The 115,343-nt window shown below is 72.5% G+C and carries 74 protein-coding genes and 3 pseudogenes (2 of these 77 only partly in view); 41 read left to right on the top strand and 36 right to left on the bottom strand.

The annotated features are described in order from the left end of the window. Nucleotides 1–104, top strand: the 3' portion of a protein-coding gene (locus ACLQ2N_RS29435) for an aminotransferase class I/II-fold pyridoxal phosphate-dependent enzyme (protein WP_425817661.1). It extends 1,369 nt beyond the left edge of the window; 104 of the gene's 1,473 nt are visible here — the last part of the coding sequence; its start codon lies off the left edge, out of view; its stop codon occupies nucleotides 102–104. A gap of 56 nt (nucleotides 105–160) precedes the next feature. On the opposite strand, the gene ACLQ2N_RS29430 is transcribed toward ACLQ2N_RS29435, so the two are convergent. Together ACLQ2N_RS29430 and ACLQ2N_RS29425 are read right to left on the bottom strand one after the other, a co-directional pair. Then, a complete protein-coding gene (locus ACLQ2N_RS29430) occupies nucleotides 161–1,252 on the bottom strand; it encodes a glutamate--cysteine ligase (RefSeq protein WP_425817707.1) in 1,092 nt (363 codons plus the stop codon). Between the two features lie 150 nt (nucleotides 1,253–1,402). Then, entirely contained in the window at nucleotides 1,403–2,536 is a 1,134-nt protein-coding gene (locus tag ACLQ2N_RS29425) for a PAS domain-containing protein (RefSeq protein WP_425817659.1), read from the bottom strand. Nucleotides 2,537–2,651: 115 nt separating this feature from the next. On the opposite strand from ACLQ2N_RS29425, the gene ACLQ2N_RS29420 reads away from it, so the two are divergent. Then, entirely contained in the window at nucleotides 2,652–3,359 is a 708-nt protein-coding gene (locus ACLQ2N_RS29420) for an ANTAR domain-containing protein (protein ID WP_425817657.1), read from the top strand. Here ACLQ2N_RS29420 and ACLQ2N_RS29415 read toward each other — a convergent pair. Next, nucleotides 3,352–4,332 carry an iron-containing redox enzyme family protein gene (locus tag ACLQ2N_RS29415; protein ID WP_425817655.1) on the bottom strand — a complete coding sequence of 327 codons (981 nt, stop codon included), beginning with the start codon at nucleotides 4,330–4,332 and terminating at the stop codon, nucleotides 3,352–3,354. The genes ACLQ2N_RS29420 and ACLQ2N_RS29415 overlap by 8 nt on opposite strands. A gap of 227 nt (nucleotides 4,333–4,559) precedes the next feature. Between ACLQ2N_RS29415 and ACLQ2N_RS29410 the strand changes: the two are divergent. After that, nucleotides 4,560–5,124 (top strand): annotated as a pseudogene (locus tag ACLQ2N_RS29410) (DJ-1/PfpI/YhbO family deglycase/protease). A 45-nt stretch (nucleotides 5,125–5,169) separates the two neighbouring features. Here the strand turns inward: ACLQ2N_RS29410 and ACLQ2N_RS29405 are convergent. From ACLQ2N_RS29405 to ACLQ2N_RS29395, 3 genes are all read right to left on the bottom strand, one after another. Continuing rightward, on the bottom strand, nucleotides 5,170–6,000 hold the full coding sequence (locus ACLQ2N_RS29405; protein WP_425817653.1) for a class II glutamine amidotransferase: 831 nt from the start codon (nucleotides 5,998–6,000) through the stop codon (nucleotides 5,170–5,172). A 176-nt stretch (nucleotides 6,001–6,176) separates the two neighbouring features. Continuing rightward, nucleotides 6,177–6,539: a YrdB family protein gene (locus ACLQ2N_RS29400; protein WP_425817705.1), complete on the bottom strand. Its 363-nt coding sequence runs from the start codon at nucleotides 6,537–6,539 to the stop codon at nucleotides 6,177–6,179. Between the two features lie 90 nt (nucleotides 6,540–6,629). Beyond that, nucleotides 6,630–7,955 carry an APC family permease gene (locus ACLQ2N_RS29395; protein WP_425817651.1) on the bottom strand — a complete coding sequence of 442 codons (1,326 nt, stop codon included), beginning with the start codon at nucleotides 7,953–7,955 and terminating at the stop codon, nucleotides 6,630–6,632. A 214-nt stretch (nucleotides 7,956–8,169) separates the two neighbouring features. On the opposite strand from ACLQ2N_RS29395, the gene ACLQ2N_RS29390 reads away from it, so the two are divergent. From ACLQ2N_RS29390 to ACLQ2N_RS29350, 9 genes are all read left to right on the top strand, one after another. After that, nucleotides 8,170–10,446, top strand: a complete 2,277-nt coding sequence (locus ACLQ2N_RS29390; RefSeq protein ID WP_425817649.1) for a catalase — start codon at nucleotides 8,170–8,172, stop codon at nucleotides 10,444–10,446. A gap of 86 nt (nucleotides 10,447–10,532) precedes the next feature. Further along, a complete protein-coding gene (locus ACLQ2N_RS29385; RefSeq protein WP_425817647.1) occupies nucleotides 10,533–10,721 on the top strand; it encodes a hypothetical protein in 189 nt (62 codons plus the stop codon). Between the two features lie 112 nt (nucleotides 10,722–10,833). After that, entirely contained in the window at nucleotides 10,834–11,304 is a 471-nt protein-coding gene (locus tag ACLQ2N_RS29380) for a DUF5709 domain-containing protein (protein ID WP_425817645.1), read from the top strand. Between the two features lie 74 nt (nucleotides 11,305–11,378). Further along, nucleotides 11,379–12,539 carry an aromatic acid exporter family protein gene (locus ACLQ2N_RS29375; RefSeq protein WP_425817643.1) on the top strand — a complete coding sequence of 387 codons (1,161 nt, stop codon included), beginning with the start codon at nucleotides 11,379–11,381 and terminating at the stop codon, nucleotides 12,537–12,539. A gap of 9 nt (nucleotides 12,540–12,548) precedes the next feature. Beyond that, nucleotides 12,549–15,017 (top strand): molybdopterin oxidoreductase family protein, encoded by a 2,469-nt coding sequence (locus tag ACLQ2N_RS29370; protein WP_425817641.1) that lies wholly within the window; start codon nucleotides 12,549–12,551, stop codon nucleotides 15,015–15,017. Then, a complete protein-coding gene (locus ACLQ2N_RS29365) occupies nucleotides 15,014–15,496 on the top strand; it encodes a hypothetical protein (protein WP_425817639.1) in 483 nt (160 codons plus the stop codon). The genes ACLQ2N_RS29370 and ACLQ2N_RS29365 overlap by 4 nt, the downstream gene beginning before the upstream one ends. 117 nt (nucleotides 15,497–15,613) lie before the next feature. Continuing rightward, nucleotides 15,614–16,378: a VOC family protein gene (locus ACLQ2N_RS29360; protein ID WP_425817637.1), complete on the top strand. Its 765-nt coding sequence runs from the start codon at nucleotides 15,614–15,616 to the stop codon at nucleotides 16,376–16,378. 325 nt (nucleotides 16,379–16,703) lie between these two features. Further along, nucleotides 16,704–17,984 (top strand): MFS transporter, encoded by a 1,281-nt coding sequence (locus ACLQ2N_RS29355; protein ID WP_425817703.1) that lies wholly within the window; start codon nucleotides 16,704–16,706, stop codon nucleotides 17,982–17,984. 162 nt (nucleotides 17,985–18,146) lie between these two features. Next, nucleotides 18,147–18,953, top strand: coding sequence for a SigB/SigF/SigG family RNA polymerase sigma factor (locus ACLQ2N_RS29350; RefSeq protein ID WP_425817635.1), 807 nt, complete (start codon nucleotides 18,147–18,149; stop codon nucleotides 18,951–18,953). Here the strand turns inward: ACLQ2N_RS29350 and ACLQ2N_RS29345 are convergent. From ACLQ2N_RS29345 to ACLQ2N_RS29290, 12 genes are read right to left on the bottom strand one after another with little or no spacing between them, the layout of a single operon-like run. Further along, on the bottom strand, nucleotides 18,941–19,858 hold the full coding sequence (locus ACLQ2N_RS29345) for a glycosyltransferase family 2 protein (protein ID WP_425817633.1): 918 nt from the start codon (nucleotides 19,856–19,858) through the stop codon (nucleotides 18,941–18,943). The two genes, ACLQ2N_RS29350 and ACLQ2N_RS29345, sit on opposite strands and share 13 nt — an antisense overlap. Beyond that, nucleotides 19,855–20,766 carry a glycosyltransferase family 2 protein gene (locus ACLQ2N_RS29340; RefSeq protein WP_425817631.1) on the bottom strand — a complete coding sequence of 304 codons (912 nt, stop codon included), beginning with the start codon at nucleotides 20,764–20,766 and terminating at the stop codon, nucleotides 19,855–19,857. The genes ACLQ2N_RS29345 and ACLQ2N_RS29340 overlap by 4 nt, the downstream gene beginning before the upstream one ends. Further along, nucleotides 20,759–21,766, bottom strand: a complete 1,008-nt coding sequence (locus tag ACLQ2N_RS29335; RefSeq protein ID WP_425817630.1) for a glycosyltransferase family 9 protein — start codon at nucleotides 21,764–21,766, stop codon at nucleotides 20,759–20,761. Before ACLQ2N_RS29335 ends, ACLQ2N_RS29340 begins: the two co-directional genes overlap by 8 nt. A gap of 5 nt (nucleotides 21,767–21,771) precedes the next feature. Beyond that, nucleotides 21,772–23,178, bottom strand: a complete 1,407-nt coding sequence (gene rfaE2, locus ACLQ2N_RS29330; RefSeq protein WP_425817628.1) for a D-glycero-beta-D-manno-heptose 1-phosphate adenylyltransferase — start codon at nucleotides 23,176–23,178, stop codon at nucleotides 21,772–21,774. Next, complete coding sequence (locus tag ACLQ2N_RS29325) at nucleotides 23,175–23,795, bottom strand: D-sedoheptulose-7-phosphate isomerase (RefSeq protein ID WP_425817626.1); 621 nt, start codon at nucleotides 23,793–23,795, stop codon at nucleotides 23,175–23,177. Before ACLQ2N_RS29325 ends, rfaE2 begins: the two co-directional genes overlap by 4 nt. Continuing rightward, on the bottom strand, nucleotides 23,792–25,033 hold the full coding sequence (locus ACLQ2N_RS29320) for a glycosyltransferase (protein WP_425817624.1): 1,242 nt from the start codon (nucleotides 25,031–25,033) through the stop codon (nucleotides 23,792–23,794). Before ACLQ2N_RS29320 ends, ACLQ2N_RS29325 begins: the two co-directional genes overlap by 4 nt. Next, nucleotides 25,030–25,992 carry a glycosyltransferase gene (locus ACLQ2N_RS29315; RefSeq protein WP_425817622.1) on the bottom strand — a complete coding sequence of 321 codons (963 nt, stop codon included), beginning with the start codon at nucleotides 25,990–25,992 and terminating at the stop codon, nucleotides 25,030–25,032. The genes ACLQ2N_RS29320 and ACLQ2N_RS29315 overlap by 4 nt, the downstream gene beginning before the upstream one ends. Further along, nucleotides 25,989–26,996, bottom strand: a complete 1,008-nt coding sequence (locus ACLQ2N_RS29310; protein ID WP_425817620.1) for a glycosyltransferase family 9 protein — start codon at nucleotides 26,994–26,996, stop codon at nucleotides 25,989–25,991. Before ACLQ2N_RS29310 ends, ACLQ2N_RS29315 begins: the two co-directional genes overlap by 4 nt. Beyond that, nucleotides 26,993–27,601, bottom strand: a complete 609-nt coding sequence (locus ACLQ2N_RS29305; RefSeq protein ID WP_425817618.1) for a D-glycero-alpha-D-manno-heptose-1,7-bisphosphate 7-phosphatase — start codon at nucleotides 27,599–27,601, stop codon at nucleotides 26,993–26,995. Before ACLQ2N_RS29305 ends, ACLQ2N_RS29310 begins: the two co-directional genes overlap by 4 nt. Next, nucleotides 27,598–28,653, bottom strand: a complete 1,056-nt coding sequence (locus ACLQ2N_RS29300; protein ID WP_425817616.1) for a glycosyltransferase family 2 protein — start codon at nucleotides 28,651–28,653, stop codon at nucleotides 27,598–27,600. The genes ACLQ2N_RS29305 and ACLQ2N_RS29300 overlap by 4 nt, the downstream gene beginning before the upstream one ends. Further along, nucleotides 28,650–30,284 (bottom strand): carbamoyltransferase family protein, encoded by a 1,635-nt coding sequence (locus ACLQ2N_RS29295; protein WP_425817614.1) that lies wholly within the window; start codon nucleotides 30,282–30,284, stop codon nucleotides 28,650–28,652. Before ACLQ2N_RS29295 ends, ACLQ2N_RS29300 begins: the two co-directional genes overlap by 4 nt. A gap of 13 nt (nucleotides 30,285–30,297) precedes the next feature. Next, nucleotides 30,298–31,314 carry an NAD-dependent epimerase/dehydratase family protein gene (locus ACLQ2N_RS29290; protein WP_425817612.1) on the bottom strand — a complete coding sequence of 339 codons (1,017 nt, stop codon included), beginning with the start codon at nucleotides 31,312–31,314 and terminating at the stop codon, nucleotides 30,298–30,300. Nucleotides 31,315–31,506: 192 nt separating this feature from the next. Here ACLQ2N_RS29290 and ACLQ2N_RS29285 point away from each other — a divergent pair, with 192 nt between their 5' ends. Further along, complete coding sequence (locus tag ACLQ2N_RS29285) at nucleotides 31,507–32,403, top strand: polysaccharide pyruvyl transferase family protein (RefSeq protein WP_425817610.1); 897 nt, start codon at nucleotides 31,507–31,509, stop codon at nucleotides 32,401–32,403. A gap of 27 nt (nucleotides 32,404–32,430) precedes the next feature. On the opposite strand, the gene ACLQ2N_RS29280 is transcribed toward ACLQ2N_RS29285, so the two are convergent. The 10 genes and pseudogenes from ACLQ2N_RS29280 to ACLQ2N_RS29235 all read right to left on the bottom strand — a co-directional run bounded on the left by ACLQ2N_RS29280 (nucleotide 32,431) and on the right by ACLQ2N_RS29235 (nucleotide 64,500). Further along, nucleotides 32,431–33,168, bottom strand: a complete 738-nt coding sequence (locus ACLQ2N_RS29280) for an SDR family oxidoreductase (RefSeq protein ID WP_425817608.1) — start codon at nucleotides 33,166–33,168, stop codon at nucleotides 32,431–32,433. 108 nt (nucleotides 33,169–33,276) lie between these two features. Beyond that, nucleotides 33,277–33,546: pseudogene (locus ACLQ2N_RS29275) on the bottom strand (family 16 glycosylhydrolase); the annotation flags it as partial. 621 nt (nucleotides 33,547–34,167) lie between these two features. After that, entirely contained in the window at nucleotides 34,168–35,169 is a 1,002-nt protein-coding gene (locus ACLQ2N_RS29270; protein WP_425817606.1) for a HEAT repeat domain-containing protein, read from the bottom strand. A 54-nt stretch (nucleotides 35,170–35,223) separates the two neighbouring features. Then, nucleotides 35,224–35,424, bottom strand: coding sequence for a hypothetical protein (locus ACLQ2N_RS29265; RefSeq protein WP_425817604.1), 201 nt, complete (start codon nucleotides 35,422–35,424; stop codon nucleotides 35,224–35,226). Further along, nucleotides 35,424–36,167: an SRPBCC domain-containing protein gene (locus tag ACLQ2N_RS29260; RefSeq protein WP_425817602.1), complete on the bottom strand. Its 744-nt coding sequence runs from the start codon at nucleotides 36,165–36,167 to the stop codon at nucleotides 35,424–35,426. The genes ACLQ2N_RS29265 and ACLQ2N_RS29260 overlap by 1 nt, the downstream gene beginning before the upstream one ends. A 32-nt stretch (nucleotides 36,168–36,199) precedes the next feature. Continuing rightward, nucleotides 36,200–37,447, bottom strand: coding sequence for a cytochrome P450 (locus ACLQ2N_RS29255; protein ID WP_425817600.1), 1,248 nt, complete (start codon nucleotides 37,445–37,447; stop codon nucleotides 36,200–36,202). Nucleotides 37,448–37,455: 8 nt separating this feature from the next. After that, nucleotides 37,456–37,671: an MbtH family protein gene (locus ACLQ2N_RS29250; protein ID WP_425817598.1), complete on the bottom strand. Its 216-nt coding sequence runs from the start codon at nucleotides 37,669–37,671 to the stop codon at nucleotides 37,456–37,458. A gap of 3 nt (nucleotides 37,672–37,674) precedes the next feature. Further along, nucleotides 37,675–61,590 carry a non-ribosomal peptide synthase/polyketide synthase gene (locus ACLQ2N_RS29245; protein WP_425817596.1) on the bottom strand — a complete coding sequence of 7,972 codons (23,916 nt, stop codon included), beginning with the start codon at nucleotides 61,588–61,590 and terminating at the stop codon, nucleotides 37,675–37,677. A gap of 91 nt (nucleotides 61,591–61,681) precedes the next feature. Next, nucleotides 61,682–63,961: an ATP-binding cassette domain-containing protein gene (locus ACLQ2N_RS29240; RefSeq protein ID WP_425817594.1), complete on the bottom strand. Its 2,280-nt coding sequence runs from the start codon at nucleotides 63,959–63,961 to the stop codon at nucleotides 61,682–61,684. A 212-nt stretch (nucleotides 63,962–64,173) separates the two neighbouring features. Further along, nucleotides 64,174–64,500, bottom strand: a complete 327-nt coding sequence (locus ACLQ2N_RS29235; protein ID WP_425817592.1) for a DUF5132 domain-containing protein — start codon at nucleotides 64,498–64,500, stop codon at nucleotides 64,174–64,176. 508 nt (nucleotides 64,501–65,008) lie between these two features. On the opposite strand from ACLQ2N_RS29235, the gene ACLQ2N_RS29230 reads away from it, so the two are divergent. The 6 genes from ACLQ2N_RS29230 to ACLQ2N_RS29205 all read left to right on the top strand — a co-directional run bounded on the left by ACLQ2N_RS29230 (nucleotide 65,009) and on the right by ACLQ2N_RS29205 (nucleotide 72,874). Further along, on the top strand, nucleotides 65,009–66,592 hold the full coding sequence (locus tag ACLQ2N_RS29230) for an ABC transporter substrate-binding protein (RefSeq protein WP_425817590.1): 1,584 nt from the start codon (nucleotides 65,009–65,011) through the stop codon (nucleotides 66,590–66,592). Nucleotides 66,593–66,606: 14 nt separating this feature from the next. Continuing rightward, nucleotides 66,607–67,575 (top strand): ABC transporter permease, encoded by a 969-nt coding sequence (locus ACLQ2N_RS29225; protein ID WP_425817588.1) that lies wholly within the window; start codon nucleotides 66,607–66,609, stop codon nucleotides 67,573–67,575. A gap of 2 nt (nucleotides 67,576–67,577) precedes the next feature. Then, nucleotides 67,578–69,443 carry a dipeptide/oligopeptide/nickel ABC transporter permease/ATP-binding protein gene (locus ACLQ2N_RS29220; protein WP_425817586.1) on the top strand — a complete coding sequence of 622 codons (1,866 nt, stop codon included), beginning with the start codon at nucleotides 67,578–67,580 and terminating at the stop codon, nucleotides 69,441–69,443. Further along, nucleotides 69,440–70,231 carry an ABC transporter ATP-binding protein gene (locus ACLQ2N_RS29215; protein ID WP_425817584.1) on the top strand — a complete coding sequence of 264 codons (792 nt, stop codon included), beginning with the start codon at nucleotides 69,440–69,442 and terminating at the stop codon, nucleotides 70,229–70,231. Before ACLQ2N_RS29220 ends, ACLQ2N_RS29215 begins: the two co-directional genes overlap by 4 nt. Before the next feature lie 161 nt (nucleotides 70,232–70,392). Continuing rightward, nucleotides 70,393–71,445, top strand: coding sequence for a 3-oxoacyl-ACP synthase III family protein (locus ACLQ2N_RS29210; RefSeq protein ID WP_425817582.1), 1,053 nt, complete (start codon nucleotides 70,393–70,395; stop codon nucleotides 71,443–71,445). A gap of 88 nt (nucleotides 71,446–71,533) precedes the next feature. Beyond that, a complete protein-coding gene (locus tag ACLQ2N_RS29205; protein WP_425817580.1) occupies nucleotides 71,534–72,874 on the top strand; it encodes a glutamine synthetase in 1,341 nt (446 codons plus the stop codon). A gap of 7 nt (nucleotides 72,875–72,881) precedes the next feature. On the opposite strand, the gene ACLQ2N_RS29200 is transcribed toward ACLQ2N_RS29205, so the two are convergent. Then, a complete protein-coding gene (locus ACLQ2N_RS29200; RefSeq protein WP_425817578.1) occupies nucleotides 72,882–73,388 on the bottom strand; it encodes a GNAT family N-acetyltransferase in 507 nt (168 codons plus the stop codon). Next, complete coding sequence (locus tag ACLQ2N_RS29195) at nucleotides 73,385–74,554, bottom strand: type III PLP-dependent enzyme (protein WP_425817701.1); 1,170 nt, start codon at nucleotides 74,552–74,554, stop codon at nucleotides 73,385–73,387. Before ACLQ2N_RS29195 ends, ACLQ2N_RS29200 begins: the two co-directional genes overlap by 4 nt. 622 nt (nucleotides 74,555–75,176) lie before the next feature. Between ACLQ2N_RS29195 and ACLQ2N_RS29190 the strand changes: the two genes are divergently transcribed. From ACLQ2N_RS29190 to ACLQ2N_RS29155, 8 genes and pseudogenes are all read left to right on the top strand, one after another. After that, nucleotides 75,177–75,680 (top strand): hypothetical protein, encoded by a 504-nt coding sequence (locus tag ACLQ2N_RS29190; RefSeq protein ID WP_425817576.1) that lies wholly within the window; start codon nucleotides 75,177–75,179, stop codon nucleotides 75,678–75,680. Between the two features lie 185 nt (nucleotides 75,681–75,865). Further along, the gene (locus tag ACLQ2N_RS29185; RefSeq protein ID WP_425817699.1) at nucleotides 75,866–77,341 is read left to right on the top strand and encodes an esterase/lipase family protein; all 1,476 of its coding nucleotides are present in this window, start codon (nucleotides 75,866–75,868) and stop codon (nucleotides 77,339–77,341) included. 3 nt (nucleotides 77,342–77,344) lie between these two features. Further along, nucleotides 77,345–81,409: a hypothetical protein gene (locus ACLQ2N_RS29180; RefSeq protein ID WP_425817574.1), complete on the top strand. Its 4,065-nt coding sequence runs from the start codon at nucleotides 77,345–77,347 to the stop codon at nucleotides 81,407–81,409. Further along, entirely contained in the window at nucleotides 81,384–85,013 is a 3,630-nt protein-coding gene (locus ACLQ2N_RS29175) for an AAA domain-containing protein (RefSeq protein ID WP_425817572.1), read from the top strand. Before ACLQ2N_RS29180 ends, ACLQ2N_RS29175 begins: the two co-directional genes overlap by 26 nt. A 2-nt stretch (nucleotides 85,014–85,015) precedes the next feature. Then, nucleotides 85,016–88,279: a hypothetical protein gene (locus tag ACLQ2N_RS29170; protein ID WP_425817570.1), complete on the top strand. Its 3,264-nt coding sequence runs from the start codon at nucleotides 85,016–85,018 to the stop codon at nucleotides 88,277–88,279. Beyond that, the gene (locus ACLQ2N_RS29165) at nucleotides 88,276–90,687 is read left to right on the top strand and encodes an ATP-binding protein (protein ID WP_425817568.1); all 2,412 of its coding nucleotides are present in this window, start codon (nucleotides 88,276–88,278) and stop codon (nucleotides 90,685–90,687) included. The genes ACLQ2N_RS29170 and ACLQ2N_RS29165 overlap by 4 nt, the downstream gene beginning before the upstream one ends. Nucleotides 90,688–90,968: 281 nt before the next feature. After that, nucleotides 90,969–92,001: pseudogene (rsgA, locus tag ACLQ2N_RS29160) on the top strand (ribosome small subunit-dependent GTPase A). A 59-nt stretch (nucleotides 92,002–92,060) separates the two neighbouring features. After that, nucleotides 92,061–92,570, top strand: a complete 510-nt coding sequence (locus ACLQ2N_RS29155) for a GNAT family N-acetyltransferase (protein ID WP_425817566.1) — start codon at nucleotides 92,061–92,063, stop codon at nucleotides 92,568–92,570. Nucleotides 92,571–92,662: 92 nt separating this feature from the next. Here ACLQ2N_RS29155 and ACLQ2N_RS29150 read toward each other — a convergent pair whose 3' ends face one another. The 5 genes from ACLQ2N_RS29150 to ACLQ2N_RS29130 all read right to left on the bottom strand — a co-directional run bounded on the left by ACLQ2N_RS29150 (nucleotide 92,663) and on the right by ACLQ2N_RS29130 (nucleotide 101,412). Next, entirely contained in the window at nucleotides 92,663–95,140 is a 2,478-nt protein-coding gene (locus ACLQ2N_RS29150; RefSeq protein WP_425817564.1) for a glycoside hydrolase family 3 C-terminal domain-containing protein, read from the bottom strand. A gap of 456 nt (nucleotides 95,141–95,596) precedes the next feature. Then, nucleotides 95,597–98,158 carry a family 78 glycoside hydrolase catalytic domain gene (locus tag ACLQ2N_RS29145; RefSeq protein ID WP_425817562.1) on the bottom strand — a complete coding sequence of 854 codons (2,562 nt, stop codon included), beginning with the start codon at nucleotides 98,156–98,158 and terminating at the stop codon, nucleotides 95,597–95,599. A gap of 63 nt (nucleotides 98,159–98,221) precedes the next feature. Beyond that, on the bottom strand, nucleotides 98,222–99,121 hold the full coding sequence (locus ACLQ2N_RS29140; RefSeq protein WP_425817560.1) for a carbohydrate ABC transporter permease: 900 nt from the start codon (nucleotides 99,119–99,121) through the stop codon (nucleotides 98,222–98,224). A 5-nt stretch (nucleotides 99,122–99,126) separates the two neighbouring features. After that, complete coding sequence (locus tag ACLQ2N_RS29135; protein WP_425817558.1) at nucleotides 99,127–100,011, bottom strand: carbohydrate ABC transporter permease; 885 nt, start codon at nucleotides 100,009–100,011, stop codon at nucleotides 99,127–99,129. An 84-nt stretch (nucleotides 100,012–100,095) separates the two neighbouring features. Next, complete coding sequence (locus ACLQ2N_RS29130) at nucleotides 100,096–101,412, bottom strand: ABC transporter substrate-binding protein (protein ID WP_425817556.1); 1,317 nt, start codon at nucleotides 101,410–101,412, stop codon at nucleotides 100,096–100,098. 284 nt (nucleotides 101,413–101,696) lie between these two features. Here ACLQ2N_RS29130 and ACLQ2N_RS29125 point away from each other — a divergent pair, with 284 nt between their 5' ends. Next, entirely contained in the window at nucleotides 101,697–102,710 is a 1,014-nt protein-coding gene (locus tag ACLQ2N_RS29125) for a LacI family DNA-binding transcriptional regulator (RefSeq protein WP_425817554.1), read from the top strand. 290 nt (nucleotides 102,711–103,000) lie between these two features. Here ACLQ2N_RS29125 and ACLQ2N_RS29120 read toward each other — a convergent pair whose 3' ends face one another. Beyond that, a complete protein-coding gene (locus tag ACLQ2N_RS29120; RefSeq protein WP_425817552.1) occupies nucleotides 103,001–103,915 on the bottom strand; it encodes a LysR family transcriptional regulator in 915 nt (304 codons plus the stop codon). A 126-nt stretch (nucleotides 103,916–104,041) separates the two neighbouring features. Here ACLQ2N_RS29120 and ACLQ2N_RS29115 point away from each other — a divergent pair, with 126 nt between their 5' ends. The 13 genes from ACLQ2N_RS29115 to ACLQ2N_RS29055 form a co-directional block, all read left to right on the top strand. Then, nucleotides 104,042–105,040: a fumarylacetoacetate hydrolase family protein gene (locus tag ACLQ2N_RS29115; protein WP_425817550.1), complete on the top strand. Its 999-nt coding sequence runs from the start codon at nucleotides 104,042–104,044 to the stop codon at nucleotides 105,038–105,040. Continuing rightward, nucleotides 105,037–105,993 carry a cyclase family protein gene (locus ACLQ2N_RS29110; protein ID WP_425817548.1) on the top strand — a complete coding sequence of 319 codons (957 nt, stop codon included), beginning with the start codon at nucleotides 105,037–105,039 and terminating at the stop codon, nucleotides 105,991–105,993. The genes ACLQ2N_RS29115 and ACLQ2N_RS29110 overlap by 4 nt, the downstream gene beginning before the upstream one ends. A gap of 38 nt (nucleotides 105,994–106,031) precedes the next feature. Then, nucleotides 106,032–107,162 (top strand): FAD-dependent oxidoreductase, encoded by a 1,131-nt coding sequence (locus tag ACLQ2N_RS29105; protein ID WP_425817546.1) that lies wholly within the window; start codon nucleotides 106,032–106,034, stop codon nucleotides 107,160–107,162. Further along, a complete protein-coding gene (locus ACLQ2N_RS29100; protein ID WP_425817544.1) occupies nucleotides 107,159–108,178 on the top strand; it encodes an amidohydrolase family protein in 1,020 nt (339 codons plus the stop codon). The genes ACLQ2N_RS29105 and ACLQ2N_RS29100 overlap by 4 nt, the downstream gene beginning before the upstream one ends. Continuing rightward, a complete protein-coding gene (locus ACLQ2N_RS29095; RefSeq protein ID WP_425817542.1) occupies nucleotides 108,175–109,116 on the top strand; it encodes a VOC family protein in 942 nt (313 codons plus the stop codon). The genes ACLQ2N_RS29100 and ACLQ2N_RS29095 overlap by 4 nt, the downstream gene beginning before the upstream one ends. Nucleotides 109,117–109,293: 177 nt before the next feature. Next, complete coding sequence (locus ACLQ2N_RS29090) at nucleotides 109,294–110,265, top strand: fumarylacetoacetate hydrolase family protein (RefSeq protein ID WP_425817540.1); 972 nt, start codon at nucleotides 109,294–109,296, stop codon at nucleotides 110,263–110,265. Then, nucleotides 110,262–111,008, top strand: a complete 747-nt coding sequence (locus ACLQ2N_RS29085; protein ID WP_425817538.1) for an SDR family NAD(P)-dependent oxidoreductase — start codon at nucleotides 110,262–110,264, stop codon at nucleotides 111,006–111,008. Before ACLQ2N_RS29090 ends, ACLQ2N_RS29085 begins: the two co-directional genes overlap by 4 nt. Beyond that, on the top strand, nucleotides 111,005–111,175 hold the full coding sequence (locus tag ACLQ2N_RS29080) for a hypothetical protein (protein ID WP_425817536.1): 171 nt from the start codon (nucleotides 111,005–111,007) through the stop codon (nucleotides 111,173–111,175). The genes ACLQ2N_RS29085 and ACLQ2N_RS29080 overlap by 4 nt, the downstream gene beginning before the upstream one ends. A gap of 16 nt (nucleotides 111,176–111,191) precedes the next feature. Then, nucleotides 111,192–111,947, top strand: a complete 756-nt coding sequence (locus ACLQ2N_RS29075; protein ID WP_425817534.1) for a CoA transferase subunit A — start codon at nucleotides 111,192–111,194, stop codon at nucleotides 111,945–111,947. After that, a complete protein-coding gene (locus ACLQ2N_RS29070; RefSeq protein WP_425817533.1) occupies nucleotides 111,947–112,597 on the top strand; it encodes a CoA transferase subunit B in 651 nt (216 codons plus the stop codon). Before ACLQ2N_RS29075 ends, ACLQ2N_RS29070 begins: the two co-directional genes overlap by 1 nt. Nucleotides 112,598–112,738: 141 nt before the next feature. Then, the gene (locus tag ACLQ2N_RS29065) at nucleotides 112,739–113,953 is read left to right on the top strand and encodes an FAD-dependent monooxygenase (RefSeq protein ID WP_425817531.1); all 1,215 of its coding nucleotides are present in this window, start codon (nucleotides 112,739–112,741) and stop codon (nucleotides 113,951–113,953) included. Nucleotides 113,954–113,975: 22 nt separating this feature from the next. Next, on the top strand, nucleotides 113,976–115,013 hold the full coding sequence (locus tag ACLQ2N_RS29060; protein WP_425817529.1) for a cupin domain-containing protein: 1,038 nt from the start codon (nucleotides 113,976–113,978) through the stop codon (nucleotides 115,011–115,013). A gap of 38 nt (nucleotides 115,014–115,051) precedes the next feature. Continuing rightward, nucleotides 115,052–115,343 carry the 5' end (the start) of a fumarylacetoacetate hydrolase family protein gene (locus ACLQ2N_RS29055; protein WP_425817527.1) on the top strand. The gene runs 572 nt beyond the window's last position, so the window shows 292 of its 864 coding nt (coding positions 1–292); it begins with the start codon at nucleotides 115,052–115,054; the stop codon falls past the right edge of the window.

Genomic DNA, 115,343 nt, shown 5'->3' with positions numbered 1-115,343 from the left:
AGCCGGTACTGCGCTACCTGCTGACCGGCCTGGAAGCGGGGATGAACCTGCCGGACCCGGCGGACCCGGAGCTGCACACCGTACGGGTCTGCGCGGACGACTGAGCGCACGGCACCCGACGGCCTCCCACCCCCCTCGGAGCGGGAGGCCGTCGCCCGGCTCACCCGCGGGTGCGGCTGACGCACTCGGTGACGGCGTCGTGGAGGCTGCCGGTGCGGGAGAGCGCGTCGCGCTGGGTGCGCGCGCCCGTGCCATTCCTCAGGACCCGCTCGATCCCCTCCTGCGCCGACGTCAGATCCCCGCTGTCCTCCAACGCGTCGCGCACATGGGTGAGCAGGGCGTGCACCACGGCGGGTGCGGGGGCGGGGCGCATGGTGGCGGGGTGCAGCAGTTCCCCCTCCAGGCCCGAGCGGCCCGCCTGCCACGCCGCCATGCGCAGGAGACCCACCCCGTACGGCTCCGGCGGGTCGCCCGCCCGCCAGGCGCGGGCGGCGGTCTCGACCAGGCCGCGCACCAGCGTGGCCAGCAACGCGGCGTCGGCGGGATCGAGGCAGACGTCCGCGACCCTGACCTCGACGGTGGGGTACCGGTGTGAGAGCCGGGCGTCGAAGTAGATCATGCCCTTGTCGCGCAGGACGCCCGTGGCGACGAGGGCTTCGACCTCGTCGTGGTAATGGCGCGCGGAGCCGAACAGTTCCATGGGCCCGGCCGAGGGCCAGCGGCCCCAGACCCGGCTGCGGTAGCTGCTGTACGCGGTGTCCCGGCCCTGCCAGAAGGGCGAGTTGGAGCTCAGCGCGAGCAGCACCGCGAGCCAGGGGCGGATGCGGTCCAGGACCGCGACGCCCTCCTCGTCCGACTCCACGGAGACGTGCACATGGCATCCGCAGGTCAGCTGCTCCTGCGTGGTCAGCCCGAACCTGTCGGCCAGCCAGCGGTACCGTTCGCCCTCGCCGATGGACGGGCTGACGGGCAGCGGAGAGGTGGCGAGCGCGGCGACCGCGCCCCCGGCCTCGGCCGCCCTGCGGGCCGCCTCCGCCCGCCAGCGCAGGATCTCGTCCGCGAGTTCCCGCATGTCCGCGCGCGGCTCGGTGGCGAACTCCAGCTGCTGGCGGTGCAGCTCCTGCTCGAAGGCCGTGGCACCCTCGGCACGCCGCTCGGCGAGCGCCAGGACGGCAGTCGAGAGCGCCCTGGGCTCGCCGCTCCGCTCGTCGACGAGCAGCAGCTCCTCCTCGACACCCACAGTCCGCACCATCATGTCCTCCACGCTCGATCGGCCGGGGGTGGGCCCTCGCGCGCCGATGCGCACTCTCCACCCTCCCCCACTTCGCCGTATGCCACCTCACGGCACCGGCACCCCTGACCGGCCGGATTTTCTCCGCGCACGGTCCGTCGCGCCCGCCGCTCAGCGCACGCCCGGCCCACCCGCACCGCTCCGTCGCGCGACGACGGCCATATGGCCGGCCGCGATCTCCGCGGCGCCGGCCTCCAGCAGCGAGAACGGCGGCCCGGTCCCGCTCCGGAGCAGGGTCAGCGCCCCCAGCACCATCGTGCCGTCGGGCACGGTCAGCGCCACGGAGAGCAGGGCCGTGACGTCGGCGCGGACCATGAGCGGCGCGCCGCTCTCGTCCGCCCCCAGCCTGTCCAGGTCGTCCGTGAGCTGTTCCACCACCGCCTCGCCGGAGACCATGACCTCGGCGGCCACGGGGCAGGCGCGCGGGTCCTGCCGGAGGAACGCCTTCTCCAGCCCCGCGTCGTCCGGCGCCGGGGGGCCGTGGACCGCGGTCCGGACCGGCCCGTCCGGCGGCCCCAGGTCGAGCAGCGCCCAGTCCGCGAGACCGTCGCGCAGGAGCCCCGCGACGGCGCCGAGGGCCGCCGCGGAGGGCTCGCGGTCCAGGAGGGCCCGGGCCGTGCGGTCCAGGAGCCCGGTCAGCTCGGCCCGGCGTCCGACCGACGCGGGGCCGGCCCGGTCACCGGTGCGGGTGGCGATGCGGGGGCCCGGTGCCGGTGCGAGCACCACGAGCACGTCCCGCCCCCGGCCCTCCGGCGCGTCGATCCCGGTGAGCGTGGCGTACAGCGGGCCGTCCGGCAGCCCGGGGAGACGGACCGGGAGGCTGCGGCCTCCCTCGCCGGCGGCCACGGCCGCCGCGTGGGCGCGGAGGGCGGCCCGGTCGGCGGGGCGCAGAAGCGCGGCGAGGGGCCGGCCTGCGGCGTACCCCGGAGGGAGTCCGGTCAGTTCGGCGGCGGCCTGGTTGAGGCGGCGCACCACGGTCTGCCCGTCGGTCAGGATGACGGGCCACGGCAGGTGGTCGAAGATGGCCTTGAACGGGTGCGGTGCCGCCTTCGTGCCCGGAGTCCGGGGCGGTCCCTGCGGTTCCTCGGCCAGGCGCAGGGCCTCGATCGCGTGGTCCAGCTCCGCCAGGGCCGCGTCGAGCAGGACCGGGTACTCGGCGGGAGGATGGTCCCGGGCCGCGCGCAGTTCCCGGGCGCGGGCGACGAGGGCCTGATGACCGCTCTCGCCCTCCGGTGGCCCGTTCATACGACGAAGCTAGCCGATCATCGGCGTCCCGGCGCCGAGCGGCTCGGCAGGTCCCGTCCCGTTTCGCTGCGGCGGGGACCGGGAGTTCCCAGGGAGGCTGAGGGTGACGCGGCCGATGGACACGGTGACCGAAGGCGCGGCCGTGGCGCCGCTGCTCGTCCGGCTCGTCGGGCGGGCGATGCGCTGCTCGGCCGGGTGCCGGGGCGCGTCGGTGTTCCTGCGGCGCCCCGGCGGGGAGGGCCACGGCGCTTCGACCCACCCGGACCTCGCGGTGCTGGCCGCGCTCCAGGAGGACACCGGCGAGGGGCCGTGCGTCGATGCCGCCCGCTCCCTGCGGACGGTCGAGGCCGCCGATCTCGTCGCCGACGCGCGGTGGCCGGATTTCCGGGTCGCGGCGCTGGAACGGGGTCTGCGCGCCTGTGCGGCGGTGCCGGTCACGGCGCAGGGCGTGGCGGCGACGGTCACCCTGTACGCGTTCCGGCCGTGGCGGCTCACGGCGGCGGCCCGGGAGGCGGTCGGGGTGCTGGCCGAGGAGACGGTCGGCGGACTTCTGCGCGAGCGCGCCCGTACCGGAGCCGAGGCGGAGGCCGAGCAGTTGCGGACGGCGATGACGACGCGCGCCGTGATCGACCAGGCGATCGGCATCGTCACGCACCTGCTGGACTGCGACCCGGGCCGGGCGTTCGACGTCCTGCGTGTGCTCTCGCAGCGCACGAACCGCAAACTGAGCGCCGTTGCGGCGCAGATCGTACGGGCGAAGGGCCGGGGCAGCACGCGTGAGCTGCGCCGGCTGCTGGCGGAGCTTCCCCGAGACCTCAAGTGACAGCCTGGGCGGCGGCGCCCCAGTCCGTCAGGAGCCGGTCGGCGAGCCGGTCCTCCAGGAAGCCGGTGGCGTCGATTCCGAAGACGATGTCCGCCTCAAGGCCGGGTTCGTCGTCCAGCAGCCCCTTGACGACGTCGTGCCGCACGACCTGCTCGTGGACCGCGTCCGCCTCCACGTGTTCGGTGTAGAAGAACTCGGCGGCGGCCCCCGCGCCCGCCCGTTTCATGGCCAGGGCAAGGCGGCGCGAGGCGGGCGACGAGGTGATCTCCACGGCGGCGAAGTGCCCGACCAGGGCGCCGCGCAGCCGCCGGTGCAGACCGAACAGGGACATGAGGTTGACGAGGGCCAGCATTTCGGCGTGGCCCTCGTCCAGATAGTGGCCGTACGCCGTCTCCAGGCCCAGGTCCGCCATGAGGTCGGCGAAGAGGCGGGCGTGGACGCGGTCGGCCCGGCCGGCGCCGAACTCGTCGTACTCGATCGCGGCCATGCCCGCCTTGGCGCGTCCGCTGAGCCGGGGCAGCACCCAGGCGTGCGGGTCGGCCTCCTTGAGGTGGTACAGGGAGCGCTGGGCGGCGTAGGCGCGCAGCCGGTCCGGTGTGGCGTGGTCCTGGAGGAAGTGCGACACGCCCGTGCCGTCGACCGGCTCCACGAGCAGCGCGTCCAGCGTGTCGTCCAGACCGGCCCCGGGCGGGACGTCGCGGCGCAGCGCGGACTCGAAGCGGTGTTCCAGGGCCGCCCTGACCGCGAGCAGCGCGGGGTCCCATTCCCGGGCCGGGTCCACACCCCCGAAGCCCCGGTAGTGGAGCTCGTAGCAGACGTAGAGGGCGAGCTGGAGGTCGTCGCCGTAGGGCTCGGCCGCGTCCGCCAGGGACGGGTCGGGCAGGGGGCCGTCCCCCCGGAGATGGGCGACGACCGCCGCCGAGAGCTCGCCACGCGCCCGGGGAAGCCCGGGTCCGCCCGTCTGACCGGCCATGATGTTTCTCCTCGTACGTCTGCTCGGGCACCCGGCCCGGTACCCCGCGTCCGGCGCGTCAACCGCCGGGACGCCGCTCTCCCACCATGTGGGCCCACCGCCGATGCCGCTACAGCACGGGGCGGACGGTGCGATGAATGAGCGCGCCCGTGCGGGGAACCCAGAGGCTGCGACCCGGAAGCCACGTCACCGGGCGTGTTCCCCGTAGGACGGAAGGACGGCAGAAGATGAGCGACAACGGCAGCAAGGGCAAGGTGCTGGCCATCGTCACCAACTACGGCGTGGAGCAGGACGAACTCGTCGTGCCGCTCGGCCATCTGCGCGAGCGAGGTGTGCGGGTCGACGTCGCCGCCCTGAAGAAGGACGACATCGAGACGCTCGTCGGTGACAAGGACCCTGGCACGTCCGTGCGCCCGGACCTCACACTGGAGGACGTCGACCCGGACGGCTACGACCTGCTGCTCGTACCGGGCGGCACGCGGCACGCTGAACGCCGACACGCTGCGGCTCCAGGGTCCGGCCTGCGACATCGTGCGGTCGTTCACCGCTTCCGGGCGGCCTGTCGCGGCCATCTGCCACGGGCCGTGGGTGCTGGTGGAGACCGGCAGCGTCGAGGGCAAGCGGCTCACCTCGTACGCCTCGCTGCGGACCGACGTACGCAACGCGGGCGGCGACTGGGTGGACGAGCCGGTCGTGACGGACGAGTCCGGCGGCTGGAAGCTCATCACCTCGCGCAACCCGGGCGACCTCGACCCGTTCCTCAAGGAGGTCGACGCCGCGCTCGCCGGCTGAGCCACACCCCTGCGAGGGCCGCCCGGCGATCCGACCGGGCGGCCCTCACACGGGTTCGGGCGCGAAGGGCCGGAACTCGTCCTCGCCCGGCTGCACGACCCCGTAACTGCTCTCCGGCACCTCTTTCCACACGCCGGGCAGTCCCAGGGGCTCCGACACGACCAGCCTGGTGCTGTCGGACACGCCCTGCAGGAAGTCCACGTCGGGGTGGAGGGCGCGCACGGTCTCGGCCTTGCTGCTGTAGAACAGCGAACGCGACTTGCCGAGACTCGAATAGCGGAACGACCACAGCCGCTCGCCGTCGGACACCGCGATGGTCATCTGGAGCGGGTGCTCCACGCCCTCGTCGCGGCCCACGCGTTCGATCAGCCCGGCCATCCGGGCCACGGCGCCCGGCACGTCCTGGTCGAGCCCGAACGTCAGCGCGAGGTAGAACATCACCTCGGAGTCCGTGGATCCCTCGAGCGACGAGAACAGTGCCGGGTCGAGCGCCAGCGAGAGATCGCGGCGCAGCCGGTGGAAGTCCGCGATCGCACCGTTGTGCATCCACATCCAGCGGCCGTGCCGGAACGGATGGCAGTTGGTCTGCTGGATGGCCGTCCCCGTGGACGCCCGCACATGGGCGAAGAACAGCGGCGAGCGGATGTGGCCCGCGATCTCCCGCAGGTTGCGGTTGTTCCAGGCGGGTCCGGTGTCGCGGATGATCGCGGGCGTCTCCTGCTCGGGCCCGTACCAGCCGATCCCGAAGCCGTCCCCGTTGGTCGTCTCCACGCCCATGGTGGAGTGCAGGCTCTGGTCGATGAGCGAGTGCTTCGGCTTGTAGAGGAGATCGCTGAGCACGACACTCGTGCCGGAATAGGCCAGCCATCGGCACATGTGCGCCCGTCCCTTCCCGGGCGGCGGGCAGGGGCCCGTGCGGACGCGCCGGTGGTGCTTCCGCGGGCCTCGGTCCTGGGGCGCCCGGTCGTCGTCGTAATGTCCACGCTACCGACTTCATGAGTCGGCTGCCCGCCCGCGCCCGCCGGAAACCGTCCGGTACGCCGAGCCCTCGGTCAGCCGGCGGGGGCGGGCCGGCGCCGGAACGTCTCCGCCAGGGCCGTGTTCGCCACGACGACGACTCCCAGCACCGCCGCGGCGGCCGGGTGCCCGACCCCGTACAGCGCGAGGGCTCCCCCGCCGAGCACCACGGCCTTCACCGCCAGGACCCCCGCGAGCGGCGGGCGGAACCGGGCGCGCGGAGCGGCGAACAGCGCCCACAGCACGACGGCCGCGGCGAGGACGGCGGAGCCGAGGAGCAGCTGGACCGCCAGGTCGTCCGCCAGGGTGAACCCCCACCAGAAGAGGCAGCCGAGCGCCCCCACTTCCAGGACGAACGCGAGCAGTTCGTTCGCCGCCCACCAGGGCCGCCCGGTCACCGAAGGGATCACCTGGCCGTGCGTGGCTCTGTCGCGCACCCTGCCCCCAAGTCGCTCGCGTGTGCGAAGTCAGCCTACTGGCAGCCCGGTTCAGCGGGCACGGCGCAAGCGCAGCGCGGCCACGGCACCGAGGACGGCGCCCACGGCGAGGACCACGAGGCCCCGTAGCCAGACGTCGCCTTCGATCTGTGTGGCGAGCCCGACGCAGGAGGCGGCGCCGAGGACCGGCACGAAGGTCGGGGCCCGGAAGTGCCCGTGGCGCCCGGGGTCGCGGCGCAGCACCAGCAACGCCGTGTTGACCAGGAAGAAGACCACGAGAAGCAGGAGGACCAGGGTCGAGGCGAGCGTGGAGACGTCGCCGGTCAGCGCGAGCAGCAGGGAGAGGGCGGTCGTCGCGGCGATCGCCGCCCACGGGGTGCGCCGGCCCGGGAGCACGGCCGTCAGGAAGCTGGGCAGCAGCCCGTCGCGTGCCATGCCGTAGGCCAGCCGCGAGGACATGATGCCGGTCAGGAGCGCCCCGTTGGCCACGGCCACCAGCGCGATGGCGCTGAACAGCCAGGTGGGCACGGATCCGGCGGTGCGGACGACTTCGAGCAGCGGCCCGCTGGACTCGGCCAGCTTCTCCGTCGGCACGGCCGCCGCGGCGGCGGCGCCGACCAGTGCGTAGACGGCGCCCGCGGTGATCAGGGCGCCGAAGAGCGCCCTCGGATAGGAGCGGCGGGGGTCACGCGTCTCCTCGGCCACGTTGACGGAGGTCTCGAAGCCGACGAAGGAGTAGTACGCGAGGACGGCGCCGCTCAGCACCGCCAGGACGGGCCCTTCGCTGTCGGTGCCGAGGTCGGTGAGCCGGCCCGGGTCGCCGTCGCCGCGCAGCACGATCCAGCAGCCGAGACCGATCACCAGCAGCAGGCCGCCGACCTCGATGACGGTGGCGACGGCGTTGGCCCGGGTGGACTCGCTGATGCCCCGGGCGTTGAGCAGTGCGAGGGCCACCAGGAAGACGACGGTCACCAGCACCAGCGGGAGGGTGACGAACTCGGAGAGGTAGTCACCGGCGAACCCCCGGGCCAGGGCCGCCACCGACACCACTCCCGCCGCGAGCATGCAGAAGCCGGCGACGAACCCGGTGAAGGGCCCGTAGGCCAGCGTCGCGTAGTGGGAGGCGCCGCCCGCGCGCGGGTACTTCGTGGCCAGTTCCGCATAGGAGGCGGCGGTCAGCAGCGCCAGGCACAGGGCGACCAGGAGGGGCACCCAGACGGCGCCGCCGGCGTCGGCCGCGACTTCGCCGACCAGGACGTAGACGCCGGCGCCGAGGACGTCTCCGAGGATGAAGAAGTAGAGCAGCGGCGTGGTGAGGTCCTTCTTGAGGCTCGTCGGCGCGTCCGCACTCTCGGGCGTGGTTCGGGGAGCATTCACGGGGCCCGTATACCCGGTGCGCCGCCCGGCAGACGGCCGCGGGGCGGCGGGAGGACGGCGTGTCGCTCGTTGGAACGGGTCGCCGATGCGGATGGCGCAAGCGATGTGTCCGGTGGCGGGCCAGAGGGTACGCGTGGTCGGGCGATGCCGTCCCCAGCGCGTGCCGAACACTCCGCGCACGGCACTGCCCCTCCCCCCGCGAGATTGGAATCCAGTGAGCGACAAGAAGAACCCGGTGTCGGCCGCCGCGGAGAAGATCGCCGGAAAGGTCCAGGACGCCGTCGCCCCCGGCAACGAGATCCCCGGCGCTCCCGGCCCCGAGCCCGCCCAGGCCGACGAGCCCACGAAGCCGCGCGGGCCGCTGCCGCCCAAGCACGACCAGCGCGGTCCCGAGACCATGAGCCCGACCGGGCAGCCGACCGGCGCCGCCCAGGACAAGGTGGCCCAGAGCGGCGCCTACCTCACCACCGCGCAGGGCGCCCGGCTGTACGACACCGACCACTCGCTGAAGGCAGGGCCCAGGGGCCCGGTGCTGCTCCAGGACCACCACCTGCGGGAGAAGATCACCCACTTCGACCACGAGCGCATCCCGGAGCGGGTGGTCCACGCCCGCGGTGCCGCCGCCCACGGTGTCTTCCGCGCGTACGGCGCGGCCGCGGGCATCACGAAGGCCGCGTTCCTCGCCGAGGGCGCCGAGACACCGGTCTTCGTGCGGTTCTCCACCGTGCTCGGCTCGCGCGGCTCGGCCGACACGGTGCGCGACACCCGGGGATTCGCGACGAAGTTCTACACCGACGAGGGCGTCTTCGACCTGGTCGGCAACAACATCCCGGTCTTCTTCATCCAGGACGCGATCAAGTTCCCCGACATCATCCACGCGGGCAAGCCGCACCCGGACCGGGAGATCCCGCAGGCGCAGAGCGCCCACGACACGTTCTGGGACTTCGTCACCCTGCACACCGAGGCGACGCACCACACCCTGTGGAACATGTCGGACCGGGGCATCCCGCGTTCGTACCGGATGATGGAGGGCTTCGGCGTCCACACCTTCCGGCTGGTCAACGCCGAGGGTGCGACCACGCTGGTGAAGTTCCACTGGAAGCCGAAGCTGGGCGTCCACTCGCAGGTGTGGGAGGAGGCGCAGATCACCGCCGGCATGGATCCGGACTTCCACCGCCGGGACCTGGCCGACGCGATCGAGGCGGGCGCCTTCCCCCAGTGGGAGCTGGGCGTGCAGACGTTCCCCGACACCGAGGACCAGATGTTCGAGGGCATCGACCTGCTGGACCCGACGAAGATCGTTCCGGAGGAGCTGGCGCCGGTCAAGCCGATCGGGCTGATGACGCTGAACGCCAACCCGTCGAACTACTTCGCCGAGACGGAGCAGGTCGCCTTCCACGTCGGCCATCTGGTGCCGGGCATCGACGTCACCAACGACCCGCTGATGCAGGGGCGGCTCTTCTCCTACGTCGACACCCAGATCACCCGGCTCGGCGGCCCCAACTTCGCCCAACTGCCGATCAACCGCACGCACGCGCCGGTCAACGACATGCTGCGGGACGGGATGCACCAGACGGCCGTGCACCGGGGCGTGGCACCGTACCGGCCCAACTCGCTGGACGGCGGCTGCCCGTTCACCGCCGGTGCGGACACCGGTGCCTACATCGAGGTGCCCGTCGAGGTCCCGGCCGCCAGGAAGGTGCGGGACGCGGCGGCCTCGTTCGACGACCACTTCAGCCAGGCCCGGCTCTTCTGGCTGAGCATGACGCCCACGGAGCGGGAGCACATCACCGCCGCGTACACCTTCGAGCTCGGCAAGTGCTGGGACCGGGCGGTCAAGGAGCGGGGCCTCAAGGTGCTCGCCAACATCGACCCCGAGCTGTGCGCGCAGGTCGCCGGGGGACTGGGCCTCCCGGCGCCCGGGGCGACCGAGCCCCTGGCCTCACCCGAGCCCAGCCCCGCGCTGTCCCAGCTGGGGCACACCTGGCCGGTCGACGGGCGGATCGTCGGCATCGTCACGGACGGGGAGACCGGCCTGGACGCCGTACGGGAAGCGCGTGGCGCGGTTCTCGACGCCGGGATGGTCCCCCTGGTCATCGCGCCTTCGGGCGGCTCGCTGGGTTCCGGGAGCGACCCGGTCACCGTGCAGCGCACCTTCACCACGGCCCGGTCGATCGAGTTCGACGCGATCGTGGTGGCGGGGGCGCCCGCCCCGGCCCCGGACGCGTACGGGGCCCGTGACGCCAAGACCGACGACGGGGCCCGGGCCACCGGTGTGGACCCGCGCGTCCTGCTGCTGGTCACCGAGGCGTTCCGGCACGGCAAGGCCATCGGGGCCTGCGGTGACGGGGCGACCGTGCTGGAGAAGGCCGGCCTCGCTGCGGACGCCCCGGGCGTCGTGGCGGGCGGGGCCGCGTCCACGGTGCTGGACGGCATCACGGAACTCCTCGCAGGTCACCGCGCCTGGGACCGCTTCACGCCCGCGCTCTGACACCGCTCCGGGCCGGCGCGCGTAGCCGGCCCGGTCCAGGGCACGCGCGGGGGTAACCCGCAGACGGCACCGACAGGAGGAGACGCATGAACCACCAGGACCGAGAGCACGAGCAGCCGCCCCGGACGGCCGCCGAGGAGGTCGTCCGCGAAGCGGAGGAGGCCGGGACGGACGTGGCGGACACCCGGGAGCGGCGCGGCGCGGACAGCGAGGCCGGCGATGCGCTGACCCCGAACGAAGAAGCCCAGGAGGACGCGGACCGGTCTCGCCCATAGGGTGACAAAGGGTGTGTTTTCCCCGTGCCCGGCAGGGCACTCGCAGGATGCGAAGGGCGGCCCCGGACGGGCCGCCCCGGCGTCCATGACGCCTCCGACGGAAGGACGAATCATGCCGACAGAGGCACGTGGCGACGACGTCTACCAGCCGCAGGACGACGGCCAGGACCCGCCCAACGACGACCTCGACCTGGAGAACACGCTCGGCGAGCGTGGCCTCGACGACCAGATGGAGGAGGGCTACTCGCCGCCCGAGCGCCCCCTGGCCGTGGACAAGTACGGCACGACGGGCGAGGAGGAGCGCCTCGGCGAATCCCTCGACCAGCGCCTGGCCCAGGAGGTCGAGGACGTCGGGCCGCCGGACGGCGACGGCATCGGGGACCTGGACGGCGGTGACGGCGAGCCGCTGGAGCCGGAGGAGGGCGGGACCCGCTCGGGCCGGCTGAGCGCGGCGGACGAGGTGCCTGGACGGCGCACCGACGTCTACGCCGACGACGTGGGCATCGACGGCGGCGCGGCCTCCGCCGAGGAGGCCGCCGTACACACCACGGACGAGGAGGAGGACCAGGGGCGCGAGGGCTGATCCCGGGTCCCCCGGTGGGTCCGCCGCCCCGGACCGATCGTGTACAGGGAGGGTTGTCGGTGCAGGTGAACGGGATGACCGCCGGCCGCCGGGCGGCGGCCGTGCGGGAGCGGCTGGGGGCGCTGGCCCCCGGCGTACGCCTCCCCGACCGGTACCAGCTGGTGCAATCCCTGAAAGCCGCCGCCGCTGCCGCCCTCGCCTGGGCGCTCACGGGGTGGTGGCTGGCGGCGCCGATGGCGCTGATGGCCCCCTGGGCCGCCGTCGCCCTGGTGCAGGGGACCGTCTACCGGTCGCTGCGCTCGGCGGTCGAACTGCTCGCGATGATGGCCTGCGGCACCCTCCTCGCCGCGGGCGCGGCGGCGGTCACCGGGAACACCATGGCGGCCATGCTGATCGCCCTGCCGCTCACCGTGCTCATCGGCAACTGGCTGCCGGTCGGCGAGCAGGGCCTGTACGCGCCCACCACCGCCCTGTTCGTCCTGGCCTACGGAACGTACTCGCTGCCCGCCGTCGGACACCGGCTGCTGGAAACGGTGGTGGGGGCCGTCGTCGGGGTCGCGGTGAACGCGATCGTCCTGCCGCCGGTGCACTCGCTGCATGTGAGGACCCTCGCGTGCGCGCTGCCGAAGGACTGTGCGCGGCTGCTGCGCGAGCTGAGCGAGGGCATGGCCGAGGAGTACGACGAGGAGCGGGCGGAGCGCTGGCACCGGGCCGCCGGGGAACTGCCCGGCGCGCTCTCGGACCTGCGCGCGGCACGCGGATGGGCGACGGAGAGCTTCCGCTTCAACCCGGGGCACCGGATGCGCCGCAGTACCCCCTCGCCCTCCGAACGGTGGGACGTCGTCTGGGCGCAGGTGTCGAACCGGCTGCTGACCTTGACGCTGACGCTCTGGGAGACCGCGTCGCAGGGGCGCGGTCTCCCCCGTCCGCCGGGCCCGCCCCTGGAGGAACTGAGCGCCGTGATGGCCGCCGCTTCGGAGGTCTGCGCGACCGACGCGACGATCATGGAAGACGGCCCGGACGACGACTGCCTGGAGCAGCGCGCGAGCCGGCTCGCCGAGGCCCGGCACGCCCTGGCCGCGGCCAAGCGGCACCTGCGCCGGCCCGGCCCCGACACCGGCGCCTCGCTCGGCAGCCTGGTGGCCGGCTGCCAGGCACTGCTGGACGACCTGAATCCCGGCGAGGACGGCTCGGCGCTTCCCGCCGGCGACGCCGCCCGCACCGGCCGGATCTGAGGAGTACGCATGACACGCACCGACCGCATCGCTCAGCCCTGGGGGACCCGGACCCCTTACGGTCCCGGTGAGCCCTGGCCCGTACGGGTGGACACCCGGCTCGCCGACGGGGTGACACCGGACCAGGTCGAGCGGTGGGTGCAGTCGGCGGCGATCCTGCACTCCAACGGGGACGGGCTCGACATCGCCGTGAAGGACGGCCGGATCGTCGGGGTGCGCGGCCGGGCGCAGGACCGGGTCAACCACGGCCGGCTCGACCCGAAGGACCTCTTCGGCTGGCAGGCGGGCGGCTCCCCCGACCGGCTGACCCGCCCGCTGGTGCGCGACGGGGGCGGCCGGCTCGTGGAGAGCGACTGGGACACCGCGATGGACCGGGTGGTGCACCGCACGCGGGAACTGCTGGAGGAGCAGGGACCCTCGGCGGTGGGGTTCTACACCTCGGGGCAGCTCTTCTCGGAGGAGTACTACACGCTGACGCTGATCGCCCGGGGCGGCATCGGCACCAACCACCTCGACGGCAACACCCGGCTGTGCACGTCCACGGCCGCCGAGGCCCTGAAGGAGTCGTTCGGCAGCGACGGTCAGCCCGGCTCGTACAGCGACATCGACCACGCGGACACGATCGCGCTGTTCGGGCACAACATGGCGGAGACGCAGACCGTGCTGTGGGCGCGGGTGCTGGACCGGCTGGCCGGGCCGAACCCGCCGGCCGTGGTCTGCGTCGACCCGCGGCCCACCCCGGTGGCGCGGGCGGCGACCGTGCACCTGGCACCGAGGCCCGGGACGAACGTGGCCCTGATGAACGGTCTGCTGCGGGAGATCGTGGAGAACGGCTGGACCGACCAGGACTATCTGGACCGCAACGTCGTCGGCTTCGACGAGCTGAAGAAGCGGTTGGACGCCTACACTCCCGAGCACGTGGCCGGCATCTGCCACGTCCCCGCCGAGCGCATCCGGGAGGCCGCCCGCCTGCTGGGCACCGCCGAGCGGCTGCTGTCGACGGTGCTCCAGGGCTTCTACCAGTCGCACCAGGCCACCGCTGCCTCGGTCCAGGTCAACAACCTGCACCTGGTGCGGGGCATGCTCGGCAGGCCGGGCTGCGGGATTCTCCAGATGAACGGCCAGCCGACGGCGCAGAACACCCGCGAGTGCGGCGCCAACGGGGACATGCCGGGGTTCCGCAACTGGGAGAACGACGCGCACATGGCCGAGCTCACCCGCCTGTGGAACCTGGACCCGCTCCGGGTGCCGCACTACGGCCCGCCGACACACGCGATGCAGATGTTCCGGTACGCGGAGGAGGGCTCCATCCGGATGCTGTGGGTCAGCGGCACCAACCCGGCGGTGTCGCTGCCGGAGCTGCGGCGCATCCGCTCGGTGCTCGCGCAGGAACGGCTGTTCCTCGTCGTCCAGGACGCCTTCCTGACCGAGACGGCGCAGCTGGCCGACGTGGTGCTGCCGGCGGCCCTCTGGGGCGAGAAGACGGGCACCTTCACCAACGCGGACCGCACGGTGCACCTGTCGGAGAAGGCGGTCGAGCCGCCGGGCCAGGCCAGGCCCGACCTGGACATCTTCTGCGACTTCGCGCGCCGGCTCGGCCTGCGGGACAAGGACGGCGGCCCGCTGGTCCCGTGGAACGGCCCGGAGGCGGCGTTCGAGGGCTGGAAGGAGTGCAGCCGGGGCCGTCCGTGCGACTACACGGGCATCACGTACGCGAAGCTGCGCGGCGGGAGCGGCATCCAGTGGCCGTGCAACGAGGAGCATCCGTACGGTACGGAGCGGCTGTACGCGGACGGCCGCTTCTGGAGCGACCCGGACTACTGCGAGAGCTACGGACGGGACCTGGTGACGGGGGCGCCGCTGGAGGAGACCGAGTACTGGGCGATGAACCCGTCGGCGAAGGCGGTCATCAAGGCGGCCGAGTATCTGCCGCCGCACGAACCGCCCGGCGAGGAGTATCCGTTCTCGCTGATCACCGGGCGGACGCTCTACCACTTCCACACCCGGACCAGGACCGCGCGGGCCCCCCAGCTCCAGGCCGCCGCCCCGGAGGTGTGGGTGGAGGTCTCCGCCGGTGACGCGGCCTCGTACGGCATCGAGGAGGGCGATCTGGTGCAGATCACGACCCCGCGCGGCACGGTCCGGGCGGCGGCGCGCGTCAGCGGCATCCGGGACGGGGTGCTGTTCCTGCCGTTCCACTACGGCTACTGGGACACCGACGGCGGGTTCGAGCCGAAGGGGGACGGGCGCGCCGGCAACGAGCTGACGCCCACGGAGTGGGACCCGGTCTCCAAGCAGCCGCTGTTCAAGACCGCCGCCGCCCGGCTGCGCCGGCTCGGCCCCACCGGCTCCCCCGCCCCGGCGCCCACCACCACCGCGTCGGCCCCCGCCGACGGCGCGACCGTGCCCGCGACCACGGGCGGCGGCGCGGGCGGCGCGGACGAGGAGCAGCACGCGTACCGGGAGGAGACCCGATGAAGCTGGACCTGGTCCTCAAGGAGGTGCACCACGGGGAGAACGCGCTGGCGGTGCGGCTGATGCGCCTCTCCAGCACGCACTCCACCGACCACGAGGTGCACCACGTGGCCCGTGACCTGGCCGCCTGGTCGCGGCAGCACGTACGGGAACTGGCGGAGGCGGCCGCCGGTCACGGGGTCGAACTCTCCCCCGAGCCGAAGGAGGAGTCCCCGGCTGCGGCCTGGCTGCGGGAGAAGGGCGGCGAGCTCGTCGGTCGGCGTCCCGAGACCGGGCTGCTGCTCCTGCGGGACCTGCGCGACACCTATCTGAAGGCGGCGGCCGTGTCCGTGGACTGGGAGCTGCTGGCCCAGACCGCCCAGGCCGCCCGCGACCAGGAGCTGCTCGGCCTGACCGAGCGCTGCCACCCGCAGACGCTGCGCCAGCAGCGGTGGGCGAACACGATGATCAAGGTGGTCTCGCCGCAGGTCCTCACGAGCTGACCGGCTCTTCCGGCGGCCGGCCCGGTGCGGAATCGGGTGCGGGCGGCGGAGTGAGCGCGTGCGCGGGCCGGGGCGCGGGCGCATCGTTCTAGAGGGCCCCCGGCGAAGGAGCGCCGCATGCCGAATCTCGACTGGAAGACACCCGTGGCGGGCGCGCCCTGCTGGGTGAGTCTCACGACCCACGACCTGCGGGCCGCGCGGGCCTTCTACGGCCGGGTACTGGGCTGGGAGTTCCACGAGAGCAGCCTCGGCGACGACTTCGTACTGGCGCGTGCGCACGGCAGGGCGGTCGCGGGCATCGGGGGCTGTCCGGGCACCGGGGGCCCGCCCCCGGCCTGGATCCCGTACTTCGCCGTGCCGGACGCGGACGGCACGGCCGACCGCGTCCGGGAGCGCGGCGCCACACTCGCGGTCGGCCCGCTGCCGCTGGGCGAGGGGCGGGCGGCGATCGCCGCCGACCGGGAGGGTGCCGCCTTCGGCTTCTGGGAGGGCCCGGCACCCGTCTGGGCCGAGGGGCCGCGCGCCCCGGCCAGGGTGGATCTCCAGTCACGCCACGCCTTCGAGGCGGCCATCTTCTACGCGGAGGTGTTCGGCTGGGCGAAGCCGCACAGCCGGTGCGCCGTCGAGTACGCGGATGACCGCGTCCTCGTACGGGCGGGGGGGCACACGGTCGTGACGCTGCGCGGCGGCGGGGTGGAGAACGCCCCGGATCCCCGGGTGCGGGCGCGCTGGGCCGTGGACTTCCTGGTGCCCGACAGCACGCGGACCGCAAAGGCAGCGGTGGCGGCCGGCGGCGAGGCGACACCGGCGGACGGTGTGCCGGGGACCGCGTTCGTGCTCCGTGATCCGGAGGGCGCGCTCTTCACGGTCTCGGACCGCTGACGGGTCGTGTGTGAGGAAACCCACCAGCGCGCGAAATCCCTTGCGGTGTCTGGGCTTCCGGGGCGTCGGGGCTCGGCGGGCGGACGCCCCGGCCGGTGCCCCGGCGGGATGTTTGTGAAGATGAAACGCGCCGGCGGGCCGTCGCCCGTCGGCCGTTCGCAGCCGAGGCATTACCGAGACACCGTTCCGTAATCCGACGCGTGCCACCCCACCGCCCCCGTCGGAAATGTGCTCCCCCGTGCCTCCTGCCGCCCCCGTTCCCGAGTCCGCCCGGAAGACGCGCCGCCGCGACAGCAGCCCCTGGCGATGCCTGGCCGTCCCCAGCATGCGCTGGTGGTCCGCCGCCAACCTGGTGTCGAACACCGGGGCGTGGATGCAGCTCACCGTGCAGAACCTGCTGGTGCTCCAGATCACCGGTTCGGCCGCGGCGACGGGCCTGTCCCTCGCCGTCCAGGCCGGACCGGGGCTGCTGCTCGGCGTCTTCGGCGGTGCCGTGGTGGACCGCCGGCCGCTCAAGGTCACCGCCGCGGTCAGTCAGGCGGTGCTCGCCGTGATCGCGTTCTCGACGGCCGCCCTGTTCGGGGCCGGGCTGCTGAACATGCCCGTGCTGCTCGCCCTCGCGGCGGTCACCGGCATCGTGAACACCATCGACGGGCCCGCGACCTCCCTCCTCGGCAACGACCTCGTGCCCCGGACGGACGTGCCCTCGGCCATCGCGCTCGGTTCGATGGTGCACAGCGCCGGCCGGCTCGCCGGGACCGCGCTGGCGGCGGTGGCCGTCGGGACGCTCGGCACCGGGTCGGCGTACGTGGTCAACGGCATCTCCTTCCTCTGCGTCACCGCGGTGATCCCCTTCCTGCGGCCCGCCGGGGAGGCGGCGCCGGTCCGGCGGCCGTCCCCCGGCAGGCGCCCCGCACCCGCGAAACGGGCGCAGGCGGGCGGGGACGCCCGGGCCGGGGTGGCCTACTTCCTCGGGAAGCCGGGGCTGGTCGCCCTGGCCGGGATCACCGCGGTCAGCTCGGTCTTCGGCCGGAACTACCAGCTGACGCTCGCCGTGCTGGTCATCGGCCCGCTCAGCGCCGACGAGAGCGACTTCGGCACGGTCTCCACCGTGCTGGCCGTGGGCGGCATCCTGGGCGCCGTGGTCGCCGGGCGGCTGCGCAACCCGACCGTGCGCCTGGTGGGCGTCCTCGCCGCGTGCGGCGGGCTCCTCCAGGTCGCGGCGGGCCTCGCCCCCGGGCTCATGGTGCTCATCGCGCTGGTCATCCCCATGGCCGTGGTGGAGTCCGTGTCCGACACGGCCGGGTCGACCGTGCTGCAGACCGAGCCCGAGCCCGAGATGCGCGGCCGCGTGCTCGGCGTCTGGCGCAGCGCGAGCACCGGGTGGCAGCTGGCGGGCCCGCCCCTGCTCGGGCTGCTGGTCGAGTTCGCGGGAGCCCGGGGCGCGCTGGTCGCCGGAGGGCTGCTGATCGCCGGTGCCATCGCGGCCGGTGGGCTGCGCGGCCGCGCGGTGGCCCGGAAGGCGGCCGGGGCGGACCGGCCCGTCCTGCCCCAGGAGCCGGTGGCGGCTCCGGTGGCCGTGCCCGCGCTGACGCCGGTCGCCTGATCCGGGAAGCGACCGCGCGCATGTTTGAGGCGCTCCCGAACGGGAATGGGCCAGGGGTGCTTCGGACAAGAGGCGCGCCCGTGGGAGCTCCGCTCCGGGTGCCGCCTGTCCGGCGGAGGTCTCCACGGCGGTCCTGACAGGCGACGCCGAGGAGTGAACACCATGGCCGGTGCCCGACAGACTGCCCCCACGCGACACCAGGACGTACCGCCGGAAACGGCGTCCTTCCACCGGCTGCGGGCCCTGCCCGACGGCCCCGAGAAGGACGAACTGCGCCGCGCGACCGTCTGCGCCTGGCTTCCCATGGCCCACCGGCTGGCCTCGCGCTTCCGCGACCGCGGTGAGCCCCTGGACGATCTGCGCCAGGTGGCGGCGATCGGCCTCGTCAAGGCGGTGGACCGCTACGACCCGGACCGGGGCAAGGCGTTCGAGACGTACGCCATCCCCACGGTGGTCGGCGAGCTCAAGCGCCACTTCCGCGACCACACCTGGGACGTCCATGTGCCGCGCCGGGTCCAGGACCTGCGCAACCAGGTGCGGGTGGCCCTCCGGGACCTCGCCCAGACGCCGGGCGGACGACTGCCGACCGAGGCCGAGATCGGGGCCGCGACAGGGCTCTGTGCCGAGGACGTCAGGGCCGGTCTGGAGGCCCTGGACAGCTACCGCACACTGTCGCTGGACGCCGAGGTGCCCAGGGCCGAGGACGGGTCGTGCCTCGCCGACACGCTGGGCCTGTGCGACCACGCACTGGACGTCGCGGTCGACCGCGAGGCCGTGAAGCCGGGGCTGCGCCGCCTGCCGGAACGCGAGCGCACCATCCTCTACCTGCGGTTCTTCCGCGACATGACGCAGGACCGGATCGCCGAGGCGCTCGGCATCTCGCAGATGCACGTCTCCCGGCTGATCGCCCAGTGCTGCGAGGAGGTGCGCAGGCAGGCGCTCCAGGAGGCGGCCGGTCAGCCGACGTAGCGCCGCGCCGTTCCCTGCCGCTGGGCACGTTCCAGGGCGACGAGCCGCCGTTCGATGTCCGGCGGTACGGGTTTGCGCCGGCGCAGTACCCAGGGCAGGCCCCGCGCGGCGTGGGCGAAGGCGCGCAGCGAGGCCCGGTCCCTGGGAACGGTGACCAGCAGGTACAGGGTGCGGCGGAGCGCGGAGCCGGCCGGGCGGCGCAGCCAGGTGAACCAGAGCGTGTTCCGCAGTCCGAGGACGCGCCGGGCGGTGCTGTCGCGGACGGGGGACGCGGCGTGGTGGATGACCATGTCGGGGACGTACGCGAGCCACCATCCGGCCCGCATCAGGTCGGTGGCCATCAGCTCCTCCTCGCCGCCGAGCCAGAGCCCCGGGTGGAAACCGCCCGCCTCGCGGAACGCCTCGGTGCGCATCACGGTCGCCGCCGCCAGGAACGAGCCGATCGCGGGGCCGGGGAGCCAGGACGGGCCGGTGAGCGGGGAGTCGCGCAGTTCGGCGACCACGGGATCGTCCTCGCCCGCGGGTTCGACGATGATCCGCGCGGTGACGGCCGCCAGGCGCTCGTGGGCGTCGAGCCGGTCGGCCGCGATCCGCAGGGCGCCCGGGTCCCACCAGGTGTCGTCGTCGCAGAACGCCACGTACGGCGTGCGGACCTGCTGGACGGCGAGGTTCCGGCCGACGGCGCCCAGGTTCCGGCCGGGGGTGAGCAGCCGCACGTCCGGGAAGTCCCGGGCGACGGCCTCGGCCGTGCCGTCCGGTGAGGCGTTGTCCGTGACGATGACGGCCGGCCGCTCCGGGAGTCGGCTGAGCAGGCGCAGCGTACGCAGCAGCTCGGCACGGCGGCCGTGGGTGATGATCACCACCGTGACGCGGGGGTCGGGGCCGGGCGGGGGGCCGGGGCTCATCGGTCGTCTCCGTTCGGCGGGGCGCTCTCCAGGAGCCGGATCTGGCTCTCGACCCAGGGCGGCAGCTCTCTGCGCCGGCGCAGGGCAGCGGGGAGCCGTGCCAGGGCCTGGCGCAGGGCGGGTCCGGCGCCGGGCCGGCCGCGGGCCCAGCCGCCGGTCAGCCGGGCGGTCTCGCGCAGGGCGACCGGGAGGGGCCGTCGCAGCCAGGCCGTGAGGAGCGCGTTGCGGAGTACGGCGACGGTGCGACCGGGCCGCTCCCCCGGGTCGGGTCCGTGGTGGGCGACCAGGGTGGGTTCGTAGACGACGCCCCAGCCCGCGGCCGTGAGGTCGTAGGCGAGCAGCGTCTCCTCCGCGCCGAAGAAGAGGAGGCCGTGGTAGCCGCCCGCGTCGAGGAAGGCGGAGCGGCGGACGACCGCCGCGCACCCCAGGAAGCCCAGCACCGGGGTTCCGGGCAGGTCCGGGCGGCCGGGGAGCGGCGAGGCGGCGAGCACCCGGTTGAGCGGGTCCGGTTCGCCCGTGGGGTGCACCAGGGTGCGGGAGGCCAGCAGGCCCAGCCTCGGATAGGTGTCGAAGAGGGCTTCCGCGGTCTTGAGGGCGCCCGGCTCCCACCAGGAGTCGTCGTCGCTGAAGGCCAGGTAGGGCGTGGTGGCCCGGCGCGCGGCGAGGTTGCGGCCGAGGGCGCCGGTGTTGCGGCCCGGGGAGAGCAGCCGGGCCCCGCCGGGGTGGCTCCGCACCGCTTCGCGGGTGCCGTCCGTCGATCCGTTGTCGACCACGAGGACGGGCGGTCCCTCCGGCAGGGCGGCCAGCCGGTCCAGGGTTCTGACCAGGCTCTCCCGGCGGTTCCGCGTGATGATCGCGACGGTGGTCCGGCCGTGCCGCGCGGCCGGTTCGCGGGCGTGCTCAGCCATGCCCGGCCGCCTCCTTCGCCGCGCCGCCCCGGTGCAGGGCGGCCAGGGCGCTGCCCAGCACCTCGTCGGCGGTGATGCGCAGGAGCAGCGGGTCCGGGGTGGCGGCGTGCGGGTCGCCGGGCGGGCCCGGGTGCCAGAGCGCGGTGTGCCGGCGGTCCGGGGGCGGACCCCAGAGCGAGGGCGCGACCGGGCCGAACAGGGTCACGGACCGGGTGCCGTGCGCGAAGGCGAGGTGGGCCGGTCCGGTGTCGCCGCTGATGAGGAGGGTGGCGCGGGCGACGAGCGCGGAGAGGCCGTCGAAGGTGAGGGTGCCCGCGAGCACGTCGGCGGGGTCGAGTCCGGCGCGTCGGGCGACCTCGGCGCACAGCTCCTCCTCGCCCGGGCCGCCGCTGACGACGACGCGGTGTCCGGCGTCCCGGAGCGCCGCCGCGACGGCCGCGTGCCGCTCGGCGGGCCAGCGGCGCGCCGGGGCGTCGGCGCCGGGGTGGAGGACCACGGCGCCCGGTGCCGGGGAGGGCAATGCGGGCGGCGGGACGCGGACGTCGGCGGGGTCGGCGGGGATGCCGTACGCGGTCAGGAAGCGGCACCAGCGCAGCCGCTCGTGCTCGTCGCGCCGCCAGCGGGGCGGGGCGGGGTGGTCCGCTTCGGGGCGGGCGAAGGAAAGCGTCCGGCCGGGTCCGAGCGCGGCGAGGGCGTCGTGGCTCAGGGGCCCGTTGCCGTGCAGGTCGATGGCGACGGCGGGCGGCGGGCCCGGCCAGTGGTCCAGGGAGGGGACCTGGCGGCCGTTCTCGGGTGTGGCGAAGTGGACGTCCACGGTCCCGGTCGCCCGGACGGCCGCCGCCAGGCTGCCCGGGGCCGCGAGCACCGTCTCGTACTCCGGGAAGGCGCGTCGTACGCCCCGCAGCGCCGGCACGGCCGCCAGCAGGTCGCCGAGGCCGAGCGCGCGCAGGACGAGGACAGCCGGGCGGTCGCCCGAGGGGGCCGGGCGGGTCTCGGCCACCGGGCTCACCGCCGGGTGGGGGCGCCGGGGCGGCCTGCGGCCCGCTCGGCCAGGCGGGTGCTGGAGCGTCCGTCGAGGTAGGGCAGGAGCACCACCTGGCCGCCCCAGCTCTCCACGAGGGCGGTCTCGGGGAGGTCGGTGAGGGCGTAGTCGCCGCCCTTGGCCCAGATGTCCGGGCGCAGGTCGTCCAGGAGGCGTTCGGGGGTGTCCTCGTCGAAGACGGCGACGGCGTCCACGCAGTCGAGTGCCAGCAGGACGCGGACCCGGTCCTCGGCCGGCACCACAGGCCGGCCGCCGCCCTTGCGGCGCCGGACGGAGGCGTCGGAGTTGACGCAGACGACGAGGCAGTCACCGGCCCGGCGGGCGGCCTGGAGGAGTTCGACGTGCCCGGCGTGCAGCAGGTCGAAGCAGCCGCCGGCGGCGACGACGGTGCCGCCCCGCTCGCGGACGCGCCGGACGAGTACGCGGGCGTCGCCGGACGTGCCTTCCGCCTCGGCGGGCTCCGCGTTCCGGAGCGCCGCGTGGGCGCCCCCGCCGGACACGAAGCGGGCGGCGGCCTCGACGGCCTCGCGGACGGCGAGCTCGGCCAGGTCGCCGTCGGCGAGGCGGCCGGCCACCGCGACGGCGAAGCTGTCCCCGGCGCCGCAGCAGTCGCCGCTCGCCCGCCAGGGTGCGGGCACCAGCAGCGGCGGGCCGCCGCGCGACAGCAGGGCGCCGTGCTCACCGAGGGTCACCGCGACCGAGGCAATCCCCCACTTCTCCAGGAGGGTCCGGGCATCCGCCGACGCCTGGCGCAGGACGTCGCGGTGGTCCTCGGGGCGCGTGGCCGGCCCCTGTCCCCCGGCGAAGTGGCGCGCCTCGGCTGCGGCGGGCGTGGCGAGCCGGGTCCCGGGGACGGGCGGGCCGCCGGCCGGGTGCGGGTCCCAGACGACCGGGATCCGGGCGGCCCGTGCGGTCAGCGCCTCGCGCAGGACGTCGGCGGTGCCCCGCCCGTAGTCGGCGACGAGGACCGCCCCGGCGTCCGCGAGGGCCCGCTCGGCTTCGGCCGACGGCCCGGCGGCGCGCCCGTCCCCCTCGTCCAGACGCAGCAGGGGGCGTCCGTCCGCCATGAGCCGGGTCTTCTGCGACAGGGGCCCGTCGAGCGGGACCTCCACCAGGCGAACCCGGTCGCCCAGCAGGTTCCGCACGGTGTGGGACGCCTCGTCGTCGCCGAGGGCGGTGACGAAGGTGATCTCCCGCCCGGTGGCCGCGGCGAGGCAGGCCGCCAGGGCGGCGCCGCCGGGCCGGGTGCGGTGTTCGGCGCCCGCGACGACGGGGACGGGCGCGTCCGGGGCCAGGCGTTCGGCGCGGCCCGAGACGTCCTGGTCGAGCAGCGAGTCGCCGACGACGACGAGGGGTGCGGGGGGCTTCACGACGCGTCCTCCTCGGCGGGGGTGCCCGCCACCGGGCGGGCGGCGGTGCGGGCGGCGATCTCGCGGTCGAAGCTCTCGCAGATCATGTGGACGGCGACGAGGTGGAGTTCCTGCACGGTGGCCGATGCGGCGGCCTCGACGCACAGCGACTCGTCGCTCGTCGCGGAGAGGGGGTTGGGTCCGGGCCCGGTGAGGGACCAGACGGGCATGCCGATGCGCATGGCCTCCTGCGCGGCCTCCAGCAGGTTGGCGCTGGCGCCGCTGGTGGACAGGAGCATGAGGACGTCGCCCCGGCGGCCGTGGGCGCAGGTCTGCCGGGCGAAGACCTCGTGGACGCCGTAGTCGTTGGCGATGGCCGTGGTCGAGGAGGTGTCGGCGTGCAGGGCGATCGCCGAGTAGGCGGGGCGGTCGTCGCGGTAGCGGCCGACGAGTTCGGCGGTGAGGTGCTGGGCCTGGGCGGCGCTGCCTCCGTTGCCGGCGACGAGCAGCCGGCCGCCGTCGGGCAGGACGCGGGCCAGGGTCTTGCCCCAGCGGTCGGTGATGCCGGCGGCGCGGCGGAAGGCGGGGAGGGCGCGGGCGAGGTCGTCGCAGTGCTGGCCGGGGGCGATCAGCTTCATCGTGCCACCTCCGAGGGCTGGGGGGTCCGGACGAGTTCGGCGTAGACGCGGGAGACGCCGTCGGTCACCTCGTCCCAGGTGAACCGGGCGAGCGCGTGGGTGCGGCCGGCCGCACCGTAGCGGGCGCGCCGGCCTGGGTCGGCGAGCAGGTCGCGGACGGTGGCGGCGAGGTCGTGGCCCTCGCCGTCGGCGGGCGGCACGAGCGTGCCGGTCACGCCGTCCACGACGGTGTCCAGCTGGCCGCCGACGGCGGTGGCCACCACGGGGACGCCGCAGGCCATCGCCTCGATGGGGACGATGCCGAACGGTTCGTAGCGGGGCAGGGACAGCAGCAGGTCCGCGCTGGACATGAGGGAGGGCATCAGATCCTGGGGTACGCAGCCGAGGAGCCGGACCCGTTCGGCGACCCCGTACTCGGAGGCGACCTTGCGCAGGCGTTCGGCCTCCGGGTCGGCGAACAGGAGCGGGGCCTCCGGGCCGCCGGCGATGAGGAGTTCGGTGCTGGGGACGCGGGCGAGGGCCTTGATGGCGCGGTCGAAGCCCTTGCGGGGGACGAGCCGGCCGACGGACAGCAGCCGGTGAGGGGCGCCGGGCGGCCGGGCGGCGAGGGGCACCGGGGCGAAGTGCTCGGTGTCGACGCCGCAGGGCACGATGCTGATCCGGGAGTGCGGGATGCCCATGGCGGTCAGCTCGTTGAGCTCGTCCGCGCAGGTCGCGATGATGCGGTGGGCCTCGCGGCCGATCCGGGTCTCGATGTCGACGCGCTCGGGCGGGCTGGTGTCCTCGCCGCCCTGGTGACGCCTCTTCACCGTGCCGAGGGCGTGGTAGGTCTGCACGACGGGGACCCCGGCCTCGCGGGCCCCGGCGAGGGCGGCCAGGCCGGACATCCAGAAGTGCGCGTGGACGACGTCGGGGCGGTTGAGCCGCCACAGCCTGGCCAGGTAGGCGCCGAAGTCCGGCATCCAGGCGAGCAGATCGTCCTTGGGCACGGCCGTCGGCGGGCCGGCCGGCACGTGGACGACCTTCACCCCCGATTCGGTCCGCACCAGGGTCGGTTTGTCCGGCCGGTCGCGGCGGGTGTACACGGTGACGTCGTGTCCCCTGCGGGCCAGGCAGCCGGCGAGCTGGGCCACGTACACGTTCTGTCCGCCGGCGTCGGGGCCGCCGAGGTCGGCGAGCGGGCTGGCGTGCTCGGACACCAGGGCGATCCGGGCGGGTCGCGGCATGGGCTGCGTCATCGCGTGACCTCTTTCATGAGTCGGTCCCAGTCGTCCAGGAAGCGCTGGACCCCGTACCTGGCCCGGGCCGCCTCCCGTGCCAGACGGCCGGTGTGCTCGGCGTGGGCGTGGTCGGCGGCGAAGTGGCGCAGGGCGTCGTTGAGGACCTCCGGCCGGTTGGAAACGACTCCGGCGCCGGGCGGCACCGCTTCGCGCACTTCCGTCGTGGCGAGGGCGACCACGGGCATGCCGAGGAACATGGCCTCCAGCAGGGAGAGCCCGAGCGAGGTCCACCGCACCGGGTGCAGATAGACCCGGCGGTGGGCCATGGCCCGGTGGAGTTCGTCCTGCGGGAGGTCGAAGGTGCGGCACTGAGCCCCGGTGAGGCCGAGGTGGTCCGCCAGCCCCTTCGTCCGCATGCCGAAGACGTCCAGCGGGAGGGCGGCGGCGAAGGCGGGCAGCAGGTCGGTGCCGGTGGTACGGGCGCGCCGCACGGGCTCGTTGACGACGACGGCGGCCCGGGGCTCGGTCCCCGTCCACTGGGGTCCCGGGTCGATGATGCCGTGCTCGATGACGCTGGTGGGGGCGCGGCCGTTGTCCCACATCAGGCGGTTGAAGTGGGTGACGTGCACGACGGGGATGTCGGACCGGTCGGCGAGCGGGTGCCGGCTGTCCACGGGCGTCTCGTGCGGGCTGTTGTGCTCGACGTACACGGCGGGCACGTCCCGGCCGGGTCGTCGGCCGGTCCACTCGTGGGTGAGTTCGATCTCGTGCGGGCGTTGCAGGACGACGAGGTCGATGCCTGCGTCGCGGAGTTCGGCGGGGGTGCGCTCCTGGACGGACGTGGGCCAGTCCCAGGTGCGGGCGCGGCCGAGGCCGTCGGGTCCCCGGTCGGGGGTGACCGGCACCAGGTAGGTGTGCGGGCCCTGGACGAAGGAGGTCAGCCACGAACCGTGGACGTGCCAGATGAGGATGTTCACGCTCTCTCCTTCCGGAGCTTGTGCACCGCGCTCACCACGTCGTGCGCGGTGACGCCGTTGAGGCAGGGGTGGCCCGGCACCGGGCAGTGCAGGGCCCTGGTGTCGGCGCAGGGGGCGCGCTGGTCGCCGAGGAGCACGAAGGGCACGCCGAAGGGCGCCCAGCGCGACGCGGGGACGACGGGCGCGAAGAGCGAGACGACCGGGGTGCCCACGGCGGCGGCGAGGTGGGCGGGTCCGGTGTTGCCGCTGACCACGACGTCGGCGTGGCGCAGCACACCGGCGAGGGTCCGCGGGCTGGTCCGCCCGCCGAGGTCCACGGCCACGTCGCCGCTGACGAGCCGGGTGAGGCCGGTCTCGGCCGGTCCGCCGGTGACGACGATGCGGTGCCCGGCGTCGGCCAGCTCCTGGACGGCCTCGGCGTGCCTGCCGGGGTCCCAGGCCCTGGCGGGGGCGCTGGCGCCGGGGTGGACGACGACGTAGGGGCCGTTGCCGGTGAGCGCGGCGGTGTCGGGCGGCGGCAGGACGCGCAGCCGGCCGTCGTCGCCGGCGGGGAGGGCGAAGCCCATGGCGACGGCGAGGTCGAGGGCGGCCTCGGCCTCGTGCCGGCCGGGGAGCCGCTGGTGGCGTACGTCGAGCAGCCGGCCGGGATGGTCGACGCTGTCGGCGCCGATCCGGGCCACCCCGGCCATGCGCAGCAGCAGTGCCGTCGGCAGCGGGCTCTGGTGGAAGGAGGTCAGCACGAGTGCGGTGTCGTACGTGCCCCTGCGCAAGGCGGTGAGGAGGCCGGGGACGTCCGCCTCGTCCACGGGCGGCGGGTCGGTGCCCTCCCAGGGCGCCTGCCAGACGATGACCTCGTCCACGCCGGGGAGCAGCCGGGCGGCCGGTTCGCCCAGCGGCCCGCAGACCATCGTGACGTGCGTGGCGTGTGCGGCGACCGCCCGGACGGCGGGCCCGGCGAGCAGCACGTCACCGAAGCTGTCGAGGCGTACGACGAGCGCCCTCATGCGGTCTGCCCCCGCTCGCGTACGGCCGTCCCGGCGGGGCGCGGGCGGGCGAGGAGCCGGCGGACGGCGGTGAGGAGGTCGGGCGCGGGGTCCGTCTCCGCCCGGGTCTCCTCGGGCCGGGTCCGCGCGTTCGGTACGAGGATGCCTTCGGCGCCGGCGGCCCGGGCGGCGAGGACGTCCGCCGCGATGTCGCCGATGACGGCGCAGTCGCCGGGGCGGACGCCGAGCCGCCCGGCGGCCTCGACGACCAGGCCGGGCAGGGGCTTGCGGCAGGGGCACCCCTCGTCGGGGCGGTGCGGGCAGTAGGCCCACACGTCGAAGGGGCCGGTCAGCTCGTCCACGCGGGCGTTGACCCGGCGGACGTCCCGGTGGGTGAGCAGGCCGCGTCCGATGCCGGACTGGTTGCTGACGACACCGGTGGGTATGCCGGCCTCGCGCAGCAGCCGTACGGCGTCGGCGGCCCCGGGCACCGGCCTGACCAGGTCCGGGTCGCCGTTGTACGGGACGTCGTGGACGAGGGTGCCGTCCCGGTCGAAGAGCACGGCGGCCGGCCGGATGAGCGGCGGCCCGCCGGCCGGGACGGTGCGGCAGGGCTGGGAGCTCATCCGCTGCCTCCCCAGGCGGTGGCCCGGCGGTGGCGTATACCGCCCAGGCCCCGGTGTAGTACGGCCAGGGGCGGGATGACCACGCTGGTGGCGAGCATGGTGGCGACCTCGGCACCGGTCCGGGGCCCCGGTGCGATGCGCGCCCAGGCGAACTCGGCGGTCCCGGCGGCCCACAGCGCGCCCGCGACCGTCGCCGCCCGGTACCGCCCGGACAGGGCCAGCGTGGCGGCGGCCACTCCGGCGGCCGTGACGGCGAGGTGGCCGGGCAGCCGGCCCCGGGGGGCTTCGGCCCTGGTCCACCAGTCCGGTCCGTGGAGGCGGTTCATCAGGGCGTCGTCCGCGTTGCCGCGCTGGGTGCGCACGGAGACCCAGCGGCCGGCGGGGCGGACGGGGTGCAGCGTGGAGCGGGTGCCCCGGGCCAGCGTCCAGCCGCCGCTCATCAGGCGCAGGGCGAGGTCGGCGTCCTCCCGGAAGGCGCGCGGGAAGCGCTCGTCGAACCCGCCGGCCCGGCGCACGGTCTCCGTGCGGTAGGCCATGTCGGCGGTGGCCCAGGCGGCTTCCTCCAGGCCGGCCGTGCAGCGCTCCCAGTCGGTGGGCCTGCGGTCGTCGGGCAGCGGGACGGCCAGCCGGCCCTGCACCCCGGCCATGCCCGGCCCGGCCTGTGCGAGGTCGTGGGCGAGGAGAGCTCCCCAACCGGGGCGCACCTGGACGTCGTCGTCCAGGAAGACCACCCAGGGCGTGGCGACCTCGCGCAGCCCGGCGTTGCGGGCCGCCGCCGGGCCCCGGCCGCCCGTGGTGAGGACCGTGACGCGGTCCGCGAGCGGCCCGGCCGGGGTGAGGTCGAGCGGGGTGTCCGGTGCGGGGCGGTCGTCCACGAGGAAGATCGCGCGCGGCGGGGGGACGGCCGCCTCGGCGAGGGCGGAGAGGCAGGCACCGAGGCAGGGGCGGCCGATGGTGGGGATGACCACGGAGTAGGGGTCGGCGCCCGGCACGTCCCGGGTCCCGTCCGGCGCGGCGGCCGTCGCGCGCTGTTCCGCGTCCGGGGCCGTCATGTGAACGCCTTCGAACGGCGGACGATGAACGGCCCGATGGCCAGCAGGTCGACGGGCGCGGACCCGAAGCACTCCAGCGCCTCGCGCGGGTGGTCGACCATGGGCCGGCCTGCGGTGTTGAGGCTGGTGTTGACCACGACCGGGAGCCCGGTGCGTTCCTCGAAGGCCGTGAGCATCCGGGCGACCAGCGGTTCCGAGGCCGCGTCCACGGTCTGGATGCGCGCGGTCCCGTCCACATGGACGACGGCGGGGATGCGGGGCTTCCACTCCTCGGCGACCTCGTGCACGAAGAGCATGTAGGGGCTGGGCATCGGTCCGTCGAAGAGCTCGGCCGCCCGTTCGGCCAGCACCATGGGGGCCACCGGACGGAACTCCTCGCGCCCCTTGACCGCGTTCAGCCGTTCCAGGTTCTCGGCGCGCCCGGGGTGGGCGAGCAGGGAGCGGTGGCCGAGCGCCCGGGGCCCGAACTCGCTGCGCCCCTGGAACCAGGCGACGACACCGTCCTGCGCCAGCTCCTCGGCGACGGCGGCCGCGACGTCCTCGGGCTCCTCGTAGGGCAGCGCCGCCGTTTCGAGCATGCGGCGCAGTTCGTCGTCGCTCCAGCCCCGGCCGAGGGCGGCGGTGCTCATCGGGGTGACCGGGCCGTGCTCGGCGGAGACGTGGAGGGCGGCGCCCAGCGAGGTGCCGGCGTCGCCGGCGGCCGGCTGGACCCAGACCTCGTCGAAGGGTCCCTCGCGGTGGATGCGGGCGTTGGCCACGCAGTTGAGGGCGACGCCGCCGGCGAGCGCGAGGCGGGTGGCGCCGGTGCGTTCGTGGAGCCAGGAGGCCAGCTGGAGAACGGTCTCCTCCAGGCACCGCTGGGCGCTCGCCGCGAGGTCCGCGTGCTGCTCGGTGTACGGGCCGCCCGGCCGGCGCGCCGGTGCGAACTCGCTCCACGGGACGCCGGAGGCGCGGAAGCCGCCACCGTCGGTGTGGTGGACGTACTCGGCGAGCCGCTGGGCGAACACCGGCTTCCCGTATGAGGCGAGGGCCATCACCTTGAACTCGTCGCTGCTGCGCAGGAATCCGAGGTGCTCGGTCAGCTCCTCGTAGAACAGGCCGAGCGATTCGGGCAGCGGCTGCGTGCTGAGGATCTCCAGCGCGCCGCCCTCGTAGTGGCCGGCGAGCTGGGAGGCGCACTCGCCGCGCCCGTCCAGGACCAGGACCGCGCGGTCGCCCGGTGGGGCGGCGAGCCCGGCGGAGGCGGCGTGCGCGACGTGGTGGGGGACGAAGCGGACCTTGTCCGGGTCGAGGCCGGGCAGGGCCTCGGCGAGGAACTCGGGGGCGCGCCGGGCGTAGGTCTGGCGCAGTTCGTCCCAGGGGTCGTCCAGGCCCATCCGTTCGGCGGGGCGGGCCAGTTCGGGGTCGTACGCGTAGGCGACCACGTCCAGGTCGGCGGGGTCCAGACCGGCGTGTTCCAGGCACCACCGGGCGGAAAGCTCGGGCAGTTCCCAGGCGGAGAACGGCACGGGGCGCTTGCCGTGCTTGCGCCGGCTGAAGCGTTCCTCCTCGGCCGCGGCGACGGTCTTCCCGTCGATGACCAGCGCGGCCGAAGGGTCGTGGAAAAGGGCGTTGATTCCGAGCACGCGCATGCGCTGGGCTCCTTCAGAATTCGCGGGCCGGGAATGCTGCGGGGGAATCGTCCGGCGCACCGGGGAGCGAGGCGAAGAACGCGATGGTGCGTTCCAGTCCCTCTTCCCAGGAGACGCGGGGCTCCCAGCCGAACATCTCCCGCACCAGGGTGGTGTCGGGCCGCCGCCGCTCGGGGTCGTCCACGGGCCGGTCGATGGAGTCGATCCGGCTGCCGGAACTGGTCAGTTTGACGATCCGGCGGGCGATTTCCCGGACGGTCGTCTCGTCGCTGCCGCCGATGTTCACCGGCCGCACGGACCTGCTCGCGGCAACGCGCAGTACACCGTCGATGGTGTCGTCCACATAGCACAGGGACCTGGTCTGGCTGCCGTCCCCGGCGACGGTGAGCGGCTCTCCGGCGAGTGCCTGGCTGATGAAGGTCGGCACGGCCCGGCCGTCGTGGGCGCGCATGCGGGGGCCGTACGTGTTGAACAGCCGCACGATGCCGGCGTTCGTGCCCTTCGCGGCGGCGTGCGCGGTCACCAGAGCCTCGGAGAACCGCTTCGATTCGTCGTACACGCTGCGCGGTCCCACGGGATTGACGTTGCCCCAGTAGTCCTCGCGCTGCGGGTGCACCAGCGGGTCGCCGTAGACCTCGGAGGTGGAGGCGAGCAGCAGGCGCGCTCCGTCCCGGGCGGCGATGCCGAGCATGTTGCGGGTGCCGAGGCTGCCGACGTCCAGCGTTTCCAGCGGCATGCGCAGATAGTCGGCGGGTGAGGCGGGGCAGGCGAAATGCAGAACGAGGTCGTAGGGCCCGCGCAACTCCCTCGCACAGGAAGCGTCGGAGATGTCCAGTGGGAAGAACCGGAACGCCTCGTCCTTTTCCAGGTGCGCGATGTTGCGCAGTGCTCCGGAGGCGAGGTTGTCGGCGCAGTCGACCGCCACTCCCCCGGCCAGCAGGCGTTCGCACAAATGCGAGCCGAGGAAACCGGCACCGCCTGTCACCAGGGCGTGCCGCCAGGGAAACCGATCGGGTTCCGAGGACACCATGTATCCCCTCTCCTTCCAGAGATCCGGGAGTTCCTGAACGCACGGGTTTCCACCGCTGTACGCGGTCGTCCGTCCCGTCGCCGCCGAGCCGCGTTCCTGCCGTTCGCTTCTCCCCCATGGATCCTGCCGGAGCAATCCGTCGGCGCATCTTCGGGACTACCGTTGGAATGAATCCGGGAACAGGAGGCGATCATGGGGCAGAGCCTGGACGGCGTTCTCGACCCGCTCCTGCGTCCGCGCAGTGCGGCGGGCCGTGTGCTGGTCACCGGCTGGTTCAGCTTCCCGGACGGCGAGGTGACCGCCGGCGACTTCCTCGCGGAGCGGGCGGTGTCCGACGCGCTGGCCCGTTTGGGTGTCCCGCACGACTCCGCCTGGAGCCCGCACTTCGCCCCCGGCGCCCTGACCCTGGAAGCCGCCCGCCCCGGCCGGTACGAGCAGGTGCTCTTTGTCTGCGGTCCGGTGCACGGGGCCCAGCTCACCCGGTTGCACGAACGCTACGCGTCGTGCCGGCGGACCGCCGTCGGGGTGAGCGTGGTGGACGAGGAATCGCCGGCGGTGCGCGGGTTCGACCGGATCGTGGCCCGCGACCGCGACGGCAAGGGCCTCCTGGCCGACCTGGCGCTCTCCGCGCGCACAGGGCCGGACAAGCCCGTGGTGGGCGTCGCCCTCACACACGGCCAGGGCGAGTACGCGCGGCGGCGCGAGCACGACCGGGTCGCCGAGACGCTGTACGGCTGGCTGCCCACCAAGGACTGCGCGCCGGTCGTCGCGGAGACCCGGCTGGCGCACGGCGACTGGCGGCTGTGCCGGACCGGCGACCAGTTCCTCTCCCTGCTGGGCCGGCTGGACCTCGTGGTCACGGACCGCCTGCACGGCATGGTCCTGGCGCTGAGCATGGGGGTGCCGGCCCTGGTCGTGGACCCGGTACGCGGCGGCGCCAAGGTGTCCGCGCAGGCGAGGGTGGTGCGCTGGCCCGCGGTGATCCCGGGCGAGACGCTGACCGCGCGGGCGCTCGACAGGTGGTGGACGTGGTGCCTGTCCGCCGCCGGCAAGGCGGCCGCCGAGCGCCGGCGCTCGCTGTTCCCCTGACGGCCGGTTCTCCTGACGGCCGCCGCGTCAGTTCGCCTGGCCGATCGGCCGGACCACCAGCGTGTTCACGTCCACGCCGCGCGGTTGCGAGATCGCCCAGACGAGCGTGTCCACCAGCTGTTCGGCGGAGATCATCGGACCGGCCGCCGCAACACCGCCGGGACGCTCGTCCCAGAACGGGGTGAGGACGCGGCCCGGGGCGATCAGCGTCGTACCGACGCCGTACCCGGTGGTCAGCATGCGGACGTTCTCCGCGAGACCGGTCACCGCCCACTTGGTCATCGAGTACAGGTTGCCGGGCGTGTTCTTGTACCCGGCCACGCTGCCGATGAGCACGATCCGCCCCTGCGACTCCTTCAGCGCCGGGAGCGCCGCCCGTACGAGCAGGGCGGGCCCCAGCACGTTCGTCAGGACCATGCCGCGCCACTTCTCCGGGTCGCCGGTCTCGACGTGGGCGTCCGCCGAGTACCCGGCGTTGGCGATGGCGTGGTCGAGCCGACCGAAGGTGCGCACGGTCTCCTCGACGGCCGCCGACACGTGCTCCCAGTCCCCCGCGTCTCCCTCGAAGGTCAGCAGCCGCTCGCCCGCGTCCAGCTCCTCGGCCAGCACGGCCAGCTTCTTCGCGCTGCGGCCGGTCGCGGCGACCCGGTGTCCGAGGGCGAGGAGCCTGCGTACGCTCGCCGCTCCGATCCCGCTGGACCCGCCGGTGATGAAGGTGACGGGCGCCGGGGCGCCGTCGGTGGAGGTGTGGTCGGCGTTGGTCATGATCTCCCCGTGTTCCGGTGCCGTGCTGTGGTTGCCGCTCCCGACGCCAGATCGTCGGGAGCGGCGCGTCCACGGATCGCGGGACCGGGCGGGCGGCCGTCGCGCCTGTCAGGGGTAGTACGGGGTGTGGGTGACGGAGGAGAGCTTGAGGTAGCGGGCGCCGTCGGCGGTGGCCCAGGTGGAGGCGTCCGGGTTGCCCGGCCAGTCGCCGCCGACCGCGATGTTGGCGATGAAGTGCATGCCGGTCCCGGGCGGTGAGGTGTACCAGGTGGTGCCGGTGATGACGCCGTCCACGGCGTAGTCGATGTGGTCGGGGAACCAGCTGAACGAGTAGGTGTGGAAGGCGTTGGTCCAGCCCGCCGGGTTGGTCCGGGAGAACTGCTGCTGGGCGTTGTTGACGTCGTGGTTGGTCTGGTAGACGACGTTCGGGTTCTGCCCCCCCGATCTCGGCCGCGTCGAACTCCGGCAGCCAGGGGCTGAGGTACGCGGCCCACACGGCGGGCAGCAGCCCCCGGCCGTTGGGCATGCTCGCGGTGTACCTGTACGTGCCGTACCCGTACAGCGCCGTCGACTCGACGCGGCCCGAGTAGTAGACGCCGCCTCCGGCGTCGTACGCCTTGATGATCAGTGTGTCGCCCTCGTACCAGACGCAGTCCGGCGTGTACGTCTCCAGCTCGTTGTTGGCGGTCCACCTCGCGTTGATCTTGTTCCAGGCGTTGACGGTGACGGGGCGCCCCAGGACGCGGCCCGTGCGGTCGGTGCGCCCAGCATCAGCGCCGGCGGGACGGCGAGTGCGGCGCCGAGTATGCGCCTGCGGCTCGGCTGGTGCGGCGTGTCGGTCATCACAACTCCATTGCCTGGACGAATGGATGGGGGGATGGGAGCGATCCCACGCGGTGCTTGACGCGGGACCCTAGGAGACCGTTCGCCGGTTGACAAGAGAGTGCGCATGACTCGGCACATGCCTTTGGGAGTTGAACGCGGGTTCCGCGTCCCGCCCTAGATCGGCAACGCCCCGGGGAACGCGAAGTGGTCGACGTCCGGACGGCTGACGGCGAGCCAGCCGTGGCCCCGCAGGGTGGTGTCGGCGCCGATGTCCTCCGGGACGAGGGAGAGGGCCCAGGCCGCCGCGTTGGTGTCGCATTCCGCGGTGGCGCCGGGAGCATGCTCCTCGAAGGGGTCGTCCTCCATCGGCTCTTCCCACTCCATGGGTTCGCCGGTCCACTCGGGCGTCTCGTTCCGCCAGTACCTGCGGCGCAACACACCGTCGATCGCGACCGCCCAGATCATCGAGTCGCTGTGCTCGTCCTGGGCGAAGAACTGGGCCTGGCCGCACGCCGCGCTGAGGCGTTCGATGACGTCCCCGAAGTCCCAGACCCTGGGGGTCAGCGCACTGTTCGCGTAGATGAGCCGCCAGCCGTCCAGCTCCGGAGTGACGAAGACGCGGTACGCCGTCTGCCGCGTGCCGTCCGGTCCCGTGATGTCGACGGAGTCGCGCTCCGAAGCGGAGAGCCCCATGGCGAGGGTGCAGGGAATGCGGTGGTGCAGGCCCAGGGCGTCGAAGAGCCCCTCGTACGTCGCCCCGGGAACGGCCATCCACTGGTGGTCGGGCAGGGCGTCCGGGGTGTCCCGGGCCGCCTTGATGCGGATGAGGCGGTGCAGGGCGCGGCGGTCCCGCTCGTCGAGCAGGTCCGCCTCGCCGATGACCCCCAGGGCGGTGAGGGCGTGCCTCCTCAGGCGGGCGGGGCCACCCCGGCGGATGTCCCGCAGCAGGGGGCCGGTGCCCGCGCCGATGGCCCGGACCGTCCGTGTCGCCACGTAACGGGTGCCGCTGTCCCGGGCGTTGAGGAACGGGAGGACCTCGGCGAGCATGCCGACGGCGGCTCCACCCAGCTTCTCCAGGTCGCGGAGGGCCTGGTGCCGTACCCCGCTGTCGGAGTGGGACAGCGCCTCCCGGTAGTGCGTGACGCCCGGCTCGGCGAGCGGCGTTCTCTGGTCCATGCGGCCGACCCTACCCAGCCGTTCCGCCGTCCCGGGCCGGGAGGGGCCGCCGTGCTACCACCCGCGACGCGGCCGCGGCGGGCCGAGTTTCGCGGTGAGTGCCGCGAGGAAGACCGGGAGCTTGTCGACCATCGCCTTGGGGACCGGGGTGGACTGGACGGTGCCCTTGCCCACGTCCTCCACCACGAGGGTGTAGGTGCCGTTGTCCTCGATGAGTTCGGCGGCGAACAGCAGTGTCTGCGTGGAGTTCTCCATCAGCGCTCCCCTGAGGGCTCGTTGAGCCACGCCGACCACATTTCGGTGGCCCGCTGTTCGTCGGCGTCCTCGGCGAACAGGTGGTGACCGAGCCAGATCGGTACGTTCCACGTGCTGCCGTTGAAGAACCGGTACAGGGCGTCCGGGCCGCGCAGGCCGAGGAAATCGGCACTGAGCCAGTCGACGGCCACCTCCACCGGCTCGGGGGCCAGGAGGGTGAACCGGTCGCCGACGGACGCGTCGTCAGGGAGGCCGAGGCGGCGGCGCAGGGCCGCGAAGTCGGCGGGGTCGCCGGTCGGTTCGGGGCGGTGGGCCCGTACGTACACGGCGGGGCGGCCGGCGAAGTGGCGCAGGTATTCCGTCAGGGCGTGCTGGTGGAAGTCGACGTACTTCTCGGCCACGTCCGTCTTGGCGTCCCAGTTCCAGGCGTCGTCCACGAAGCCCGTGTGCACCCAGTGGATGCCCATGCTCAGGTGGCTGGTGCCTCCCTCGGCCGGCTCGACGCGGTAGCTGAGCGTGTTGGAGAACCCGCCGTCCTGCGTGGCCCGCAGCGCGAGCTGGTGCGGCGGCTCCCAGGTCAGGACGGTGGCGTCGCCCCGGGTGACCTTTCCGCCGACGCGCGGCTCGATCTCCATCGGGTAGAGCCAGCCGAGGTTCCCGGCGGCGGTGGCGACGGCGTTCCAGACCTGCTCGGGTGCGGCGGGCAGGTCCTGCTGCCTGCGGACTTGGAATTCTCGGGCCATGGGCGGTGCTGCTCCTTCGTCGTCGTTCGTGGTCAGTAGGTGAGCGGGAGGGCGCTCAGCCTTCGTTGCAGCGGGTTCGGCCGCCAGGCGGGCTCCGCCCCTTCGGCCAGCCGCAGGCCCGGCAGCCGGCGCACGAGCGTGCCGACGGCCACCTCCGTCTGGAGCCGGGCGAGCGGGCCGCCCAGGCAGAAGTGCGGGCCGTGGCCGAAGCTGAGGTGGCGGTTGCCGGGGCGGGTCAGGTCGAGCCGGTCGGGGTCCTCGAAGCGTTCGGGGTCGCGGTTGGTGGCGCCGAGGAAGAGGTACGCCAACTCGCCCTCGCACAGGGTCCGTCCGCCGATCTCCAGGTCCTCCGCGACGACCCTCACGATGGCCTGGGTCACCGTGTCGTAGCGGGCCAGCTCCTCGACGGCGCCGCGCATGAGCCCGGGGTCCTCGCGCAGCCGCGCCAGCTGGTCCGGGTGGCGCAGCAGGGCGTGCACACCGTTGGTGATGAGGTGCGTGGTGGTCTCGTCGCCCGCGGTGATGAGGACGAAGCAGGTGGAGAGCAGTTCGGAGTCGATGAGCCGGTCGTCGTGCGTCTGAGTGGCGACCAGGGCGCTGATCAGGTCGTCGCCGGGTTCGCGGCGGCGCTGCCGGATGAGCCCGGACAGGTAGTCCTCGTACTGGTCGATCGCCTTCTCGGACTCGGCGATGTCCTCGCTGAGCCGGCCGAAGCGGCTGAACCATTCCCTGACCCGCGGCCGGTCCTCCTCGGGGATGCCGAAGAGCTCGCAGACGACGGACATGGGCAGCGGGGAGGCGACCGCCTCGATCAGCTCCATCTCCGGCCCGGCGGCGACCGCCGCGTCGATGAGCCGGTCCACGAGGCTCTGGACGCGGTCGCGCAGGGCCTCGACACGGCGGGCGGTGAACGCCCGGTTGGCGAGTTTGCGCAGCCGGGCGTGGTCCGGCGGGTCGGTGTTGCTCATCACCCGGCCGAGCCGGTCGGTGAGCCGGCTGAATTCCTTGAGGTCGCCGCCGAGCGCGCTGTAGGCCCGGGTCATCCTGTCCCGGTCGTTGGAGAGCCGCAGGTCGCCCAGTGCCGCCTCGACGTCGGCGTACCGGGTGAGGTACCAGACGCCCTGGGGGCTGCGGTGGACCGGGTCCTCGCGCCGCATGCGGGCGTAGAGCGGGTAGGGGTCGCGCCGGGCCGCCGGGGTGAGCAGGGCGGCGCCGAGGTCGTGGACCGGGGCGGGGCCCGCGGTGTCGCGGGCCCCGGCCGGGGTTTCGATGGTGGTCATGTCGTCCGTTACCGCTGGGCGTCCATGGCGTCGGCGAGGCTCTTGGGCCGCATGTCGGTCCAGTTCCGCTCGATGTGTTCCAGGCAGGCGGCGTGGGTGTCGGGGCCGTGGGCGATGGTCCAGCCGGCGGGGACGTCGGCGAAGTGCGGCCAGAGCGAGTGCTGGTTCTCGTCGTTGACGAGGACGAGGAAGGTGCCGTCCTGGTCGTCGAAGGGGTTGGTCATGGGTCAGTCCTCCTGAGGGGAAAGGGTGATGGCACCGGTGTGACCGGTGGCCTCGGCGATCCTGGCGGCCAGGACCGGTCCGATCTGGGCCAGCGAGCCGGCCCGGGTCATCTGGTCGTGCCGGGTGGTGATCTCGTGGGATTCGATCCGGCCGGTGATGTACGGGCGCCAGACGTCCGGTCCGGCGTCGTCCTGGCCCCGGTCGATCGTGGAGTTGAACAGCAGCAGGTCGCCGTCGTGCCGGCCGGGGACGAAGTCGACCGCCAGCTTCGCGTTGTTGATCATGATGTCCACGATGACCTCGACCTGCCGCTCGTCGAGCCCCGCGAGGGCGCTGCCGCGCCGGTTCAGCACCTCGGCGACCTCGGCGTAGGTGATGTCGCGGTCGCCCAGCTCGGCCGGGTCGACGTCGAGCACGCCCACGAGCACGTCCCGCACGGTGGGCACGGGCTCGTCCTCGAACCGGACGTCCTTCACCGGGTAGGCGTCGAGGACGGCCAGGAGCGCGGTCCGTTCACCGCGCGCCCGGAGCTCGCAGGCGAGTGCGTGGGCGATCAGTCCGCCCGCGGACCAGCCGAGCAGCAGGTACGGCCCCTGCGGCTGGATCTTCTGGATGTGGTCGGCGTAGTCGGCCGCCATCTCCTCGTACGACTCCGGCAGCGGTTCGGGGCGTCCGAGGCCGCGGGCCTGGATGGCGTAGACCGGGTGCTGCGGGCCGACGTGGTTGAGCAGCCCGCTGTACGACCAGCTGATGCCGCCGCCGGGGTGGACGCAGAACAGGGGTGTCTCCGTCCCGGTCGAGCGCAGCGGAAGCAGTACGTCGAGCGCGTCGTCCGGGTTGTCCATGGCGAGGCGTCCGGTGAGCCCGGCGACGGTCGGCGCCTCGAACAGCATCCGCAGACCCAGTTCCAGGCCCAGGGTCTCGCGGACGCGTGCGGCCAGCCGGGCGGCCAGCAGCGAGTGTCCGCCGAGGTCGAAGAAGCCGTCGTCGATGCCCACGTGTTCGCGTCCCAGCACTTCGGCGAAGAGCCCGCACAGCAGCTGCTCCTGCGGGGTCCGGGGCCCGCGTCCCGCGCCCGACGTCCCGTAGTCCGGGGCCGGTAGGGCGGCCCGGTCCAGCTTGCCGTTGGCGGTCAGCGGCAGCGCGTCCACGGTGACGAACGCTGCCGGGACCATGAAGTCGGGCAGTTCGCGGCGCAGCCGGCCGGACAGTTCGGCGGTCTCGGGCTCGGCGCCGGGGGCGGGCACCAGGTAGGCGACGAGGCGCTTGTCCCCGGGCCGGTCCTCACGGGCGACGACGGCCGCCTGGGCGACTCCGGGGCAGCCCGCCAGGACGGCTTCCACCTCTCCGGGTTCGATGCGCTGGCCGCGCAGCTTGACCTGGTGGTCGACGCGCCCGGCGAAGTCCAGCGTGCCGTCGGGGCGCCACGAGGCGAGGTCGCCCGTGCGGTACATGCGGCTCCCGGCGGGCCCGTACGGGTCGGCGGTGAAGCGCTCCGCGGTGAGGCCGGGCCGCCCGAGGTAGCCGCGCGCCACCCCCGTACCGGCGAGGTAGAGCTCGCCGACCAGTCCGGCCGGCAGCGGGCGCAGCCGGTCGTCGAGCACGTAGGCGCGCATGTTCGCCATCGGCCCGCCGATCGGCACGGTCGCGGCGTTCTCGGGGAGGCCGCGCACCTGGTGGCGGGTGGCCAGGGTGGTGGCCTCGGTGGGCCCGTAGCCGTTGACGACCTCGATACCGGGGCAGGCGGCGAGGACCCGGGCCACAGCGGCCGGCGAGACCACGTCACCGCCGGTCCACACCTCGCGCACTCCGGCGAGCAGTGCGGGGCGTTCCTCGGCGACGAGCCGGAACAGCCCGGCGGTCAGCCAGAGTCCGGTCACCCCGTGCGCGGCGACGGTGTGCTGGAGCAGGTCGAGGTCGAGCTGTCCGGGCGGTGCGACGACGATCCGGCCGCCGCTGAGGAGCGGCACCCACAGTTCGTACGTGGAGAGGTCGAAGGCGGTCGGGGAGTGCATCAGCACCCGCTCGTGTCCGCCGCCCCGCCACTCCGGGGTCAGCGCGAGGCCCACCACGTCCCGGTGGGTGACGGCCACGCCCTTCGGCCGCCCGGTCGAGCCGGAGGTGTACATGATGTACGCCAACTGGCCTGGTTCGCACGGCACTTCCACGGTGTCGGGCTCGTGGCGTCCGGATCCCTCCAGCGCGGCCACGACCTCCCGGGTGAGCACCAGGGCGGCGCCGCTCTCCCGGAGGATCAGGTCGATCCGGGAGGCCGGGAAGCGCGGGTCGAGCGGGACGTAGGCGCCGCCCGCCTTGATGACGGCCAGGATCGCCACGACCAGGTCGGCCGAGCGGTCGAGCATGACGGCGACCGGGGTCTCGGGCCGTACGCCCTGGCGGATCAGGGCCCGCGCCAGCGTGTCGGCCCGCCGGTCGAGCTGCGCGTAGGTCAGCTCGGTGCCGTCCGCCACCACGGCGACGGCGTCGGGGGTGGCCCGCACCTGCCGGGCGAACAGCGCCGGAACCGCGTCCTGGGGCAGCTCCGCGGCGGTGTCGTTGAACTCGTGGAGCAGCCGGTGGCGTTCGGCGGCGGACATGAGGTCGATCCGGCTCAGCGGCCGGTCCGGGTCGGCGACCGCCGCCCGCAGCAGCCGGGCCCAGCGCTCGAACAGCAGCTCCACGGTGCCGGCGTCGAACAGGTCGGTGGCGAATTCCACCGCGCCGACGAGTCCGTCGGCGCCGCCGTCCGGGCGGAACTGCTCGGCCAGGCTGAAGGTGAGGTCGACCCGGGAGGTCCCGGTCGGTGCCTCCAGGTGGCCCGTTTCCAGGCCGGGCAGGGCGAAGTCGCCCAGCGGCGCGTTCTGGAGGGCCAGCATGACCTGGAACAGCGGGTGGTGGGCCAGGGACCGCACCGGGTTGGCCACCTCCACCAGGTACTCGAACGGCACGTCCTGGTGGTCGTACGCGGTGAGCGCCTTCTGCCGGACCCGGCCGAGGAGTTCGGCGAAGCCCGGGTCACCGCCGGTGTCGGTGCGCAGGACGAGGGTGTTGACGAAGAAGCCGACGAGCTCGTCCAGCGCCTGGTCGGTGCGGCCGGCGATCGGGCTGCCGACGGGGATGTCCGTGCCGGCGCCGAGCCGGGTGAGCAGCGCGGCGAGTCCGGCCTGCAGCACCATGAACATGCTGGCGCCGCGTTCGGTGGCCAGGTCGCGCAGGGCCTGGTGCAGCTCGGGGTCGAGCCGGACGACGACCCGGTCGCCGCGCTGGGAGGCGACGGGCGGCCGGGGCCGGTCGGCGGGGAGCTGGAGCTGCTGCGGGATGCCGGCGAGCTCCTCGCGCCAGTAGGCGAGCTGCCGGGCGAAGAGGCTGTCCGGGTCGCCGGCGTCCCCGAGCAGGTCGCGCTGCCAGCGGGTGTAGTCGGCGTACTGCACGGGCAGCGGGGACCAGCCCGGTTCCTCGTCCCGGCAGCGGGCGGCGTACGCGGTCGCGAGGTCGGCGGAGAGCGGTCCCATGGACCAGCCGTCGGCGGCGATGTGGTGCACCACGACGAGCAGCACGTGCCGGTCGGGGGCGAGCGCGAACAGCTCGGCCCGGACCGGGGGCTCCGCCGCCAGGTCGAAGCCGCGCTGTGCCGATTCGGCCAGGCGCCCGGGCAGCGCGCTCTCGTCCAGGTCCACGACGGGGAGCGCGGGGGGTGCCTGCGCCGGGTCCAGCACGACCTGGTGCGGGGCTCCGTCGCTCTCGCGGAACACCGTGCGCAGGCTCTCGTGCCGCGCGACGACGTCCGCGAGCGCGGCGTGCAGCGCGGGCCGGTCGAGGCTGCCGGTCAGGCTGAGCGCGAGCGGCATGTTGTACGTGGCGCTCGGCCCGTCCATCCGGTGCAGGAACCACAGCCGGCGCTGGGCGAAGGACAGCTCCACGCGCTCCGGGCGGGGCAGGGCGGTCAGCGCGGGGCGAGCGGCTCCGGCTCCGTCGAGGCGGGCCGCGAGACCGGCCACCGTGGGGGTCTCGAAGAGAGTGCGGACCTCCAGCTCCGCGCCGAGGGTCGCCCGGACCCGGGAGGCGAGGCGGGTCGCGAGCAGCGAGTGCCCGCCGAGGTCGAAGAAGCTGTCGTCCACCCCTACCTGGGCGAGTCCGAGGACTTCGGCGTACAGCTCCGCGAGCAGTTGCTCCTGCGGGGTGCGGGGCGCGCGTCCGCCCACGGCGGGGCCGAGGTCGGGCGCGGGCAGTGCGCGCCGGTCCAGCTTCCCGCTGGCCGTCAGCGGCAGGGCGTCGAGCGCCACGAACGCCGAGGGGACCAGGTGGTCCGGAAGCCGTTCGCGCAGCCAGTCGCGGAGTTCGCCGAGGAGGGCGCCGGTGCTCCGGCTGCCGGTCGGGCGGTTGGTCAGCGAGGACAGCGCCCGGCCGGCGCTCCCGGCCCGCCGGTACCCGGCCGGGGAGCCGTGGAGCGCCCCCGGGGCGGCGAACACCACGTCCACGGCGTCGTCCGAGGTGGCCGACCATGTGACGGACACCGCGCGGCCGTGCTCCCGGCCGAGGGTGTGGAAGTCCTCGGGATCGGGGAGGCCGTTCTCCTCCTCCGGGGCGTGCAGCCGTTCCAGCAGATCCGGAAGTTGCCCGTCCTCCTCGTGCAGCGCGCGGGCCAGGGCGGCCTCCCGCAGGACACGGCGGTTCGGGACTCCGGTGATCCGCAGGAGGCCGGCGGCCGGTTCGGCGAGCAGGTCGCGCAGGGCGTCGGGGCCCGTGATGTCCCGCCCCCAGGCCAGCTCTTCGGTCCGGGGTGCGGGCTCCGGGGCGGCCGGTGCCTTGTGCAGGGTGACGTCGTAGCGGTAGCGGCTCAGTTCGTTGTGGTGGCGGCCGCGCTTGATCTCCACGGCCACCGCGCCGATGTCCGCACCGTGCGACCGCAGGACGGTGAAGAAGTCCGGGTCGACGAGGAGTTCCTTCTCCACCCTGACCGCCTGCTCCACCGCGCGGCGTACGGCGGCGGGGTCGGCGTCGTCGCCCGTCCGGTGCAGCTGGACGGCGGTCGCGAACGGACGCAGCAGCCGCAGGTTGCGTACGTCTCCGACGAACAGCGCTCCACCGGGGGCGAGCAGCCCCATCAGCTTGCGGATGACGTCGGCGAGGTAGTCGGCGGAGGGGAAGTACTGCACCACCGAGTTGATGACGATGGTGTCGAACGTGCCGGCCGGCAACCCGTCGGTGTCGTGCGCCGGACGGGTCTGGAGCACCACGCGCCCGGTGAGCCGCTCCTCCCCGGCCACCTGGGCGGTCAGCGCGTCGATGGCGGTGGCGGAGAAGTCGGTCGCCCAGTACGTCTCGCAGTGGGGCGCGATCTGGGAGAGCAACAGGCCGGTGCCGACGCCGACTTCGAGCACTCGTCGGGGGCCGAGGCCGAGGATGCGGGCCACGGTGGCGTCGCGCCATTCCCGCATCTGCTCCTCGGGGATGGGCCGCGAGTCGTAACTGCTGTTCCAGCCTACGAAGTTGTCGCCGAAGGGTGCCGTGTCGGGGGCGATGGGCAGGGCGTCGTAGATGTCCTGCCACTCCCCCACCTGGTCCGCTTCGAGCCCGCTGTCCCGGGCCGTGTCCTGGCGCGGGACGACGTAGCCGACGAGCCGGTCGTCCTGGGCGAGGACGGCGGCCTGCGCGACGGCGGGGTGCGCGGCGAGCGCGGCCTCGATCTCGCCGGGTTCGACGCGGAAGCCGCGCACCTTCACCTGGTCGTCGGCGCGGCCTGCGTACTCCAGCTGCCCGTCGCTCAGCCTCCGGACCAGGTCGCCGGTGCGGTACATGCGCTCACCGGGTGCGAACGGGCAGGCGACGAACCTGCCGGCCGTCAGCGCGGGCCGGTTCAGGTATCCCCGGGCGAGGCCCGCGCCCGCGACGTACAGCTCGCCTGTGACGCCGGGCGGCACCGGCCGCAGCCGGTCGTCCAGCACGTACACCCGGGCGTTGGCGATGGGCCGGCCGATCGGGGGCACACCGGTCCCCGGGACGAGCGGGTCGCTCATGGTCGCGCAGACGGTGGTCTCGGTCGGGCCGTACGCGTTGATCATCCGGCGTCCGGGTGCCCACCGCGCCACCAGTTCCTGCGAGCACGCCTCGCCCGCCACGACCAGCGTCGACGCGGTCACGGCCCCGTCCGGCACGGCGGCCAGGACGGACGGCGGCACGGTGACGTGGGTGATGCCGAGGTCCGGGTCGGTGACTGCGGCGAGCGGCCCGGCCGCCGGGGGCAGTACCAGGGCAGCGCCGCTGAGCAGGGCGGTGCAGATCTCCGACACCGAGGCGTCGAAGCTGGGCGAGGCGAACTGGAGGACACGGCTGTCGGGTTCGACGGCGAAGCGCTCGATCTGCCCGGCGACCAGGCTGGCCACGCCGCCGTGTCCGACGACGACACCCTTGGGGCGGCCGGTGGAGCCGGAGGTGTAGATGACATAGGCCGGGTGCCGCGCATCGAGCACGACCTCCGGGCCGGTCTCCGGCCAGTCGCCCTCCGCCACCATGGCGGGGTCATCGACCACCCACGCCGGACGGGCGTCGTCCAGCATGTACGCGATCCGCGCCTGCGGATACGCCGGGTCCACCGGCAGATACGCCGCACCGGCCTTCAGCACACCCAGCACCGCCACGACCGACTCCACCGACCTCGGCAGAGCCACCGCCACCACCTGCTCCGGACCCACCCCACGCGCCATCAACGCATGAGCGAACCGGTTCGACCGGCAATCCAGCTGACGATACGTCAACTCCACGTCACCACAGACGAGAGCGAGCGCGTCCGGGGTCGCCGCCACCTGGGCCGCGAAGGCCCGGGGCAGCGGGACCGCACCGACGTCGCGGGCGGTCGCGTTGTCCCGTTCCAGCAGCTCGTACCGCTCCTCGGGGTCGAGGAGGTCGATCGCGCCGATCGGCTGTTCCGGGTCCGCGGTGACGGCCTTCAGCAGGAGCGTCCAGCGCCGGACCAACACCTCCACCGTCGTACGGTCGAACAGGTCGGTGGCGTACTCGACGGCGCCGACGATCCCGGCCGGGGCCCCGTCCGGGCCGAACCGCTCGACCATGCTGACACCGAGGTCGAACTTCGCGGTGCCGGTCGCGACCGCGTAGGTCGTGACGTCCAGGCCGGGCAGCGAGAACCGGCCGGCCGGGGCGTTCTGCACGGCCAGGATGGTCTGGAAGAGGGGGTGGTGGGACAGGGACCGGGACGGGTTCAGCGCCTCCACCAGATGCTCGAAGGGCACATCCTGATGCGCGTACGCCGACAACGCCGTCTCCCGCACCCGCCCCAGCAGCTCACCGAAACCCGGATCACCACTCGTGTCCGTCCGCAACACCAACGTGTTCACGAAGAACCCGACCAGATCGTCCAGCGCCTCGTCGGTACGCCCCGCGATCGGACTCCCGATCGCGATGTCCGTCCCCGCACCCAACCGCGTGTACAGCGCCGCCAGACCCGCCTGCAACACCATGAACAGGCTGGTTCCCGTCCGCCTGGCCAAGTCGGCCAGTGCGGTGTGCAGTTCGGTGTCGAGTTCCAGGCCGATGTGATCGCCCTGCCAGCCGGCGACGGCCGGGCGGGGGCGGTCGGTGGGCAGGGGAAGCAGTTCCGGCAGGTCGGCCAGTTGCCGCTTCCAGTAGCCGAGTTGTTCGGCGAACCGGCTCTCGGGATCGGCGGGGTCACCGAGCAGGTCGCGCTGCCAGAGCGTGTAGTCGGCGTACTGGACCGGCAGCGCCGGCCGGTCCGCCGTCCGGCCCTCGCAGCGTGCCGCGTACGCCTCGGCGAGGTCGCGGGCCAGCGGCCCGGTGGACCAGCCGTCTGCGGCGATGTGGTGCATGACGAGGAGCAGCACGTGCTCGTCCGGCGTGACCGCGAACAGCTCGGCCCGCAGCGGAGGTTCGGCCGCCAGGTCGAAGGGCTGCCGGGCGGACTCGGCCAGCAGGTGCGGAAGTTCGTCCGCCGGCACCCCGGCCGGGCGGGCCCGGAGCCGGACGGCGGCCGGGTCCAGCAGGCGCTGGCAGGGTACGCCGTCGACCTCCTGGAACACCGTCCGCAGGCTCTCGTGCCGGGCCACCACGTCGGCCAGCGCCTGGTCGAGCGCGCCGCGGTCGAGCGTTCCGGTCAGCTGGAGCGCCAGCGGAATGTGGTACGTGGCGGCGGCGGCGTCCATGCGGTGGAGGAACCACAGGCGGCGCTGGGCGAAGGACAGCGGCACCGCGTCGGGCCGCTCGTACGCGGTGAGCGCCGGCCGCACCCCGTCGGCCGCCGCGAGCATCCCGGCCAGGCCGGCCACGGTGGGCGCCTGGAAGAGGGCGCGCAGCCCGAGCTCGGCCCCGAGCACCGAGCGCACCCGGGCGACCAGCCTGGTGGCGAGCAGGGAGTGCCCGCCCAGGTCGAAGAAGTCGTCGTCCACCGAGACCCGGGGCACATCGAGGACCTCGGCGAACAGCTCGGCGAGGATCTGCTCCTGCGGGGTGCGCGGCGCCCGGCCGCCCCCCGTGGACACCGCGTCGGGCGCGGGCAGCGCCGCCCGGTCCAGCTTCCCGTTCGGCGTCAACGGCAAGGCGCCGAGCAGCACGAACGCGGACGGCACCAGGTAGTCCGGCAGCCGCTCGCGCAGGTGGGTGGCCAGCTCTGCGGGACGTGCCGTCGAGGCGGACCCCGGCACCACGTAGCCGACGAGCCGGTCGTCCCGGGCCACGACGGCGGCCTGGGCGACGCCGGGGTGCGCGGCCAGCGCGGCCTCGACCTCGCCCGGCTCGATCCGGAAGCCGCGCACCTTCACCTGCTGGTCGGCGCGGCCGGCGTACTCCAGCTCGCCGTCGGCGCGCCGCCGGACCAGGTCGCCGGTGCGGTACATCCGCGCACCCCGCGGTCCGAACGGGCAGGCCGTGAACCGTCCCGCCGTCAGGCCCGGGCGGCCCAGGTAGCCGCGTGCCAGGCCGGGCCCGGCGACGTACAGCTCGCCGGTCACGCCCGGCGGGACGGGGCGCAGCCGCTCGTCCAGTACGTAGGTCCGGAAGTCCGCGACCGGGCGGCCGATCGGCGGCACACCGGTCCCCGGGACGAGCGGGTCGCTCATGGTCGCGCAGACCGTGGTCTCGGTCGGGCCGTACGCGTTGATCATCCGGCGCCCGGGCGCCCACCGCTCGACCAGTTCGGGCGAGCACGCCTCGCCCGCCACCACCAGGGTGGAAGCCGTGAGGTCGGCGTCGCCCAGCGCGGCGAGGGCCGAGGGCGGCAGCGTCACATGGGTGACGGCGAGCCCCGCGTCCGTCAGGGCGTCCAGCGGGGCGTCGGCGGGGGCGAGGACGAGCGCGGCGCCGGTCAGCAGCGCGCTGCTCAGGTCCCAGAACGACGCGTCGAAACTGGGCGAGGCGAACTGGAGCACCCGGCTCCCCGCCGCCACCCCGAGCCGGTCGGCCTGCACCGCCGCCAGCCGCGACACACCGGCGTGGCTCACGACGACACCCTTGGGGCGGCCGGTGGAGCCGGAGGTGTAGATGACATAGGCCGGGTGCCGCGCATCGAGCACGACCTCCGGGCCGGTCTCCGGCCAGTCGCCCTCCGCCACCATGGCGGGGTCATCGACCACCCACGCCGGACGGGCGTCGTCCAGCATGTACGCGATCCGCGCCTGCGGATACGCCGGGTCCACCGGCAGATACGCCGCACCGACCTTCAGCACACCCAGCACCGCCACGACCGACTCCACCGACCTCGGCAGAGCCACCGCCACCACCTGCTCCGGACCCACCCCACGCGCCATCAACGCATGAGCGAACCGGTTCGACCGGCAATCCAGCTGACGATACGTCAACTCCACGTCACCACAGACGAGAGCGAGCGCGTCCGGGGTCGCCGCCACCCGCGCCGCGAACAGCTCCGGCAGGCTCGCCCCGGCAGCGCCGTCCGCCGCGGCGGGCAGCAGCTCGCCGCGCTCCTCGGCGGACAGTAGATCGATGGCGCCGATCGGGCGCTCCGGTGCGGCGGCCACCTCGGCCAGCAGCCTGGTCCACCTGGCGGCCAGCGCCTCGACCGTCGCGCGGTCGAACAGGTCCGTGCTGTACTCCACGGCACCGCTGAGGCCGGCCGGCTCGCCGTCGGGCCCGTACTCCTCCGCGAACCCGAAGGTCAGGTCGAGCCGCGCGGTCCCGGTGAGCACAGGCAGCGCGGAGACCTGGAGGCCGGGGAGGTCGAAGGCCCCGCCCGGCGCGTTCTGCACGACGAGACCGGTCTGGAAGAGGGGGTGGTGGGACAGGGACCGGGACGGGTTCAGCGCCTCCACCAGATGCTCGAACGGCACATCCTGATGCGCGTACGCGGACAGAGCCGTCTCCCGCACCCGCCCCAGCAATTCACCGAAACTCGGATCACCACTGGTGTCCGTACGCAACACCAGCGTATTGACGAAGAACCCGACCAGATCGTCCAGCGCCTCGTCGGTACGCCCCGCGATCGGACTCCCGATCGCGATGTCCGTCCCCGCACCCAACCGCGTGTACAACGCCGCCAGACCCGCCTGCAACACCATGAAGAGGGTGGCGCCGGACCGCCGCGACAATTCCGCCAGCCGCGCATGCAGTGCGGCGTCGATGCGGAGTTCCAGCACGTCACCGGCATACGACATGACGGCCGGGCGCGGCCGGTCGGCGGGAAGCTGCAGCTGTTCGGGCAGGCCCGCCAGCGTCCGCTGCCAGTAGGCGACCTGACGGGAGAAGAGGCTGTCGGCGTCGTTCTCGTCGCCGAGGATCTCGTGCTGCCACAGGGTGTAGTCGGCGTACGTCACCGGCAGCGGCGGCCACTCCGGCTCCCCGCCGCCCCGCCGGGTGGTGTAGGCGGCGGCCAGGTCGCGGGCGAGCGGGCCCATGGACCAGCCGTCGCCGACGATGTGGTGCATGACGAGGAGCAGCACGTGCTCGTCCGGCGCGACCGCGAACAGCTCGGCGCGCAAGGGGACTTCCGTGGTCAGGTCGAAGCCGCGCACGGCCGCTTCACGCAGCAGCGCGGGCACCTCGGACTCACCGGCCGGCCGCACGGTCAGCGGGGCGCCGACCTCGGCGGTGTCCAGCACGCGCTGGTGCGGAATGCCTCCCGTGTGCGGGAACACCGTGCGCAGGGTCTCGTGCCGGGTCATCACGTCCACCAGGGCGGCGCCGAGCGCGTCCCGGTCGAGATCCCCGGAGAGCCGGAGGGCCAGCGGCATGTGGTAGGTGGCGCTCGGCGCGCCGAACTGCTGGAGGAACCAGAGACGGCGCTGGGCGAACGACAGCGGCAGCATCTCGCGCCGGGGTCGGGGCACGAGAGCACGGCGCGCGGTGCCCGCGTCGCGCAGCCCGGCCGCCAGCCCGGCCGGTGTCGGGGTCCGGAAGAGGGCGCGCAGCTCCAGTTCGATCCCGAGGGTCGCCCGGACCCGGGAGACGAGCCGGGTGGCGAGCAGGGAGTGCCCCCCGAGCGCGAAGAAGTCGTCGTCGGCCCCGACCCGGGCGAGGCCCAGGACGTCGGCGAACAGCTCGCACAGGATCTGCTCCTGCGGGGTGCGCGGCGCCCGGCCGCCCCCCGTGGACACCGCGTCGGGCGCGGGCAGCGCCGCCCGGTCCAGCTTCCCGTTCGGCGTCAACGGCAAGGCGTCGAGCAGCACGAACGCGGACGGCACCAGATACTCCGGCACCCGGTCGTCCAGGTAGGCGGCCAGCGCGGCCGGGGTCGTCGCGGCCGGGTCCGACGGGACGACGTAGGCGACGATCCGGTCCTCCCGAGCGAGGACCGCGACCTGGGAGACACCCGGGTGCGCGGTCAGCTCGGCCTCGATCTCGCCGGGCTCGATGCGGAAGCCGCGCACCTTGACCTGGTGGTCGACCCGGCCGGCGAATTCCAGCTCGCCGTGGGCTCCCCAACGGACCAGGTCGCCGGTGCGGTACATGCGCGCGCCGGCCGGCCCGTACGGATCGGCGACGAAGCGTCCGGCGCTCAGCCCGGGCCGGTCGAGGTAGCCGCGGGCGAGGCCCGTTCCGGCGAGGTACAGCTCGCCCAGGACGCCGGGGGCGACGGGACGCAGGGCCTCGTCCAGCACGTACACCCGGCAGTTGTCGACCGGGCGGCCGATCGGCACGGGCCGCGGGCAGTCCGCGGGGTCGGCCGGCAGCGCGTAGGCGGTGATGACGTGGGTCTCGGCGGGCCCGTAGTGGTTGTGCAGCACCCGGCCGGGCCGGGCGGCGAAACGGCGTACGGCACCACCCAGCCGCATCGCCTCCCCGGCCTGGGCGACGAGCCGCAGGTGCGGCAGGTCGAGACCGGCCTCTTCGGCGGCTTCGGCCAGCGCCTCGACCACCAGGTTCGGCGCGAACAGCTCCTCGACGCGGTGGCGCTCCAGCCAGTGGGCGAGGAGTTCGGCGCTGTGGCGCTGCTCCTCGGTGGGCACCACCAGGGTCTTGCCGTACAGCAGCGCGGACAGCATCTCCTGCACGGAGACGTCGAAGCTGATCGCGGTGAACTGCGCGGTGCGCGTGCCGGGCCGGCCGCCTACGGCGCGGTGATGCCAGGCCAGCAGGTTGAGCAGGGCGGCGGCGGGCATGACGACGGCCTTGGGCCGTCCGGTGGAGCCGGAGGTGTAGATGACGTAGGCCGGGTGGCGCGGGTCCGCTCGCACACCCGGGTCGTGTTCCGGCAGCGTGCCGGCCGGCGTCACGCCGTCGAGGTCGTCGAGCACCACGGCCGGGCGCGCGTCCTCCACCATGTACGCGATACGGGCGGCGGGATAGCCGGGGTCCACCGGCAGGTACGCCGCGCCCGTCTTGAGCACCGCGAGGACCGCGACCACCAGCTCGGCGGAGCGCGGCAGCCGGAGGGCGACGATCTGCTCGGGGCCCACTCCGCGCGCGATCAGCGCATGGGCGAGGCGGTTGGCCCGGCGGTTCAGCTCGCCGTACGACAGCACGGTGTCCTCGAAGACCACGGCCGGGGCGTCCGGGGTGGCCCGGACCCGCTCCTCGAAGAGTCCGGACAGGGTCGCGTCGGCGGCCGGGCGGGCGGTGTCGTTGCGGGCGGCGAGCAGCTCGTGGCGTTCGTCGGCGGTGAGGACGTCGATCCGGCTGAGCGGCAGCCCCGGTTCGGCGACGACCGCCGCGAGGAGCCGCAGCCAGCGGGCGACCAGTGCCTCCACGGTGGCGGGGTCGAACAGGTCGGTGCTGTACTCGACGCGCCCGACGATGCCCTCGGCGGCGCCGGGGCCGCCGCGCTCCAGCAGGTGGAAGCCGAGGTCGAACATCGTCGTCGGTGTCCCAACGAGGACGGGTTCGGTGGCCAGCCCGCTCAGCGCGAAGTCGGTGCGGGGCACGTTCTGGAGCGCCAGCACCACCTGGAACAGCGGCTGGCGGGTGAGCGACCTGGACGGGTTCAGCGCCTCCACGACCAACTCGAACGGCAGGTCCTGATGGGCGTACGCGCCGAGCGCGTTCTCCCGGACCCGGCCCAGCAGTTGGGCGAACGTGGGGTCGCCCGAGGTGTCGGTGCGCAGGACCAGCGTGTTGACGAAGAACCCGACGAGGTCGTCGAGCGCCTGGTCGGTACGGCCGGCGATGAGGCTGCCGACCGGGATGTCCTTGCCCGCACCCAGCTTGTCCAGCAGGGAGGCCAGGGCGGCCTGGAGCACCATGTACACGCTGGCGCCGTGCTCGCGGCCCAGCCGGACCAGCCCGGCGTGGAGTTCCGCGTCCAGCTCGACCGCGAGCCGGCCGCCGGAGCTGGAAGGGACGGCGGGGCGTGAGCGGTCGGCGGGGAGCCGGATCTGCTCCGGCAGGCCCGCGAGCGTCCGCGTCCAGTAGTCGGTCTGGCGGGCGAGCAGGCTGTCCTCGTCGGCGGCGTCACCGAGCAGTCCGTGCTGCCACAGGGTGTAGTCGGCGTACTGCACGGGAAGCGGCGCCCATCGGGGGGCCTCGCCACGGACGCGTGCCGCGTAGGCGGTGGCCAGGTCCGCGGCCAGCGGGCCGAGCGACCAGCCGTCGCCGGCGATGTGGTGCATCACCAGGAGCAGCACATGCTCGTCCGGCGCGACCGCGAACAGCTCGGCGCGCAGGGGCGGTTCGGCGGCGAGGTCGAAGCCTCGCCCGGCGGCGGCCGTCAGCAGCGCCGTCAGGTTCGGTTCGTCGGCCGGGGTCACCGCCAGGGCCGGGTGGGCGTCGCCGGCGGCCCGCACCTGCTGGTACGGCACCCCGTCCTGGGCCGGGAAGACCGTACGGAGGGTTTCGTGCCGGTCCACGAGGTCGCCCAGCGCCGCTTCGAGTGCCGCCGGGTCCAGCGGACCGGTGAGCCGCCAGGCGAGGGGCATGTTGTAGACGGATTCGGCGCCCTCCAGCTGGCGCAGGAACCAGAGGCGCCGCTGCGCGGAGGACAGCGGCACCCGCTCGGGGCGGTCCGCCCGTTCCAGTGCGGGCCGGGCCCGGCCGGCGGTGCCCAGTCCGGCGGCCAGTCCGGCCACGGTCGGCGTACGGAAGAGGGTCGGCAGGGCCAGTTCCACGTTCAGCGTGGCGCGGACACGGGCGACGAGCCGGGTGGCGAGCAGGGAGTGCCCGCCGAGGTCGAAGAAGTCGTCGTCGGCGCCGACCCGTGGCACGCCCAGCACCTCGGCGAACAGCCCGGCCAGCACGTGTTCCTCGGGCGTGCGCGGCGCCCGGCCGGCCGTCGTGGACGCGTCGGGCTCGGGCAGGGCACGCCGGTCCAGCTTGCCGTTGGGGGTCAGCGGCAGCACGTCGAGCGGGACGAAGACGGCCGGCACCATGTAGTCCGGCAGCCGCTCGCGCAGGTGCGCCCGCAGCTCCTCGGTCTGCGGCGCGGCGCCGGCGGCGGGTTGCACGTACGCGATGAGCCGGGAGCCCCGGGCCCCGTCCCGCCGGACGACCACGGCGGTGCGGGCGAGGCCGGGGTGTTCGCCGAGGACGGCCTCGATCTCGCCGAGTTCGATGCGGAAACCGCGCACCTTGACCTGGTCGTCCGTACGGCCGAGGAACTCAAGGTTCCCGTTCGCGTCCCAGCGGACCAGGTCACCCGTGCGGTACATCCGCGCGCCGCCCGCGCCGAACGGGTCCGCCACGAACCTCCCGGCCGTCAGCCCCGGCCGGTTGAGGTAGCCACGCGCCACCCCCGTACCCGCGAGGTACAGCTCACCCGCCACACCGCCCGGCACGGGCCGCAACGCACCGTCGAGCACATACAGCCGGGTACCGCCCATCGGGCGGCCGATCACCGGGCGCGGGCTCGATGCCAGCGGTGTGACGACCGAGTCGACCGTGCACTCGGAGGGGCCGTAGTAGTTGAGCGCGCGCACCCCGTCGGCGGCCCTCAACCGCTCCCAGAGCTGCTCGGGCACGGGTTCCCCGCCCAGCGCGACCAGCGCGGGGCGCCACCGGGGGTGGTCGAGCAGCCCGTGGTCGACCAGGACGTGCAGGTAGGACGGGGTACCGCCGATGGTGTCCAGCCCGGCCCGCACGGCGTACGCGAGGTAGGCCGCCGGGTCGGTCCAGGTCTCCTCGTCCAGGACGTGCAGCTCATGCCCGGCGAACACGGCGAAGAGCTGGTCGCAGGAGGCGTCGAACGACACGGACGTGGTCAGCCCGACGCGCAGCCGCTCCCCCGTCGGCGAGACCAGGGGGCCCTGGTTGGCGTACAGGCTGACCAGGCCGGTGTGCGTCACGACGACGCCCTTGGGGCGGCCGGTGGACCCGGAGGTGTAGATGACGTAGACCGGCTGGGCGGCATCGACCGGCACCATCGGGTCGGTGGCGGGGCAGCTTCCGACCAGTTCGGAGGTCTCCGGGTCGTCGAGCACCAACCGGTCGCCGGTCTCCCGCGGCAGCCGGTCCTGGACCCGGCTGTCGGTCAGCGTCAGGACCGGCCGGGCGTCATCCAGGAGGTACGCGATCCGAGCGGCCGGATACTCCGGATCCACCGGCACATACGCCGCACCCGACTTCAGCACCGCGAGGATCGCCACCACCAGGTCCGCCGACCTCGGCAACGCCACCGCGACCAACCGCTCAGGACCCGCACCCCGCGCCCTCAGCGCATGCGCCAGCCGGTTCGCCCGTGCGTCCAGCTCGGCGTACGACAAGGACACCTCACCGCACACGAGTGCCGTGAGGTCCGGAGCCGTCCGCACCTGCTCCCGGAACAGCTCCGGCAGCGTTTCGGCACGGGCCGGGGCCTCAGGGCCGGTGCCCAGGGCCGTGAGCGCGTCGTGCTCGTCGGCGGTGAGCAGGTCGAGCCGGCTGAGCGGCTGCCGGGGGTCGGCGACCGCGATGCGCAGCAGCCGCTCCCAGCGGGCGAGCATCGTCTCGACGGTGGCCGGGTCGTAGAGGTCGTCGGCGTACTCGACGGACCCGTCGAGCCCGTCCGGGGAGCCGTCCTCCGTGTGCCGCTCGGCCATCGTGAAGATCAGGTCCAGCTTGGCCGTGGACGACGCGGACGGCATGTCCTCGACGCGCAGTCCGGGCGGTGCGAAGTCGGCCCGGGGCGCGTTCTGGAGCACCAGCATGACCTGGAACAGCGGGTGGTGCGCGAGCGACCGGGACGGGTTCAACACCTCGACCAGGTATTCGAACGGCACGTCCTGGTGGGCGTACCCGGCGAGCGCGGTGTCCCGGACCCGGTCCAGCAGCTCGGCGAACGTCGGGTCGCCCGAGGTGTCGGTGCGGAAGACCAGGGTGTTGACGAAGTAGCCGACCAGCTCGTCCTGCGCCTGGTCGGTCCGGCCGGCGACCGGGCTGCCGACCGGGATGTCGTCGCCGGCCCCCAGCTTGCTCAGCAGTGCGGCCAGCCCCGCCTGGAGCACCATGAAGAGGCTCGTCCCGTGGGCGCGGGCCAGCTCGCGGAGACCCCGGTGCAGCTCGGCGTCCAGGCCGGCGTGCACGGAGCCGCCGCGGTGCGAGGCGACCGCCGGGCGGGGCCGGTCGGCGGGCAGCTCGATCAGCTCGGGGAGCCCGGCGAGCTGCCGGGTCCAGTAGTCGGCCTGTCCGGCGAGCAGGCTGCCCCGGTCGGCGGAGTCGCCGAGCAGTTCGTGCTGCCACAGGGCGTAGTCGGCGTACTGGACGGGAAGCGGCGCCCACTGCGGGGCCCTGCCGCCGCGGCGCGCCGTGTAGGCGTCGGTCAGGCCCTGCGCGAGGGGGCTCAGCGACCAGCCGTCGCCCGCGATGTGGTGGAGCACCAGGTGGAGGACGTGGTCGTCCGGTGCGAGGGCGAACAGCTCGGCGCGCAGCGGCATGTCGGCGGCCAGGTCGAACCGCCGGTCCCGCGCCGCCGCCATCAGGTCCGGCAGGCCGGCCTCGGTGGCCTGGCGCACGGACAGGCGCGGCCGGGCGTCGTCCACGTCCAGCACCCGCTGGTGCGGGACGCCGTCCACCGCCGGGAACACGGTGCGCAGGCTCTCGTGCCGGGCGACGACGTCCGCGACGGCGGCCTCCAGAGCCTGCCGGTCCAGGTCGCCGGTGAGCCGCCAGGCGAGGGAGATGTGGTAGTTCGTACCCGCGCCTTCCAGCTGGTGCAGGAACCACAGGCGGCGCTGCGCGAACGACAGCGGGATCATCCCGGGGCGCTCGCGGCGCGCCAGGGCGGTCTGCGCCGGACCGGCGGCGCGGAGGGCGGCGGCCAGGGCAGCCGGGGTCGGCGCCTCGAAGAGCGTACGCAGCGGCATCTCCACGCCGAGCGTCGCGCGGATCCGGGCGGCGAGGCGGGTGGCGAGCAGGGAGTGCCCGCCGAGGTCGAAGAAGCCGTCGTCCACACCGGCCGACGGCGCCCCCAGGACCTCGGCGAACAGCTCGCAGAGGATCTGCTCCTGCGCGGTGCGCGGGGCGCGGGACGTGGTCGCCGGGGTGAGGTCGGGGGCGGGCAGGGCGCGGTGGTCCAGCTTGCCGTTGACGGTCAGCGGCAGGGCGTCCAGCGTGACGAACGCCGAGGGCACCATGTGCTCCGGCAGCCGCTCGCGCAGGTACGCGCGCAGGGCGGAGGGGTGCGGGGCCGCGCCGGCGGCCGGTACGAGGTACGCGGCGAGCCGGGTGTCGTCGGCCCGGTCCTGTCGGGCGAGGACGGCGGCCTGCGCGACGTCCGGGTGTGCGGCCAGGGCCGCCTCGATCTCGCCGAGCTCGATGCGGAAGCCGCGCACCTTCACCTGCTGGTCGGCCCGGCCGACGTAGCTCAGAGTGCCGTCCGCGGCGCGGCGCACCACGTCGCCGCTGCGGTACATCCGTGAGCCCGCGGGTCCGTACGGGTCGGCCACGAAGCGCCCGGCGGTCAGCCCGGGCCGGTTCAGGTAGCCGCGTGCCAGGCCGGCCCCCGCGACGTACAGCTCGCCGGGGACGCCCGGCGCGACCGGGCGCAGGCCGGCGTCGAGGACGTACGCCCAGAGGTCGGGAAGGGGGGTGCCGATGTCCCCGGGAACGGTGGCGGTGCGGCCGAGTTCCGCGTACGTGACGTGCACCGTGGTCTCGGTGATGCCGTACATGTTGACGAGGCGCGGCGCGTCCTGCGGATGGCGCTCGAACCAGCTGGCCAGCCGGGCGTGCTCCAGTGCCTCGCCGCCGAAGACGACCGTGCGCAGGGCAAGCCGCCGGCCGGTCTCGGGGTCCTCGGCGTCGGCCTGCACGAGCTGGTGGAAGGCGGACGGCGTCTGGTTGAGCACCGTCACGCGTTCACGGGCGAGCAGGTCCAGGAACCGGCCGGGCGAGCGGCTGGTCTCGTGGTCCACGACCACCAGGCGCCCGCCGTGCAGCAGGGGACCCCACAGCTCCCAGACGGAGAAGTCGAAGGCGTAGGAGTGGAAGAGCGTCCACACGTCGTCGGAGCCGAATCCGAACCGCTCGCGTGTGGTGTCGAAGAGGCGCACCACGTTGCGGTGCGGGATCACGACGCCCTTGGGCTTCCCGGTGGAGCCGGAGGTGTGGATGACGTAGGCGGCGTGGGCCGGGTCGACGGCCACTCCCGGGTCCGTGTCCGGCAGCCCGTCGAGGTCAGCGGTGTCCAGGAGCAGCAGGTCCACACCCTCCTCCGCACCCACCTGGCTCGTCGTCAGGAGCAGGGACGGCCGGGTGTCCTCGAACAGGTAGGCGATGCGGGCGGCCGGGTACTCCGGGTCCACCGGCACATAGGCGGCACCTGCCTTGAGCACCGCGAGCACCGCCACGACCAGCTCCGCCGAGCGCGGGAGCTTCAGCGCCACCAACTGCTCGGGGCCTACACCCCGTTCGATCAGGGCGTGCGCCAGCCGGTTGGCGCGTGCGTTCAGGCCGCCGTACGTAAGGGTGACCGTGCCGTCCGTCAGGGCGACGGCGTCCGGATCGGCCCGCACCTGCCGCTCGAACAGGGCGGGAAGGCTGTGCTGCGGCGCTTCCCCGCCCTGACCGGCCGGCAGCAGTGCCCGGAGTTCGTCGGCGGACACCACGTCCACCTGGCCGATGCGCCGTCCGGGGTCGGCGGCGACGGCGCGCAGCAGCCGCAGCCAGCGCTCGACGATGCCGGTGACGGTGGCCGCGTCGAACAGGTCCGTGCTGTACTCCACGACGCCCGACAGACCGCCTCCGCCGGGCTGTTCGGCGAGGACGAAGGTCAGGTCGCACTTGGCCGTGCCGGTGGGGACCAGGTCGGACGCCACCCGCAGCCGCGGCAGGTCGAAGGTGCCGGAGGGCGCGTTCTGGAGGGTGAGCATCGTCTGGAAGAGGGGGTGGTGCGCCAGGGTCCGCGCCGGGTTCAGCGCCTCGACCAGGTGCTCGAACGGCACGTCCTGGTGCGCGTACGCGGCCAGCGCCTCGGAGCGCACCCGGCCGAGGAGTTCGGTGAACGTCGGGTCGCCGGACAGGTCGGTGCGCAGCACCAGTGTGTTGACGAAGAAGCCCACGAGGTCGTCCAGGGCCTCATCGGTGCGGCCCGCGACGGGGGTGCCGATCGGGACGTCGGTGCCGGCGCCCAGCTTGCCGAGCAGCGCGGCCAGACCGGCCTGGAGCACCATGAAGAGGCTGGCCCCGCCGTCGCGGGCGAGGGCGCGCAGGTCCTCGTGCAGCTCCGCGTCGACGCGCACCGGCAGCTGGGCCCCCCGGTAGGACATCGCCTCGGGCCTGGGCCGGTCGAAGGGCAGCTCGATCTGGTCGGGCAGGCCCGCCAGCCGCTCGCGCCAGTAGGCGAGCTGGTCGCTCCGCAGGCTGTCCGGGTCGCCGTCGTCGCCCAGCAGTTCCCGCTGCCACAGGGTGTAGTCGGCGTACTGGACCGGCAGCGGCGACCACTGCGGCTTCGCGCCCTCGCGCCGGGCCGCGTAGGCGGTCGTCAGGTCCTGCGAGAGCGGGCCCGTCGACCAGCCGTCGCCGGCGATGTGGTGGACGACGAGCAGGAGGACGTGCTCCTCGTCGCCGAGCCGGAACAGCTCGGCGCGCAGCGGCGGTTCGCCGGAGAGCTCGAAGCCCCGCGCCGCCGCCTCGGCCAGCCGGGCGGGCAGTTCGCGCTCGCCGGTCTCGGTCACCCGGAGCCGGGGCCGGGCCGCTTCGGGGTCCAGCACCCGCTGGCACGGCACTCCGGCGACCGAGGGGAAGACGGTGCGCAGGGTCTCGTGGCGTTCGACCACGTCCGCCAGGGCGGCTTCCAGGGCGCGCTCGTCCAGGCTTCCGGTCAGCCGCAGCGCCAGCGGGATGTTGTACGTGGCGCTCGGGCCCTCCATCCGGTGCAGGAACCACAGCCGGCGCTGCGCGAAGGACAGCGGCACGGTCTCGGGCCGCTCGCGCCGGCCCAGCGCCGGGCGCGCCTGGGCGGCCGCGTCGGCCCTGGCCGCCAGCCGGGCCACCGTCGGCGCGTCGAACAGGTCGCTGAGCCGCAGCTCCACGCCCAGCACGGACCGGGCCCGGGCGATGAGCCGGGTGCCGAGCAGGGAGTGTCCGCCGAGGTCGAAGAAGCCGTCGTCCAGCCCGACCTCGGTGACGCCCAGCACCTCGGCGAACAGCCCGGCGAGCCGGTGCTCGACCGCGCTGCGCGGGGCGCGGCCCGGTGCGGTGGGCCGGTGCCCGGGGGCGGGAAGGGCGCGCCGGTCCAGCTTGCCGTTCGGGGTGAGCGGCAGGGCCTCCAGGACCACGATCGCCGACGGCACCAGGTACGCGGGCAGCCGGTCGCGGACCCAGGCCCGCAGGGCTTCCGTCCGGACGTCCTGTCCGGCGGCGGGCACGACGTAGGCGACGAGGAGGGGTTCGTCGTCGGTGCGCACGGTGACGGCGGTGCGGGCGAGACCGGGGTGCTCGGCGAGAACTGCCTCGATCTCGCCGGGTTCGATGCGGAAACCGCGCACCTTGACCTGGTCGTCCGTACGTCCCAGGAACTCGAGGTCGCCCTCGGCGTTCCAGCGCACCAGGTCACCCGTGCGGTACATCCGCGCACCGTCCGCACCGAACGGGTCCGCCACGAACCTCCCGGCCGTCAGCCCCGGCCGGTTGAGGTAGCCACGCGCCACCCCCGTGCCCGCGATGTACAGCTCACCCGCCACACCACCGGGCACGGGCCGCAGCGCACCGTCCAGCACGTACAGCCTGGCGTTGGTCACGGGGCGGCCGATCACCGGGCGCGGGCTCGACGCCACGGCCGCGGTGACCGAGTTGACCGTGCACTCGGAGGGTCCGTACAGGTTGAGGCAGTGCGTGCCGTCCGCCGCTCGCAACCGCTCCCACAGCTGCTGCGGGACGGCCTCGCCACCGGCCGCGACCAGCGCCGGGCCAGGTCGCCCCTCGCCCAGGAGGCCGTGTGCCACGAGGTCTTGGAGGTACGAGGGGGTGGCCTCGACATAGTCCAGGGCACGGTCTGCCGCGTACGCGACGAACGCCTCCGGGTCCGTCCAGGTCTCCCGGTCCAGGACGTGCAGCTCATGGCCCGCGAAGGGAGCCATGAGCTGGTTCCAGGAGGCGTCGAAGGACACCGAGGTGGTGAGCGCCACGCGCAGCCGTCGCCGGTCCTGCAACAGCGGCGCGAACAGCGCCTTCCGGTGGTCGGTGAGCAGGTCGGCCAGACCGCCGTGCGTCGCGACGACGCCCTTGGGACGGCCGGTGGACCCGGAGGTGTGGATGACGTAGGCGGGGTGACGCGCGTCGACCGCCACCATCGGGTCGGTGGCGGGGCGGTTCCCGATCTCCGCCGCCGTCTCCGCGTCGTCGAGCACCAGCCGGTCGCTCGCCCCCTCCGGCAGGCGGCCGAGCGTGCGGGTGTCGGTCAAGGTGAGGACCGGACGGGTGTCGTCCAAGAGGTACGCGATCCGGGCGGCCGGGTACTCCGGGTCCACCGGCACATACGCGGCGCCCGACTTCAGCACCGCCAGAATCGCCACCACCAGGTCGGCCGACCTCGGCAACGCCACCGCGACCAGCCGCTCGGGGCCCGCCCCGCGCGCCATCAGCGCATGGGCCAAACGGTTCGCCCGTGCGTCCAACTCTGCGTAGGACAGAGACACCTCACCGCACACGAGCGCCGTCAGGTCCGGAATCGTCCGCACCTGCTCCCGGAACAGCTCCGGCAGGCCGGCAGCCGGGGGAGTTTCCGTCGGCCCGGTCCCCAGCGCCGCCACCCCGCGGTGCTCCTCGGCCGTGAGCAGGTCGACCCCGCCCACCGTCTCGTCCGGATCGAGGTCCGCCACCGCGTCGAGCAGGGCGAGCAGCCGTCCCTGGTGTGCGGCGAGGTCGTGGTCGCCGTACGCGTCCGGCGCGCCGTGCAGCCTGAGCAGCGGGGGGTTGCCGTCCCGGTAGTCGAACAGCCAGACGGCGAGGTCGGTGGTCGAGCCGGAGACGAAATGGTGCACGGACGCGGGGTGGCCGGCGAAGCTGGGCCTGGCGTGGAAGGCCATGATGTTGACGATCAGCGGGAACGCCGTGCCGATGCCCCCGGGCGCTCCGAGGTCGCGGAGCAGGTCCTCTCCGCGGTACCGCTCGTGCGCGACGGCCGCCTCGACCTCGTTCGCCACCTGGGCCACGAGCTCGCCCCACGGCATGTCGGGCCGCACGGTCAGCCGGAGCGGCACCACGTTGGACATCGTGCCGGGGACGGACATCAGGTCACGGCCGGAGCCCCGGCGGGCGGTGACGGGCAGGGCGAGGACCACGTCCTGGGCGCCGCTCAGCCGGTGGGCGTAGAGCGCGGTGGCCGCGATCACCACCCGGGACCACCTGACACCGGCCCGGGTGGCCGCCGCCCGCAGGGCCTCCGGGTCCCGCAGTTCCCGCTCGCCGGCCACGCGCAGGACCCGGTGCGGGTCGGTCGCGGAGGTGTCGGTCAGCCGTGTCGGGGCGGGCAGACCGGCGAAACGTTCGTTCCAGTAGGCACGGTCCGCCGTGAAGGCGTCGGAGGCGCGGTACTCGGCGTCGCTGTCGACCAGGTCCCGCAGCGTGCCGAACGGGGACGGCGGGACGGCGGCGTCCTCCGCGAGTGCCGAGTACACCTCACCGACGCGCTCGCGCACCATCGAGGCGCTGATCGCGTCCAGGACCACGTGGTGGTAGTTCAGATACCAGAGGTGTTCCGTCGGCGACAGCCGGATCAGCGCGTGGCCGAACAGCGCGTCACGGGTCAGGTCCAGCGGGCGGGCGAGGTCGCGCTCCATCCACTCGTCGGCCGCGGCCCGGGGGTCTGCCTCCGCCCCGAAATCGAGGTGCACCGGCGCCCAGTCCCAGGTTTCCCGGAGGATCTGGCGCGGGCCGTCGCCCTCGTCGGTGAAAGTCACGTGCAGGGCGTCGACCTCGCCCACGACCTGGCGCAGCGCGGCGTCGAACAGCCGCGGATCGACCGGCCCGTGGATCTCCAGGCACTCACCGACGCGGTAGCCCGGGATGGGCGTCGGCGAGCTCTGCTCGGCGAGCCAGATCTCGCGCTGGGCCGCGGTCAGGGGAAGGACGTCGCCGTCACGACGGGACAAGGGGGTACCTCCAGAGGTGTGAAAGGGCATGCGCGCAGGGGGCACCGGCCGCGGTGGCGTCACGCGGCCGGGCGGTGGGACGGTCCTGCGGTCAGGCGGCGAGTTCGCCGGCCTGGAGCTGCCAGAGGGATGCGTAGAGCCCGTGTTGGGCGAGGAGTTCGTCGTGGGTGCCCTGCTCGGCGACGATGCCGCCCTTGTCCAGGACGTAGATGCGGTCGGCGTGGCGGACCGTGGAGAGGCGGTGGGCGATGACGATCATGGTCCGGTCGGCCGCGAAGCTGTGCAGCGTCCGCTGGATGGCGGCCTCCGTCTCGTTGTCCACGGCGGAGGTCGCCTCGTCGAGGACGACGACGGGCGAGTCCTTGAGAATCGCGCGGGCCAGGGCGATCCGCTGCCGCTGGCCGCCGGAGAGCGCGGCGCCGCGTTCACCGATGAGGGTGTCGTACCCGTTCGGCAGGGTCGTGACGAAGGTGTGGGCCTCGGCCATGGCGGCGGCCCGGACGACGGCCTCGTCGGAGGCGTGGAAGCTGCCGTAGCGGATGTTGTCGGCGATGCTGCCGTCGAAGAGGAACGGGTCCTGGGCGACGAAGCCGACGGCCTGGCGCAGGTCGTGCCGCCGCAGGTCGCGGACGTCCCGGCCGTCGAGCAGGACCCGGCCGGACTCGGCGTCCTGGAAGCGCATGAGCAGTTTGGCGATCGTCGTCTTGCCGGAGCCGGTGGCGCCGACCAGGGCGGTGACCCGCCCGGCCGGGACGGTCAGCGAGAGGTTGTCCAGGGTCGCCGGGCGGCCGGGGTAGGCGAAGGTGACCTCCTCCAGGACGATCTCGCCGCGTACGGAGGAGAGGTCGAGCGTCTCGTCCCCGCGGTCGGACTCGACGGGCAGCTCCCGCAGCCGCTGGACCCGTTCGTGGGAGGCGAGGGTCCGCTGGTACTGGTCGGCGATGTCGCCGAGCCTGCTCATCCGCATGAGCAGCATCTGCGGGAGCCCGATCAGGGGACTGAACACCTCGAAGCGGAGGGTGCCGTCGAGGACCGCACGGCCCCCGATGAGCAGGGTGCCGGCCATCGACGCGGTGGTGCAGGCCCGGACGGTCTCGCCGTGGCGGAGGGTGCCGCGGTCGGTGCGGTGGCTGCTCTCCTGGACCGCGTCGCTCAGCCGGTCGACGCGGTCGGCCTCGTACGCCTCGGTGCAGAAGCTCTTGACGGTGGCGCCGGCTTCGAGCGAGTTGATCACCTGGCTGCCCAGCCTGGCGCGGTGTTCGCCGGTGGCGGCGTAGTCCGTCGCGGCCTTCTCCCGGTGGCGCAGGGAAAGCCAGGCGATGACCGGGATCGGGAGGAAGGCGATCCAGGCGATCTGGGGTGCCAGCAGGAGGAACGCCGGTACGAGCAGGACCAGGCTCGTGCCGAGTTGCAGCACGTCGTTGGCCGGTCCCGCGAAGAAGGCGCCGAGCTGGCCGACATCGTCGGTGAGGGTGCCGGCCACCCTGCTGGTCCGCTCGCCCTCCAGCTGCCCCAGTTCGAGGTGCTGGACATGCCGGTAGGTGCGTCCCCGCCAGTCGTGCTCGACGTCCTGGCCGAGCCGGCGCCATTGGAGGTTCGAGGCGTACGAGAGTCCAGCGACGGCGGCGCATGCGGCGGCCACCAGCCCTGCCAGGCCCCAGAGCTGGGCGGACGCCGTGGCCAGGCCGAGGCGCGCCAGCGGTGCCGCCTCGCCCTTGATGAGCACCAGGCCGGTCCATCCGAGGAAGGTGCCGAGCGCCATCTCCGCGACCTGGCAGGCGACGGACAGGGCGGCGGCCCGGTAGAGCCGGGGGCGGTGCGGTCCGACGATGTCCAGCAGGGGGTGCCGTTCGGCTTCGGGTCCAGCCGCGTCGGCCGTTTTGCGCCACGCCTTCCGCAGGACCACCGCGGTCGCCGCGGCCACTCCGCCGACGGCCACGAGTTGCCTGGTCAGCGCCGAGCCCTTGACCAGCGCGGTGCCGGCCGCGACCCCGCCGCCGACGGCGAGCACCGGCCGTACGACGAGGCCGCGGTCCACCCGGGGGGCCGGCACGGACCGGTCCGTCTCCGCTCGTGCCGTGCCGGCCGCTTCCCGGGCGAGCCTTGCGACGGTGCGGCCGATGATCCGGCCGACGTCGGCGGCGCGCAGCCGTGCGTCGTGCCGGACGAGCACCCCGCCGGTGACCGGGCTGGCCTGGGCCTCGGTGATCCCGGGGATGTGGCGCAGCGCGGCGGCGAGGATCTCGGCCGTCCGGGGGCGTCCGACGACGAGCCCGACGTCCCAGCGCTGGCGGCCCGGTGTGACCGAGCGAGGGCTCGCGGCCGGTTCCATGGAGCGGAATCCGGATGCGGCTCCCAGTAGCGATGGCATGTGTACGTTCACCTGTTTGCGGAGGTCGCGGAAGGCCGTCACGGAGTCGACGGATCGGGGCGACGGAACGGGAATGAGATTCGGAGCGGGCCGACGGCGACACCGGAGGGGTGCGCGGGCGGGGCGGCCCGAGAACGGCCGCCACCCTGGCGCGCTCCGCCGTAGTCGATCGGCGGGCTCGCCCGGTGGCGGCCGCGGGTCGCACAGACCCGTCAGTGCGTCTTTCCGGCGGCGCTCTCGGCGGTCGCGCGGATCTTCGGGGTCCTCCGGTCCCCCTTGACACCGGTTTCGGTCGTGTGCTGACCGGGCACCGAGTGGCCCTCGGTGTCGCCGGCGGCGATCTGGGCGGCGACCACGTCGGCGGCGACCTCGGCCGCGAGGTCGTGGATGTTCTCCCCGGCCTCGTGGGCCGCCTTCTTCACCTCCATCGCGATTCCGACGGACGCTCTGACGACTCCACCCACCAGTGGCTTCAGCAGACGCTTGGCCAGCGGCGCGACGATGAGCCCGACGAGAAACGGCGGTACTACAGGCGGCATGACGCTCCATCCTCTCCACGCATACGTATGACAGGGAACCCGGGTACGACGAGAATGGGAGCGGCGCACCGCCGGGCGGAAACAGGTAATTCCGTTTCGAATTCCGGAACGGACCGGAAAAACCGGCACGGCCCTGGAACCCGAATTCCCGGACGACAGGAACACACCGTCCGATCCCTTGATCACGGTAGTCGAACAGCGCCCGCTTCGGCCAAACGGATTCCCCCGGATTCACTCGTGTGAGTGTGAGTGGCTATTTCCCGTGTCCGGAATTGAACGCCCCCAGCACACTTTGAGAATGATTATGTGATTATCCTTTTCCAAACATGCCGCCCGGCACACGCCCCGACGCCGCCGCCCCGACTCGTTCGGGTGAATCAGGTTCGGCCGCACCTGTCGATCCCGGCCGCGCCCAGCCCGGCGGCCAGGCGATTCCGGGCACTCGAACAGGCTTCCTGTGCAAGGAAGTTGGATCATCACCACCACGCTCCGGTGGCACCATGGCGCCATGCTCCGACGCACCCCGCCGGCCGCTCTGACGGCCGCGCTCACCGCCTCGGCCCTCGCGCTGAGCGGCTGCGGCGGCGTCGCCCGCTCCTCGACGACCACCCCCCTGGTGGACGGCGGCACCGTCCGGATCGCCGAGGCCAGCGAGACGCCGAGCTTCGACCCGTACTCCACCTTCGGCGCCTCCCAGGCCCGCTACGCCTACGACTCCCTGGTGAACCCCGCCCCCGACGGCGGCCTGGTCACCGGCCTGGCCTCCTCCTGGCGGGCGACGGCCACCAGCGCCGTGTTCACGCTCCGCGCGGGCGTCACCTGCTCCGACGGCACCGTCCTCACCGCCTCGGCGGTCGCCCGGTCGCTGACCTACGCGGCGGACCCGGACAACCAGCTCGCCGGAGCCCGTACGGTGCTGCCGAACGTCCCCTTCACGGCGCGCGCCGACGACCGGACGCGCACGGTGTCGGTGTCGGCGGGCGCCCCGTTCCCCTTCCTGGTCCGCACCATCGGTCTGCTGCCGATCGTCTGCCCCGCGGGCCTGGACCGGCCCGGCTCGCTCGCCCGCGCCACGCAGGGCACCGGCCCCTACGTGCTGACCCGCTACACCCCCGGTGGGCCGTACGAGTTCACCGTCCGCGACGGTTACAGCTGGGGGCCGGCCGGCGCGACGACCGCCGAGCGCGGCCTGCCCGCGCGCATCGTCCTCTCGGTGGTGCCCCAGACGTCCACGGCGGCGAACCTCCTGCTGACCGGGGGCGTCGACGTCGCGCGGGTGAGCGGCCCCGACCGCGCCCGGCTCACCGGCCACGGCCTGGCCGTCTCCGAGGTCGCGACCGTCGTCGGGCTCACCTTCTTCAACCAGCGCCCGGGCCGGGTCCTCGCCGACCGCGCGGTGCGCCGGGCCCTGGTCTCCGCCCTCGACCGCCGGGGGCTCGCCAACGTCGCCGTGGGCGGCACCGGCAGCCCCGCCCAGGACTTCGGCGCCGAGGGGGCCGTCTGCCATGCCGACCTCGCCGACGCCAACCTGCCCGCGCTGGACGCCGCGCAGGCGCTGCGGGAGGCGGGCTGGACCCGTTTGGCCGGCGGCCCGCCTGCCAAGGACGGCCGAACCCTCCGGCTCCGCCTGATCACCAGCCCCGATCTCGGGCCCACGCTGGCGTCCGTCGCCGAGCTGATGGCCCGGGAGTGGACGGCGCTCGGCGCGCAGGTCGAGCTGGTCACCGAGAGCCTGCCCGCCCTGGTCAACGCGATGTACACGACGGCCGACTTCGACGTGGTGGTCGGCAGTACGCCGGGCTTCGCCCTGCCGGCGGGATTCATCCCCTTCTTCTCGGGCCCCGCCCCCGCCGAGGGCCTGAACTTCGCGGGGGTGACGGATCCCGAGTACGACGCACTGGTCGCCCGGGCCCTCCGGGAGCCGGACACCACAGGGTGCGCCACATGGAACAGGGCCACCGCCGCGCTCTTCCGCTCGGCCGACGCGCTGCCGATCGCCGAGGGCCGCAGCGGCGTGTACGGCCACCGCACCACGTTCACCACCACGTTCGGCGGTCAGCTCGTCCCCACGAGCATCCGCCTCCACCAGTGATCCCGGGGCCCGCCATGACCTTTCCCGCACTGCTGCGGCACCCCTGGACGGTGTTCCTGGGCCGCCGCGGCATCCGGCTCCTGCTCTCCCTCGGCATCGTCCTCACCGCGTCGTTCGCGATGATCCGCCTCATCCCCGGCGACCCGGTGCGCGCCGCGCTCGGCGTGGACGCCGCGCCCGACCTCGTCGCCGCCCGGCGGCACGCGCTCGGGCTGGACATGCCGTTCCTGGCCCAGTACCGGCAGTACCTCGGCGGTCTGCTGCACGGCGACCTCGGGACCTCACTGGTCACCGGGGCGCCGGTCGCGGAGCTGGTCCGCACCCGGCTGCCGGCCACCCTGGAGATCGCCGGCCTCGCCTTCCTCACCGCACTCGCCATCGCCCTGCCCGGCGGTCTGCTCGCCGCCGTCCGCACCCGCGACGGCCGCCGACCGCGCACCGAGCTGGCGTTCACCACGGTCACCGCCGGTCTGACCGGGGTCCCGGACTTCGTGCTGGCCGCCGGGCTCACCGCCCTGCTCGCCGTCGGCCTCCAGCTGTTCCCGGTGGCCGGTGCGGCGGGCGTCGCCTCCCTCGTGCTCCCCGTCGTCGCGCTCTCCCTCACGCCCACCGCCGTACTCCTTCGCATCGTCAGGGTGGAGGCGCTGAAGGTGCTGGACGAGGACTATCTGCGTACCGCCCGGAGCAAACGGCTGTCCGCCGCACGCCGCCATCTGCGGCACGCGGCACCGAACATGGCGTCCGCGGCGCTCACCGTCGCCGGGAGCCTGCTGCCCGCCCTGATCGCGGGCACGGTCCTGGTCGAGAAGGTGTTCGCCTGGCCCGGCATCGGGTCCGCGATGGCCCAGTCCGTGGTCGCGCAGGACTATCCGGTGGTGCAGGCCATGGTCCTGGTGCTCGGCGCCACCGTGCTGCTGGCCGGCCTCCTGGTCGATGTGCTGCTCGCCCTGCTCGACCCGCGCTCGGCGATCCGGGAGATGTGATCATGCCCCTTCCCACCGGTCTCCGGCGCTCCCCCATGGCCTGGATCACCGGGGTCATGCTGGCGTCTCTCGTCGTACTCGCCGTGGCCGGCCCGCTGTTCTGGGGCGCGGCGGCCGACCGTCCCGACCCCTCGGCCGTGCTGCAGGGGCCCTCGGCGTCGCACTGGGCCGGTACGGACGGCCTCGGCCGGGATCTGCTGGCCCGCGTCCTGGCGGCGGGCCGGTCCTCGCTGCTGCTCGCGCTGGCGTCCGTGCTGCTCGGCGCGACCGCAGGCGTGCTCCTCGGGGCCTGTACGGCGGTCGTCGGCCCGCGCGCCCGCCGGCTGGCCGCCGGGCTGATCAACCTGCTGCTCGCGTTCCCGGCACTCCTGGTCGCGATGTTCCTCGCGGTGGTGTTCGGCGCGGGCACGGCCGGGGCGGTGCTGGCTCTCGCCGCCGCGAGCGTGCCCGGGTTCGCGCGGCTGGCCCAGACGCTCGCGGCGGGCGTCGCCGGCACCGACCACCTGGCCGCCGCCCGGGTCCTCGGGCTGAGCCGGTTCCGGCTGCTGTGGCGCCATGTCCTGCCGAACATCGCCGAGCCGTTGCTCCTGAGCGTCACCACGGCGGCGGGTACCGCCCTGGTCGCGCTCTCCGGACTGAGCTTCCTGGGCCTGGGCGTCCAGCCTCCGGGCTACGACTGGGGGCAGCTGCTCAGCCAGGGGCTCGACCGGATCTACGCCGAGCCGCTTCCGGCGCTCGCCCCGGGCCTGGCGCTCGTGTACGCGGCCTTGACGTTCCAGCTGCTGGGCGAGGTCCTCGCCGGGGGCGCCGCCCGGCAGGGCCCGGTGGTGCGCATCCCGGCGCAGCGCTCCGCCCCGAGCGGCCCGGCCGAGGACGGGCAGGTCCTTCAGGTCGAGGGCCTCACCGTCGACCTGCCGACCCCCGCCGGACCGATCCGCCCGGTGCGCGGGGTGAGCCTGTCGCTGGGGCGGGGCGAGATCGTCGGGCTGGTCGGCGAATCGGGGTCGGGCAAGTCACTGACCGCGCTCGCCGTCGCCGACCTGCTCCCTCACGGCGCCCGGGTCTCCCGGCGGACGCTGCGCCTGCTCGGGACCGACCTCGGCGCGCTGACCCGGAAGGAGCGGGACCGGCATCTCGCGACGGGCCTGTCGGTGATCTTCCAGAACCCGGCGTCCGCGCTCAACCCGGCCCTGCGCATCGGCACCCAGCTCACCGAGGCGGTCCGGGCCCATCGCGGGACGAGCCGCGCCGAGGCCACCGCCCAGGCCGCCGAGGCCCTGCGCCGCGTCGCCCTCCCCCCTTCGCTGCTGCGCTCGCGCCCGTACGAGCTCTCCGGCGGCCAGCGCCAGCGGGTCATGATCGCCGCCGGGCTGATGGTGCGGCCGGGGCTGATCATCGCGGACGAGCCGACGACCGCGCTCGACGTGACCGTGCAGCGTCAGATCACCCGGCTTCTCGTGGACATCCGGCGGGACACTTCCGCCGCGATCCTGTTCATCAGCCACGATGTCGCGCTGGTCGCCGAGTTCTGCGAGCGGGTGCTGGTCATGTACGCGGGCACCATCGTCGAGGCCCTGCCCGTCGGCCGGCTCGCCACGGGCGCCCGGCACCCCTACACCCGGGCGCTCGTCGCGTCGGTCCCGGACCTCACCGCCGGCCGGGGCCGCCCGCTGCCGACGGTCGAGGGCGCCCCGCCCGATCCGCACGCGCCCCCGCCGGGCTGCGCGTTCGAGGCCCGCTGTCCGCGCCGCCGGGACCGCTGCGCCGAGCAGGCGCCGCCGTGGGACGACCTGGGCTCCGGCCACCGGGTCGCCTGCTGGTACCCGCTGCCGGTGCCGGCGGCCCCGGAGACGGTGACCGCGTCATGACGGCGCTCCGGGTGGACGGCGTCACCGTCCGGCGCACCGGCCCCGGTGGCGCCTTCGCCGCCGTGGACGGGGTCTCGCTGGAGATCGCGCCCGGTACGACGCTGGGCCTCGTCGGGGAGTCGGGCTCCGGGAAGTCCACGCTGGCGGGCGCGATCGTCGGGCTGGTCCCGGTGCGGGCCGGCCGGATCCTGGTCGACGGGGAGGAGGTCCGCACCCGCACCGTCCGGGACCGGCGCCGCCTGGCCCGCCGGGTGCAGGTGGTGCTCCAGGACCCGGACACCGCGCTCGATCCCCGTATGACCGCCCGTCAGACGCTGGCCGAGGCAGCCACGGTGTTCCGCCGGCTCGGCCGGGCGGGGCGTGCGGAGCGCGTCGCCGAGCTGCTGGACCTGGTCGGCCTGGACCCGGGGCTCGCCGACCGGCTGCCCCGGCAGCTGTCCGGGGGGCAGCGGCAGCGGGTGGCCCTGGCCCGTGCGCTGGCCGTCGAGCCGGACCTGCTGATCGCCGACGAGATCACCTCGGCGCTCGACGTGTCGGTGCAGGCATCCGTCCTGAACACGGTCGGCCGGCTTCAGCGGGAGCTCGGTCTGTCCATGCTGTTCATCGGCCACAACCTGCCGGCGGTCTGCCATGTCTCCGATGTGGTAGCGGTCATGCGGCACGGCCGCATCGTGGAGACCGCCCCCACCCGAACGCTTTTGAGCGCACCGGCCCACCCGTACACCCGCACGCTCCTCGACTCCGTACCGTCCCTGCGCACTCAGCTGCCCGGGGAAATGAACGCGTGACCGCCAGGAATGCATTTCAGTCATTCCGCTGTCAAGCCGCCGCTCGATTCCTCACGCTCACGGATTACCGCGCACTTTTCCCGCGGGTTTTCCGTGAGACGATGCGGCGGCTTCGGAATGCGACGGGGCCTTTCTCGAACCGCTTTCGAAAGGTACGGAATATGGGAGTTCTCGCGCCCGGCCAGACTCTGCCCCATCAGCGCCGGCCCCATCAGACCGGTGCCGGCCTGTCCGTGCCGTTCACCGTCGCCGGGACCGGGATGCACCTCCCGCCGGCGGTCGTCACCAACCAGGAGCTGACGCGCACCCTGGACACGAGCGACGAGTGGATCACGAGCCGGACCGGCATCCGCGAACGCCGGTGCCTGGCGCCGCACTTGGCGACCTCGGACATGTGCGTCGCCGCCGCGCGTCCGGCGTTGGAGGCGGCCGGGGTGGAGCCGCACGAGGTGGACGCGGTCATCGTGGCCAGCTACACGGGCGACCAGCCGCTCGTGTCGACCGCGCTGATCGTCAAGGACGCCCTCGGCTCCCACCGCGCCCTGTCGCTGGACGTCACCCAGGCCGCGTGCGCCTCCGGCATCCAGGCCATGCTGATCGCCGCACACCTCCTTCAGAATCCCTCCATCGGCACGATCCTGCTCCTCGCGGCCGACTGCGCGTCCAGGATCACCGACCCCGCCGACCGCACCACGCGCGTCTTCTTCGGGGACGCCGCGGCGGCCGTCGTCCTCACCCGAAGCGAGACGCCCGGAGCCGGTCTGCTCTCCTACGACCTGGGCTCCCAGCTCTCGTACGACGTCCAGATCCCCGCCGGCGGCTCCCGGCTTCCGGCGAGCACCGCCACCGTCGCCGCCGGGGAGCACTACCTGCACATGGACGGGCGTGCCGTGTGGGACACCGCGACGACCCGGCTCCCCGAGAGCATCCGCAGCGCCGCGCACCGGGCCGGCGTGCCGGTCGACCAGGTCCGGCACTTCTTCCTGCACCAGGCCAACCTGAACATCCTCAACGAGACCCTGAGCGCCCTCGACGTCCCCGCCGACCGCGCCACCGTCACCATCGACCGGCTGGGCAACACCGGTTCGGCGGGCGTGTTCACCGCGCTGCACACCTCGGTGGCCGAGGGCGCCCTGCTACCGGGGGACGTCTACGTGCTCTCCGGCATCGGCGCGGGTTTCCAGTGGGGCAGCCTCTGCCTGCGTCACGCCTGAGTCAGCGTGTCGTTCGGGGTCTCCACGGACGAGTGAACTGCCTGCCGTACCGTGGCGCACCGTCTGCCGCGAACGTCAGCATGGACGCATGATCATCACGCGCTCCGGGGCCGACCGGGCCGCCCAGGCCCGGGCGGCCGAAGTCCAGCTCGCCACCGACGGCATCGGCGGGGTGGTGTTCGGCTGGGTCGACAACGCCGGTCTCACCCGGGTGAAGTCGGTGCCCCTCAGCCAGCTCGTACACGCCGCCGAGTTCGGAGTCGGCGCCCCGCCCTGCTTCGATGTCGCCCTGGTGGACGACTCGTTCACCTCCGCACCCTCCAGTACGGGTGCGGTGGGCGACCTGCGCCTCGTCCCGGATCTCGACCGGCTCACCCCTCTCGCGGCCCAGCCCGGCTGGGCCTGGGCCCCGGCCGATCGCTACTCCCAGGACGGCGCTCCGTACCCCGGCTGCCAGCGCGGCTTCGCCCGCCGGGCCACGGAGGCCGTCGAGCGGCGCGGACTGACGTTGCGCGCGGGGATCGAGGTCGAGTGGGCGGTGGCCGACGCCGCCGGAGGTCCGGCGACGACCGGGCCCGGATACGGCATGACCCGCTTCATCGAGCACTCGGACTACCTCCGGGACGTGCTGCGAGCCCTCACCGAGCAGGGGCTCACCGTGGCGCAGCTCCACCCGGAGTACGCCGCCGGGCAGTTCGAGGTCTCCGTGGCCGCCGAGGGACCGGTCGAGGCGGCCGACACGACGATGCTGGTCCGCCACACGATCCGGGCCGTCTCCGCCCGGCACGGCCTGCGCGTCTCGTACGCCCCCGTCTTCGCCGAGGGCGCGCTCGGCAACGGCGGCCACCTCCATCTCAGCCTCTGGCGCAACGGCCGCAACCTCGGCCACGGCGGCTCGGGGCCGCACGGGCTGCACCCCGAGGCGGAGCACTTCCTCGCGGGCGCACTGGCGGAACTGCCCGCGCTGCTCGCCCTCGGGGCGCCCGGCGTCGCCTCCTATCTGCGCCTGGTCCCCGCCCACTTCGCCGGGGCGTACCGGTGCTGGGGGCTGGAGAACCGCGAGGCGGCGCTGCGCCTGGTCACGGGGTCCGCCGCCGGGCAGGCGAACGCCGAGTTCAAGTGCTTCGACGCCGCCGCCAACCCGTATCTCGCGGTGGGCGGTGTGCTGGCCGCCGGCCTCGCCGGCCTCGACGCCGGACTGCCCCTCCCTCCCGAGACCCGGGGCGACCCGGCCGCGGCGGCCTCCGCCGAGCGCCTTCCCGTCAGCCTGTCGGAGGCGGCCGACGCGTTCGAGAAGTCCGCGCTGCTGCGACAGGCGCTCGGCCGCGAGCTGTACGAGGCGGTGCTGGCGGTGCGGCGGGCGGAGGCGGAGCTGTTCGCCGGGCGCTCGGACGCGGAGGTGATCGAGGCGACGCGCTGGCAGTACTGACGGCGCGTCAGTGCGAAACGCCCAGCTCTCGCACCATGTAGACCGCGTCCGGGCCGTAGCTCGCGGGCAGCGGGGTGCCGGGCCGGGCGCGGTAGCCCAGCGCGGCCCACATGCCCTGCGTGCCGTGCACGGCGACCAGCGAGAGGGTCCGGTATCCGGCCGCCCGCCCGGCTTCCTCCAGGTGCCGTAGCACCCGGGGAGCCAGGCCGCGGCCGCGCACCCGCTCTGCGATCACCAGGTCGTGCAGATGCAGATTGGTCGCCGCCGGCCCTCCTTGTTCGGGCAGGCTCAGATCCGGGCAGCGGCCGAGCGGGTACGGCAGGGCGAGCAGGTAGCCGCCGAAGGCGCCCTCGTACTCCAGCACGAAGCAGGTCGACGGCGAGGCGCGGTGCCGGGACCGCAGCGCCTCCTCGCCCTCGGACAAGCCGCTTGCCGAGTAGGCCCGTTGCTCCCACGCGACCACCTCGCCCCAGTCCTCTTCCCGCAGCAGCCGGATCATCCCCGAGTCCGTCATGCGCCACCGACGCAGGTGTACGGCAGGGGTGCGAAGCCGTTGAAGCCCCGGGTGGTGTACGCCATGGCGTACGCGCCGCAGGAGTGGATCCAGACCGGGTCCCCGGAGGTAACCGCGTACGGCACGCGGACGGGGCCACCCTCGCGCGCGTACGCGTCGTCGCTGTCGCAGGTCGGCCCTGCCACCACGGCCTCGACGAACCGGCCGTCGGCATGGGACGGAAACTCCAGCCGGTACCGCAACTGGTCCATTTCGTAGAGGCCGTTGAACTTGCCGCAACTGAGATACAGCCAGTCCTCACGGGTGCCGTCGAGCCGTTGACGGGAGGTGAGTCTGGCGACGTGGGCCCGGATCGCGCCGTGATCGGCGACCAGGTGCCGGCCGGGCTCCAGCAGGAAGCGCAGCGGCCCCGCGTTGACGGCCCGCAGACGTTCCATGCCGTCGCGGATCACCCGGAAGATCTTGTCCATCGGCGGTTCCAGCGGCCGCCCGTACCGGTCGAGCACACCGAGCGCCGGCAGCCCTCCGCCGAGGTTGATCCGGTCCGGCACGATGCCTCGCCGGTTGAGCGTGCCCAGCAAGTCAGCCAGCGTCTCGATCGCCTCGCCCCATGCCTCCGCCGTCATCTGCTGGGAGCCGACGTGCACCGACAGCCCGGACGGCACGAGGCCGGCGGACCGGGCCGCTCCGAGCACGCGCAGGGCGTCCTCGGGCGAGCATCCGAACTTGTGGCTGAGCCCCCACAGCGCACCGCTCCCGGTGGTGGATACCCGGCAGAACACCCGTGCACCGGGCGCGTGACGCGCGATCGCCGCCACGTCCTCGCGGCTGTCGGTGGCGAAGTCGCGTACACCCAGCCGGTACGCCTCGGCGATGTTGCGGTCGGATTTGACGGTGTTGCCGTAGTGGATCAGCCCGGGCCCCACTCCGGTGCGCAGCGCCTGCACGATCTCCTGCGGACCGGCCGCGTCGAAGCCGGACCCGAGCCGGGCGAGATGGCCGAGCACTTCGTCCACCGGGCACGCCTTCATGGCGAACCGGACCTCTGCGTCCGGCAGTTCGGCGCGCACGGCGGCGTACTGACGCCCGATGCCGTCCAGGTCGTACACCAGGGTGTCCTCGGACGCGGCGGCGAGCGCGGCACGCAGCGCGGATGGCTCGGCCAGGGTGTGCCCGCCGGCTCTCCCCCGGTCGCCCGCCCGGCGCTGCGTGGCGATCTGACGCGTGTCGGAGCACTGAGGCGTCACGTACGAACTCCCGATTCGGTGGACGACCGGCGCCAAGTTCCCTCTGGCAGCCGTGAGATGAAGGAGGCGGCGCGGACCGGCTGGGGTGCCCCCGGCTTCCCTCCTCGCCACAACTCTAGGGAGATGTGGGGCCGCGCCTGTCCGGTGTCGGAGGCGGTCGCCGCGTACGACACCGCTTGCGGGGCCCGAGGCCGCCGCAGCGCACCGGGCAGCGGTGCCTCGGTGCCCGCGGGGCAGGACCACCCGAACGGCTCTGGTACGCGCATCCCCGATCTTGACGGTCTCGGCCATCGTCGAGCGCGGGAGCACGGCCGAGGCCGTGCTCCCCCGGCTGGGTACACACCGGCGTCTCTGAGCCGTGTTAGTGCGCATGGCGCAGAGACAACTGGGTCGACGCCGGACGAAGCGGGAGGTGAGATCGATGACTGCCGTAGAGACCGTTGCCGCACGCAGCGCCCTCCGGACCATCCTCACGTCCCGGGCCCCGGTCTGATCTGAGCTTCGCGCTCCTGCACGGGCCCCTTGTTCAAGGGTCTTTACGTTGTCTCAATTCTCGCACCACCACCATGCCCAGCCGTACTCCCTCGCGGATTACGGCTGGGACGAGGCGTGGGGTCACGCCTTCTCCCCCTATCGCGAGGCCGGACTGATCCCGACCTGCGTCGTGCACGCCGAACACGGCGCGTGCGAAGCGGTCAGCGACGCCGGAGTCCTCCATGCGGAGATCCCCGGCGGCGCCGGGCCGGGATCGCCCACCACAGGCGACTGGGCTGTCCTGTCTCCCGCCACCACGAGTCGCGGGCCGGTGCTGCATGCGGTACTGGACCGGCGCACCTCGCTCGTGCGGTCCACCGCTTCGCGTACCTCCCAGGGCCAGGTCCTGGCCGCGAACGTCGACACCATCGCGGTGGCGGTGTCACTGGCTGTTCCGCAGAAGCACGGCAGGACGGAGCGCATGCTCGCCCTGGCCTGGGAGAGCGGTTCGAAGCAGGAAGCGGCGTGGCGCACAATGGACGCAACGAGTTGCGGGCATCGCTCGCCATGAGCGCGCGGTGGGTCCATCGGCGGAGGATCTCCGGCGTTCCGGCTTCCTGATCGTGGTACCCGAGAGTGTGTCCCTCCGGCTCGGGGCTGCGGCGTGCGCGTGACGGAACAGGCGGGGCGGCATGGTTCTGCGCAATTGAGCGATGGGCCACGAAACAGGCAGGTCTCACCGTAGACTTGCGCTTCATGGAGCGCTTAGATCCCATCAACCCACCCGGTGTCGGGCATGCCGTGACGCAGGACGCTGTAGTGATCATCCCCGGGATCATGGGCAGCGAGCTGATCGAGACGGACACCGGACGTGTGCTGTGGGGCATGCGGACAGCGCTCGCTTACTCCGCCCGCTGGCACCACAAGACCGGGATGGCGACGCTCGCCGTCACTGAGGACGAACGGGCCGGGCGAACGGGCCGGATCACCGCCAGCCGACTGCTGAAATTCGCCTCCTGGTCGCCCCTCCTCGGGGGATTCGAGCCATACACCAATCTAGTGCGCGGGATCTTGCCCGCCGTTGCCGACCGGGCCGCAATCTGCGAGTTCGCGTACGACTGGCGGCTCCCGGTCGCGTACAACGCCCGGCTGCTGGCCGATGAGATCGACCGGCACCTGCAGGCGTGGACGGAACACCCCGCGCACCGAGAGGCCCAGCGCCGTGACCGGGACGGCCGGCCGGCCGAGGTGGTGCTCGTCGCCCACTCCATGGGCGGCTTGCTCGTCCGGGAACTGGCCCGGATCTCCGGTGCGATGGACTGCGTCCGGGCGACGCTCACCCTCGGCACTCCCTTCCACGGTGCGGTCAAGGCGGCGGCAATCCTCAACTCCGGGCACGGGGCCCCCGTCCCGCTGCCCCACCGGCAGCTGCGCGACCTGGCCCGCACCCTTCCCGGGCTGCACGATCTGCTGCCCTCCTACCGGTGTCTCGAGACCGATGACGACATGGTCGTGCCGACGTCCGCCGACATTTCCCGCCTCGGCGGTGACCGCGAGCTCGCCGAGGCTTCCCTCGACCGTTCGGCGTCGCTGCAGTCCGTACGCATCCCGGACCACGTGATGGCCGTCGGCATCGACCAGCACACCATGCAGAGCATGCGGCTGAAGGACGGGGCCGTCATTCCCCAGCCGTATATCTTCCAACGGCACGCGGACAACTCGGTGATGAGGGACGCAATCGGACGGCCGCTTACGGATGACTGCGGCGGTGACGGCACCGTCTACCGCTACGCCGGACACATCGCCGGCACCGATGAGGGCGGAACCCACGCCCAGCAACACGGCGCACTGGCCACCTGCGGCAGCGCGATCGACCGCGCGCGCGGGCTGCTGACGGGGCTGCGCCGTCTCGAGGATCTGGGACAACGCCTCGGACACGGCATGACGGGGCTGGAGACGCCCGATCTCGTGTCCGTGCAGGAGGAGTTCGAGATCGTGGTCACCGGTGACGACGACCCTCGCCGGATGACCTGCCAGATTCAGGACACCGGCGACACCGACCGCGTCGTCGACACACCGCGGCTGCCGCCGCGCCGCGACACCTCCGACGCACTGCGCGTCCGCTGCCGGCTCCGGAAACCCGGTTTGTACCGGATCAAGGTGTCCGGTGGCAGCGAACCGGTCACCCGGCTGATCCTGGTCAGCGCCGAGGACCCGGACTTCGGCGGCTGACCGGTGTGGGGGGAGGACACGGGCTCCGAGGAACAGCCGGACGAGGAAGGCTTCGACGTCTACGCCGTGGCGCTCGGAGACTACGTACGGCAGGAGAACTTCGACGCCGACCAGGAGGCCGAGGCGATCGGTGAGCTGCTCGCCCAGTTCGGCGGCGTTCCCGTCCCCTGGCACGTGAAGCCCGCGGAACGCGACCTCACCCAGGTCGACCTGCGGCTGCGGGATTGGGCCTACCCGTCCGAGGTCCGGGGCGGCGTGCTGCTCTGGATCGGACACGGCACGTCGAACGCGGAGGACGCCTCGCTCTACGTGCGGGGACACGCCGCGGCCGCGGACGACACTGAGCTCTCCGCTGCAGCCTTCGCCAAGCAAGTCGTCAAGGCACGGCGGCTACGGTCGTACTACGACAAGTGGGACATCATCGTCGTCGAGGCGTGCGGCGCCGAGGGGTTCGTCGAGCGTGCCCTCGCCGAGCTCGGCGCGGCGAGGAGCGCCAGCGGCCTGCTGCTCGTCGGCTCGGGACGCGACGAAGGGATTGGGCACCTAGGCACGTTCCGGCGCACCCTCACGGACATCCTCACCAACCGGTACTCGGACCACGACACGGAGATCCCCGTTAGCGGACTGGCGCAGTACCTCGACGAGGCGCGCACCCTGTCCGTCTTCGCCCTCAACCTCGGCGGCCTCCCGCCGCTGCGCCGACGCACCGCCTTCCCGGTCACCGCCTCGGTGGAGAACCACACCCGGCTCCACGAGGCGGTCGACGCCCTGCCCAAAGCCGAGCGCGCGCACCTCGTTCGCAAGGGGCTCGGCTCGGATTCGGGGGAGCTGTCCTGGTGCTTCGTCGGACGTGAGGCAGACCAGGACGCCATCGCCGGATGGCTCGCGGAACACCGCTCGGGCCTCCTCGTCGTCACCGGCCGTGCCGGGTGCGGCAAGTCCGCGCTGCTGGGCAACATCCTGCTGCACGCCGACACCGGCCTCGGTGAGCTGCTGCCGGTGCTGTCCCGGGCCGGGATTGCGGGCCGGGAACACGAAGGCGCCCCCGAACTGCCGGCGTTCGACGCCACGCTCCATCTGACCGGTGCCACCACTCACGACGTCACCACCCGCCTCGCCGAGGCCCTGTCCGTCGAGATGAGTCCGGACGCCCTGTATCCCGCCGAACGCTCCAACGCCCTTATTCGTGCCCTGCGTTCGGCATCACGCCCCGACCGGACGTACACGCTTCTCGCGGACGCCCTGGACGAAGCGCAAGAACCCGCACTCGTCGCCGTCCTGCTGCACGAACTCGGCACGCTGGACGGTGTGCGCATCGTCGTTGGCTCCCGCCCGTCCTCCTACGAGGGCCCCGACCGCCCGCCGAGTACCGACCGGGATCTTCTCGAGGCTCTCGGCGAGGGCGAGGAGCACGTCCACGTGCAGTGGTTACGCCGCGATGCCCAGGCCCTGTCCGAGTTCGTCACACAGGGCCTCGAGCAGGCACGGGCTGCCTTCACCGGCGGGCCGGAGACGTTCCGGGATGCCGTGCGGCGCGCCGCCGTGCTGATCGTCGGCGACGAGTACGCGGACCGGGACTTCCTATACGCTGACCTCGCCGTCCACGAGATCCAAGCCGACCCCGGTCTGCTGACCGCCGATCGCGTCGGCGAACTCGCCGATCTGCTGCGCGGCGACCACCGCACCCTGTTCGCGGCCGCACTCCGCCGACTCGGTGCCCGGCACGCCTGCGCCCCCCGGTTGATCGAGGCCCTCGCGCATACCCAGGGCAGAGGGCTGCCCCGAGCGGACCGGATCTGGGCCACCGCCGCCTCGGCGCTCGGCGACGGGCCCGCAGACCGGGTCGGCTCCGCCGACATCGACGACGTCCTCAAGGCGGCGGCGCCCTACATCATGCTGGACGGCGAGGACGGCCAAAGCGTCCACCGCCTGGCACACCGCACCTTCGCCGAGTACTTCACCCGGGCCGGATCGAGCGACACCGCCGAGAGCGCACTGCGGGTCACTGACGCGTTGGTGAGGCTCGCCGGCAGGAGCGCCGACCGGCCCCTCAACCCCTATCTGGAACGGCACCTCTCCGGTCACGCGGTCGCAGCCGGCAGCCACGGGTGGGCCGCCCTCGCCGAACGGCCGACCGTGCTGGACCGGCTGTCGGTACCGGCCGTCGCCACCGACGTCCTCCACGCGCTGGGCACATCGGTCGACCTGCCCCCGGCCGCCCTGGGCGTCCTGGACGCCGCGCACCTCATGCGGCGCGCCGAACCGACCGACCGGGTCGGCCTGCGGCAGCTCGGTACGGCCCGCGCGACCGGGAGCGCACCCGTGTGGGAAGAACCCGACGAGGCAATGCGGCGCGCGGGCTGGCAGGTGTGCTGGTCCCGGCTGCGGCCCCGACCGCCCAGGCTGACCCTCGACTGCCTGGGAGTGGCGGTCCGCTCCCTGACTCCCGTGGCAGGACCTGCCGGGAGCACTCTACTCGCAGCCGTCGACGACAGCGGCCTACTGCACGTCTGGGACCCGGCGCACGGGTACTCCGCCACGACCGCGGCAGCCTCCTCGCACGGGCCGGTGACCTCGGTCACCGCACTGCCGGGCACCCCCCTGCTGGGCACCGCCGGCCACGACAAGCGCGTGCGGATCTGGGACCTGTCCGCGCACCGTCCCCGCCTCGTCGGCTCCATCGGCAAAGGCATGTGGCCGCAGTCCCTGCACGGCTGCAGGGTCACAGGCCGAGCGGGCGAGGCCTCGACGGGTGCCCTGCTGGCGGTCGGGGACTTCGGCGGTGGGATCTGCCTCCTCGACCCGCTGACCGGCCAGGTGCGCCACCGGTTCCCCGGCGATGACAACGGACCGATCTGGGCTCTCACAACCTTCCGCGACGCCGACGGGGCCACGCTGCTCGCCGCTGCGGCAAGCGGCGGCATCCGGGTCTGGGCCGTCGACGACCGCCGCCGCCGGGGCGAGCCCGTGCGCCGCGACGGCGCGATTCCACGGGCCGTGGTTGCGTTCGACCCCCGCAACGGCCGCGGCACGCTGCTGGCCGGCGGATGGGACGACGGCCGCGTCCAGGTGTGGGACCCCACCACCGGCGAACCCGTCGTCGCGTTCGACTCCGACAGCCCCGTGTACGGGCTGGCCGTCCTCACCGCAGCACACGGCCGCGGTCCGCTGCTGGCCGCCGCTGGGGACGGAGCGGTCCGCCTCTGGGACGCGCTGACCGGTGTGCCCGAAGGGATGGCCGGTGCACCGTCGCAGGGCGCCACGGCTGAGGACAGCCAGGGCAGCCCCGGCCTCGGCGGCCGGGCAGCGACGGGCCTGGCCATCACTGCATTCGCGGTGCCGGGCGGCGACACCCTGCTGGCCACCGCCGCCGACAACGGCGCGGTCACCGTGTGGAACCCGCATCCCGGACCATGGACCTCCCCCACCGGCACCCGCACGACCGCCGACACACACCTGGGCAGGACCGTGCGGCTCACCACCGCCACGGGGCCCAACGGCCGCACCGTACTGATCACCGAGCACGACCGCGGCGCCCTTAACGCCTTCAACGCACTTACCGGGGAGCCCGTCGACGTGCCCCCTGGCCACCACCCCACCGGACCGCCTCCTGGAACCACCCCGATGCGCGGGCCGAACGGCGTGGCGCTGCGCGCCACGTATGGCAGGAGCGAGCAGATCGTGCTCACCGTCGAGGCGACGGGCCGCCCGTACGGAACGCCGCTGAGGGCCCATGCGAACTGGGTCACCGACGTCATCGAATTCACCACGAGCGACGGGCGGCGCCTCATCGCCTCCTGCGGCGACGGCAACGACTGCACTGTCCGGTTCTGGGACCCCGCGGACCCGACCGGCCCCGCGACCCCCATCGGCCGCCCACGCCCCGTCGACCGGAAGCCCTTGTACACCCTCAGGCTAGACACCGAGTGCCTCAGCCTGGCCGACCTCGGTGACGGCCGGATCGCGATCGGAACGGACGAGGGCGTCCTCGTCGTACGTATGGAGTCCTGGCTGCCAGCAGGACGGATGGAAGGGGGCCGTGATGTCCGCACCAGCCAAGGACAGTAGCTGGTACGCCCAACTGGTGGACCGGCTCTTCTGTCGGCCCGGGGCCTCCTACGGCCCGTACAAGAGGATCTCGGAACCCGTCATCGTGCTGGAGAACCGGCTGGTGCGGGTGCGGATGCAGACGCCCGGCGACGAATACGAGACGTTCGAGATGTCGCTCTTCGACGGCATCCACGAATTCGCGGGAGAACTCTGGGAGCACGAGGTGCGCAGCCTGCTGCGGCTCCAGGCGCTCAACCACACAGCCCTGCCGCAGATCAGCGATGGCAGTTTCGACGCGACCGAGGGCATCGCCTTCACCACGACCCAGGACAACGGCAGGCCGCTGAACATCGACTGGGCCGTCGCTTGGGCGAAGGAGCACCGGATCGTCGCCTTCGAACAGTTCAGCGTCCTCGTCGACGGGCTCAGCCAGTTGCACGGCTCAGGCATCCTGCACCGCAACCTCACCCTCGGCGCACTGCGGGTCAAGACGGGCTACGACGTGGCCTCCCAGCACATGGCCCTGGGCCTCGAACGCTTCGAGATGAGCACCCTCATCGGCAACCTGCTCCGCTCCATGGGCAGCCAGTCCCAGGGAACCGTTGCCCAGCAGAGCATCCGCAAGCTCTACCTAACGCCGCCAGAAGGCGTCGAACCAGCCCGTCACCTCTCCTACTTGGCACCCGAGACCCACCCCTCGCTCTTCGACGCGATTCCGGCCTCGCGCCGCGACTGGGACACCACGGACGTCTTCGGGCTCGGCGTCCTCGGCTTCGAGCTGTTCTGCGGCCCGATCAGCGAGTGCCTACCAGACAACTACGCGGGCGTCGCCCGCGCCGACGAGTCCGGTCTGCGCCAGGCGCTGGGCAAACTGCACCGCGCGATGCGGACCCACCTGGCCAACCGGCCCGAGATTCCTGCCGCCCTGACCCGACTGCTGCGGAGCATGCTGGAGCTGCGCCCCGAAGCGCGCATCACCTCGTTCGACGCCGCCCGCCGGATCGAACGGGACTGGGAAGCGGTCTGCGGTGTCTGGGAGGACAAGGACGAGAGTCAGCTCCCCCACCTCGTCGCCTTCATGCCCGACGAGTCCGTCGAGACGATCTACAAGCAGCGCAAATGGGTCTCTCGCAGTCCCGACGACGCGGCTGGCCGCGAGGAGCTGAAGGCATTCTTCGAGAAGGAGCTACGCCAGGCCGAACTGGTCAGGTCGCCCAACGGCGCCTTCGGCTACGCCACAGGCCAGGAGGAGAAGCTGCGCGAGGCGGAGTGGGTTCTCATCGGTGAGAGCGCCGTGTGGTTCTGCGCCTACCTTTACGACGACTTCGGCCCGAAGGGCGACCAGCGTATCTTCGACGACACCCTGGTCATCAAGTACCTCCGCGACCGCGACTACGCCCAGGAACTCGTCAACGCCTACCCTCGGCGCCGACTGTCGCGGATCGACCTGGTCGCCTACAAGGCCCGCCAGGACATCTCCCACCACCGCACCGGCCGACCATCATGGGCCCGGCTCACTGAGTCAGTATCCGTGGGCGCACGGAGCAAGGACCACAATGACGAGGCATTCCTCACCGCCCTCGACTTTCTGATTGACTACCAGACCGTGGAGCTCAACGCCCGCAAGTACCCATTCGTCCGTGTAGAGGAGCCAAGCGACGCAACGAAGGCCCAAACGAACTCGAACATCGCCGCGCTGACGTACGCCCAAGCCCGCGACGACGAGCGGCTGCACCGCAATCCGCTGCTCACCGCCTACACGTCGGACTCCCGCCGCCGCCCTCTCCTCGGTGACTTCGTGGCGGATCTGTCCGTGGACGAGGGGGACTTCGTCAAACTCGACTATTCGGAGCGGCCGTACTTCGGCCGCAACCCGGTCCAACTGCAGTTTCTCAAGCGACTCGACGCCCACTCGATCGAGGTGCGGAAGATCGGCGGAGGACCGGTCCCGGCATCCGGTTGGGTGCGTCCCTCCACCGATGCCGGAACCGACATCCAGCTCGGTCGGCAGGCCCGGGCCCGGCACTCTCTGGGAAACCTGCCCGGACTCATCCGTGCCCTCCGCGAGCCTCTCTCCATCGACCTCGGGCGGGGGCGTTACAACGACATCGACGACGGGACCCTGGCGGGCAACGCCCCCGACGTTATTCGGGACATGCTGGCGATGCACCCCTTCTATGCCCTTCAAGGCCCGCCGGGCACCGGCAAGACCACCGTGGCCACCCGCGCCGTAAGCCGCTATCTGACGATGGAGAAGGGCGCACGCGTCCTGGTCAGCGCCCAGTCGAACTACGCCCTGGACAACCTCGGCATCCGGCTGGCGGAGGAGCTCGCCGACGGCATCGGCAAGGGACAGATCCTGCTGCTGCGGGAGATGTCCGAGGCCCGGGGCATCGACAAGGTCGACGAGCAGCTGCACAAGCACACCCTGCCTGAGCTGACCCGCGAGGTCGTACGCGGTATCAAACGGAAGCTGGTCGGCACGCAGGGCACCGCAGGCATGAAGCCGAACGAGGCCGCCCTCGCACGGCAGTGGCTGGAGCAGATTGAGGCCAACCAGGTGGAGATCTCCGACCGGATCAAGGCCGGGGCCAACGTCGTACTCGCCACCTGCTCTATGGCGGCTACCGTCACCGACACGGTCCGCGACCCCTCCGACCTGTTCGACTGGGTCCTGCTGGAGGAGGCGGCCAAGGCATGGCCGACGGAAGTCGTCACTCCCCTGGTGCTCGGGGTGCGCTGGACGCTCATCGGCGACCACCGGCAGCTGGGCCCGCACCGTGAGGGCGACCTGAGGGCGTTCCTGACGAGCCTTGCCGGACACGGCGACCCCGACGTCAAGCGGCATTACGACGCCCGCGACAGCTATCTGAAGGTCCTCGAACTCTTCGGCGAGCTGTTCCGCCCCCAGCCGCCAAGGCCGGCGCAGAGCAGGCGGGTCCCCCCGCTCGGCAGCCTGGAGAGGCAGTTCCGCATGCACCGCGTCATTGCCGAACCCGCGAGCCGCGCCTTCTACCCCAAGGAGCCGCCGGAGCAGGACCGTGAACTGGGCCTGCCGGTCAGCTTCCTCACCACACACGAAACCGCCAACGAGCCGCACGGCGTCACCAACCCCCCGTTCCTGAAGGGCTCTCCGCTGGTCTGGATCGACACCACCGGGCAGACCGGCTGCGCCGACGAGGGCTACTGGATTAATACCGGCGAGGTCGACTTGGTGGACCGGCTCGTCACCGACATGAGGCCGGAACCGTCAGGAGTCTCCGAACTGGATGCCGCCGACAGCCTCGCGGTCCTCACCCCGTACGCCGCCCAGGTTGCCCTGCTCAAGCAGCGCGGCTCACTGCGCGGCCGGGTGCACACCGTCCACTCCTTCCAAGGCCGTGAGGCACAGCGCGTGGTCGTCTCGCTGGTCCGGTCCAACGTGCGGGGCAACGTCCTGCAGAACGTCGGCCACGTTGGCCAGGCCGAAGTGATCAACGTGCTGATGTCACGGGCACGCCGCCTCCTCGTCATGGTCGGCAGCCTGAGCCACTTCTCCGAGCACGGCGGCTCGGACTGGCGGCTGGTGACCGACACCGTGAAGCGGTACGGCCGGATCGTCCCCGCCGATGAGTGGAAGTGAGCATGGCACAGGACGTCGAACTCGCCATCCCCTGCCGACTGGTCACCCTCTCCCTGCTGCTCGGCCCCGAAGAGGGGCTCACCACCCTGGAGGACCTCGTCGCGAAGGCCATCGCGGCCGGCCGCACCACGGTCGAAGGACAGGCGGAACTGTTCGCCCTGCCGCGGCGGATCATCTTGGACGTCGTGCACAGCCTGTGGCGCAAGGGCCACGTCATGGTCGACTTCACCAGTGGGAACTTGGAACTGACCGACGGTGCCCGCGAGATGATCACCTCGGACGGTTCGCTGCGCGACAGCGCCGTGCGGCAGGAACACCGGCAATTCCTTTTCGAACCGGTCAGCGGCCGGGTCTTTCCCGCTGACGTCGGCACCCGTAGACCGTCCCAGGCCAGCCTCCACGTACCTCTGCACCAGGTCCTTAGCGAAACCGACCTGCCGGCCGCTGAGCTGCTGCGCGCCGTGCAGACCGCCATCCGCATCGACCGCCGCAGCCGGGGATTCCGGCAGAACGTCCTCGATGTCGGCTTCCGCAGCCCCGTGCTGCGGCCGGCGAGCGAGCTGCGCTGGCTGAGCGCCCACGCGCAGGTATTCCTCGACGACCACACCGGCCGGATCTCGGTCCGGCTCCTGGACGAGCCGGGATGGAACTCCCGGGCTCGCGAGCGGATGCGCCAGCACTTGGCCGACCTCGCGGAGCAGAAACCCGACCACGCGTTCGTCCGCTCGCTGCGCGGCCGGGCCACGTTCGAACTCGCCCCCTCCGAGGACGCCGAGACCCTGCTGCGGCGCATGGGTGAGTCCGTCGCCACGCTGCCCAGGGTCGAGCCCAACCAGGTCGAGGAACGGCAGAGGATCCTCGCAGACCTATCCCGGCGCCTGTCAGCACGGATCACCGAGATCACCCGAGCCAAGGCGGCCGTCACGGTCGTGTCCCGCGCCGCCGGCCACCAGTGGGTAGTCGAGGAGCTGATCCAGTACGCCGGAAACCAGCTGGTCTTCGCCGCTCCGAACATCAGCTATGCGGCACTCAGCGGACTCCTGCCACTGCTGCGCAAGGCATTGGAACGCGGAGTCCACCTGGTCTTCCTCTGGGGCCGCAGCGACAGCGACACCTTGCCCGACCGCGTGAAAACGGCCCTCTTCGACCTCCAGGCCCGTCATCCCTCCCGAGTGCTGTTTGCCGACCGGAGCGCCAGGACCCAGGCATGCGTGGTCGTCCAGGACAACCGGCGGGCGTTCGTCGGGACCCACAGCCCGCTTGACGTGAACACCGTCCGAGACGACCGGGGAGAGGTGGGCCTCCTCATCGAGAGCGCCACCCAGGACGGTCCGCAGGGTGTTCCGCAGTGCGTCACCGACTTGCTCATCTGGGCCCGCAAGTCCTTTCCTTACTGGCAGCTCGGCCAGCGCATCCTGGTCCAGGACGACCACTTCGATCCCGTGCCGGAACAGCACCGCGCCGAACCGGCCGCCGTCCCTCCGCCGGGTGAGGAGGAGGGGCAGGCCGCCGTCCTCCGCCAGGACGCGACCGCCCGTGCCCTGTGGGCCCAGAGCTGGGCGGAGCACCACGCCGTGCTGACGGACGTCCTGCGGCGGGCCGACAAGGGCGACCCAGTCGTAGAGATCCTGGAGGACGGGGCACCGCGGGACCTCGTCCAGCAGGCCCTGCAGAACGCGACCCGGCTCTTGCTGCTGGCCGACGACACCCAGGACGCCCAGGCCTTCGACGAACGGGTTGTGGCTGCACTCGGCGAGCGCGTCGACCGGGGCGTCGACGTGCAGCTGATCCGGCCGAGCGCACGCGGCCAGAAGCGGCCCGCGGACCAGCCGGCGCTCAAGGAGCTGCTCCGCCGAGGCCTGAAGATCCGTGACAAACGGGCCGGAGCGCGGGCCGCGGTATGGGACGACGACGCAGTCCTCGGCAGCCTGCCGCTGCTCCGTGAACGCCGGCGCGCCCTGCCGCCTTCCGAGCGCACCAGCCACGTCGGCGTCCACATCCGTGGCGCGAACGTGGTCGGCCGGATCGCCGCGGAGCTGGGTATCACCCCCGTGAACGTCCCCGAGCCGACCACCCCGGCCGAGCCAGACGGACAGATCAGAGGCTCCACCGCCGTCGCTCTGTCCCTGCAGGTCGAGGCCAGCTCCGCGCGGGGCAGCGCCCAGTACGCGGCGATCGTCGCCGAACGGCTGCGCCAGGTCGACGACCTCTGGGGCGTCCTGGACGTCTGGCACGGCACGGCCCCGCCCGAGGAGCTGCGTCCGGTAGTCGCCGCGGCGCTGGTCCGGGAGCGCGAAACCCGTGGAGAGCACTGGTCCCGCTGGGTGGACTGGCTGATCGCCGACGCCTGGGACCGGCGCGCCTTCGTCGAGGCCTCGCTGCTGGGCCGGCTCCTGCGAGCCGGCGAGAACACGGTGCCGCCGGCCGCCTGCACCGCGGCCGCGGCAATCGAGACCGGCCCGCTGGGCGCGGCGCTGGAGTATGCGGCGCTGGAGCTCGCCGACTGCGAACCGGCCGCACAGGCCGTGGGCGCGGCGGCCGGCCTCGCTGAGACGCTACTGCGCACCCTGCCGGGCGACGGACCGGTCGTGCTGGAGTTGCTCGGAGAGGCACTGCCACCCTCTTGGCGGGAGCTGGCCGCGGCCGCCCACCGCTACCGGGCGGACGGCAACGGCGCACTCCCGCTGGCCCTGCTCATGTCCGAGCTGTCCCGGATGACGGAGCTTGGCCAGACGGCCGAACAGTGGAATCAACTCATCGACAGGATTGGCCACTTGGAGCAGTTGCACCGCTTCACCTTCGACTCGGGCAAATTCCTGCACAGGGAACTGTTCGCCAAGGACGGGATGCTGTCGTCGATCCGGACAGCGGCCGAGGCCGACACGGAGGAGTGCGTACGGATCCAGGCAGCCCTTCCCGCACACGTCCGCCGCCACCTCGACCAGATCGTGGCCGACGGCGGGCGTCCCGAAATCCAGTGGGGCAACCAACGCACGTTCCTTCACACGATTGAGGACATCGTGCGCCGCGCCAAGTCCCTCACCCCCCTACCCAACGGGCCCGGCACCACCGCGGGAGCGGCGGCGGAGCTCGCGGCCTGCGCGGAGCTGGCCGAGCTGATCGCAGCCAGGTGGGACGCGCTGTTCAGCGACGCGGGCGGCCTCGGCCGCCCCTACGCGGCGCCGCTGCTGGCCCTGCTGGAACGGCTCGATCCGCTCGCCCAATGGCACAGGTCACAGCGAAGCAGGAGGACCGAGGAGCGATGACGGACGCCGACGAGTCACTGCGGTCCCTGCTCGCCGTGTGGCCGGGCAGGTTCCGCTTCCCCGAACTGCTGGTGGCACTCTCCGACGGCCGCACGGCACCCCTGGAAGACCTGGCAGTCGCCAGCCTCGCTGGGATCGCCGGGGACCACGACGAGTACCGGGCCTGCGCCAGGCTCATCTCCGACGGAGAGTTCCGGATCGCCGAGGAGATGCTCGCCGAGTGCCAGGCACTCGAGGTCACGCAGACCGACGATCTGCGCACCCAGCTCGGCAGGCGCCGGGCCGAGTGCCTGGAACTGGTTCTGGGCCGGCTCCAGCAGCTCATGGACCGGGCAGCCGCGGCCGACGTGGACGCCGTGCCGGGGCTGGAGGCACTCACCGCACTATGCGCGCGGTCGTGGCCGCAGGCGGACGAACGCCTGCTCGCGGATGAGAAAGCTCTGCAAGACGTACTGGATGAAAAGCGGAGGGTGCTGCGTGACAGATGTGAGGAGGCGGTCGCACAGGGCCTGGAACCGGACGCGCTCGGCGTGTGCGAGGAGCTGCTGAAGGCAGGGCAACTGCGTCTCGTCGCACTGCTACTGGCCAACGGAGCCTCACCGCGTCCGGGACCGGAGGCAGTGCCACCGCTTCGGGGCTGGGCACATGCCGGCGAAACCCCCTCCGAGGTCCTGAAATGGCACATCGACGCAACCGTCCGACCCGTGAGTTTCGACCGTTGGCGGCCCACTGGCCCGGCAGGCAAGGAACTCCTGGAGGCCTACGCCGCGCTCGCCGACAACAATGAGGCCACCGCGGCCCGGTTCTCTCGGGCACTGACGGAGTTCCTCGGGGCCGGGGACCGCCCCCAGTCGCCGGTGCACCGCGTCGAGGGTGGGTACCTCACCGCGATCACCGGGGTGTTCACCGACGAGGAGACCGCGTGGTTCTGGCCCACCGGCAGCGTCGAGATCTTCGTTGCCGATCCGGAGACCGAGCACCGGCCCGAGACGGACCTCGGTCGGCCCTACATCGCGGTCGGCCGGTCCCTGCGGGCACAGACGCTCCCCGAGCGGACCCCTTGCGCCGTGCTCGACCTCGGTCACCTCGTCGAACTGGTCACCCTGCGTGCGCATGTCCCCGTACAACTGCTCAGAGCAGTGGGGAGGCAGTGGCCCCTCGACGTGTTCACCGGCGGGTCCACCGCCTCACTGGAGGCGCTGCTCGGCACCGACCCCGGGCAGTGGTGGCACATCCTGCGTTGGATGGTCGACCTCGCAGGGCTGGGGGACCTCACGACCGCCGACGCAATGACCTTCCAGACCGGCCCCGATACGGCACTGCTCCATCTCTTCCTGGAGTTCCTGGCACGTCCGAAAGCCGGGTCGCAGGAGCGGGACGGGCACGCCGTTGTGCGGGAATGGGCCAAGAACCAGCCGTTCGCCCAAGCGGTCGAGCGCACGGTCCTCGCCCCGATCGCCGATTCGACAGCTTCCCAGGTCGCCTTCTGGGCTGCGCTGTCCGCCGCGGTGCCAGGGCAGCAGGTCACGTTCGAAGAGATCCTGTTGAGTGCTGCCTCGATCGCGGGGCAGGGCATGTTCGACGATGCCCACGAGACTGAGGTCCGGCGTGGTCTGGCCCGGCTGGCAACCCTTCCGCTGGTGGACCGGGTCGACACCGACGAGGTCCAGCTGCACCGGTGCGGAGTCCTTCTCGTGCTCGGGGGTGATGCCGACCGGAAACTGGAGCAGGCCGTCGCCCGCCTCGCAGAGGAAGCCGCAGAAACCGGTGCCGATCGAAGCCGCACCTTCCGGATCGCGGATTGGCAGCTATACCGCTACGCCCTACACCCCGAGCTACGGCACTACGAGCAGATCGCCGACGCACACGGCACCACCGCCGAGGAACTGGCGGCCGCCGCCGAAGCCCTGACCGGCACCATGGATGAACTTCCCGCAAGCCTGTCGGCGGAGGGTGAGTCCGACGTCTCTGCGACGCTCCTGGAATTGAGGAACCCGTTCACCACCCACTATCCCAAGGTGAAACTACAGGTCCACGCGCCGGACGACTGCCTGGTGAGCGTCTCAGTCGCCGGTCTGCAGCGGATCCTCTACGAGCTGCTCTCCAACGCGGCCGAGGCGTGTGCCGTGAACGGCGATGCGACCGTGCGGGCGACCGTCACCCCACTGGGCGCGGAGTTCGCCGTCGACATTCAGGACAACGGTCCGGGCCTGGCCTACGCGGAGGGGACCGAGCACATCGTGTTCCGCAAGGGCGAGTCGACCCGCGGACCGAACCGGGGCACAGGTCTGTACATTGCTCGCCGCCTGGCACGCAGTGTGGAAGGAGATCTCAGCGTCCGGTCACGTGTTTTGGGGCATCCGGTGCTCCTGGGTGCTCATTTCCGGCTGCTGCTCCCACGGGCCTGAGGTGCTCGTGACGAGCCGGTGTGGCTACGGGCGGCGCACGGTCGGTCTGGCTGCTCGGGCGAGTACTGACCGATGAGGCACGGGCGGAGGAGCGTTCGCCCCACGCCTGGCTTCGCGCCGGAGGACCGGAGCGGTGTGTCGTCGGGGTCGCCCTTCGAAGGGTTCCCCGTGTTCAACGCTCCGCTCCACCCGTCTTCCCTCTCGCTGTCCAGCACCCGCTCGCCGTCTACGGCTGGGACGAGGGCTGGGAGGCTGAGTTTTCCCCGTACGCCGCCCAGGGCCTGGCCCCGGGCCGGGTCGTCCGGGTCGATCACGGTCAGTGCGATGTGGCCATTCCTGACGGTGTCGTCCGTGCCGACACCACGTTCGTCGTTTCCCATGACCCGATGAAGGTCGTGTGTACGGGGGACTGGGTCGCCGTCGCCCCGGAGGGCCATGATCCGCGGTACGCGGACGACCCTGCCTCGGCGGACCGCGTTCGTCCGGTCGACGTCGTCCAATCGTTCCGAGGGCCAGGTGCTGGCCACTAACATCGACCACATCGTCATCGGTGTGTCGCTCGCGGTCGAACTCGACCTCGGGCGGATCGAACGGTTCCTCGCGCTCGCGATGTCCAGTTCGAGCGGTGCACTGCTGCGTAAGTCGGCGGACTCCTGGGAGAGCGGCGCCCAGCCGGTCGTCGTGCTCACCAAGGCCGACCGGTGTGCCGACCCGCAGCAGGCCGCGGCCGAGGTGGCCGAGGTGGCACCCGGCGCGGACGTGCTCGTCACCAGCGCCGTGACCGGGGAGGGCCTGGACACCCTGACGGCTGTCCTGAACGGCACCGTCGTGCTGCTCGGCCCTTCCGGGGCGGGCAAATCCACTCTGGGGAACCGGCTCCTCGGCGAGGAGCGGCTGGCGACCGGCGCCGTGCGCGACGCGGATGGCAAGGGCCGGCACACCACCGCCTGGCGGGAGCTGATCCCGCTGCCGGGCGGCGGGGTCCTGCTGGACACCCCCGGCCTGCGCGCGATCGGTCTGCACGATGCTCGGACCGGGCTTGAGCAGACCTTCGCGGAGATCGAACTCCTCGCGCGGGAATGCCGGTTCACCGACTGCGGGCACGGCAGCGAGCCGGGTTGCGCGGTGCTGGCCGCCGTCGGGGCCGGGGAGATTCCCCAGCGCTGGCTGGACAGCTACCACCGGCTGCCGAGGGAGAACGCCTACGCGGCTTCGCGCACCGACGCCCGCCTGCGGATCGGCCGCGAGGCCACCAAGAAGAACATCACGCAGCATCTGCGCGCGACCTACCGGTTCCGGGACCGCCAGCGGTGAGCGACGACCGCAGCTTGGCCGTCGGCCCCGCCCCACTCGCCTCCGAGAACGGAACGACCATGACCACCTGGACCACCCGTCCCGAGACCCCCGACGACATCGCCGCCATCCGTGAGATCAACCTCGCGGCCTTCCCGACCCCCCAGGAAGCCGACATCGTCAAGGCCCTGCGCGCCGACCCGAAGGCACGGATCGACGGCCTTTCCATGGTCGCGACGGGCCCCGACAACGCCGCGGTGGCGCTCGCCCCGCTGACCTGCTGCCACGTCGACGGCGAACCCGCCCTCGCCCTGGCTCCGTGCACGGTCCTGCCCTCGGTCCAGCGCACCGGTGCCGGCTCGGCGGCCATCCGCGCAGGACCGGCCGCCGCCCGGACCAGGGGAGAAAACCTCGTCCTGGTCCTGGGGCACGCCGCCTACTCCCCCCGGTTCGGCTTCACACCGGCCTCCGGTTTCGGCATCCGGGCCCCCTTCGACGTCCCGGACGAGGCCGTGATGGCGATGGTCCCGGACGACACCGGCCCGGTCCCGACAGGCACGATCCAGTACCCCGCCGCATTCGGCGTCTGACCCCTCCTGTGACGCCCCGGAACCGCTCCGGAGCGCCACGGCCCAGCCACGGCGCGGGCAGCCTGTCCGCCCGGGTTGCCCGGATGCGGCGGTCAGTTGACGGAGACCGTCCTTTGCGCCGTCATGGTGCGGGAGTCGCGTGCGGTGGCGAGGGTGTAGAGGCCGGGCACGAGCTTCCAGGCTCCGGCACTCCACACGGTCAGGTCGTCGGCCGGAACGGTAAAGGTGACGCGCCTGCTGGCGGCGGGGGCGAGGGTGAGCTTGCGGAAGTCGACGAGCCTGCGCCGCTCAGCGGCCGCTGCGGCAGGCAAGGTGGCGTAGACCTGCACGGTCTCAGTGCCCTCACGCTTGCCCGTGTTGGTGACGGTCACGGACAGGGTGACGGTCTTGTGGGTCGTGTCGTAGGCCGCCTCGACGGAGCCGTGGGCGTATGTGGTGTACGACAGGCCGTGGCCGAAGGGGAACAGCGGCTGCTCCTCGTTGGTGTCGTAGTAGCGGTACCCGATCGCGGTTCCTTCGTCGTACGAGACGGTGCCGTCCTTGCCCGGGTAAGTCGCGGCCGTGGTGCCCGGTCCCTGGGAGGAGGTGGCCGGGAAGGTGAGGGGCAGACGGCCGGAGGGGTCGCTGTCACCGAAGAGGACGGCGGCAAGTGCTGTCCCCATGCCCTGGCCTCCGTACCAGGCTTGGATGACCGCTTCCACGTCGTCGAGCCAGGGCATGGCCACGGGGCCGTCGGTGTTCAGGACGACGATCGTGCGCGCATTGGCCGCAGCCACCTCGGTGATGAGCTGGTTCTGGTCGGCGGGGAGAGCGAGCTGCTCATGGTCCATGGCCTCGCCGGCTATGCGGTTGACGAAGACGACCGCGGCGTCGGCCTCGCCGGCGGACTTCACGGCGGCCGGGATGAGGGAGACGGGCTGCCAGCCGAGGGTGAGGCCGCAGGTGCCGGGATCGGCGGTGGCGTTGCTGTAGGTCAGCTCGATGGGCACGGACTCGCCGGCGGTCAGCTCGATGGTGCCTTGGAGGGGGTAGTCGTAGGTGCCGAGGAAGAAGCGCCTGGTGCCGCGGGATCCTGAGACGACGGTGGTGCCGTCGACCTTGAGCGTTGCGGTTCCGGCGGGCAGGAGCGAGAAGCGGTGCAGGCCCGAGTGGGTCGGCATGAGGCTGCCCGACCAGGTTGCGGACCAGACCTGTGGGAGCGTGTCGACCGGGGTGGTGGTGAAGTCGACGACGCTGTCGGTGCGGGTGGCGGCCGGGGTCCCCGTTGGTGCGGGCGTCGCGTAGTAACGGCCGGTCAGGCCGGGGGCACCGGCGGGGGTGCGCAGCGCGGTGGCGGGGACAGGGGTGAGCGGGATGTCGCCGACGGTTCCCTGGGAGTGGGTGACCGTGATGCTGCTGCCTGCGCGGGTCTTGATGGCCTGCAGGGGGGTGGTCCAGTCGCCGGGATCGACGTAGGTGGAGCCTGCGACACCGGTGAGGGCGTCGGTTCCCGCAGGGCCGATGACGGCGAGGGAGGTGAGTGAGACGGGCAGCGGCAGGGTCGCCGCCCGGTTGGTGAGCAGGACCGTTGAGGCGAGAGCGGCCTCCTGCGCCAGGCTCTTGTGTGCGGTGGTGCTGACGTTGCGGGCCGGGGTCGGAAGCGGGTTGTCGACGAGGCCGTTGGCGAACATGGTGACCAGAATGCGCCGGGCGGCGTCGTCGAGGCGCGCCGGGGGGACGGCGCCGCCGGTGAGTGCCCCCGGAGCGAGCTTGACTCCGCCGGGGCCGAGTCCCGCGAGGTCCATGCCCGCCGCGGCGGATGCGACTTGGTCGTCGCCGGCCCAGAAGTCCGGGACGGTGTATCCCTGAAGACCGAGGCGCTTCTTCACGTCGTCGAAGAGAGCGGGGCTCTGGGTGGCGAACGTTCCGTTGATCTTCGGGTAGGCCATCATGACGGAAGCGGTCGGCGCGGCGGCGATCACCCGCCGGAACGGTGCCTGGTAGATCTCGTGCATGGCCCGGTCGGAGACGAGGGTGTTGACGAAGAAGCGGTTGACTTCCTGGGTGTAGGCCGCGAAGTGCTTGACGGTTGCGGTGACCTGACGGCTTTGCATGCCGGTGGTGAGGGCGGTGCCGATACGGCCGGCGAGCAGGGGGTCTTCTCCGAGGCTCTCGGCCTGGCGGCCGAAGTGCCAGGTGCGGGTGAGATCCACGGTGGGGCCGAGGAGGGTGTTGTAGCCCTTGGCTCGTCCTTCGGTTCCGATGGCGGAGCCGATGCGCCGGGCGAGGTCTTCGTCGAAGGCAGCGGACTGCGCGAGGGGGACGGGGAAGGCGGTCACGTTCTCCTCGCCGCGCAGCCCGGCGGAGGCGTCGACCATGGTCAGCGCGGGAATTTTGAGATGGGCGACGGCCGCGAAGTCGCAGCGGACCAGCGCCTCCTTCTCGGCGGCTGTCATGCGGGCGAGCATCTCGTCGACTCGTGCGAGCGTGCGGGCGTCTGTCGCGGCCAGGGCTTGGGGGGTGCCGGCCGGGGTGATGCTGACGGCGACAGCTGTGGCTATGGCGGAGGACAGGAAGGTTCGTCGGTTCACAGCGGCTCTCCGAACGGTGGGGCGGCGGGTGATGCCCGCCGGAGTCTGATGCGAAGTATCCGAGGCGATTGCCCGGACCTCGGTTCCGTGAGCTTTTCCGTCTGGGGGATTTCGTTTCCTGCGGCATCCGTGCTGGATTTCTCAGACGATTCCCATGGACGCGCCCTGTATGAATGGGGAAGTTATTGGCTTCGCTTTGCCCGGGTCAACCCCGGCGAATCATCGATCAGAATCCCCCCTCCCCGACTCGCTCCGCCACTGACCGATCGGGCCTGGTAAGGGCGTTGATGCCGCACTGTCCGGGTGTTGGCCGGAAGCCTGCATATGGAATTCCGATACCTCCCATCCATCGTACGGATTACGTGAGTGAGCTTTCCCGCCGATGCCGGATGCCTGGCACGCTGCGCTTCGCTTTGGTGCCAGGCATCCCAGGGTTACGTCTGATTTTCCGGAGTTCTATTCGTTGCCGTTCGTCGTAGTGAGGGTGTGCGTTCCCGCGCCGACCGTCACCGGGCCGGTGCCGGGCAGGTCGACGACGCCTGTGCAGTTCGGAGGCACGGTGATGTGCGCTTCCATGCCGTTGGGGCCGCTCTTCCAGAACAGGGCAGCTGTTCCATGGGGGGTCTCGTGGCGGGTTCGCGCCCAGGTGATGCCGCCTCCGGGACGGGGCCGGAAAGTGAGGGCGGTGGCGCCCGGTGCTGCGGCTTCGATGCCTCCGACGACTCGGTGGAGCCAGTCGGCCATAGCGCCGAGGGCATAGTGATTGAACGAGGTCATGCCGCCGGGGTTGAGGCTTCCGTCGGGACGGAGGCTGTCCCACCGTTCCCAGATGGTCGTGGCTCCCATGGTGAGGGGGTAGAGCCATGAGGGGCAGTCCGTCTGCAACAGCAGGCGGTACGCGGTCTCCAGGTGCCCTGTGTCGGTGAGAGCGTCGCAGATGAGGGGGGTGCCGACGAATCCGGTGGCGATGCGTGCTGCGTCCTGGTGGACGAGTTCGGCGAGGCGGTCGCCGGCGGCCTGCCGTAGGGAAGGGTCGATGAGGTCGAAGGCGATGGCGAGGCAGTAGGCCGTGGGACTGTCGCTGACCATGCGGCCGTCCTTGTGGACGTAGCGCGCCCGGAACGCTGAAGTGATCTCGTCGGCGAGGGTGCGGTAGCGGGTGGCATCGCTGCTGTGGCCGAGTTCGCGCGCGGCGCGGCTGAGGTGCCGGGCGGAGTGAGCGAAGTAGGCGGTGGCGACGAGATAGCGGTCGGTGCGGCCGGCTGCGGGGTCGTCGGGTGGAGCAGCGGGGTCGAGCCAGTCGCCGAGTTGGAAGCCCGTGTCCCACAGGCGGTCCGGTCCGGCGAGCCTTTCGACAAGGTCGACCCACGCCCGGGCCATGGGGTAGTGGCGGCGTAGGAGTTCGAGGTCGCCGAATCGGCGGTACAGGACCCAGGGGGTGAGTGTGGCGACGTCTCCCCAGGCAGCACCTGGCTGGATGGGCGTCCACGTGGGTTCGCCGGGAATGACCGGGACGTACCAGGGGATGGTGCCGTCGGGGAGCTGTTCGAGGCCGACGTCGGTGAGCCAGGAGTTCAGCATGCCGGCGCAGTCGTAGAGGAAGCCGGCGGTGGGGGCGAAGACCTGGAGGTCTCCGGTCCAGCCGAGGCGTTCGTCGCGCTGCGGACAGTCGGTCGGTATGTCGACGAAGTTGCCTCGCATGCTCCACAGGACGTTCTCGTGGAGGCGATTGACCATCGGGTTGCTGCACTCGAACCAGCCCGTGCGGCGCATGTCCGTGTGGTAGACGCGCGCGGTCACGGCGTGGGGGTCGAGTGGACCCGGCCAGCCACTTATTTCGGCGTATCGAAAGCCGTGGAGGGTGAAGCGCGGCTCCCAGGTGTAGGGGCCGTTGCCGGGCAACACCAGCGTGTCCGTGGAGTGCGCGTCGCGCAGCGGGCGGGTGGCGAGTTCTCCGTTCTGGAGGACTTCGGCGTGCCGGAGGGTGAGTGTGGTGCCGGCCGGTCCGTCGGCGGTGACGCGCAGGCGGCCGACGAGGTTCTGGCCGAAGTCGAGCAGGTGACGGCCGTCGGGGGTGCGGGTGATGGATGCAGGGGTGATCTCCTCGGTGCACCGGACGGGTGGGCCTTCGGGTGCGACGAGAGTGTCTGCCTTCCGGCTTCCCGTGCGCACAGGCCTCCAGCCGTCCTGAGGGGCGGCGGGGGTGGCCCAGTGCGGATCGTCGAGGCGGGCGTCGAAGTTCTCACCCTCGTACAGTCCGCTGCTGAGGATGGGGCCGACGGCCGCTTTCCAGGTGGCGTCGGTCGCGATCACAGTGACGGCGCCGTCGGTGTAGGTGATCTCGAGCTGGGCGATGAGGGACTGGTCGGTGCCGTAGATGTTGCGGGTTCCGCCGTCGAATCCGTACTTCCCGCGGTACCAGCCGTCTGCCAGCCAGGCGCCGAGGGTGTTCGCTCCGGGGGCGAGGAGTGCGGTGACGTCGTGAGTGCGGTAGCGCAGGCGGTGGTGGTACACGGTCCAGCCGGGGGCCAGGGCTTCGTCTCCGACCCGGTGTCCGTTGAGTTCGGCTTCGTACAGGCCGTGGGCGGTGATGTAGAGCCGTGCGTGTGCGATCGGCTTGGCGTCGGTCAGGAAGTCGCGGCGGACGCGGGCCGGCCGGCGTTCGGCTGCCGGGTCCTCTTCCCAGCCCGCGCCGACGGGGACGGCGGTCCAGTCATCGGGTTCGAGGAGACCTGCCTCGACGGTGCGGGGCTCACTCCACGGCGAGGGCTCGCTGCGGGCGGTGGACCACGTCCGTACGCGGACGGAGGCCCGCTCCCGCGAAATGAGCGGCTCGCCCGGCCAGCGGACGAGGACGTGAGCGGGGCCGGAGAGGCGCCCGGATCGACGCGTGAGCCCGTTGCGGCGAATCTCGAGCTCGTACGCCTGCTGATTGCCGCCCTCGGGAGCCGGGGTCCAGGAGAGGCGGGGAGTGCCGGTTCCGATTCCCAGGCCGTCGGCGAGGTGCTCGAAACGCACTGGAGAGGGCTGAAGGGGGTGCATGGGGGCCTTTCATGTGCTCGGGGCGTGCGCGCGGGCGGGTCAGCCCTTGACCGCTCCGGAGGTGAGGCCCTTCATGACCTTCTGGTTGAGGAAGAGATAGATCACGAGTGTGCCGAAGACGTTGATGCAGATGGCTGCGAAGAGCGGGCCGTACTGGGTGGCGCCGAATTCGCCGGTGAAATTGAGGAGCCCGACCTGGATAGTGCGCAGGTCCTGGCTGTTGGTGAAGGTCAAGGCGATGAGCAGGTCGTTCCAGATGAAGAAGAACTGCACCAGGCCGACGGTCAGAAGCGCGTTGCGCATCACGGGCACACTGATCGTCCAGAAGGCGCGCAAAATGCCGGCGCCGTCGATGGTGGCCGCCTCGAAGAGCTCTCGGGGAACTGTTTTGTAGTAGGTGGCCATCATGAAGACGGTCAGAGGCAGACCGGTTCCGGCATAGGTGAGCACGAGCGGCCACAGGGTGCCCGAGAGACCTGTTTGGAAGTAGACGGTGAACAAAGGCAGCAGGATCATCTGCGGCGGGACCATCATGCCGGCGAGAAAGACCAGGAGGGTCAGGCCGCGCCCCTTCCAGACCATGATCTGCAGCGCGAAACCCGCTGCTGTCCCGAGGAGCAGGATGAGGAGCAGGGCGGGGACGACGGCCAGGAGGCTGTTCTTGATGTAGAGGCCGATATTTCCAGTGGTCCAGGCGTCGGCGTAGTTGCCCCATTCCCAGGTGGTGGGAAGGCTCCAGGTGGAGTTGTTGAGGTAGTCGCTGTTGGACTTCAGCGAGGTCAGGAACATCCAGAGCAGCGGGTAGATCTCGATGATCAGCAGGAGCGTCACGGCGAGGCGGATCCACAGACGGCTGCCCGCCCCGCGCGCGGGAATCACACGTGCTCTGGTACGCCGGTGTCCGGACCTGGTGGTCTTCAGCGGGGTGTCGACGGTCATGTTGTTCAGACCTCCGTGATGTCGCGTCGCGAGACGCGGTAGACCGCCAGGCTCACGAGAAGGCAGACGACGGTCAGGAGCAGCGCGATGGTGCTGCCGTAGCCGTAGTCGCTGTAGGTGAACGATGTCTGGAACATGTAGAGGGTCAGCGGGGTGGTGCCGTTGCCGGGGCCGCCGTTGGTGAGGGCGACGACGGAGTCGAAGACCTTCAGGGTGCCGTTGATGCTGAAGATGAGCGATGACATGAGGACGGGCAGAGACAGCGGCAGGACGATGTGGCGGATGAGACGGAGGCCGGAGGCTCCGTCGAGGCGAGCTGATTCGAGGACCTCGTCCGGGATGTCGACGAGACCGGCGAAGAGGAGCACCGCGTAGAAGCCCATGGAACGCCAGATGTCCATGACGATCAGGACCCAGAAGGCGCTTCCAGCGCTGCCGAAGAAGTCGATGGAGTCGATTCCGATGGCGTTGAGCAGGGAGTTGACCGGGCCTGTCTGGGGTGCGACTTGGAAGAACTTCTGGAACAGGAGTCCGACGGCGACGGTGGGCAGTACGACCGGGAAGAAGGCCAGGGTGCGGATGAGCGCGGAGGCTTTCCTGAGGAAGAAGACGTAGAGGAGTGCCAGGAGGTAACCCGCGATGATCTGGCCGGCGGTGACGACGACCGCGTACTTCAGGGTGAACCAGAGGGCGTCGTGGACGGCTTGGTCGGAGAGGAGCCGGGTGAAATTGGCCAGACCGTTTCCGGTGAAGCCGTCGATGGAGTTGCCCTTGGTAAAGGAGTACCCGAGCGACCACGCCATCGGGACGAGCATGATGAGTGTGTAGATGAGCAGTGCGGGACCGAGCAGGATCATGATCGCCCTGCGGTCACCGAGTACGCGGTGCATGAGTGGTGTCCACTTCGTTTCTGGTGAAGGGCCGGCCAGGAGCAGCCGGCGGCCCGCCGTACGCGGCAGGCCGCCGGTCGCGGGTCAGTGGCTGCTGAGAGCGGCCTGGACGGTCTCCATGAACTGCTTGGGGCTCATGCTTCCGTTGACGAGACCCGCGGCGTTGGTCTGGCTGACCGTGGTCGCCTTGGTGCTGAAGAGCGCCTCGAACCACAGCACGTTCTGCTGGGACGAGCTGATCGTCTTGCGGACGGTGCTGGTGACCGCGTTGGCGTCCTTGACCGGGGTGTTGACCTTGAAGCCGGAGATCGAGCCGTTGTCCTTCAGCGCGGTGCTGCCGTAGTTCTTGGCGATGCAGCTGACCCAGGCGTCTGTCTTCTTGTCGAAGTGCTTGGAGTTGAGCGCGATGGCCAGGCCCACGTTGGACGGGTACTGATCGACGGAGCCGGCTCCGCCCTTGACAGCCGGGAAGGGCATGAAGCCGACGTTCTCGGCGCCGACCTTGTTCTGCTTGGGGTCGGAGATGTTGGCCAGGGCCCAGCTGCCCATGTAGAACATGGCCGACTTGCCGGTGAGGAACTGGTTCATCGCGGTGTCGTAGTCGATGGAGCCGACGCCCTTGCCGAAGTACCCCTTCTTCCCCAGGGCGGCGATCTCCTCGGCCGCCTTGACGTACTCGGGATCGGTCAGCTGAGCCTCGCCGAGGTCGACGGCGTCGAGCGCGTCGGGGCCGAGACTGCGGTACAGGTAGCCGCTGATGAGGCGGGTGAGGGGCCAGCCCTGGGCGCCGGAGGCGGAAAACGGCTGGATGCCCTTGGAGTTCAGCTTGCCCGACGCGGCCACCAGCTCGTCCCACGTGCCGGGGACCGCGATGCCGTTCTCCTTGAAGATCTTCTTGTTGTAGAAGATTCCCTCGATGTTGTACTCGTAGGGCAGCACCTGCAGCTTGCCGCCGTAGAGCGCCTTGATCGTGGAAACAGCGGCCGGTTCGAGCTGGTCGGCCACGCCGAGGCGCTCCAGTTCGACGTCGAGGTCGGCGACCTGGCCCGACTTGGCGAGTTGCTTGGTCAGGGCGGGGGCGTTGCCGGCGGCGAACTGGCTGGGCAGGGCCTTCTGGCCGGCGAGCAGCTGCAGCTTCTGGTCGAGTTGCGACTGCGGGACGGTCTCGACCTTGAGGGGCAGAGCGTCGTTCTCCGCCTTGCAGGAGCCCTTGGACAGCGTGGTCAGTGCCGCACGGGTGGTGGTGTTCTCCGTCACGCTGAGGTACGTGAAGTCCTTGGGTGCGGCGGAAGCGCCACCGCCGCTGCCGCCGCAGGCGGTGGCGAGTACGGCCAGGGAGGTGACCCCGGCCGAGAAGAGGGTCAGTCGCGCGCGGCGAGCGCGGTTCATGCGGTGGGGCACGGGTGACTCCCAGAGAGGGTGCGAGAAGAGAGAGGGCGACGAGACAGACGCCGGGTGGCCGAAGCGCCACGAGGGGACGGAGATTTGTAGAACGTTCTCCATCCAGGTGCGGCAACACCTTGACCCCATCCCACTGGCACCGTCAAGACACAGACGCGTAACATCACCATGCCGCGGCCCACCGGACGGCAGGTTCCGGTCGTCGCTGGCGTAGAACGTTGCACTAGAGCCGAGGAGATCTGGTAGCCGTGTCCGCGAGCAGTTCGCCCAAGAGCCCCAAGCGGGTGACGATCACCGACGTGGCTCGGCATGCCGGCGTATCGACCGCGGCCGTGTCCAAGGTCATGCGCAATGCCTACGGCGTGAGTCCGGCGATGCAGGAGCGCGTCCGAACGGCCATGGCAGAGCTGGGATACCGCCCCCATGCCGCGGCCCGCGGCATGCGAGGCCGCACGTACACGATCGGAGTGCTGCTCGACAACGTTCGCAACGCCTTCTTCGCCGACATCCTCGACGGCATCCGTGACGCGCTGAACGAAAGCGAGTACACCGTGCTCATCGGGGCGGCCGGATTCAGCGCGGATGAGCAGTCGCGCACCATCCGGTCGATGGTGGACCGTCAGATGGACGGCCTGATCCTCATCGCTCCGGGGACGCCACGGTCCGAGGTACTGGCCACGGCAGCCACCACACCCACGGTGGTCATCGGCCACCACGACGCCTCCGACGCGCATGATTCGGTCGTCGATGCGGACGACCTCGGTGCGGGCCTGGTCGTGGATCACCTCGTGTCGCTCGGGCACCAGGACATCGCGCTGATCTCGGCCGCCGGAAGCAAGACCGGTCGTTGGCGGCGGCCCCCCGAGATCGCGCTGACGGACGGGTATCTTCAGGCCATGGACCGGCACGGTCTCGGTCACCGCGCGCGCGTGCGTCACGCCGCCTACTCCGACGACGGCGGCCACGCCGCCGGCCTGGCACTGCTGTCCGGTGCACAACGGCCCACGGCCATCCTCACCGGAGCCGACGTCGCGGCGCTGGGTGTCTACCGCGCCGCCGACGACTTGGGTCTGTCCGTCCCCGGCGACATTTCGCTCGTGGGCTACAACAACACCGCGATCGCCTCGCTCGCTCCCGTCCAGCTCACCAGCGTCGACCAGGCCGGTCACGCCATGGGAGCGACAGCGGCCAGGATGCTGATCGAACGGGTCGAGGGACGGCGCGACCGTGCCACGCGGACCACGATGACTCCGCGACTGGTCGTGCGACGGAGCACCGCCGCGCCACAGGGCTCTTAGCCACCGATTCCCAGAACCCGCGCGCGCGCCGCGCATGGGCCGCGGACACGCGACGTGGGGAAGGGAAGACAGTGCCGCGGGCATGGAACGCTCCGGAAAGGTGAGGAAGCGGAAGAGCCCGTGCCTGGGCATCCGCCCCCGCGCGCGGCGTCGCCCGAGTCAGGGCATCTTCGACTATGCGCACCTGCGAAGGGCCTGCCCACCCCTTGCGTCATCGAAGTCCGGGATGGATTCGATCCATCCCGTGGATGGCTGCCTTCCTTCCGGACAGCAGCGGTGACCCGCGGCGCTCATCCGTCCGATTCGGCGATCCGGCGGCCGGCCCTGGCTGCGGTTTCGCGCAGCCAGATGTGCGCGGCGTCATGGGTGTGGACGGGGTGCCACCAGAGAGCTTCGCGCAGGGGGACGGCTTCGTAGGGAGGATCGAGTACGCGTACAGCGGCCAGGGGCGCGAGAAGCCGGGCCAGGCGGGCCTGGATCAGCGCGATGCGGCGGGTACCGGCGACGAGGGCGGGCAGGGCGTGGAAGCTGTCCACGGAGACTTCGACGTGCGGTTCGATGCCGAGCATGCCCAGTTGGCGTACGGCGGGGGCGTCGTAGGTGCGCTGATAGGTGACCCACGGAAGTCGCGCCAGGTCCTGTCGGGTGAGCCGGTCCTCCACGCTGGGGTGGCCCTTGGAGACGACGAACACCCATCGGTCGTCGTAGAGGTCGGTGGCGGGAAAGTCACTGATGACGCCGTGGGGCATGAGCAGTCCGTCGGTGGCGCTGAGCAGGCTGGCGGTGTCATCGACGACGGTGATGGGGGTGCGGGTGAAGCGCAGCCGGATGCCCGGGGCCTCCTCGTGGACGACGCGGGCGAGCTCGACCCCGAAGACGTCGACGGCGTAGTCGGAGGCGACGATGCGGAACTCCCGGGTCTCGGTCGCGGGGTCGAAGGCCGCCTGGCTGGCGAAGAGCCGTTCGAGGACGTCGTAGGCGGTGGCGGTGCGGTCCAGGAGAACCTGGCCGAGGGCGGTGAGCTCGTACTGGCTTCCGACGCGGGAGAGGAGTTCGTCGCCGAAGTGCCGGCGAAGCCGCGCCAGAGCCGCGCTCATCGCCGGCTGGCTGAGTCCGACCCGTAGCCCGGCTCTCGTCACGTTGCGCTCCTCCAGGAGGGCACGGAGTGCGACGACGAGATTGAGGTCGAGGCTTGCCAAGTTCACGTCGCACGTCCTTGTCCGGAGGGCTGAACCACTGACTATCCACTCCACGAATGGTAGCGATCCATAGAATCGATTTCCCTGATTGCAGGCGCGGGTCCAGATTAGGTGCATCGCAATCAGGAGGACATGTCGGTGAAACCTGAAACAGCCAATGAGCTCTTCTCCGGGCCCTTCGCGCTCGGCACGCTCTCGACAGATGACGGCACGGTCTTTCCCGCCCTGGTCGACCGCGCAGGGCAGGTGCTCGACCTGCGGGAGGCTCTCGCCGACCCGGCCCTGACCCTGCGGGGACTGCTGGAACAGTGGCAGACGGCGCTCCCGCGGCTGCGGGATCTCGCTGTCGGGACGGAGCTCCCCCGCCGGCCCCTCTCGGAGTTCCGGGTGCTCGCGCCCGTCGAGCCGCGGCAGATCTTCCAGTCCGGTGCCAACTACCGCCAGCACGTCATCGATCTGCACGTCGCGCACCGGGATCCGTCCGACGGCCGCTCCGAAGAGGAGGCGCGCGCCGAGGCTGCCGAGATCATGGACCGGCGGGCCGCCCAGGACCTTCCGTACGTGTTCATCGGTCTGCCGAGCTCGGTCACCGGTCCCTACGACGACGTCACGCTTCCCCAGTGGGCGGCCAAGCCGGACTGGGAGTTGGAGCTCGCGGCGGTCATCGGCCGTCCCGCCCACCGGGTTTCGCCCGCCGAAGCGCTGGAGTACGTGGCCGGTTACACCATCGCGAACGACCTGACCGACCGGGCAACGGTGTTCCGCAGGGACATGCCGCAGATCGGTACGGACTGGCTGCGCAGCAAGAACGCCCCCGGCTTCACGCCGCTCGGGCCGTGGATCGTGCCGGCCGAGTCCGTCGGTGACACCGGTGATCTGCAGCTGACCCTGAAACTCAACGGCGAGGTCATGCAGGACGAGTCGACCAGGGACATGATCTTCGACGTGGCGCGCATGGTGTCCTACGCCTCCCAGAGCGCCCAGCTCCTGCCGGGCGACCTCGTGCTCACCGGTTCCCCGGCGGGCAACGGCATGCACTGGGGCCGGCTGCTGCGCGACGGCGACGTCATGGACGCGTCCATCACCGGCCTCGGTGCCCAGCGCACCCGCTGCGTCGCGGAGGAAGCGTGAACCGTACCGACCCCGCCGGCGCGATCGCGGCAGCGGCCGCCGCCTGCTCGAACTGGGGCCGCTGGGGCGAGGACGACCGCCTGGGCACCGTGAACTTCTTCGACGCGGGCAAGCGCCGGGAAGGCGCCGCCCTCATCCGCCGGGGGGTGAGCTTCTCGCTGTCCCAGCGTTTCGACATCGACGGGCCGCAGAAGGGCTGGCGCCGTCGTACCAACCCGGTCCACACCATGCTCGACACCGGGACGGACGCCGCGCTGGGCAACCAGGGCCTCCCCCACGGCATCGGTGGCGCCGACGACGTGATCGCGATGCCGCTGCAGTGCTCCACGCAGTGGGACGGGCTCGGCCACATCTTCGACCACGGCACAGCGTGGAACGGCCGTCCCGCGGAACAGGTCGTGACCTCCGACGGCGACCAGGTGACCGGTATCGAGCACATGGCCCCGCACGTGGCCGGGCGCGCCGTGCTCCTCGACGTCGGCCGGACCGTCGGCGAGGACGGCGAGCTGCCCGACGGTTTCGCCATCACCGAGGAGCACCTGACGGCCGCCGCCGAAGCCCATGGTGTCAGCGTCGGACGCGGCGACATCGTCCTCGTACGCACCGGGCAGCTCACGCGGGTGCGCCGGGAGGGGTGGGGCGATTACGCGGGCGGTGCCGCCCCCGGTCTGTCGTTCACCACCGCGTCGTGGCTGCACGGCAGCGAGATCGCCGCGATCGCCACCGACACCTGGGGCTTCGAGGTGCGGCCCAATGAGTTCGACCACGCCTTCCAGCCGCTCCACCAGGTCGCCATCCCGCACATCGGTCTGCTGATCGGTGAGATGTGGGACCTCGACGCCCTTGCCGAGGACTGCGCGGCCGACGGTGTGTACGCGTTCTGGCTGACCGCCGCTCCCCTGCCCATCACCGGCGCCGTCGGGTCCCCCGTCAATCCCGTCGCCGTCAAATAGTCCCGGGGCCAACGGCCCGAGGAACAAGGGAGTTCCCCATGAGCACACCCCGCAAGGTCCTGGTCGTCGGCGGCGGCGCGGCCGGCAACGCCACCACGATCCTGTTGCGCCGCGCCGGAATCGACGTCGACCTCGTCGAGGCGAAGGACGACTGGAACGCCACCGCAGGATCCGGCATCACCCTCCAGGGCAACGCCCTGCGCGTCCTGCGCGAACTCGGCGTCTGGGAAGAGGTGAAGACGTCCGGCTTCCCCTTCGGGTCCGTCGGCATCACCGCACCCGACGGCACCGTGCTGCACGTCCAGCGCGACCTGCGCACCGGTGGCGACGACCTGCCCGCCACCCTCGGCATGCAGCGCCCCCGGCTCCAGCAGATCCTTATTGACGCCGTCCGCGCGAGCGGCGCGACCGTGCGGCTGGGTACGACCGCCACGGTCGTGGACCAGGACGCTTCCGGCGTCACGGTCCAGCTCAGTGACGGCAGCGAGCACCGCTACGACCTGGTGATCGCCGCCGACGGCCTCGGCTCCGCCACCCGCGCGCAGATCGGCATCACCGAAAAGCCCGAACCGACCGGCATGGCCATCTGGCGCGTCGCCGCACCCCGGCCCGCCGGGGTCCAGCACACCGACCTCGCCTACGGCGGCCCGGCGTTCATCGCCGGCTACTGCCCGACCAGCGACACCACGCTCTACGCGTACGTGGTCGAAGAGAACCGCGACCGCGCCTCCATACCCGTCGAGTCGTACGCCGAGGAAATGGTGCGCCTCGCCTCGGCGTACGGAGGCGCCTGGCCGGAGATCACCGCGACGATCACCGACCCGTCGAAGGTCAACTACACCTGGTTCGACCGGCTGCTGGTCGAAGGGGCCTGGCACCGAGGACGTGTGGTGCTGGTCGGGGACGCCGCTCACTGCTGCCCGCCCACCCTGGCGCAGGGCGCGGCACTGTCGCTGGAGGACGCCTGGGTCCTGGCCCGGATGCTCACCGCCACGGACCTCTGGGACGACGAGCTGTTCCAGGGCTACTACGAGCGGCGGATCGCACGCGTCCGTCCGGTCGTGGAGGCATCGGTGCAGATCGGTCAGTGGCAGCTCGACGGCGTCCGGGACGCCGATGTCCCCGGCCTGATGGCCCGCACGATGACGATGCTGCGGGACCTGCCGTGACCGCGCCCACCGTGGACGTGCACGCCCACGTCCTGCTGCCGCAGATCGAGGAGCTCGTCTCGGGTCTTCCCGGACACGCCGATGCCAAGGCGCTGGACGCCCGCCGCAACGGTCCCGACGCGCTCGCCGTCAGCGGGCCCATGGTCCGCGACCGGATCCCGGCCCTGACCGACCCCGCCGTCCGGCTCGCCCGGATGGACGCCCAGGGCGTCGACGTCCAGCTGGTCAGCCCTTCGCCGTCGCATTACCACTACTGGGCCGACGCGGACACGGCCGAGAAGGTCTGCCGGCTGGCCGACGAGGCGACCGCCGCGCACTGTGCGGCCGCGCCGGAGCGGCTGCGGGGCCTGGGACTCGTCCCTCTGCAGCACCCTGAACTGCTCGTACCTGCCCTGGACCACGCCCTGGAGCAGGGCCTCTCGGGAGTGGAGATCTCCAGCCACGCGCCCGGCCGGGAGCTGTCCGACCCGGCGTACGAACCGTTGTGGGCGCGGGCCGAGGAGACGGGGGCGGTCGTGTTCCTGCACCCGTTCGGCTGCACCCTCGACGAGCGCCTGGACCGGTGGTACCTGTCCAACACCGTGGGGCAGCCCACGGAGAACGCCGTCGCCCTCTCGCACCTGATCTTCTCCGGCGTCCTCGACCGCCACCCCGGCCTGAAGATCGTCGCGGCGCACGGCGGCGGCTATCTGCCCACCCACATCGGGCGCAGCGACCACGCCTGGCGGGCGCGGAAGGACGCGGCCGCCGGCTGCGCCGAGCCTCCCAGCAGCTATCTGCGGCGCCTGTACTTCGACTCGCTCGTGCACGACCCGTCCGTACTGCGGGCGCTGGTGAACGCTGCGGGAGCGGACCGGGTGCTGCTCGGTTCGGACTTCCCCTTCGACATGGGGTCCGACGATCCCGTCGGCGCGCTGCGCAAGGCCGCCCTGGCCGAGGACGACTTCGACGCCGTCCGTGGCGCCAACGCCGCCGCCCTGCTCAACCTGTCCCCCGCCCGAGGAGGCGTCTCATGACGAACAACCGCTTGCTCACCCATCTGCGGCACGTCGACCTCGCCGTGCCCGACTACGACAAGCAGCTCGACTTCTACGCCGGTGTGTGGGGCCTGACCAAGGTCGCCGAGGACTCCGGCATCTCCTTCCTGGCCGCCGAGGGCAGCCCCGAACAGTACGTCGTCCGGTTGCGCAGGGCCGACGAGAAGCGACTCGACCTCGTCTCCTACGGTGCCGCGACGCCGGCCGACGTGGACACACTCGCCGAGCAGCTCCTGGCCGGCGGCGTGCAGCTGATCTCGCGCCCCGGGCCGGTCGATACGCCGGGCGGCGGCTACGGATTCCGGTTCTTCGACGTCGACGGGCGCACCATCGAGGTCTCCGCCGACGTGGCGGTCCGCGAGCACCGCAAGATCGAGGAGAAGGAGTCGATCCCGGTCAAGCTCTCCCACGTCGTGCTGAACTCCCCCGATCTCGACCGGACTCGCGCCTGGTACGAGCGGCACCTCGGCTTCCTTCTGTCCGACACGCTGAGCTCGCCCCACATGGGCGAGGTCATGCACTTCATGCGGATCAGCTCGCAGCACCACTCCATGGCGCTGGCGAAGGGCCCGCACACCTCGCTGCACCATGTCTCCTTCGAGATGCGCGGCATCGACGAGTACATGCGCGGCACGGGCCGGGTCCTGCGGGCAGGCCACACGAAGATCTGGGGGCCGGGCCGTCACATGGCCGGTGACAACACCTTCACGTACTTCCTCGACCCGCACGGCAACACCGTCGAGTACACCACCGAGCTGGAGAACCTCGACGAGGACACCTGGCACCCCCACGTGTACGACTTCTCCCGGCCCGAGGTCACCGACCAGTGGGGCACCGCCAACCCGATGAACGAACTCGTCGCGAAGGAGTCGTTCAACGACCCCGACCGCGGCTGCTTCCTCGCCCCGCCGGTCTGACCTCCGGCAATCCGGTCTCCGGGAACGCGACGGGGCCAGGCCGGCCCAGTCCGCCATCGCCGCGTTCCCGGCCCCGGTCCACGGGACCAGGCCGTCGGGACGGCCGGCGACGGTCCGTCTCTCCACAGCGGACGGCCGGTCCCGTGTCCCCCCGTTTCTCCACATGGGAGCCGCACCATGCGCTTCGCCGCTTACGCATACCGGCACCGGAACCGTGTCGCCGTCGTCGAGGACGACGGCACGCTGTTCCCGCTGCCCGGCGTCACCTCACTCACGGACCTGATCCGCGAGACCGACGGCCTTCCCGGCCTCCTCGCCGCCGGAGCAGAGGCCCTGGACGTTCCGCCCGGACCGCACGTCTCCGAGGTCCGGCTGCTCCCGCCCCTCCAGCCTTCCTCCGTAAGGGACTTCGTCACCTTCGAGGAGCACGTCGAGGGTGTTCGCCGCTCCGTCAGCGGCGAATCCGGGGTTCCCGCCCAGTGGTACGAGGCGCCGACCTACTACTTCACCAACCCGCACGCCGTGTTCGGCCCGCACGACGACATCCCCGTGCCGCCCGGCTCGTCCGCGTTCGATTTCGAGCTGGAGGTGGCGGCGGTCATCGGCCGCGAGGGCCGGGACCTGGCCCCGGAACAGGCCCGCGAGCACATCGTCGGCTACACCGTGTTCAACGACTGGTCCGCGCGGGATCTGCAGTCCGCCGAGATGCGGGTCGGTCTCGGCCCGTGCAAGGGCAAGGACTCCGCCACCACCCTCGGCCCCTACCTGGTGACCGCCGACGAGTTGGAGCCCTACCGAGACGCCGAAGGTTTCCTGCGTCTGGCCCTGACGGCCGAGGTCAACGGCGACCGGGTGGGCAGCGACCTGCTGTCCAACATGAGCTGGACGTTCGAGGAGATGGCCGCCTACGCCTCGCGCGGCACCCGGATCGTCGCCGGCGACGTCCTGGGCTCCGGCACCTGCGGCAACGGAGGTTGCCTCGCCGAGCTGTGGGGCCGCAACGGCGAACAGGTCCCGCCGCCTCTGAAGCCCGGCGACACCGTCACCCTCACCGTGGAAGCCCTCGGGTCCCTCACCACCCGCGTGGTCTCCGGCACCGAGCCCACCGCCCTGCCCCAGGGCCGGCGCCGCACCCGGGAGCGTCCGTGACCAACGGACGCCTGGCAGGCAAGGTGGTCGTCGTCACCGGCGCCGCCCGGGGCCAGGGCGCCGCAGAGGTGGTGGCCCTGGAGCGTGAAGGTGCCTCGGTCATCGCCACGGACGTGAACAGCGCGGAGGGTGTCCGGCGGCTCGACGTGACCCGGGCCGACGACTGGGCGGCCTTGGCCGGCTCCCTCCGCGACACCTACGGGGCCGTCCACGGGCTGGTCAACAACGCCGGCATCACCTGGCGGGCCCGGCTCGACGAGGTCACCGCCGAGGACATGAACCGCGTCCACGCCGTCAACGTCAACGGGCCGCTCCTCGGAATGCAGCACCTGGCCCCCCTGATGCCGCCCGGCTCCTCCGTCGTGAACGTCGGCTCTTCGGCCGCGCTGACCGCCCACTATCCGGTGGCGTACACGACGAGCAAGTGGGCGTTGCGCGGACTGTCGAAGACCGCCGCCCTGGAGTTCGGCCCGCGGGGGATCCGGGTGAACACCGTCCATCCCGGTTTCATCGAGACCGAGATGACGGCCTCCGCCGCACCCGCCTTCCGGGAGAGCAACATCCGCGAGACGCCCCTGGGCCGTGTGGGCACGGTCGAGGAGGTGACGCCGCTGGTGGTGTTCCTGCTCGCCGACGAGTCGTCGTTCATCACCGGCGCGGAGATCCCGGTCGACGGCGGCCTCACCTCGCACGGCGGAGTGAAGTCGGTGTCCGACGCCCTCCTCGACGGGACGGGCCGATGAGGCGGCCGGAGAGCAAGGTCGCCCTGGTAGCGGGCACCGCCCGGTACGTCCGGGAGATCACCCGGACCGCGGCCCTCCTCGCGTCCGAGGAAGCCTCCTGTGCCCCCTGCGCCCCTCTCGTCTTCGACGGCGGCCGGTCCTCCGTGCTGCCCGGCCCCCTCACCTGAAAGGACACCCGGAACCGTGGACAAGGTCATCCGGAAACCCGCCGACGCCGTCGCCGACATCCCCGACTGCGCCTCACTCGCCGTCGGCGGTTTCGGGCTCAACGGCATCCCCGAGACCCTGATCCGTGCCCTGTACGCCCAGGGGGCGACCGGTCTGCGGGTCGTCTCCAACAACTGTGGCGTCGACGACCGCGGCCTCGGCATCCTGCTGGCGGCGCGGCGCATCTGCCGGGTCACCGGCTCCTACGTCGGCGAGAACAAGGAGTTCGCCCGCCAATACCTGAGCGGAGAGCTGGAAGTCGAGCTCGTGCCCCAGGGCACCCTGGCCGAACGGCTCCGCGCCGGCGGCTGCGGCATCCCCGCCTTCTACACCCCGGCCGGAGTAGGCACCCAGGTCGCCGACGGCGGGCTTCCCTGGAGGTACGCCCCCGACGGCGCCGTCGCCGTCGCCTCGGCCGTCAAGGAGACCCGGGAGTACGAGGGCCGGACCCATGTCCTGGAGCACGGGATCACCACCGACTTCGCCCTGGTACGGGCCTGGCGGGGCGACCGGCACGGCAACCTCGTCTTCCGCCGCGCCTCCGCCAACTTCAACCCGCTTGCCGCCATGGCCGGGCGCATCACCATCGCCGAGGTCGAGGAACTCGTCGAACCCGGCAGCCTCGACCCCGACCAGGTGCACCTCCCCGGTGTCTTCGTCCAGCGCGTCGTACCCCTCACCCCCGCCCAAGCGGCCGACAAGCTCATCGAGAAGAGGACGGTGCGCGCCTGATGGCCTGGACCCGCGACCAGATGGCCGCCCGAGCCGCCGCCGAACTGACCGACGGCTCGTACGTCAACCTCGGCATCGGCCTGCCCACCCTCATCCCCGCCCATGTCCCGGCCGGTGTGCAGGTGGTGCTGCACTCCGAGAACGGCATCCTGGGCACCGGCCCCTACCCCGAGGAACACGAGGTCGACCCCGACCTCATCAACGCCGGCAAGGAGACCGTCACCGTCCTGCCCGGCGCCTCGTTCTTCGACTCCGCGCTCTCGTTCGGGATGATCCGCGGCGGACACATCGACACCGCGGTCCTCGGCGCCATGCAGGTCTCCGCCACCGGTGACCTGGCGAACTGGATGATCCCCGGGAAGATGGTCAAGGGCATGGGCGGCGCCATGGACCTCGTCCACGGCGCGCGCAGGGTCGTCGTCCTGACGGAGCACACGGCCAAGGACGGCACCCCGAAGATCGTCCAGGAGTGCTCCCTCCCGCTCACCGGCCGCGGGTGCGTCGACCGGATCATCACCGATCTCTGCGTCCTTGACGTCACCGACCGGGGCCTTGCTCTGGTCGAGACCGCCCCGGGTGTCACCGTCGACTACCTCCGCACGCGCACGGGCGCCCCGATTCACGCCGACAGCACCGCCTCCGCCTGCTGACCGCTCTCCCTCCCCCGCCGGTCCCTGCGTGGGCCCGCACCGCGAATTCCTGCTCCTGCCCCGATGGTCCGTTCATCAAAGATCCCGACGCGGAACCCCCAGGTGTCGGGAGACGGACCCTGCCCCAAGGAGGCACCTGTCGTGACGACTACGCCCCTGCACATAGCTGTCGTCGGCGGTGGCATCGGCGGCCTGGCCGCCGCCCTCGCCATCGCCCGTTCCGGCCACCGCGTGAGCGTGGTGGAGCGCGCCGCCCGATTCGGCGAGATCGGAGCCGGCCTCCAGCTGGCTCCGAACGCCTCGCTCGCGCTGGAGGAACTGGGCGTCCTCGATGCCGTGCGGCGCTCCGCCGTCGCCCCACCCCGGCTCGTCATGATGGACGCGCTCACCGGCCGGCAGGTCACCGCTCTCGACCTGCGCAGCGCCGCCTACCGCAGCCGGTTCGAGCACCCCTATCTCGTCACCCACCGCACCGACCTCCACGGCGCCCTCCTGACCGCCTGCGAGGAGCACCCGTCGATCGCCCTGCACACCGGGCGGACCGTCACCGACGCGGTCCAGACGCCGGAAGAGGTGCGCCTGCACTTCGCCGAGACGCCCCAACAGCTCGCTGCGGACGCGGTGGTGGCCGCCGACGGCCTGCATTCCCGGCTCAGGCAGATCCTCGTGAACGACGGCGCCCCCGTCTGCTCCAGGTACGTCGCCTACCGCGGCGCCCTGCCCGTCACCAGCATGACGGGGGCGATGGCGCAGCACGCCACGACGGAGTCGGTCCTCGTGTGGGCCGGTCCGCGCATGCACCTCGTCCAGTACCCCGTGCGTCGCGGCGAGTTGTACAACCAGGTCGCCGTCTTCGAGAGCGACCACTACGACCCCGACTCCGACGACTGGGGAACCGAGGCCGAGCTGGAGGAGCGGTTCGCCGGCGCCTGCGACGCCGTGCGCGACGCCTTGCCCCTGGTCGCCCGGGACCGGCGCTGGCCGCTGTTCGACCGGCTCCCGATCACCGACTGGGTGCATGGCCGCATCGTGCTGCTGGGCGACGCCGCGCACCCGATGCTGCAGTACCTGGCCCAGGGTGCCTGTCAGGCGCTGGAGGACGCCGTGGCCCTCGGTCACGCTCTGCGCGATCACGGCCGCCCGGAGGATGCATTTGCGTCGTATGCCGCCCTCCGTACGGAGAGGGCCGCGTCGATCCAGACCAACGCGCGACGCTTTGGCGAGATCTGCCACATGGACGGCACGGGAGCCTTCTTGCGTGACCAACTCCTTTCCGGCCGCACTCCCGAGGACTTCGACGACATCGCCTGGGTGTGGACCCCCGTCGGCGATCGCCCGCCGGCCACCACCCTGTGAACAACCACCCTGAGGAGATCCCGTGATCGACGACCCCGCCTACGAGGCACTCGACGAGCTGGGCGCCGCACCGCTGTGGCGGTTCTACGGCAACCTGTTCCCGGCCGAGCCCCGCAGCAAGGCCGTCCCCTACCGGTGGAGCTGGCAGGAACTGCGGCCCCACCTGCTGCACTTCTCCCGGACGCTGTCCCTGGACGAGGCCGAACGCCGGGTCCTCATGCTGGTCAACCCCGGGCTCACCGACCCGCCCGCCACGGTCAACACCCTCTACGCCGGCCTGCAGATCATCCTGCCCGGCGAAACCGCCCAGGCCCACCGCCACACCTCCAACGCCTTCCGCTTCGTCCTGGAGGGCGACGGCGCCTGGACCACCGTCGACGGCGAGCGCGTCTTCATGGCCCCCGGCGACCTGCTGCTCACCCCCGGATGGCACTGGCACGACCACACCCATGAGGGTGACGCGCCGATGATCTGGCTCGACGCCCTGGACTACCCCCTGGTCAACGCCCTGGAAGCGGGCTTCTACGAGAAGTACCCGCAGCGGCTCCAGCCCGTCACCCGTCCCGACGACGGAGGCAGCCGGCAGTTCCTCCACGGCCGCCTGACTCCCTCCTGGATCACCCCCGACGGGCCGAACTCGCCCATCACCCGTTACACCTGGCAGGAGACCAGCCGGGCACTGGAGGCCATCGCTGACAGCGCCCAGGGCAGCGACGTCGACGGGATCGTCCTGGAGTACACCAACCCCTGGACCGGCGGCCCGGTCATGCCGACCATCTCCTGCCGGATCCAACGGCTGCGACCGGGCTTCGAAGGGGCAGGCCGCCGCCACACCGCCTCCACCGTCTTCAGCGTCGTCCGCGGCGAAGGCGCCACCCTCGTGGACGGCAAGCGCCTGGACTGGACGGAGAACGACACCTTCGCCATCCCTGGCTGGGCCTCCTACCGGCACCTGAACACCTCCACGTCCGCCGACGCGGTCCTGTTCTCGTACAGCGACGAACCCGTGATGCGGTCCTTGGGTCTCTACCGCAGCGAGAGCGCCGACCCCGGCGCCTGATCACTCCCCCGCTTTCCCACACCGACAAGGAGGCCACGATGCGTCTGGCCCTGTTCGACAAGGGTCGCCTCGGCATCGTCGAGGGCGACACCATCACCGACGTGACCGACCAGGTCACCCGCTCATCCGCCGGCCCGTCCGGCACACTTCAGCTGTACATCGAGGGGCTGTCCGACGCCTCCGGCGCGGTGCTCGATCCGGCGGACGGGCGCCGCGTTGCGCTCACCGACGTGCGGTTGGAGGCTCCGCTGCCTCGCCCCGGCAAGATCATCGGTGCGCCGGTCAACTACCTCGACCACAAGGCCGAGATGGACTACCCCACCTCCATCG

It is taken from the genome of Streptomyces sp. DT224, from assembly GCF_049844595.1.
Taxonomy (GTDB): Bacteria; Actinomycetota; Actinomycetes; order Streptomycetales; family Streptomycetaceae; genus Streptomyces.
This window is presented reverse-complemented; position numbering and strand designations above follow the sequence as displayed.

Bases quoted from the DNA above. Each gene is read 5' to 3' on its own strand.
- ACLQ2N_RS29430 (WP_425817707.1), bottom strand. From the start codon at position 1,252: ATGGTGCGGACTGTGGGTGTCGAGGAGGAGCTGCTGCTCGTCGACGAG.
- ACLQ2N_RS29425 (WP_425817659.1), bottom strand. From the start codon at position 2,536: ATGAACGGGCCACCGGAGGGCGAGAGCGGTCATCAGGCCCTCGTCGCC.
- ACLQ2N_RS29420 (WP_425817657.1), top strand. From the start codon at position 2,652: ATGGACACGGTGACCGAAGGCGCGGCCGTGGCGCCGCTGCTCGTCCGG.
- ACLQ2N_RS29415 (WP_425817655.1), bottom strand. From the start codon at position 4,332: ATGGCCGGTCAGACGGGCGGACCCGGGCTTCCCCGGGCGCGTGGCGAG.
- ACLQ2N_RS29405 (WP_425817653.1), bottom strand. From the start codon at position 6,000: ATGTGCCGATGGCTGGCCTATTCCGGCACGAGTGTCGTGCTCAGCGAT.
- ACLQ2N_RS29385 (WP_425817647.1), top strand. From the start codon at position 10,533: ATGAACCACCAGGACCGAGAGCACGAGCAGCCGCCCCGGACGGCCGCC.
- ACLQ2N_RS29380 (WP_425817645.1), top strand. From the start codon at position 10,834: ATGCCGACAGAGGCACGTGGCGACGACGTCTACCAGCCGCAGGACGAC.
- ACLQ2N_RS29375 (WP_425817643.1), top strand. From the start codon at position 11,379: ATGACCGCCGGCCGCCGGGCGGCGGCCGTGCGGGAGCGGCTGGGGGCG.
- ACLQ2N_RS29370 (WP_425817641.1), top strand. From the start codon at position 12,549: ATGACACGCACCGACCGCATCGCTCAGCCCTGGGGGACCCGGACCCCT.
- ACLQ2N_RS29365 (WP_425817639.1), top strand. From the start codon at position 15,014: ATGAAGCTGGACCTGGTCCTCAAGGAGGTGCACCACGGGGAGAACGCG.
- ACLQ2N_RS29360 (WP_425817637.1), top strand. From the start codon at position 15,614: ATGCCGAATCTCGACTGGAAGACACCCGTGGCGGGCGCGCCCTGCTGG.
- ACLQ2N_RS29355 (WP_425817703.1), top strand. From the start codon at position 16,704: ATGCGCTGGTGGTCCGCCGCCAACCTGGTGTCGAACACCGGGGCGTGG.
- ACLQ2N_RS29350 (WP_425817635.1), top strand. From the start codon at position 18,147: ATGGCCGGTGCCCGACAGACTGCCCCCACGCGACACCAGGACGTACCG.
- ACLQ2N_RS29345 (WP_425817633.1), bottom strand. From the start codon at position 19,858: ATGAGCCCCGGCCCCCCGCCCGGCCCCGACCCCCGCGTCACGGTGGTG.
- ACLQ2N_RS29340 (WP_425817631.1), bottom strand. From the start codon at position 20,766: ATGGCTGAGCACGCCCGCGAACCGGCCGCGCGGCACGGCCGGACCACC.
- ACLQ2N_RS29325 (WP_425817626.1), bottom strand. From the start codon at position 23,795: ATGAAGCTGATCGCCCCCGGCCAGCACTGCGACGACCTCGCCCGCGCC.
- ACLQ2N_RS29320 (WP_425817624.1), bottom strand. From the start codon at position 25,033: ATGACGCAGCCCATGCCGCGACCCGCCCGGATCGCCCTGGTGTCCGAG.
- ACLQ2N_RS29310 (WP_425817620.1), bottom strand. From the start codon at position 26,996: ATGAGGGCGCTCGTCGTACGCCTCGACAGCTTCGGTGACGTGCTGCTC.
- ACLQ2N_RS29305 (WP_425817618.1), bottom strand. From the start codon at position 27,601: ATGAGCTCCCAGCCCTGCCGCACCGTCCCGGCCGGCGGGCCGCCGCTC.
- ACLQ2N_RS29300 (WP_425817616.1), bottom strand. From the start codon at position 28,653: ATGACGGCCCCGGACGCGGAACAGCGCGCGACGGCCGCCGCGCCGGAC.
- ACLQ2N_RS29295 (WP_425817614.1), bottom strand. From the start codon at position 30,284: ATGCGCGTGCTCGGAATCAACGCCCTTTTCCACGACCCTTCGGCCGCG.
- ACLQ2N_RS29290 (WP_425817612.1), bottom strand. From the start codon at position 31,314: ATGGTGTCCTCGGAACCCGATCGGTTTCCCTGGCGGCACGCCCTGGTG.
- ACLQ2N_RS29285 (WP_425817610.1), top strand. From the start codon at position 31,507: ATGGGGCAGAGCCTGGACGGCGTTCTCGACCCGCTCCTGCGTCCGCGC.
- ACLQ2N_RS29280 (WP_425817608.1), bottom strand. From the start codon at position 33,168: ATGACCAACGCCGACCACACCTCCACCGACGGCGCCCCGGCGCCCGTC.
- ACLQ2N_RS29270 (WP_425817606.1), bottom strand. From the start codon at position 35,169: ATGGACCAGAGAACGCCGCTCGCCGAGCCGGGCGTCACGCACTACCGG.
- ACLQ2N_RS29265 (WP_425817604.1), bottom strand. From the start codon at position 35,424: ATGGAGAACTCCACGCAGACACTGCTGTTCGCCGCCGAACTCATCGAG.
- ACLQ2N_RS29260 (WP_425817602.1), bottom strand. From the start codon at position 36,167: ATGGCCCGAGAATTCCAAGTCCGCAGGCAGCAGGACCTGCCCGCCGCA.
- ACLQ2N_RS29255 (WP_425817600.1), bottom strand. From the start codon at position 37,447: ATGACCACCATCGAAACCCCGGCCGGGGCCCGCGACACCGCGGGCCCC.
- ACLQ2N_RS29250 (WP_425817598.1), bottom strand. From the start codon at position 37,671: ATGACCAACCCCTTCGACGACCAGGACGGCACCTTCCTCGTCCTCGTC.
- ACLQ2N_RS29240 (WP_425817594.1), bottom strand. From the start codon at position 63,961: ATGCCATCGCTACTGGGAGCCGCATCCGGATTCCGCTCCATGGAACCG.
- ACLQ2N_RS29235 (WP_425817592.1), bottom strand. From the start codon at position 64,500: ATGCCGCCTGTAGTACCGCCGTTTCTCGTCGGGCTCATCGTCGCGCCG.
- ACLQ2N_RS29230 (WP_425817590.1), top strand. From the start codon at position 65,009: ATGCTCCGACGCACCCCGCCGGCCGCTCTGACGGCCGCGCTCACCGCC.
- ACLQ2N_RS29225 (WP_425817588.1), top strand. From the start codon at position 66,607: ATGACCTTTCCCGCACTGCTGCGGCACCCCTGGACGGTGTTCCTGGGC.
- ACLQ2N_RS29220 (WP_425817586.1), top strand. From the start codon at position 67,578: ATGCCCCTTCCCACCGGTCTCCGGCGCTCCCCCATGGCCTGGATCACC.
- ACLQ2N_RS29215 (WP_425817584.1), top strand. From the start codon at position 69,440: ATGACGGCGCTCCGGGTGGACGGCGTCACCGTCCGGCGCACCGGCCCC.
- ACLQ2N_RS29210 (WP_425817582.1), top strand. From the start codon at position 70,393: ATGGGAGTTCTCGCGCCCGGCCAGACTCTGCCCCATCAGCGCCGGCCC.
- ACLQ2N_RS29205 (WP_425817580.1), top strand. From the start codon at position 71,534: ATGATCATCACGCGCTCCGGGGCCGACCGGGCCGCCCAGGCCCGGGCG.
- ACLQ2N_RS29200 (WP_425817578.1), bottom strand. From the start codon at position 73,388: ATGACGGACTCGGGGATGATCCGGCTGCTGCGGGAAGAGGACTGGGGC.
- ACLQ2N_RS29185 (WP_425817699.1), top strand. From the start codon at position 75,866: ATGGAGCGCTTAGATCCCATCAACCCACCCGGTGTCGGGCATGCCGTG.
- ACLQ2N_RS29175 (WP_425817572.1), top strand. From the start codon at position 81,384: ATGTCCGCACCAGCCAAGGACAGTAGCTGGTACGCCCAACTGGTGGAC.
- ACLQ2N_RS29170 (WP_425817570.1), top strand. From the start codon at position 85,016: ATGGCACAGGACGTCGAACTCGCCATCCCCTGCCGACTGGTCACCCTC.
- ACLQ2N_RS29165 (WP_425817568.1), top strand. From the start codon at position 88,276: ATGACGGACGCCGACGAGTCACTGCGGTCCCTGCTCGCCGTGTGGCCG.
- ACLQ2N_RS29155 (WP_425817566.1), top strand. From the start codon at position 92,061: ATGACCACCTGGACCACCCGTCCCGAGACCCCCGACGACATCGCCGCC.
- ACLQ2N_RS29140 (WP_425817560.1), bottom strand. From the start codon at position 99,121: ATGACCGTCGACACCCCGCTGAAGACCACCAGGTCCGGACACCGGCGT.
- ACLQ2N_RS29135 (WP_425817558.1), bottom strand. From the start codon at position 100,011: ATGCACCGCGTACTCGGTGACCGCAGGGCGATCATGATCCTGCTCGGT.
- ACLQ2N_RS29115 (WP_425817550.1), top strand. From the start codon at position 104,042: ATGTCGGTGAAACCTGAAACAGCCAATGAGCTCTTCTCCGGGCCCTTC.
- ACLQ2N_RS29105 (WP_425817546.1), top strand. From the start codon at position 106,032: ATGAGCACACCCCGCAAGGTCCTGGTCGTCGGCGGCGGCGCGGCCGGC.
- ACLQ2N_RS29095 (WP_425817542.1), top strand. From the start codon at position 108,175: ATGACGAACAACCGCTTGCTCACCCATCTGCGGCACGTCGACCTCGCC.
- ACLQ2N_RS29090 (WP_425817540.1), top strand. From the start codon at position 109,294: ATGCGCTTCGCCGCTTACGCATACCGGCACCGGAACCGTGTCGCCGTC.
- ACLQ2N_RS29080 (WP_425817536.1), top strand. From the start codon at position 111,005: ATGAGGCGGCCGGAGAGCAAGGTCGCCCTGGTAGCGGGCACCGCCCGG.
- ACLQ2N_RS29070 (WP_425817533.1), top strand. From the start codon at position 111,947: ATGGCCTGGACCCGCGACCAGATGGCCGCCCGAGCCGCCGCCGAACTG.